Consider the following 95,146-nt stretch of genomic DNA (forward strand, 5'->3'; position numbering starts at 1 on the left):
CTGTTGACTTCAAACTGGGGTCGGCACTATAACCCGCTCACTGAACGAGGGCGGCGGCGCTGCTGGCGACGACGACTTTCGTTCTACAGAAATCACTGATTGATTGGCGCATGCTGGTTGGGACCGAGTTTCGGTTTGGTCTCTTGGGGTGTTGCTGTTTCGAGAAGTTTTGACGGTTTGGCCCTTGGGTTTGGAAGCGTCGGTTATTTGACAATTGAAGATGAGAAGAAAGAGAAACGTGGTCGGCGGTTTTCGCGGGTGAAGCTTTCGGGCTTTGCTCATTGGAAGACAAATGACGGTCACGTTTTGAACAAGAGAACACCTGGTTAGGTGCGCAGTGATGCGGACCTGATCATAGTGAGTTCTCGTCGATTCAGAACAAGAGTGATTAGTCGGATTGGATTCTCAACTTGAGAGTTTGATCCTGGCTCAGAACGAACGCTGGCGGCAGGCTTAACACATGCAAGTCGAGCGCTGTAGCAATACAGAGCGGCAGACGGGTGAGTAACGCGTGGGAATCTACCCATCCCTACGGAACAACTCCGGGAAACTGGAGCTAATACCGTATACGCCCTTTGGGGGAAAGATTTATCGGGGATGGATGAGCCCGCGTTGGATTAGCTAGTTGGTGGGGTAAAGGCCTACCAAGGCGACGATCCATAGCTGGTCTGAGAGGATGATCAGCCACATTGGGACTGAGACACGGCCCAAACTCCTACGGGAGGCAGCAGTGGGGAATATTGGACAATGGGCGCAAGCCTGATCCAGCCATGCCGCGTGAGTGATGAAGGTCTTAGGATTGTAAAGCTCTTTCACCGGAGAAGATAATGACGGTATCCGGAGAAGAAGCCCCGGCTAACTTCGTGCCAGCAGCCGCGGTAATACGAAGGGGGCTAGCGTTGTTCGGAATTACTGGGCGTAAAGCGCACGTAGGCGGATATTTAAGTCAGGGGTGAAATCCCAGAGCTCAACTCTGGAACTGCCTTTGATACTGGGTATCTTGAGTATGGAAGAGGTAAGTGGAATTGCGAGTGTAGAGGTGAAATTCGTAGATATTCGCAGGAACACCAGTGGCGAAGGCGGCTTACTGGTCCATTACTGACGCTGAGGTGCGAAAGCGTGGGGAGCAAACAGGATTAGATACCCTGGTAGTCCACGCCGTAAACGATGAATGTTAGCCGTCGGCAAGTTTACTTGTCGGTGGCGCAGCTAACGCATTAAACATTCCGCCTGGGGAGTACGGTCGCAAGATTAAAACTCAAAGGAATTGACGGGGGCCCGCACAAGCGGTGGAGCATGTGGTTTAATTCGAAGCAACGCGCAGAACCTTACCAGCCCTTGACATGCCCGGACAGCTACAGAGATGTAGTGTTCCCTTCGGGGACCGGGACACAGGTGCTGCATGGCTGTCGTCAGCTCGTGTCGTGAGATGTTGGGTTAAGTCCCGCAACGAGCGCAACCCTCGCCCTTAGTTGCCAGCATTCAGTTGGGCACTCTAAGGGGACTGCCGGTGATAAGCCGAGAGGAAGGTGGGGATGACGTCAAGTCCTCATGGCCCTTACGGGCTGGGCTACACACGTGCTACAATGGTGGTGACAGTGGGCAGCGAAGGAGCGATCCCGAGCTAATCTCCAAAAGCCATCTCAGTTCGGATTGCACTCTGCAACTCGAGTGCATGAAGTTGGAATCGCTAGTAATCGCGGATCAGCACGCCGCGGTGAATACGTTCCCGGGCCTTGTACACACCGCCCGTCACACCATGGGAGTTGGTTTTACCCGAAGGTAGTGCGCTAACCGCAAGGAGGCAGCTAACCACGGTAGGGTCAGCGACTGGGGTGAAGTCGTAACAAGGTAGCCGTAGGGGAACCTGCGGCTGGATCACCTCCTTTCTAAGGAAGCTGTGGAACGGTAAGACGACCGGCTCGTGTCTTCGGACATGCCCCGGTATGAACCTTCCCGTGCTTTTTAGAACAATAGATGGCACCAGTCAGGTGACCATCGAAACGCAATACGCCACGGAATGCTTTAAGCATCGGATGGTATGGCGAACCCGCCGACTACGTTTCTCTTTCTTCAAGAAGACAAAAAACCGCACGACCGGTTTGACTGAATGGGCCCGTAGCTCAGTTGGTTAGAGCACACGCTTGATAAGCGTGGGGTCGGTAGTTCGAGTCTACCCGGGCCCACCATTTGTTGAAAAGCAGATGGCTTGGCGCCGCACGGGTGGCGAACACAGTTGAATGGCGCGCGGATTATGGTGTTGATGAACGGGCTTTGTGCTGACGCTGTCGGCTGCAAGCTGTTCCCAAGTGATTGGGGCTGTAGCTCAGCTGGGAGAGCACCTGCTTTGCAAGCAGGGGGTCAGCGGTTCGATCCCGCTCAGCTCCACCATATTTTGTCCTGACGCTGTCGCGGCCTTTGGCCGCTGCGCTCCGGACGGGCCGCCGAACGATCGGCGACGGCCTTTGGCCTGTATGGGTGAACCGGTTGTTGGTTTGCCGCCTTTGTCTTCTGAAGAAAAACAAGTTTGCACGACGCGATCTGCGTCTGTGCCTGTTCTGCAAAAATCGTGAAGAGAAGATTGATCTGGAGGCTTCCAGGTATGGGTTTAGGCCCATGTCCGAAGCCGGTTCCAATGATGTCGTTGATGGCCTAGCCGGCCGGATACGAAAGAGGGGCCGGAATAGGTAGGAAGCTTGTCACTCTGGTCGGTCGTTGTTGTCGTTTTGAGGGACTTGTCCTGAAGAATGGCTCTGATGACTTACTGATGGCCGTTGCCTGACCGCGCGGTCCTGGATCACATCTCGAGAAGCTGGTCTTAAAGACAGACTGCAAGCGAACTGCTCGGCGTAGTTCCATACAAGCAGATCTGTCGAACACGTCGATGGCATCATGAGAAGGGCTGGTTGTAAAAGGTAACCGGTCCGCCACGCATTGGGGAAACCTGATGGGTGGCTATATTGATGAGCATTGGCAATGAGAACGATTAAGTGTCGTAAGGGCATTTGGTGGATGCCTTGGCATGCACAGGCGAAGAAGGACGTGATACGCTGCGATAAGCCGTGGGGAGCTGCGAATGAGCTTTGATCCATGGATCTCCGAATGGGGCAACCCACCTTAGATATCTAGAAAATCTTTCTGGTTGTCGGACCTTTGGTCCGACGTTGCGGCGAACGATCGCCGACGCGCTCTGCGCTGTATTGGGAATTCCCATGCAGGCCAGAGGCCGTCGCCGGTCGTCCGGCGCGTCCACGCAGCGCCGCACGCAAGTGCGGAACAAGCGTGAGTGAAACCTGAAAGGTTTCTAGATATCAATAATAAGGTATCTTACCTTCGAATAAAATAGGGGTAAGAAGCGAACGCAGGGAACTGAAACATCTAAGTACCTGCAGGAAAGGACATCAACCGAGACTCCGTAAGTAGTGGCGAGCGAACACGGACCAGGCCAGTGGCAATCAGGAATAAAGCCGAACGCTTTGGAAAAGGCGGCCGTAGCGGGTGATAGCCCCGTAGGCGTAGAACACTGATTGTCCTAGAGTAGGGCGGGACACGTGAAATCCTGTCTGAACATGGGGAGACCACTCTCCAAGCCTAAGTACTCGTGCATGACCGATAGCGAACAAGTACCGTGAGGGAAAGGTGAAAAGCACCCCGACAAGGGGAGTGAAATAGAACCTGAAACCGGATGCCTACAAACAGTCGGAGGGGGCAACCCTGACGGCGTACCTTTTGTATAATGGGTCAACGACTTAGTGTAACTAGCAAGCTTAAGCCGGTAGGTGTAGGCGCAGCGAAAGCGAGTCTGAACAGGGCGTTCAGTTAGTTGCATTAGACCCGAAACCGAGTGATCTAGCCATGAGCAGGTTGAAGGTTGGGTAACACCAACTGGAGGACCGAACCCGCATCTGTTGCAATAGATTGGGATGACTTGTGGCTAGGGGTGAAAGGCCAATCAAACTCGGAAATAGCTGGTTCTCCGCGAAAACTATTTAGGTAGTGCGTCGATCGAATACCCCGGGGGGTAGAGCACTGGATGGGCTATGGGGACTCACCGTCTTACTGATCCTAACCAAACTCCGAATACCCGGGAGTACTAATCGGCAGACACACGGCGGGTGCTAACGTCCGTCGTGAAAAGGGAAACAACCCTGACCTCCAGCTAAGGTCCCCAAGTCATGGCTAAGTGGGAAAGGATGTGAGGATCCCAAAACAACCAGGATGTTGGCTTAGAAGCAGCCATCATTTAAAGAAAGCGTAACAGCTCACTGGTCTAATTAAGGGTCTTTGCGCCGAAAATGTAACGGGGCTAAAGCCATGCACCGAAGCTGAGGATGTACACGCAAGTGTATGTGGTAGCGGAGCGTTCCGTAAGCCTGTGAAGGAGGACCCGTGAGGGCCTCTGGAGGTATCGGAAGTGCGAATGTTGACATGAGTAACGATAAAGAGGGTGAGAGACCCTCTCGCCGAAAGACCAAGGGTTCCTGCTTAAAGTTAATCTGAGCAGGGTTAGCCGGCCCCTAAGCCGAGGCAGAAATGCGTAGGTGATGGGAACCACGTTAATATTCGTGGGCCTGGTGGTAGTGACGGATCGCAAAAATTGTTCAACCTTATTGGATTGGTTGGGCAGTGGGGCGGTTCCAGGAAATAGCTCCACCGTATAGACCGTACCCGAAACCGACACAGGTGGTCAGGTAGAGTATACCAAGGCGCTTGAGAGAACTATGTTGAAGGAACTCGGCAAATTGCACGCGTAACTTCGGAAGAAGCGTGACCCCATTTTGGGCAACCATAATGGGGTGGCACAGACCAGGGGGTAGCGACTGTTTATCAAAAACACAGGGCTCTGCGAAGTCTAAAGACGACGTATAGGGTCTGACGCCTGCCCGGTGCTGGAAGGTTAAGAGGAGAGGTGCAAGCTTTGAATCGAAGCCCCAGTAAACGGCGGCCGTAACTATAACGGTCCTAAGGTAGCGAAATTCCTTGTCGGGTAAGTTCCGACCTGCACGAATGGCGTAACGACTTCCCCGCTGTCTCCAACATAGACTCAGTGAAATTGAATTCCCCGTGAAGATGCGGGGTTCCTGCGGTCAGACGGAAAGACCCCGTGCACCTTTACTATAGCTTTACACTGGCATTCGTGTCGGCATGTGTAGGATAGGTGGTAGGCTTTGAAGCGGGGACGCCAGTCTTCGTGGAGCCATCCTTGAAATACCACCCTTATCGTCATGGATGTCTAACCGCGGTCCGTCATCCGGATCCGGGACAGTGTATGGTGGGTAGTTTGACTGGGGCGGTCGCCTCCGAAAGAGTAACGGAGGCGCGCGATGGTGGGCTCAGACCGGTCGGAAATCGGTCGTCGAGTGCAATGGCATAAGCCCGCCTGACTGCGAGACTGACAAGTCGAGCAGAGACGAAAGTCGGTCATAGTGATCCGGTGGTCCCGCGTGGAAGGGCCATCGCTCAACGGATAAAAGGTACGCCGGGGATAACAGGCTGATGACCCCCAAGAGTCCATATCGACGGGGTTGTTTGGCACCTCGATGTCGGCTCATCGCATCCTGGGGCTGGAGCAGGTCCCAAGGGTTTGGCTGTTCGCCAATTAAAGCGGTACGTGAGCTGGGTTCAGAACGTCGTGAGACAGTTCGGTCCCTATCTGCCGTGGGTGTAGGAATATTGACAGGATCTGTCCCTAGTACGAGAGGACCGGGATGGACATATCTCTGGTGGACCTGTTGTCCTGCCAAGGGCATAGCAGGGTAGCTATATATGGAATGGATAACCGCTGAAGGCATCTAAGCGGGAAACCAACCTGAAAACGAGTATTCCCTATCAGGGCCGTGGAAGACGACCACGTTGATAGGCCGGGTGTGGACGTGCAGCAATGCATGAAGCTTACCGGTACTAATCGCCCGATTGGCTTGATCGTTCTTGTTGCCTGTGCTCATCAAGCTTTGCTTGATGACACGCAACTTCTCTTGTCCTGGCGCGCTAGTCGCGCTGCGGACGGCCCGCGCTAAGCGGTATTTTGCCTGAAGGCAAAAACCGGAGCGCGACGGCCTCTGGCCTGTATGGGTGCCCAAAGCACCGGTGCAGAACCGAAGGCTCCATCTGACGTGTTCATAAGACTAATCACTATCGACTAGTCACTAATCACTCTTCACGAGTGAACCAGCTTCTCACAATGTTGCGCTTCGCTGACCTGGTGGTCATTGCGGGGCGGCCGCACCCGTTCCCATTCCGAACACGGCCGTGAAACGCCCCTGCGCCAATGGTACTCCGTCTCAAGACGCGGGAGAGTAGGTCGCTGCCAGGTCTGCCAAACGCAACATATCTTCTCATTACGAAACCTAACGGCCCTTGAAGCCGACCTCAAGGGCCGCCCACAAGCGGCCTTTCGTCGTTCAAGGGAAACTTGCAGTGCGTCCCTTACAGGAGACAAATCGCCTTCGGCAATTTGCTCCGGCAGAAGCGTAAACTGCTTTGYAGTTTACGCACCGCGACAAAACCCAAAGGGTTTTGCGCTTAACGCGGGGTGGAGCAGCCCGGTAGCTCGTCAGGCTCATAACCTGAAGGCCGCAGGTTCAAATCCTGCCCCCGCAACCAAATTCCCCAAACTCCCGAAGCAATCGCTCCGGGAGTTTTTTTGTTGTCGAGGGATATTGTACCGTTCCCAACCAGCCCTCGTCCTCCACGAGAAAACCCAGGACTCTCCGAATTCCCGGAGGAAACTTGCGTCCCAGGTCACCTGCAATCGTAGCCTCCGTCGGAAGCTCTCAGCTCACGCTTGAGGCTTGCCACCGTCTTCCAAGGCGGCCATGGCAATGGCCTGCCTGCGGGCGTCGCGGTAGCGGGAAAACTGCGTGTCGGCGATCACGCCGGCAAGGATGACGCTGCCCATGACGGCGAAATTCAGTGAAGAGGGGATGCCCAACAGATTGACGAGATTTTGCAGGACCTGAAGCAGGATCACGCCCAGCACGACGCCGATGATCGACCCCTCGCCGCCCCGCAGGGAGAAGCCGCCCAGGACAGCGGCGGCTATGCCGTACAGTTCGTAAAAATTCCCATGGGATGAAGGCTGGACGGAGCGGGTATACATGGCGAAAAACACCGCCGAAATGCCCGTCAGGAAAGCGCAAAGCACATAGGCTTGGATGATGACCCTGGCGGTGTCGATACCTGAAAAACTTGCAGCCTCGGGATTTTTGCCGACGGCAAAAAGATGCCGGCCGAGCACGGTCCGGTGCAGGAGAAACCAGGCGGCAACAGCTACCAGCAGGAACGCGACGACGGAATGCGGCACGCCGGCTGTGCGGCCCGCGATCAGATATTCCAGCATCGGAAAGTCGGACCCGAAGGTAAAGCCGGCCGTGCCATCCCTGGTGTAGAAGCGCGCGATGCCGCGATAGATCAAAAGCCCGCAGAGCGTGACGACGAAAGGCTGAAGCTTGAGGCGGGTTATCAGCCAGCCGTGCAGAAGGCCGATGGTGGCTGACAGCACCAGCACGATTGCAAGTGCGACCGGCCAGGGAACGCCGAAGCTGGCGATAAGATCGACAAAAATGACGCCTATCAACGCGATCACCGAGCCGATGGACAGTTCGATGCCCGCCGTGACGATGACGAAGGCCTCGGCAATGGAGAACAGCCCGAAGAGGCCGATCAAGTTTGCCGTGTTGGCCAGGTTGATCGGCGACAGGAATCGTGGATTCATCACGGCGACGATTGCACCGACGGTCATCACAAGCGTGGCTAATCCGATATCTTTTTTCTGCATGTTGCAGAGTTCCTATTCCACGGCCAGTTGGAGAATGGTCTCCTCGGTCAGTTGATCGCGCGCGAGCGTACCGGCGATGCGACCGCGGCACATGACGGCGACCCGATCGGATATCCCGATCACCTCTTCCATGTCCGACGAGATCATCAGCAGCGCTACGCCATCGGCGGCGAGCGCCTGCATCAGGCGGTAGACTTCCGCTTTAGCGCCGACATCGATACCGCGTGTGGGCTCGTCCAGAATGATGATCCTGGGCTTCATTGCCAGCCATTTGGCCAAGACCACCTTCTGCTGGTTGCCACCGGACATTTCTGCCGCCGCGCGACCAAGGCCTGCCGTCTTGATGTTCAGTTTGCGTCGCGATGCTTCAGCCAGGGCGGTCTCGGCGCCTGTATCGACAAATCCTACTCGCGACAGCGCGGCATGGCTCGGCATGGCGATGTTCTCGGTGATCGAGAAATCGAGAAAAAGGCCTTCCGTCTTGCGATCCTCCGGCACCAGGCAGAGGCCGGCGGCGATGGCGGCTGGAACGGAATGGCCGACGAGCCGCTGGCCCTCGATCTCCAGCACGCCCCCTTCGATGCGGTCTATGCCAAAAAGCGCGCGGGCAAGCTCCGTACGCCCCGCGCCGACGAGGCCCGTCAGGCACAGGATCTCGCCCGCGCGCAGGCAAAGGTCGAGCGGATGCTGCGGATAGGCCTTTGTGCGCAGCCCCTTCAATTCCAGCACCGGCCTGCCGGGGTCATGCTCTGCCTTTTCGTAGAACTGGCCGACATCGCGGCCGATCATCAACCGGATCATGGCGTCCTTGGTGATTTCGCCGCAACCGAGGGTTCCGGCATTGCGGCCGTCACGCAGCACCACGACGCGGCTCGCCACCTCCTCGATTTCAGCCAGGCGGTGGGTGATGAACAGCACCGCCACGCCGTCGGCGCTCAACTGCCTGATTACGTCAAGAAGACGCTTGGTCTCGGACAGGGTCAGGCTGGACGTGGGTTCGTCGAGAATGAGCAGGCGCAGATCGATCGAAAGCGCACGGGCGATTTCAAGCAATTGCTGGTCGGCCAGGGACAGGCCGGAGACAGCGTCATTCGGACCGAAACGAGTATCCAGCCTGGCGAGGATCGGCGCGACCTTGCGCTCCATGGCGGCCTGGTCGAGAAAGCCGAACATCCCGCGCCTGATCTCGCGCCCCAGAAGCACGTTTGCCGTCACATCGAGATTGGAAAACGGATTGAGTTCCTGGTGGACAAGGGCGATGCCGCGCTCGTGCACGCGCGCCGATGTCAGCGATGTCACTTCCTCGCCATCGATGACGATGTGGCCCTCGTCCGGAGCGATTGCGCCGCTTAGCACTTTCATCAGCGTGGATTTTCCCGCACCGTTTTCTCCAACCAGGCCGACCACCTCGCCGCCGCGAATGCTCAGCGAGACATTGTTGAGGGCGATTGCTCCCGGATAGACCTTGGTAATCCCCAGAAGGTCGAGCGATATGTCCTTTTGCCGATAGGCCGTCATCGAAACTCCCGGATGGCAGAAACGGATAGGTGCTGCACGAACCACGGGAGTTCGTGCAGCAGGACCGTTTTAGAGACGACTTCTATTTCCCCACGCGCGCCTTCAATTCGGCGGCGAAGGCATCGACATTGCCTTTGTCGATCTTCTTGGTCGGCACGATGATCAGGCCGTTTGCCGGTACCTGCGACTTGTCGCCCTTCAGGTAGGCGGCCATCAGCTTCATGCCCTGGTATCCCCATTGGTAGGGATCCTGGACCACCGTTCCGGCGAATTTGCCTTCCCTCACCGCGCCGAGGGTGACGGGATCTTCGTCGAAGGCGATGACCTGGATTTTTCCCAGCTTGCCGGCCGCCTGCAGCGCTTCGTAGATCTTGGGCGGATTATAGGAATAGAAGCCGACCATGCAGGTGATGTCAGGGCTGGCGGCCAGCACATCATCGACATTCGACCGGGCGCGGGCGAAATCGACGTCGTCGCCACGCACATCGACCAGTTCTATGCCGGATCCTTTAACCGCCTTGCGGAAGCCTGCGATCCGTTCGACGGCATTGTCGGCTCCCAGGAAGCCGACGAAGCCCATGCATTTTCCGCCCTTGGGCATGGCCGCCCGCGCGATCTCGCCGGCCTGGACCCCGGCATCCGTATTGGACGAACCGAGATAGGCGATGCGCTTGCTGGCGGGCGCATCGCTATCGGTCGTGAACAGCGGCACCTGGGCCGCGATCCTGTTAAAGGCGCCGATCGAGTTTTTCGGATCGGCCGACGAGATCATGATCGCATCTGCCCCGGCGGCGACCAGGTCGTCCATCAGGGCATTCTGCAGGGCGGCGGTCCCCTGGGCCGGGTAACGGAACTGCAGGTCGTAACCGGGCAATTCGGCCTGGGCCGCCTTCACGCCAGCCTCTGCCAGTTTCCAGAAATCGGACGCGGCGTTGACGACAAAGGCGAGCGCCGGCTTGTCCTCGGCAAGTGACGGGCTGGCGGCAAGCACCAGGCCTGCGGCAAGCATCAGTGAATTGAGACGTTTCATGTTGTTCCTCCCCGCGACCCATTCCTCAAAGGTCGCGCTAAACACGGTTTCACATCTGGTGGCTTAGTAATATTATTACTAATAACTCGCATCCTGCCAAAGGGGCCGGGAGACGAACCGGCACCTCCCTGGCAGGGATCCGCACTAGTTCTTGGCGCAGAAACCCGGATCGTCGAGGTTGCAGACGTCAAGGCCGGTAAACAGCGGATCGGCCACTTTCTCGCCCTTGATCAGCTTGATCATGACGTCAGGCGCCTTGTAGCCCATCTCGAAGGGGCGCTGTCCGACCTGCGAATGGCTGCGACCTTCGCGGAAGGCCTTGGTCTGCGGCGGCAGCRTATCGCCGGCGATGATGATCAACTCCTTGCTCTTGAGCTTGGGCATCACCTGGTCCGTGACCTGCGCATAGGCCTGCGGGGCAAACTGCGCCCAGCCGCCGACAAGGATGAAGGCGTCCAGTGTGGGATTTGCAGTGAACACATCCGACATCTGCTGGTTAGCAAGGTCTGCCTGGTCATTGGTGTAAACCGGGCACCCTCCGATTTCCTTCCAACCGCCCTGTCCGGTCAGGCGATCGATGTTCTTGGCGCCGCCGATGGTGTCGCGGAAGCCCTGGGCGCGGGCATTGATATTGGCGGCGGCCACGTTGCCGAGTTGCAGGCAGACCGATCCGCCCTTCGGCTTCAGCTTCATGGCCTGCTCGGCCATCTTCACACCCATCAGGTAGTTGTCGGTGCCCAGATAGGTCTTGCGCAGAGCATGGTCCTTATCGAGAAAGTCCGCATCGACAGTCATGACCGGAATGGACGGGGCGATGGCCTTGATGCGGGTCGCCATGGCCGGCGCGTTCGAGGGCGAAATGGCGATGGCCGCAACGCCTTTCGTCAGCAGGTCGTCGACGATCTGGACCTCGCCGGCCTCGTCCGCCGATGAGGCCGGGCCGGTATAGAGGCATTCATATTCGCTACTCGCATTCTCCGACTTCCACTTCTTGCAGCCGAGATTGATCTGCTCGAAGAACGGATTGTCGAGACCCTTGACGACGATCGCCAAGGTCTTTTTGACTTGCGCTGCGGCCGGCGCCGCGGCAAGCGCCGCAACTGCCATGGCCGCCATTGCCAATATATTGATTTTCATTTTCTTTCCTCCTCCTCTTACACCGGTCGAGGCCTCATGCCTCAGCCGGGATACCAGACAATGCGCGGGTCGTTGTCCGCGCGCTCGTAGCGCCATGCGCGATCGATCATCTGCTCCAGATCGACCTGCGGTGCCCAGCCAAGCAGCATCCTTGCTTTGGAATTATCGAGCCAATTGCTGTGAAACGGGGTGTCGATCTCGATCGGCCGTAATCCATGCCGCGCCGCCAAACGGGCGCCGAGATCGCCGTAATCCACTGGCTGGTCCATTGAAATGTTGAAGAGTTGGCCGGTGGCGTGCGGGTTGTCGATAGCAGCCAGGATCGCGCCGACCAGATCGTCGACATGGACGAAATTGCGCCTGAGGTAGCCGCCCCCGGCGTCGCGCATGACGGGCGCATAGCCGCCCTTGCGGCACTGTTCGAGCGCATCTGCGTCGATCAGTTCCGACCAGCTTGGGCCACCGAACTGGTCGTCGCCCAGGGCAAGCGCGAAGCGGAAGTCATCCTTTTCCATGATCCAGGGCGCCCGCAGGGTCGTCCAATTCACCCCATACTGAATGCCGAACTGCTCCAGCATCACCTCCTCCAGAGTTTTGGTCAGGGCATAGCAGCCCTTGTAGGCGCGGCGCGCCGAGGTTTCCGTGATCGGCTCGTCGTAGCGCTGGAAGATATGGCCCACGGTGCAATCGCCACTGAGAAGGATGAACTGCCGGGCGGTATCGGATTTGCGGAACGCGTCGAGTAGCAGGAAAAGGCCCTTCAGCGCGACATCGAAGATCTGTTCCGGCGTCTCCTTGACGGCGGCCATGTGGATCACATGGCTTACCCCCTGCAGGGCTCCGGCGACCACGGCGGGATCCGACATGGAACCGGCGACGACGGACAGGCGGTCTGCAGGCATGACGGTCCTGTTGTTGCAAAGCGCCGCCACCTCCCAATCCGCGAAACGGAGATCAGACAGGAACGCCGGCAGGAAAGCCTGTCCTACCTTCCCTGTGGCGCCTGTAACCAGCAGTTTCATGTCGCACTCCCCTGCAACATTCCTGTGTGGCGGATTTTGTTTACTAATAATATTAAGTCAAGTAATTAGTTATTAAATGCGCAAAACGGGAACGCCGGCGGGGCAAAGAGCCGCCTGCGGGCGCGCCAGGAAACCATCGCGGGGGAGGAGAACCACGTGTCGCGACTTGTCTTTTCAGGAATTTCGAAAAACTTTGGGGCCATCCAGGCACTCAGCGACGTGTCGCTGTCCATCGAACCGGGAGAAGTGCTGGGACTGATGGGTGACAACGGCGCGGGCAAGTCCACGCTGGTCAAGATCATCGCCGGCAATTTCCGCCCGTCTACCGGCGAACTCAGCATCGATGGAAAATCTGTCGTCTTTCACAAGCCGATCGATGCGCAGCGCGAGGGGGTGGAGATGGTCTATCAGGACCTCGCGCTTGCCGACAATCTCTCGGCCGCCTCAAACGTCTTTTTGGGCAGGGAGCCGCTGCGCCGGTTCGGGCCGATCCGATACATCGATTTCAAGCGGATGAACACGGTCTCTGCCAACCTGTTCAAGCAGCTCAAGTCCGAAACCCGCCCGCGGCAGCTCGTGCGGCGCATGTCCGGGGGGCAGCGCCAGGCGGTCGCGATCGCCCGCACGCTGCTGTCGGAACCGAAGATCGTGATGATGGACGAACCGACGGCGGCCATCTCGGTACGCCAGGTGGCCGAAGTGCTCGACCTGATCCGCCGCCTGCGCGACCGCGGCATCAGCGTGATCCTGATCAGCCATCGGATGCCGGACATCTTCAGCGTGTCCGACAATATCGCCGTCCTGCGCCGCGGGCGCTTGGTCTGTCGAAAACCGGTGGGCGCCTCGTCGCCCGAGGAAGTGACCGGACTGATCACCGGCGCCATCGATGCCGCCTAGGAGAAAAATTGCCATGACGACACTCGACGACATCATCAACAATTCCCGGCACGACAGCTGGTTTGCCCGACTGAAGAACCTGCAGGTCTTCTGGGTCTTCATAGCGGCCGTGCTGGCATGCCTGGCCCTGTCGCTGATGACCGATGCGTTCACCAGCGACCGCAATCTCTTTAATGTCGCCCGAAATTTCGCCTTCGTGGCGGTCATTGCCATCGGCATGACGGCCGTGATCGCATCGGGCGGCATCGACCTGTCCGTCGGCTCGAGCGTGGTGCTGAGCGCCATGGTGATAAGTGTGGCCATGGCCAGCGGCATGGGCTTCTGGCTGTCTGCCGGTCTTGCGTTGGGTGCCGCCCTGCTGATCGGCCTGTTCAACGGCATCCTGATCGCCTATGCCGGTATGCCGGCCTTTGTCGTGACGCTCGGGAGCCTGTCGGCCGCCCGGTCCCTGGCGATGGTGCTTTCGGACAACAAGATGATCTGGGAGTTCGGTCCCGATCACGACCTGCTGCTGTGGATCGGCGGCGGCTCGACACTCGGGCTTCCCCATCCACTATATGTGCTGTGTGTGCTGGCCGTGGTCATGTCGCTGGTGTTTCGCTGGACGAGGTGGGGCCAGCATCTTTTCGCCATCGGCGGCAACGAGAACGCAGCTGTGCTGGCCGGCATTCCGGTGCGGCGTCTGAAAGTCAGCATCTACATGTTCTCGGCCATGACCGCCGGGCTGGCCGGCATCCTGATGGCCGGCTGGCTGGGAAGCGTCACGACCAATCTCGGACAGGGAATGGAACTGACCGTGATTGCCGCCGCCGTAATCGGCGGCGCCAACCTGGCGGGCGGGGAGGGCAATGCGCTTGGCGCGGTGGTCGGCGCATTGTTGATAGAGGTAATTCGCAACTCCCTGATCCTGTTGGGCATCTCGACTTTCTGGCAAGGAATGTTCATAGGTACGTTCATAATCGTTGCTGTGGCATTCGACCGATTCCGGAATATGCGGCGATAGGTGGAAAACCTTGCGGTGTTGTGGCAAGCGACATGGAGAACGCCTTGAAACCAACCATGATGGATGTCGCGGCGCGAGCAAGTGTGTCACAGGCAACCGTTTCCCTGATCCTCAACGGCAGTGCCGGCGCCCGCTTCAGCGAAGCCACGCGCAAGAAGGTGATGGATGCGGTTCAGGAGCTCGGCTACAGGCTCCCCAACAGGTCGCCGTCTGGCGACCTGTCCGACAGCAGGGTCATCTGCTTCATCACGGACGAGCTGACAACCGATCCCTGGATGGCGCTCGCTTTCGAGGGCGCGCGGGAAAAGGCGCTCGAATTCGGCATTATCGTCACGCTCGGAATTTTTCGCGCGGGCGAGGACCCCGACGAGGACGTGTTTTCGCTGTGTCGGCAGCAGCCCTTGCTGGGCTATATCTTCGGCACCATCCTGACCCGCAAGATCGACCCGCCGGCGGCCCTGTTCACTGTGCCCTCGGTGCTCGTCAATTGCTACGACCAGGACAGGCGACTGCCCTCCATCGTGCCGGGAGACGTCGCCGGTGGCCGCGCCGCCACGGAGCGGCTGATCCGCGCCGGCCGCAGCCGGGTCGCCTTGATCAACGGCCAGGAGGGTCTCGACAATCCGCGTGACCGGTTGCGCGGCTACAAGCAGGCGCTGGCCAGCAACGACTTCACCTTCGACCCGCAACTGGTGCGCTACGGAAATTGGGAGCCGTCATCAGGCTATAGCGAAACCCACCTGCTGATGGACCTGCCCAATCCTCCTGACGCCATCTTCTGTGCCAACGATCTGATGGCGCTGGGGTGCGTCGAGGCGCTCAAGGAGCGGGGGAAGTCCGTCCCGAAGGACGTCTCCGTGATCGGGTTCGACAATCGCGACATCGCCCAGTTCATCCGTCCGCCGCTGACGACCCTGCACCTGCCGCTGTTCGAGATGGGTGCCATGGCCGTGGAAATGATCCACGACATCGCCGGCGGCCTGAAAAGCAGTCATGACCAGCTGAAGGTCGAATGCGCCCTCGTCGAGCGTGAATCTGTCTAATCGACCGCGGGATACAGTCCTATTCGGCAGTGTCATGGTGTCGACCAGCGATACGGCTGTCCACTTACGGTCAGGCGAACTCAGGCGACTACTGCTGGACGTCGGCATTGACCGCGGAGAGCTTTATGCCGTTTACGCCAGCTACCGCCATGTGCCAGCTTCTCTACGGGCCTTCCTTGATTTTGTGGTGAAGAAGTCCAAGGTCAGGCAGGATTGAGACAGACAACGCGCTGCGCAGGCGACCGGTCACCGCACCCGCCGTCTGCCGCTATTCCCGCGGGGGACAATCTGACGCTCTATCAGCTGCCCGGCGTCGCTTCGGCAGCAACAACAGCCAACACCTTCCAGACCTTGTCGATGACGGCGCGGCGCGGCCGGCGCCGGGCGATCGCCGAGAGAGAGAAGGCCGGCAACCTGCCATCAGTTATCGACGCATAACGTACGCCTTCGAACGAAAGCACCTGTGTCGATCGCGGCAGAAGTGCGGCCCCGAGGCCAGCCGAGACCAGCGACAGCATGGTGAGGGCCCGCGTTGCCTCCTGGACGATCTGCGGCTCCTGGCCAGCCGCGGCAAAAGCATCCAGGATCCGCGCATGTGTCGCCGGCCCCTGTTCCTTTGGAAAAAGCACAAGCCCGCGCGCCGCGAGCTCACCAAGGGTCACCCTATCCGGGTCGCCGTCCTTCGGCAGCACGGCGATAAGCTCCTCATCCGGAAACGTCAGGATATCGAGACGTTCGCCTGTGCCGAACGGCGGATGGGTAAAGCCGATATCCAGATCGCCTTCCGAGATCGCCGCGAGCTGCTCATTGCTGCTGAGCTCGAACAGATGCGGCCGCACCCCCGGGAGTTCATCCCTCAACCGGCGCAGCAGCCGCGGCAGATGCCGGTAGAGCGCGGCCGAGACGAAACCGAGGCGGAGTTCACCCGCCTCGCCGTCCGCTGCCTCGCGCGCCAGCGCCATGGCGGCGTCCGCATGCCGCAGTGCCGCGCGCGCATCGTCGAGAAAAACCCGGCCGGYGTCGGAAAGAATTAGCCTTCGGTTGATGCGTAGGAAGAGCTTGACGGCGAGTTCCTTCTCCAGCCGGGCAATCGATTGGCTGAGCGGCGGTTGCGCCATGCCCAGCCGCCCGGCGGCGCGGCCCATATGCAGCTCTTCCGCGACGGCGAGGAAATGTCTAATGTGCCGGAGTTCCATATCGCGATAATATCAAAAAGCCTCATGCGCGTCATCGATTCCGGATCCGTCTCGTCCAAATATGGCCGTGAAATAAAACGGAAGGAATTCAGCCATGAACATCATGTTCTCATCTGACGTGATCGTCACCCTTGCCCTTGCCGGGATTATCGGCACTGCCGCTTCGGCGGACATAGAGCGCACCGATCGCTTCGTCGAGCTTGCCGGCGGCGAGCGGCTGCTCGTCCGGGAGGTCAAGCGCCGAGTGGAAGTTCCCGGGAGATCAGCGGTACTGCTTGTGCATGGCGCGCGCGTTCCCGGGCTCGCCTCCTTCGATCTGCCGGCCGAAGGCGGATCGCTCGCTGCCGATCTCGCAGCGGAAGGCCACAAGATCTACATTCTCGACCTCAGGGGGTATGGCGCATCGAGCCGGCCGCCGGGTATGGATGGGCCGCCGGAAGGCGGCGCACCGCTTGCCCGCACGGCCGATGCGGTTGCCGATATCGGTGCCGCGGTGGATGCCATATCCGGATGGAGTGGCGATGATCGGGTGTCGTTGGTCGGCTGGGCCACAGGCGGCCACTGGATCGGCGCCTATGCGAGCGAAAACCCGAAAAAGGTCAAGCGTGCCATTCTCTACAACACGCTCTACGGAGGGTCCGACGAGCATCCGACACTGGGACGCGGTTCGCCGCTTGACGACAAGGAAAGTCCTGGAACCTTCGATACGGCTGCTTTCGGTGCCTACCGTCTGAACACCCGGGAGAGCCTGTTTACCGCCTGGGACAAGAGCATTCCCGCCGCAGACAAGTCGCAGTGGCGGGACCCGTCGGTGGCAAAGGCCTATGGCGATGCCGCGCTCGCTTCGGACCCAACGACGTCGGCGCGCAATCCGCCGAGCTTTCGGGCTCCGAGCGGTGCAATGGCCGATAGTTTCGAACTCGCGCTCGATCGCCGGCAATGGGACGCGTCAGCGCTGTCGATGCCTGTGCTGGTGATCCGGTCCCAGTTGGATTTCTGGAGCAGATCAGCAGATGCCGAAACCATCGCCAGGGAAGCGCCCAATGCGCAACTTGTCACCATTCCGAATGCCACGCACTTCGTGCATCTCGACCGCGACAAAGCCGGACGGGCGGCCTTCATGTCGGCGCTCCTGCGCTTCCTGAGGACGTGATGCTGCTTTCGATCGCAGAACTGCGCCAGACCGTCTGAAACTCTCACAGTGAGATCACCAGGAAGTGTAATTGGAACCGATCTTGAGCAATAATTTTTTTTGGGCCTCGCAGGAGAGAGCGGGCGAACAACGTTCGCCCGTTCCGAGATCATTTCGTGATGGTCTTGCCGTTCGGCAATTCTACGCCAACGACGTCATCGACGCGGCCGGCACCGGTCTCGACACCCTCGGCCGAACCAACATTCATGTTGGAGGAGTTGGTATTCGAGGTGATGGCATTGGAAGTGATGGCGTTGGAGGTTATCGCATTGCTCACGGTTTCCGCGGATGCAGGAATTGCGGCGGCAGTGAAAAGCGCGATAAGCGCGAGTTGGCGGATTTTCATGATCATTTCCTTTTGTCTGAAGGGAACCGAGGACAATCCAGCGGTTTCAAAATTCCTGCGCTTCAAAATTTTCAAGGACAGGAAACGGTTTTCGGCTAGCGGGAGCGGTTGAAAAGCAACGCCTTACCGAACAGCCCGGCTCCGGCATTCTGTCGTGTGCAAGGCGTGCCGAGGCGGTCGGCGAGGCGAGGGCAGGAGCGGCTCAGGCCGTCGAGCGTCATCCTTTCGGGGACCCGGGTATGCGCTACGCAGACGGCCCCCGTGGAACTCCATGCCGCTTCAAAGCTCAACTCATCGCTGCCGGAACTCTCGGCTTCGCGCTGGATGCCGCGATCGTCGTAAATGTCGATCTTCATGCCGGTTCGGGTCGTCGCGTGGTCGCCGCAATAGTCGGCACGGACCATATTGACGCAGGCGCGGTGGTACTCCGCCAGATCCATACCGTCTGACAGGGTTTTCCAGGGCTTATAACCGAAGCGGACGCATTTCCCCTGGGCTCCGGCCGAACATGTAAGGGTGAAGCCGGATCGCGAAGTCATTTTTCCCTCTCCGTTCCACTGCCCCTTGAGCGGAAACATCCAGCGATTTCCATCGGGATCGGCATCGCAGAGCTCCGCCGGTATCGCGCCGTCAACAACGGTGACCTTGTGCAGCAACACCTCGCCCTCGGGATCGCGACTGTCGGTCACGATGTCATCGATGCGAACACGATGGGCAACAGGGTCGCCGGACAGGAGCAGCGACAGGGTAGCGCCGATCAATTCTTTGCCCTGAAGAACTCTGCCGCTCGAAAAGGTAAGCCGGAAGGCGGTTCCCACCACGTCGGTTTTCTCGATCCGCTCCGGCAGTGACACCGTTGCCGCAGCCGGCAACGAAGAGCTTGCAACGGCGGCGCAACAGATGAGGGCCAAGGCAACCAGTTTGGTAAATGCACATGGTCCGATCATCTCGACCACACGATCAGGAGGAATGCGGCAACGGCTTTCGCGCGTCGTCGCCATGGGTTTGCTCCGTCGTCAACGACGACAAGGCGCGGCTGCTGGTGGATTCGGGTATCCATGACGGGTCTCAAAATCGAAGCTGGAGAGCGCGCGTCGCGCCTTGACCAAGCCCTCTAAACTACGTTCCTGGCATCGTCGTCACCCGCAAGTATGATGTTGCTGTGTCTTCCGGCCAGTTAGCTGCGCTAAAGCTTCCGATTGCATATTTCCCGGTATTCCTGCCAATGTCCGGCCGGCAGAGGTGAACACGACGCGATTGTGCGCAGGGGGCGGCATGAGCAGACTGAGTGACGAAATATTGTCGTCGATCATCGGCGATATCTATGATTGCGCCTTGAGTCCGGAAGGCTGGACAGGCGTCATGACCCGCATCACGAGTACCATCGACGCTGCCTACACGACGATTGCCCTGACCAGCGTCAGGGACAGTCGAGGTCGATTTGCGGCGCAGTCTCCCTGGGATGCCGAGCAGTTGAGAGCGCTACAGGACTATGAGCTTGACGCGATACCTGGCCTAAGGGCCGCGGTCATCGGCGACATCGATCTGCCCCAGCGGACATTGTCTATCATCAGTGAAGGGGAACTGGAGCAATCCGCGTTCTTTCAGGAATGGGCAAAACCTCAAGGTTTGCGGGAGGCGTGCACGACGAAATTCGTCCATACGGCGGATCGGATCGGACTATTCAGTACCACGACCTGGGCGAATCGGCCGCCGATCAGTGATGAAGAACAGAGCTTTCTGGCTTTGCTTTCACCCCACCTGCGCCGCGCTTCGCTGATCGGCGATCTCCTGGACCACACGCGCGTCACCGCCGGCATATATCGCGGCGTGCTCGACAGCCTCGCTGTTCCCGTCATTCTCGCCGGAGCAGATGGTGCGATTCTTCATGCCAATGCCCATGCGGTAAAAATGCTCGACGAGAACAAACTTCTGCGCTCGCGAAGCGGCGTCCTTCAGGCTCACGCCCCTATGGTTTCACGCGCATTGCTGGACGCGATAGCGGCCGCGGCGCATGCGGACGCCTTTCTGGGTTCGCGCGGTATCGGTCTGCCAATTTCTGCCCCGGGACAGTCTCCGGCGGTCGCTTACGTCCTGCCGCTCAGCGAAGGCACTGCACGAGCGGCCTTCAGGCCTGCGTGCGCCGCCGTGTTCATATCGACCACCATCTCCGCTTCGCCGCCGCCTGAAGACGTGCTGATCGCCCTCTACGATCTGACGCCGGCGGAGGCGCGCGTCGTCCTGCAGATCGGCAGAGGATTGAGTTCAGCGCAATGTGCCGCCGCGCTTGCCATCAGCGGGAATACGCTAAAAACCCATCTCAGCCGGATCTATGCAAAGACCTCCACCTCACGTCAGGCCGATCTCGTCGCACTTGTGTCGACGATCTCGTCGCCAATCTTGCACGAGATGTCGTTGGCTGCGTCGGCCGGCACAACGTGATGGGATTGCGCCTGTGCGAGAGGCTGCTTCGTTGCTCGGTCGCCTCTAGGCTCGATCTCGCCGAATTGTCGTCGAGAAGGATCTGCTGTTGATTTCCGCTGAGAGCTGGCTCTGACGCACTTTTGCTGACGTACAGAACCCAGGACGCGCCAAATCAATCGTGCCTGTAGTAGATCGAGTTTTGCTCTCCCCATACATTTGATGGGATGGACGGCCCCTGCTTCCGCAACCGCAACCGCAACCGCAGTGCTAAATTCACCACCGTTGATTGTGCAACTACGGGAGCCATTCCCGATGCAAATTGTTACGATAGGCCTGGATATTGCGAAGAATGGCTTTCAATTCCATGGCGTTAACGCTGGGGTGAGGTGGTGCTGGATGATGTCCCAGGGAGTGGAGTAGCTCGTTCGATCGTCGCGCTTTCAGGTCAGGCCGGGAGCAGGTCAACTTGCGGCAGGCAAATTGATGGGCGGATCATCACTCATTGTGGCGATCGGACTGTTGTTCGGCGTCTCAAAGCACTCATCGGGCGCCAGGATTTCAAAATATGCTTACATCGTAGCCGAAACCTGCAGCAGATTCTAAAACCATATTTACACACCATAGCGAGCGTGTATTGTGGGGCATATACCACTATAAGTTTCCAGCGGCTGCGAGGCGCAGATTGACGACTTATGCCATTATTCAAGTATCTTCATGACGACGCATTTTTGATTTTTTCCCGTAAGCACCGTTATCTCTACGAAGAGTCGCTGCTTGAAGTATATGACCGTTGCTTCTCGACAGGCTCAACCTTCCCGACGCGCCAGGAACTGGTCCATGCGATCTATGATGTCGTTGGCCGACGGCCGGATTTGCTTCTGGATGCAGACGATCTCATCGAGGGCCTGCCGGAGGTCGTTTCGAAGGGGCGCCGCAGGCTGAAATTTGCCGGAACTGGCGGTGAGACCGGGGATCGAGTTCTGAAGGCCGCGCAACAGGTTTATCTGGGTCTCGTGCGCACCGGTTGGCTGGAAGAGGAAGAATACGGCCTGAAGATCACCGTCGATATGCCGATGGGAGCGCTCCTGGTCGTCCAGCGGCTTTCGAGCTTGAAGTCTGACGTCTCGCAGCGGTTCGGCGGTCTCGTGGTCCATATCAAGGCAAGCCTCGACCTGGTCGAAAATCTTTCGATCAAAAATCCCGATAAAGCGAGGTCGAGTGCGTTATATGCATTGCGCGAAGCGCGAGTTCAGGCGGATCAGTTCGTGAAGACGCTGCGGGCGATCTTGTCGGATCTCCGGCGTATTCGCAAAGCGCTGGTGGAGTCGGAAAACCTTCGCCAGAAGATGGACACCTATTTCGAGGAATTCATCGGCGAACTGATCCTGAAGGATTTTCAGGCGATCCTCACCTTTAATCACCCCTATCGTTTTCGCGACCAGATCGTGACGACAGCCCGCCGGATTTCCTATGCGCCGGACCTCCTTGCGATTGTCGCAGAGGGATATATCGAAATCGGGATCACGTCCGATATCCAGCAGGCCCGTGATGAGGCGGTCAGCGATCTCCTATCCATCGAAAGGACGTTCGATACCGTCGGAGAGATGTTCGACCGTATCGCACAATTTCGTCGGGCGCTGGAAATGCGGCTCAAGAACACGGTGAAATACGCTGAACAGGGAGAACGCGGACTTTCTTCACGGGCAAGGGCACTGGTGGCACGCATGGAAACGCTGCTGACAGCCGAGCCTGATCGTTATGTGGAGCCGACCGTTCCCTGCGAGGTTGCGCGAATCTTTGTGCCCTGGTCGCAAAAACAGCTTGCGCAGCAAAGGCAGGCGAGGTTGCCAATCGAAGCAAAGCCGCTCGCCAAGCGCCCTTATGATCCGGTCTATGAACTGCGAAAACGCATGCGAACAGACTATCTCGATCGAATTTCTCCATCGGCTGAACGCGTCAGCCAGTTTCTTGCGCGCATATCATCCCCCTATCACACCATCGAAGCGCGATTTGTCGAGCTTCGAAACATCGATGATTTCCTGGCCTTCGATGCGGCTCGGCGTTATGCGCTGACCCGCGATGTCCCCAGCCCCGTTTCCGACGAATTCGAGCTTGAGCATCTGCCCGAGAGCGAACCGCATGACTGCGAATGGCTTCGCTGCAGCAATTTCTCCATTCGCCGTCTGGGCGATCCTTCGCGTCGGGAGGCCTGATATGTTGAGCGAGTTCGAGCAGGTCGAGGCGACTTATGGTATCGACAAGGCGGCCGACCTGAGGAAGGCATGTCGCTATTTGTTGCGAAACCAGTTCGCCTATTCTGGAGATCGCGGTGCCGCGACCGTCTATAACACCCTGACCGACAATCGTTTCCGACGAATTATCGATGGGTTCTTCGATAGCATAGGTTATCGCGTCCATAAAAACGCGGAGGAGCAGTGGGTCGGTATCCTCTTCGATGATGACGATCCTTCCTCCGTTCCGAAAATGCGACTCGACGAAACGATCGTGGTGCTGGTGCTGGGCAGTCACTGGCAGGAGGAAGCGGATGTCGGCAACTTGCTCGATCGGGCAACTGCGGTCACCACCGTCAACGTGCTTCATGAACGCTACAGGGACATGCTGCAGAATACGGGCAAGCCCACGATCACGGCCAGCCGTTTCCTCGATTTGCTCAAGGAGGTCGCGGTTCGCAATCTCATCTCGATCGGAGACTTCGATTACGACGCTCAGGATCGGGAGGTTGTGATACGGCCGATGATCAAGTTCGTCAGCGGGGCCGATGTTCTCGCACGCCTTGAAAGCTATGTGACGGCGGAGGAACGGGGTATGCGCTCTCGTGCGATGCCGGCCGCCGGCGAGCTGCTCCGCGTCGATGTCTCTGCCGCAAAAGGTGATACTCCATGATGGAATTGCGGCGCATCACGTTGGTCAACTGGCATCTGTTCGATGTCGAGGATATCGAAGTTCAGGGCAATTTCGGCATTCTTGGCGAGAACCGGTCCGGGAAGTCGACGATCCTCGACATGATACAGGTCGTTCTGTCCGGGGCGAGCCGAAGTTATCTGAGACTGAACGCCGTCGCTGGGGAAGGGAGCAAGGCGCGCTCGGCATCGAAGCGCAGCGTGCTCAGCTACTGCCTGGGAACGCTGAATGACGGCGACGTCCGCCGCCCCGAGACGCTGACCTATATAGCGCTTGGTTTCGAGGATCGAGAAAAGCAGCATCCTCCGATCACAATTGGGCTTGCCATCGAAGCACGGCAAACCGACGCTGCGGAAACGATTCTCGGGCGCTTCGTGGTCATCGGCAAGCTGCTGACGACGGCGGACTTTACGGACAAGCGCGCTGACGGCATCTATGCCACGCAATGGGATGAGGTGAAGGCCCGGATCATTGCGTCCGTCGGCGACGCAAATTTTGTCAATCATCGCGACAAGGCAATCGACTTTGTCCGCGAGTATATGCGCCGGCTGGTGCCAAGCCTTCCCAATGCCGAGCAGAGCGCTTCCGCGCTGTTAAAAGCGGTCGTGAACGCGATGACGCTCAATCAGGGATATTCCGCGACCGAGTTCGTCCGACGGTTCATCCTTGAAGACAACCCCATCAACATCCGCGATTTGCGTAGTTCGATCGAAACCTATCGGAGCGTAAGCGCGACGATCGTGACCTTGCGCGAAAAGCTCGAGGCTCTCAAGGAGATGGGAGGGTTCATCGCTGCCTTCGAGGAGAGTTTGGGCCAGAAGGACCTGGAGAATTGGTTGGCGCGTCGGGCATGGTGGCTTGCTTCCCGTGCGGAAAATCGGGCTCTCAAAGAGCGGATTGCCGAAGCCAGGCGCTTTATCGACGCCGAGAAAGAGGACAGGGACCTCGCGATCGAGGGGATCAAGGATGCCGAACAAGAAATCGAGCGGCTAAGGAAAGCAATTGCCACGCACGAAGCGCAGTCCGGGCGCGATCAATGGCTGGAGGTCCTAAAGAGCCTCACGGCGGACAACGACCGCCTGAAGAAGGAGGTCGACAGGAGGCGCAAGTCGGCGATCGAGCTCGCCGACTTGACACAGGTGCTCGACGATACCGGTTTCATGAAAGCTTATTGCACCCGGGTCGCAGGGCCAGATGGCAAAGCTGACCGCGAAGCTATGCGAGATGCCGAGCAGAATTTCCGCACCCATGTCGTCGTCACCGTGGAGACGGTAGAGAGACGTCGTCGGGAGACGGCAGCGCAAATCGTGCTGCTGACAAAGGAAATTGCGGGTATTCGCCAGGTGCTGGACGAAGTGGATGAGCGGGGCTCTGCCGCATATCTCTCGCGTGAGACGAAACTCCTGCTGCGGCGGCTCGAAAGCAGGGGCATGGATGCCAGGCCATTTTGCGACTTGCTCGAAGTTGCCGATGCGAGTTGGACCGCTGCGGCAGAGGCGTTGCTGGGTCGCGACCGAGAAGCCGTGTTCGTTGAACGACACAATATTCGTGAAGCGACAGCGCTTTTCCGCGAAGGGCGCCGGGATTTTCAAGGCGCCTCCCTTGTTAGTCTGAACAAACTCGACGAATTCCGCGATGCGCCTCGACAGGGAACATTCCCAGCGCTCTTCCGGTCCGCCGATCCCGACGCTCGTGCCTTTCTTCAGCGCCGATATAGCAATGTGCGCCTCGCGTTGACGCTCGAGGAGTTCAATCAGCCGGGGCGCGCCATCATGCAGGATGGCCTTTATGACGATGGGCTTGTGCGTAGCCACAGAGCGGTCAATCCGCGCGATCACAAGATCGGCAGGGCAGCGCAGGCGGATCATCTCATCAACCTGAAGGAAGATTTTGCTCAAAAGGCAGACGTTTTGTCGGGCTTGCAGCGCGAAGAGAAACTTCTGACGCATGCCCTGGCAGCGCTTGATTTGCTGAAACGGCAGGATACGGACCGACTGGCGGACATGCTCGACAGCATCGACGATTGTGCGGAACGCATGCGGGATGCGCAAGAGCGGGTCGCGGCCATCGACGCGGCGGGCGACGATGGGCTCAAGGAACGGTTCCGCGCCCAGAAGGCGTTCCAGGATCGCAAGAAAGAGGAACTAAGGACGATCGACGAGCGCTCGCGCAAGTATCAGGTCGATGTAGAAGTCGGTGAGCGAGCTTTGAAGAGCGGCGAGGGAACGGAAGGTTCGGCCATGAATCTTTCTATTGCCAAAGCCCGCTATCGCACTCAGCGCAGATTGTACCAGTATCCGGAAGGCGGCGAGGCTTACCGTCAGAGGCTGGAGGCACTAAGGCGACGTTCTCACGATTCCGGGACAATGGGCCAATCCGCTCGCGACGAAGCAATGGCGCATCGCAAACTTGGTCAACAAGCGGCCGAGGCAACCGACCGCGCAGCCGACCGAAACCGCCGCGCGGAACTCGATGCGCGCCGTGCCCTCCATGACTATTTCAATAACCCCAAGTTCGGCGTGAGTTCACAGGTCGGGCCCGAGAGCGAATTGCTGGCCGACATAAAACCCTGGATGAACCTCTTGATCGAGGACATCGAGAGAAACGAATTAAGGCGCTACGAAGACAAGGCGAAGGAGGCATCGGAGCGGGCGGGAGTCCTATTCCGCGGTGAGTTCGTGAACGCACTTAATACGCGTGTTTCGAAGATGGAGAGGGACATAGAAGCGCTCAACCGCAGCCTCAGGGGGCACCCCTTCCACAATGAAATCTATTCGTTTCACAGGACTGCGGAGGCCCAGTTCCAGCCTATCCTGAAGATTATCGACATCAGTCGGATCTCGGACGAAGCGCTCGATACCCTTTTCAAGCCCAATGTTCCCGATGATTTTCAACACAAGGATACGATCAAGGCTGTCGAGCAATTGCTGGAAGATCCGGACAAGGATGTTTCGGCCTTTGAAGACTATCGGAACTTTTATGCCTTCGAAATCCACATGGAGGATGTTCACACCAAAGCTCGGACCCGGTGGGAGACGCGGCGGAATACCGGATCTGGTGCCGAGCAGCAGGTACCGCTCTATGTTGCCATCGGCGCTTCGCTCGCAGCCGTGTACGGCAGTGCCGTTTCGCATCGGGGCCAGAAGGGCATGTCGCCGGCACTGTTCGACGAAGCCTTTTCCAAGATGGATGGCAAAAATCAACGGGCGATGATGTCTTTTTATGCAGATCTCGGACTTCAGGTCGTTATCGCCGCCCCATTGGAAAAGAAGCCAGCCATTATCGGCTACATGCACAGCCTGGTCGAGATCGACCGCATCGACGAACAATCCTTCGCCAACGTCGTCTATATCGGCAAACGCGCCAGAGACGAAATTCTTGCGATGAATCCGGAAACGCTGAGTGATGCCGACATCGCCGCAAGGATGGCGGCGGAGTAAAGGTCGTGGCACGCGGTCGCAAATTTACCATCGCCGAAGATTTGCTGCAGGATTTGCTCGACCGTTTCGAGGACGGCACAGCCCAGCCCGTCGGTTATCCAGATCATGGCGGTTTTGCCGATATTACCGCCAGCGATGTTTTTATGAGGAAGATCGGCGAGGCAGAACGCCGAGGCGGTGTCGCACTTGTTTACGGTTCCGGTCGGAGGCGCGGAGAACTGAAACTGGTGAGGTTGACCGATGCGCGGCTGCTTTACGAATATCTCGACCGCACACCCAGCCACCAGACGGCATTGACCGTTGGAGAGGAAGTGCTCGGCGGATTGAACATCCACCCTGCCATTCGTGACGTTGCGTTATCGGCGGTCGAGGCATGGTCGCGAAACCGCAAATGGATCAATATTGGCGTCGAGAGTGCGGCCTCCATGCGAAATGCGGTCATCCTGGCTCAGGCGATTGTGGAGAAGCGCCACCTCGATCTGGATTATCGCACTTTCTCCAGAAGGATCGTCGCGGATAGCAAAGCGCTTGAAAAATTGGAGGGCGCTGTCCTGCGGTTGGTCGGGGCCGTCGTTGACGTCCCTCCTGCAAGCAGTGCGCGGGCGGCTTTCGCGACCCTTGGTCTAGAGCGCTTTAGCCCTCCGCTTTTGTTGTCCGGAAGGTTCCTGCTCGACGGCATCTCTGTCGGGGCATCGCTCTCCTATCTGGGCATCCCGCCGACCGAGATGATGCGGATAAACTTCAGCCGGCAGCCGGACTACGTTCTGACGGTCGAAAATTTTGCCAGCTTCAACCGGCATGTCTTAGAGGCGGACCCGAATGGATCGGGTCTCACGCTTTTCGTCGGTGGGTATCCTTCTCTGGCGGCTCAAAAAGCGATGGCGGTAGTTGCGTCAATGCTGCCTGATACCGTGCCATTCTTTCATTGGTCCGATATCGATGCGGACGGTACCTGGATCTTCAGGACAATCGAACGCGCGCTTGAGCGCAGATTGCGACCGCATCTTATGTCCCGTGAACTTGCGGAGGCGTTCGGTGTAGTTTCGATAGGGGCTTCGAAGCTGCGTCGTGGAGAGGCAGCGGGCTCGATGATTTCCGACCTTGTGGACTATCTTGCCCAGCCAGAGGCGAAGATCATGGAGCAAGAACAGATTGATCCCCAAATTCCAAACATTGTCGCGACATAGGCATGAATAGCCCACGTTCGTAGAGGGCATCCGCCGATCTCGCTGCGCGGGGTGAAAATCTCTCTTTCGAGGCGGCCGCAAGCCCCTATCTGGGCCGCCGTACGACGCGGACGTTGCCGCTGCTTCCGCCGCCGCAGAAAAATTGATCGGCGCCATCGGATTCGAGGCCCGACACACCGAGCCCGAGTGGCATTTCGAGCATTTCCAATGGCTCTCCCGTTTGGGGATCGATGCGTCTCACCTCGCCCTCGTCGCCTTCCCAGACGCCGTGCCAGAGTTCGCCGTCGACCCAGGTCACGCCGGTGACGACGCGGTTGGATTCGATGGTGCGGAGGATCCTGCCCGTATCGGGATCGACCTGATGGATTTTCCGGCCTCGATATTCGCCGACCCAGAGCGTTCCTTCGGCCCAGGCGAGACCGGAATCGCCACCATTTCCAGGTGCGGGAATCGTCGCGAGGATGGTGCCTGTTTTCGGATCGATCTTGTGGATACGGTCTTCGGCGATCTGAAACAGGTGTTCGCCGTCGAAAGCAGTCCCCGCATGCGCGGCGACATCGATCGAACGCACCGTCTCGCCGCTCGCCGGATCGAAGGCGTTCAGCTTGTCTCCCGAGGCAAACCAGACGTGCCGGCCATCGAAGGTGACGCCATGTACGTCATTTATCCCAGGGAAGGGGCCGTATTCTCGGATTATTTCGGCTTGAGATTTTTTCATGGGCCCATCCTAATCGTTCGGCAGCGGACTGGGGAGTAACAAGATTGTCGGGAAGCCCGGCACGGACGGAGCCATCCACCGACGCGCCCGCCCCTGGCCGAACCACTGCACCTTGCCGGCTGCCAAAAGCTGGTCCAGCGCCCGCTGCACGGTGCGGGAACTCGCGCCAAGTGCGATCGCCAGCGCCGAGCTCGACCACGCTTCGCCGTCGGCAAGCAAGGCGAGCACCGCCGCATGCTGCTCGTCCACGGGCGGCGCCAGTACGACGATGTCGGCATTTCCATGTGGTGACAGCGCAAAGCCCCTCTTGGTCGCGGTGACGTTCGCCAGCGTCTGGAGCTCGACACGCAGCCGGCCAATTTCGACCCGCAGGCGGGCGCGATGCGATTCGTCCGCGTGCCTGGCCCGGAAGGCGCGGTAGAGTAGCGTGCTTCTCGGCACATCGCCTGGCCAGGCCTCACCCAGAGCGCGGGCGAGCGCGAACAATATCGGCCGCGACGAGAGCGAGATAATCGTGTCTCCGGTCCGCACGACGTTGCGGCATGCGTCGACCACCAGCGCGCCGGAGGCGAGGAGGGTTTCGACCTCCTCCAGCAGCAGCGGACGTTCCTCGCCTCGTGCAATCAGGCGTACAGCAGGCGTCTTCAGGACGAGCGACGCGGTTTCGACCTCCGCCGTCATTGCCGGAATGTCGGCTTCCCGTGCGGCCTGCTCTGCGCGGCCCAGCGCGGCGCGTGCCGCTTTCGTCCGGAGGCGGCGGATCGCAACGCCGGCGACAACCAGCTCATAGGCAGCCCTCGACGCCGGCGGAAGCGGCGGCGGCGCGAAGCCCGCGAGCAGGTGCTCGGCCTCGTCGAGGCGACCGATCAGCAGCAGGCGCCGGACCTCCAGATTGAACGCATGTGCGGCATTCACCCGGTCACCATGCGCTTCAAGCACCGCCCGGGCTGCGTCGAGTGCTTTCACCGGCCAGGTCAGATCGCGGGAGACGAGCGCGATCTCCGCCTCGGCGACGACACATCTGGCGCGCGCCATCGTCTCTTTGGGGCCGAACGCGCGAGTGGCTCTTTTGAGGAGAGCCTTCGCTCGGACGAGCTCGCCGAGCTGCGCCATGGCGATGCCTCTAAGTGCGAGTGCCGGCGCATCCTCGCGCAGCGCCACCCGCTTCAAGGCACCAAGGGGATCGCCCGAGGCGAGCGCACGCGCCGCGGCGGTGATCAGCGAGTCCATCGGAATCCCGTCACACTTGTCACTCTCACCATTCGATATCCGGCCCTAGTCTATCCCACGACCACCAAGCTGCATTCCAACAAACAGGAGGTTGATATGCAAAATCAAGTCGTTTCGCCGGAAGAATGGTTGAAGGCTCGCCTTGATCTGCTCGCTGCGGAGAAGGAATTCACCCGCCAACGGGATGCGCTGACGCGCCGCCGGATGGCGATGCCCTGGGAACGGGTCGAAAAACCCTATCGGTTCGAGGGGCCGAATGGCGAGCTTTCCCTGGCGGATCTTTTCGACGGGCGGTCGCAATTGATCGTCTATCATTTCATGTTCGGTCCCGACTGGGAGGAGGCATGCAAGTCCTGTTCCTTCTGGGCCGACAATTTCAACGGCATCCCGATCCATCTCAACCATCGCGACGTGACCTTCGTCGCCATCTCGCGGGCTCCGCTTGCCAAGATCGACGCCTACAAGAAACGCATGGGCTGGAACTTCCCGTGGTTCTCCTCAAACGGCGGCGATTTCAATTTCGACTATCAGGCGTCGGTGAGGCCGGAAGATCTGCCCAAGGGCGTGGCCTATTACAATTACGAGGTCCAGCCGAGCAACGCATCCGAAGAAGTGGGTATCAGCGTCTTCTGCAGGAACGACAGCGGCGAGGTATTCCACACCTATTCCTGCTATTCGCGCGGCGTCGACATGCTCAACGGCGCCTACCATTTTCTGGATCTCGTGCCCAAGGGCCGCAACGAGGACGAATTCCGGTTCCCGATGGCGTGGCTGCGCCGGCACGACCAGTATTGAGGCAGCCTTTGGCCAGTCTTGACAGGAACCGGAGCCGACTCGGTCGATCCGGCTCAGGCAGTTAACGTTCTGACATGCCGGCATTTCACGGCTGCACGCAGGCAACTTCATCGCCGCGCGACCGGCTGCCGGACACTGCAAAATGGAGATAAAAATGACCAATATTCAATATCGGTGGATCATCGTGGCGGCTGGCGGCCTTCTCGGCTGCCTCGCCATCGGATCGATGTTTTCCCTGCCCGTTTTCCTCATGCCCATCTCGCGCGAGACCGGATGGTCGGTCACCGGCGTTTCGAGCGCCATGACCATCGGGTTTGTCGCGATGGCATTCGCCAGCATTGCCTGGGGCAGCCTTTTCGATCGCTGGGGACCTCGCCCCATCGTTCTCGCCGGCTCGATTCTGCTCAGCGTCAGTCTTGCATCGGCAAGCATGACGACATCGTTGGTGGCATTCCAGCTCATCTTCGGACTTGCCGTCGGCACGGCGATCGCGGCAATCTTCGCACCGATGATGGCCTGCGTCACAGGCTGGTTCGACACGCATCGAAGCCTCGCGGTCTCGCTGGTTTCGGCCGGCATGGGCATGGCGCCGATGACGATGTCGCCTTTCGCGGCTTGGCTGGTGTCGATCTACGACTGGAGAACATCCATGCAGATCATCGCGATACTCGTGGCAGTCGTGATGATCCCCGTCTCCCTGCTCGTCCGGCGCGCGCCGGCTTTGGAGAGCGGCAATACCGCCGCATCGCCGGGGGAAGATCCTCAGTCCTCCATGTCGACGCGGCAGGTCTTGAGATCGCCCCAGTTCATCATCCTGCTGCTCACCAATTTCTTCTGCTGTGCCACCCATTCGGGGCCGATCTTCCACACCGTGAGCTATGCGGTGACCTGCGGAATTCCGATGATAGCCGCCGTGTCGATCTACAGCGTCGAAGGCCTGGCAGGCATGGGTGGCCGCGTCGTGTTCGGCATTCTCGGAGACCGGTTCGGTGCCAAGCAGGTGCTCGTTCTCGGTCTGCTGGCCCAGGCGTTCGGCGCGCTGGCCTATGTTTTCGCACAAGGTCTCGGGTCATTCTATACAGTCGCCGCCCTGTTCGGCTTCATCTATGCCGGTGTCATGCCGCTCTATGCGGTGATCGCTCGCGAGAATTTCCCGATGCGGATGATGGGCACGGTGATCGGCGGGACAGCAATGGCCGGCGGCCTGGGCATGGCGACCGGCCCCCTGGCCGGAGGACTGATCTACGACACGCTCGCCAGCTACACATGGCTCTATGTCGGCTCCTGGGGTATCGGCATCGGCGCCTTCCTGATCGCCTTGACCTTCAAGCCTTTTCCGAAGGGTCGACAGGCGGTGCCGGCCCTCGACGCCGCCTGATGCCCCGGCGAGCAGCAGTGATCCCGACGAGGCGAAGCCAGGGCGGGATATCGGCTGCGAGGAGATGGAAGACCCTGCTGCGGGTTTTGCGACGAAGGCGCCTTGTTTTTTGAGATCTGCGTTCTCTATAGATGGGGACGGCGAGGTTTTTTCCGAATGCAAAGCAATGAGATCGCGGCTCTGATCAATCGCGTGGCGATGGGTGATCGCAAAGCGTTCGCCTCGTTGTATAATGCGACGAGTCCGAAACTATTTTCGATCTGCCTGCGTATCTTGAAAGACAGGTCCGACGCGGAAGAAGCGCTCCAGGAAATCTATGTCAGGGTCTGGCAGCGCTCCAGGACTTTTGCCGTGGATACCGGTTCGCCCCTCGCCTGGTTGGCGGCAATCGCGCGCAATCATGCGATCGACATCCTGCGGGCCAGGAAACCTGTCGCCGAAGACCTTGATGCCGCTTACGACCTTGCCGATGACGGCACGCTCGATCCCGAACAGCAGGTGGCCAATGCGGATGAAGGCCGTCGCATCGACAGGTGCATGCAGGAGCTGGATTCCGCGCATGCACGTGCAGTTCGACGTGCCTATGTGGAAGGTTTGAGTTATCTTGAACTGGCGGAAGAATTGAAGGTACCGTTGAATACGGTGCGCACGTGGCTGCGCCGGAGCCTTCTCAAGTTGAGAGAGTGCATGGAGCGATGACGTCGGGCGAACAAAGTCAGGGCAGGCGGCCGCAGGATGAGATCCTGGCCGGCGAATATGTGCTCGGCGTTCTCTCACTCGAGGCTCGCCGCGCCGTTGAACAGCGGATCGCCAATGATCGCGCGTTTGCTCGGATCGTCGAACGGTGGCAGGCGGATCTTGCCTCCTTCAACGACGACTACGAGGACGTGGCGCCGCGCCCGGTGGTTTTTGGCCGGATAGAAACCCGTCTCTTCGGTCCTGCCCGGGTTGCCGCCCCCTCGTGGGATCTGTGGAATTCCGCGCTGTTCTGGCGATGGTTCGCGCTCGGCACGTCGGCGGTTGCTGTCGCTGCGGTGTTTTATGCGTCGGGTGTGATTCCAAGGCCGCAGGGAGCCGCTCCGCTGGTGGCGGAATTGTCCTCGACCAATGAGCAGATCAACTTGCTCGCGTCCTATGATGCCGGAAACGGCCGATTGCGGATCGTGCCGGTCGCGGCCGGCGGACGCGAAGAAAAATCGCTGGAGCTCTGGCTCGTGCCCGGAAGCGGCGATCCGCGTTCCCTCGGCGTGTTCCAGCCGGATCGGGCCGGCGAGCTCGTCATTCCCACAGATCTGCGCGGCAACATGGCCGAAGGCGCGACGCTTGCCGTCAGCCTCGAACCGTTCGGCGGTTCACGGACCGGTCTGCCCACCGGCCCGGTCGTGGCAAGCGGTGCCGCCCACCGACCATGACGGCGAAAGCTGAAGGTCAGGCCGCAGTCTCGCCGATATCCCAATAGAGCCCGGCCATCATCGCGAGGCCCTCCCGGACGATCGAGATCGGCAGATGCTCGTTCGGCGCATGCTGCAGGCAGCCGGGATAGGAATGGGGAATCCAGATCGTCGGTAGGCCGAGCAGATCGGAAAAGATGTTATTCGGCAGCGAGCCGCCGAGATTGGGCAGGATTGCCGGCGGGGTGCCGAGCGTCTTCTCGATTGAGGCGACAACGCGGCTGACCCAGGGATGATCGGGATCAAGGCGGCTCGCGAGGAAGATCGCGTCGGTCGGGTCCTTGACCACCACCCGGTCATAACCCRCATCCATCAGCGCTTTGCGGACGGCGGGGACCACCGCATCCGGATCGACGCCGACCGGGAAGCGGAGCTGCATGCGGGCACGGGCTTTTGGCGGGATGGCGTAGAGCGGCTGGGCGAGGTTGCCGCATTCCATTTCCATCACCTCGAAGGAACTCCAGGCAAACACCTTCTCCTCTGGCGTCAGACCCGGCTCGCCCCACCACGGTTCGATCGGCGGATCGCCGGCGGCGGGCGTGATGTGGCAATCCTTGAGCGCGGTGCGGACGTTTTCCGGAATCGAGCCCGGTGTCATCTCGGGCACTTTGATCTGGCCGGTGCGGCCGACGAGCGCGGTGATCGCGTGGCAGAGTTCGATGCCGGGATTGGAGAGGATGCCGCCCCAGTTGCCAGAATGCTGGAAACTTTCGCGTGCATTGATTTCCAGGTGGAAGGACATGCCGCCGCGGGCGCCGAGAAAGATCGTTGGCCGTTCGAGGGCAAGGCGTGGGCCGTCCGAGGCGATGAAGACGTCCGCCTTCAGCTCGTCGCGATGCGCCGCGCACATTTCCTCCAGCCCCAGCGAGCCGGATTCCTCGCCCATCTCGATCAGGTATTTGAGGTTGAAGCCGAGCGAACCTTTTGTCGCGAGCAGTGCCTCGACGGCGGCGAGGTTCACCGCGTGCTGGCCCTTGTTGTCGGCCGTGCCGCGGCCATACCAGGCGCCGTTCCTTTCGGTCATCTCGAAGGGCGAGAGGCCGGCCTCCCACTGGCCGTCGAGACCGGCGACGACATCGCCATGGCCGTATTGCAGGACGGTCGTGAAGCGCGGGTCTTCGATGCGTTCGGCGATCAGGAACGGGCCGGGAGCTCTATCGTTTTCGTAGATCTTCGTCGTGAAGCCAAGCCGTTCGAAAAACGGCTGCATATCCTCGGTGACATAGCGCCAGAGGTCGGGCTTGTTGGCCGCGACGCGGCTGGCAGACGGGATCGCCACGCGTTTGCGCAGCGTGGCTTCAAATGAGCCGTCATCGAGATAACCGACGGCCTTGTCGATCGTTGCTTGGCGGGAGGCAGGGGTCATCGCGGCATCCTTGGAAACTCAGGCCGTCCTGGCCTTCACGGCGGGAAAGACCGTCGCGTTCGACAGGTCGAGATCGAAATGGCAGCGGAACATGCCGCCTGCCTCGGTCGCCTTCTGTGGCGGCACGGTATTGCGACAGATGTCCTGCGCGAAGGGACAGCGGGTATGGAAACGGCAGCCGGCGGGTGGGAAGGCCGGGTTCGGCAGTTCGCCGGCAATCGGGTGCAGCGAGCGGTCGCTGGTATCCATGTCGGGCGCGGCATCGATGAGTAGGCGGGTATAGGGATGGCGCGGCTTGCGGAACAGTTCTTCCGACGTCGCCTCCTCGACCAGCTCGCCGAGATACATGACGCCGATCCGGTCGGCCATGATGCGCACGACCGAGAGATTGTGGGTGATGAACAGGCTGGTGAGGTGCAGGTTCTTCTGCAGGTCGCGGAGCAGATTGAGGATCTGCGCCTGCACCGACACGTCGAGCGCGGACGTCGGCTCGTCGAGGATCAGGAATTCGGGCTCACCGGCAAGCGCCCGGGCGATGCAGATGCGCTGCCGCTGGCCTCCTGAAAACTCCTGCGGGTATTTTTCGGCGTCCGCTGCGGAAAGGCCGACCTGGACCAGCAATTCGTCGACGCGGGCGCGGATCGCGGCGCGGCCCTGGCGGAGCTTATGGACGCGGATCGGCTCGGCGATGATGTCCTCGATCGTCCAGCGGCCGTTGAGCGAGGAATAGGGATCCTGGAAGATCATCTGCAGCCGCGGCTTGTTGCCGGATGCATTGGGCGGAAAGCTGATCTCGCCGGATGTGGGCGCCATCAGGCCGGAGACGAGGCGCGCCAGCGTGGACTTGCCGCAGCCGCTTTCGCCAACCAGGCCCATGGTATCGCCATGGCGGACGGTGAGGCTGACGTCGCTGACGGCCTTGGTGCCGCCGGTCTCGTTCTTCTTCAGCCGCTCGAGGAGGCTCTGGTTGCGGCGATAGACCTTGCTGACGTGATTGAGGATGAGGAAATCGGAAGCGCTCATGCGGGCACCCTTTCCAGCGGGTGGAAGCAGGAAAAGGCAGAGCTTTCATCCTGATAAAGCGGCGGTATGGTCGCGCGACAATCGCCTTCCGCCTTGAAACAGCGCGGATTGAAGGCGCAGCCGGGTGGAACTGCCCCGAGCCCCGGCATGGCGCCGGGGATCTGGTCGAGCCGCATCTCGCCGGTGGCAGACGGCATCGGCGTCGCGCGGATCAGGCCGCGGGTATAGGGATGTTTTGGCGCATTGAACAACTCGCCGACCGGGCTGATCTCGGCGACGCGGCCGGCATAAAGCACCGCGACGCGATCGGCCATCTTGGCGATGACGCCAAGGTCGTGGGTAATCAGCATCATGCTGACATTGCTTTCACGGTGCAGGTCGCGCAGCAGTTCGAGGATATGCGCCTGGACGGAGACGTCGAGCGCCGTAGTCGGCTCGTCGGCGATGACCATTACCGGGTCGGCGCAAAGTGCAAGAGCGATCACCACGCGCTGCCGCATGCCGCCGGAAAGCTGGTGCGGGAAACGTTTGAACTGAACGTCCGGATTGGGCAGGCCGACACGATCGAGCCAGTCGAGCGCTCGTTTCCTCGTCTGGCTGCCGCTGAGTTTCAGGTGTGCCTGGATGGTGTCGCAGAGCTGCTGACCGATCGTGATGACTGGGTTGAGGCTGGTCATTGGGTCCTGGAAAACGAACCCGATCCGGCCACCACGCACGCCGCGCATCGCCTTTGGGGACAACTGGTCGAGCCGTTCCCCGGCAAGGGTGATGGTGCCGCCGGTGCGTTTCAGCGGCGGCACGAGAAGGTCGATGATCGCAGCGCCAGTGATCGACTTGCCAGCACCGGATTCTCCGACGATACCGAGCACTTCGCCGGGATTGACGAAAAAGGAGACCTTGTCGAGCGCGGTCACCAGCCCTCCGTCGCGGTTGATGGTGACGGTGAGGTCTCGGACGTCGAGGAGGGGAGCGGTAGCGTTGATCATGAGCGGCCCCGCAGGCGCGGATTGTAGACGTCGCGCAGGTGGTCGCCGAGGATGTTCACCGAGACGACGAAGAGGACGAGGATTAGGCAGGGCCAGACCGAAATCCACCATTCGCCGGACTGTAGGAAATTGTTGCCGTTGCGGATCAGCGTGCCGAGAGAGGGCGAGGTGACCGGAATGCCGATGCCGAGGAAACTCAAGGTCGCCTCGGTGATGATGGCGATGCCGAGATTGATGGTGGCGATGACCAGGACCGGGGCCATGACGTTCGGCAGGATATGCAGGACGATGATCGCGACATTGCTGCGGCCGGTGATGCGGGCGGCCGAGACATAGTCCTGGTCGCGCTCGATCATGACTGAAGAGCGGATGGTGCGGGCATACTGGACCCAGAATGCGATGCCGATGGACATCACGACGATGGTGATCGCGGTGCCGACGCTGCGCTCGGTGCCGAGCACCGCGCGGGCGGCGCCATCGATGATCATCGCCAGCAGCAGGGCGGGATAGGCGAGCTGCACGTCCGCGACGCGCATGATGAAGGCGTCGACCCTGCCGCCGACGAAACCGGCGATCAGGCCGAGGCTGCCACCGAGGACGAGGCCGATGGTGACCGACAGGAAGCCGACGATGATCGAGGTGCGCATGCCATAGGCCATGGCGGTGATCAGGTTGCGGCCCTGGTCGTCTGTGCCGAGCGGGAAATCAGCTGACCCGTCCGCCATCCATGCCGGCGGAATGAAACTGTCCAGCACCGACATGCCGGAGAATTCGAACGGGTTCAGCGAGAACAGCGGCACTACGAAGGCATAGACCAGCAGGGCCAAGATCGTGACGGCACAGAAAGTGGGGCCGGGTGCCCTGCGCATGGCGCGCAGAAGCTTGGCGCCCCTGCTGCGGCGAACGGGGCCGGCTACCGGGGTGTTGACGACAGGCGTCATGATTGCCTCCTCAACACACGGGCGTCGATCAGCGGATAAAGCAGCTCGACGACCAGATTGATGACCATGAAGACCAGGCCGACGAAAATCAGGTAGATGGCGATGACCGGAATGTCGGCGCCCTGGATCGATTGCAGGAAGAGCGAGCCGAGGCCCGGCCAGGCGAAGACGTTTTCGGTGACCACCGAAAAGGCGATGATGTTGCCGAGCTGCAGGCCGAGCATGGTGATGACCGGCAGCAGCGTGTTCTTGATCGCATAGACATACCAGATGCGCGCTTCCGACAGGCCGCGGGCGCGGGCAAAGCGGATGTGCTCGCTCTGGCCGACTTCCATCAGCTGGGTGCGCAGCATGCGGATGATGAAGGCGACCTGGAAGGTGGAAAGCGTCGCTGCCGGCAGGAGGATCGCCCGCCAGCCGGAGACGGTGAGGAGCCCGGTCTTCCAGAAGCCGAGATCGACCACCGTGCCGCGCCCGAACGACGGGAGCAGGCCGAGTTGGACGGAAAATACCGCGATCAGCAGGATGCCCACGACGAAGTTCGGAAGCGTGATGCMGGCCGTGGAGATCAGCATGATGAAGCGGCCGAACAGCGAATTCGGATTGACGCCGCAATAGATGCCGGCCGGCACTCCGACCACGATCGTGATCAGCAGGCTGACGAAGGCGAGCTCGACGGTCGCGGGAAGGCGTTCCGCGATCAGGTTGGCGACCGGCTCCTGTGTGCGATAGGAAAAGCCGAAATCGCCCCGCAGCATGTTGCCGATGAAATGCAGGAAGCGCGTCCAGAGGGGCTGGTCGAGGCCGAGCTTGGCGATCAGTTCCAGCCGCTCGTTGACGGTCGCGTCGGCGGAGAGGAGGGCCGCCAGCGGGTCGCCGATATTGGCGACCAGCAGGAAGGCGATGAAGCTGATCACCAGCAGGACGATGATCGTCTGCACGATCCGTGACGCGGCATAATTCAGCACAACAAATTCCTTAGCAGCAGCTATCCCCGAGCCGGTCGAGGAAGGTGGCGCATTTCTCGAGCTCGGAGATCGCGACCGATTCGTCCGGCTGATGGGCATCGGCGATATCCCCCGGACCGATGACGACCGAAGGGATGCCGGCGATCTGGAAAATGCCCGCTTCCGTGCCATAGGAAACATAGCGGGGTTCGGTGCGGCCGAGAAGCGCCAACAATTCCGCGTCGAGCGCCGGATCGTTGTTGGGTTTGAGGCCGGGGATGCTGGCCTGGACGTCGAAGACGATGCCGCAGGACGGATCGATCGCCTTCATGGCCGGTTCGAGCTTTTCGGCGGCAAAACGCTTCATGTGGTCCAGCACTTCATAAGTATTCTGACCCGGAATGAGGCGCATTTCCCAGAAGAATTCGCAGCTTTCGGAGACGATATTGCCGTGCAGGCCGCCCCTGATGACGGTGACCTGGGTCGTCGAATAGGGCGGATCCAATCCTTCGAACTGCGGGCCGTTGCGCATGTCCTCGCGGATGCGGTTGATTTCGGCGATCATGTCGCCGGCGACCATGACTGCGTTGACGTAGCGGTCAGGCTGGGAGGAATGGCCCGGTTTGCCCTTGATGCGGCACCAGCCGATCAGGCCGCCCTTGTGGGCCGCAATCATGTCCATGCTGGTCGCTTCGCCGATGACGGCAAGGCGCGGCTTCAGGTCGCTCTGGCCCACCCATTCGGCCATCGAGCCGACGCCGGTGCAGCCGACCTCCTCGTCATAAGAAAAGGCGAGGTGGACGGGCTTCTTGAGGTTCTTGGCGGCAATGCCGGGCACGGCTGCCAGGCAGCAGGCGAGAAAGCCCTTCATGTCGGTGGCGCCGCGACCAATCAGGCGGCCGTTCGCTTCCCTCAGTGTCCACGGATCGCCGGTCCAGGCCTGGCCTTCGGTCGGCACCACATCCGTATGGCCGCTGAAAATGATGCCGCCGGGCGCTTCCGGGCCGATCGTGATCAGCGTGTTTGCCTTGTCGCCCTCGGGGTTGGCAAAGCGCCGGACACGCCCGCCGAAGGGGGCGGTCTGGGCTTCGATATATTTGATCAGGTCGAGATTGGAGACGGCGCTGACCGTGGGATAAGAAACGAGGCTGGCAAGCTGCCTCGTTATATCGGATGCAATGGTCATTACTTCACCGTGAAATAACGCAGCGGATAGGCAAGGTCGGCCGGCTGGACGACGGTGACGTTGTCCTTGACGCCCCAGAGAATGTTCAACTGGTGGAGCGGAATGAAGGCGGCATCGGCCTTCATGAGCTTGAAGGCCTGGGTGATATAGCCGGTGCGCTTGGCCTGGTCGGTCTCCTTGCCGATCAGGTCAATCAGCTTGTCGACTTCCGGATTGGAATAGCCGCCGATGTTGAAGGCGCCGAGGCCGCTCTTGGGATCGCGGGTGGCGGCGATCGAGGTCAGGAAGATGTGCGCGTCATAGGTGGCCGGCGAATAACCGAGCATCGCCATGCTGGTGTTGTATTCCGGAGGGTTGACCTGGGTCGCCCACTTGGCGGTCGGCTGGGCGCGCGGATCGACCTTGATATTGATGCGGGCAAGCGAGGCGGCGACAGCAAGGCAGGTCGCTTCGTCGTTCATGAAACGGTCGCTGGTGCAATCGAGCGTGACGGAGAAGCCGTTTTCGTAGCCGGCTTCCTTCATCAGCGCCTTGGCCTTGTCGACGTCGGGCTTGACCGGCGCGCCGAGGGCTGCGTCGAAACCGTTGACCTCCTTGCCGATCGGCAGGCCGACCGGGACAGAGAAGTTGCGCATGATGCGCTTCTGGATCGCGCCGGTATCGATCGCCAGTTCCATGGCCTGGCGGACCTTCAGGTCCTTGAAGGGGTTCTTGGTCTTTTCGCTGCCGAAGATCAGGCTGTCGCGGGCGACATCGGGCTGGATGTAGATGGTGCGAAGGTCGGGACCCGCCTGCATGTGCAGTTTCGCATCGTTCTCGATGCGCTCGGCATCCTGCGGCGGCACGCCGTCGATCATGTCGACTTCGCCGGAGATGAGGGCGGATACGCGGGTCGACGGATTGGGGATCACGAAGAACGTCGCGTTGTCGACATTGCCGGTCTTCTTGTCCCACCAGCCAGGGTTCGGCGCAAAGACCGTCTTCACGCCCGGATCCCGTTCCTTGATGACGTAGGGGCCGGTGCCCATGGCATTGCGGTTGGCAAACGTCTCGGTGGCGTTGTTGGCGGCACCCGGCTGAACCGTGTTGTTCGCCTCGGCCCATTCCTTGTCCATGATGTACCAGTTGGTGATCTGGTTCGGCAGGATCGGGTTGATGGCGCGGGTCTTGATGCGGATCTTGTGGTCGTCGACCTTCTCGATCGAGGCAATCGAATTGAGGTTCGCCTTGATGCCGCCGGCCTGACCGCGGGTCAGCGAGAAGATGACGTCATCGGCGGTAAACGGGTTCCCGTTCGAAAATTTCACGTCCTTGCGGAGATTGAATTCCCAGGTCGTGCCGTCCGTCTGCTTCCATTCGGTTGCCAGTGCCGGTTCGATCTTCTGCTCGGCGTTACGGCGCACAAGCGGCTCGTAGACATTGGCAAGAACAGCGAAGATCAGCGTGTTCGAAACCGCATGGGGATCGAGCGTATAGGCATCGAGTGGACCGGCGAACTTGAAATCCGCCGCCTGGGCCATGCTTCCAAGCGGGCCGGCAATCGCGGCTGCAGCGATGGTGCCCAGCAGCATCTTACGTTTGAATGCAGAAAACGGGAAAGGCATCATGATCTCCTAAGCGCGCCACGAGACAGTCGGAATACGGGACAACGATGCGGAAGATATTTTATGGTTAAAATATCTCGACGGAATGGGCTCTGGAAGTGCGAGCATGCAGCGTTCCCTGTCATTGTTTGGAGATGCCTACTTGCGAGGCTTGGGCAAACAATAGGCGAATTAAGGAAACATGCAAGCATGTTTGATCAAATGAGCGTAACTCTTTTGGATGGGTAAATCGCGGGCATGCGGCAGCGCTTCCGCACCCCTTGGTGGATCAAGATACTACAGATATTTCAGCCCGTTAGATCATAACTCCGCTTGGCGGCGCTCAAGTCCTGGCAAACATTGGGCCGCCCTTGTGAGCCGGGAAGCCGTAGCCATTGATCATCACCAGGTCGATATCGCTGGCTCGCGCGGCGATCCCTTCCGTCAGCAATGCCTCGCCTTCCAGAGCCATCGCGGCAAGCATCCTTTCGACAATCGCTCTCTTTGAGAATGCGCGTGGGCTGATGCCCTTTTTGGCCCGAGCGGCTTCTATGATTGCGGTGACCTCCGGGTCGATGGTGCGCTTGCCCTCCGTATAAGCGTACCAGCCGCGACCGGTTTTCTGGCCCAGGCGACCCGCCTCGCACAGCGTATCGGCAATTTCGACGTAGCGTGCCGAGGGATCGCGGGTCGCCGCTTGCCGTTTGCGGCGGGCCCAGGCGATTTCGAGGCCGGCCATGTCGTAGACGGCGAACAGGCCCATGGGAAAACCGTAGTCTTCCAGCGCAGCATCGACCTCGTGCGGCAGGGCGCCGTCTTCCAGCAGGAACTCGGCTTCGCGGCGATAGGCGGAAAAGATGCGGTTGCCGATGAAGCCTTCGGTGACGCCGGTGACGACCGGCAGCTTGCGCAGTTTCTTGGCGACCGCCAGCCCTGTCGCCAGCACATCCGGTGCGGTCTTCGCACAGCGAACGACTTCCAGCAGGCGCATCACATGGGCGGGCGAAAAGAAATGCAGGCCGAGCATCCGTTCCGGATGGGTGGTTGCGGCGGCGATCTCGTCCGGGTTCAGGTAGCTGGTATTTGTCGCCAGCACGGCATCCGGGCGGATGACCTTGTCGAGACGCCGGAAGAGGTCGGTCTTGACCGCGAGATCGTCGAACACGGCTTCGACGACGAGATCGCAAGGGGCGAGATCGACATCTTCCACTGTCACGGAAAGGCGCGCCTTCTGAGCCTCCAACCCGGGCTGGTCGAGGCGGCCCGAGGCAACATTGCGTTCCAGCAGGCCGATGATGCGCTGGCGGCCCTTTTCAGCGGCTTCCGACGTTTGATCGAGGCCGATCACTGAATAACCGGCGCCAAGAGCGGCGACGGCAATGCCGCTGCCCATCAGGCCAAGGCCGCAGATGCCGATCGTCTCGACCGGGCGAGGTTTGACGCCTTGCAGGCCCTCGACCTTCGAGGATTCGCGTTCGGCGAAGAAGACATGGCGAAGGGCCGCCGACTCGCGGCTGTCGCGGAGTGTGAGGAAGGTGGCACGTTCGTCCGCCAGACCTTCGGCAAGCGGGCGATTGGACGTAGTGACAAGCCGGACAGCTTCCGCGGGTGCCTTCTGGCCGCGCGCCTTCGCGAGAATTTTGACCGAGGCTTTTTCGATTTCGGCCGGATCGGCGGCGGCGACATTCAGCTCACCGGTGCGGCGGAGAGGTTTGCCGGCCAGCGCCAATGCCACGGATATTGCGGCCTCGACGAGATCGCCCGCGGCTACCTCGTCGATGATCCCGAGCTTCAGGGCTTCCTCGGCCTTCACCGAACGTCCCGAGGTGATGAGGTCGAGTGCTGCCGGAATGCCGATCAGGCGCGGCAGGCGTTGCGTTCCACCGGCGCCAGGCACGATGCCGAGTTTGACTTCCGGCAGGCCGACCTGTGCGGCCGGCGAGGCAATGCGATAGTGGCAGGCAAGCGCCACTTCGAGACCGCCGCCGAGCGCTGCGCCATTGAGCGCCGCGACGACCGGCTTCGACAGGCCTTCGATCTTCTCGATGACATCAGGTAGGGTCGGTTCCATGGCGGGCTTGCCGAATTCCTTGATGTCGGCACCGCCGATGAACGTCTTTCCGGCGCCGGTGATAACGACACCGGTCACATCTGGGGCCGTTTCTGCGTGGGCGAGCGCTTTCTCAAGCCCGCTGCGGACATCGACGGAGGTGGCGTTGACCGGCGGATTGTCGATCGTGACGACCAGAACTCCGTTGCGGGTCATGGTTGATACCGTGGCGGAAAATTCGATCGTCTCGTTCATGATCTGCCTCAGGCCGGAATGACGGCGGTCGCCTGGATTTCGATCTTGGCGCGGTCTTCCACCAGCGCCACGACCTGCATGGCGGCCATGGCCGGAAAGTGCTTGCCGATGATTTCCCGGTAGACCTGGCCGATGCCCTTGAGGTTGCCGAGATACTCGGCCTTATCGGTGAAATACCAGGTCATGGTGGTGATATGCTCGGGCCCGGCGCCTGCCTCGGCCAGCACGGCGACGACGTTCTGCAGCGTCTGCTTGACTTGGCCGACGAAATCGTCGGTTTCGAACTGGCATTGGCCGTTCCAGCCGATCTGCCCGCCGACGAAGACCTGGCGGCCGGTGGCGGCGACGCCGTTGGCGTAACCGATCGGTTTTGCCCAGCCTTCAGGCTGCAGGATAGTGTGCATTATTCTTCTCCAAATGCTGTGTCAGCGCTGAGCGCATATCGTCGGGCCAGGGTAGGGCCTTGTGGGTTTCATTCGATGTGGCGACCAGCCGCTGCCTGGCGGTCCAGAGCAGCCGATCGCCGGCCCGCACCTCGTATTCGAGATCGGCGGAACTGTTGCCGATCCGCATAACCTTGATGGTGAAATCCATCATATCGCCGTGGTAGCCCGGGCTCTTGAATGCGACATCCAGCGTCACCGTCGGCACACCGATCTTGCGGTGGCTGATCATGTCCGGCCAGGGCGAGCCGATCGCGCCGAAAAACTCCTCGCAAACGCCGACCATGATGTTCAGATAGGAGGGGAAATAGGCGATGCCGGAAGGATCGCAATCTCCAAAGTTCAATCGGCGGGACGTCGTATAAGCCATGATCGTCTTCAGGTCTTCAACAGTTCGCGGGCGATGATGAGCTTCTGGACCTCGGTCGCGCCCTCATAGATGCGCAGCGCCCGGATTTCCCGGTAGAGGCTCTCGGTGATCTCGCCGCTCTTCACGCCGCGGCCACCAAACATCTGCACGGCGCGATCGATGACGCTTTGGGCGTTCTCCGTCGCGACCATCTTTGCCATCGCCGCCTCCTTGGTGGTCGGCAGGCCCTGCACGTCGCGGCGCCAGGCGGCCCGATAGGTGAGGAGCGCGCCGGCATCGATCTGGGCTGCCATGTCGCCGAAGGCTGCTTGCGTCAGTTGCAGATCGGACAGGTGATTGCCGAACATCGGCCGCGCCTTAGCATAGGCGAGCGCCTCGTCCAGCGCGCGCTTGGCAAAGCCGAGAGCGGCGGCGGCGACGGAGGCTCGGAAAATGTCTAATGTCCGCATGGCGATCTTGAAGCCTTCACCCGGTGCGCCCAACAGGCGCGAAGCCGGGATGCGGCAGTTCTCGAAGCGGATCGTCGCCAGCGGATGCGGGGCGATCACATCGATGCGCTCGGCGATCGAGAAGCCGGGATCGTCGGCGAAAACGACGAAAGCGGAGATGCCGCGCGTGCCGGGCGCCTCGCCGGTGCGGACGAAAACCGTGTAGACGTCGGCGATGCCGCCGTTGGAGATCCAGGTCTTTTCGCCGTCGAGGATATAGTGGTCGCCGTCCTTTCGGGCAGCGCAAGCCATGGCGGCGACATCCGAACCTGCTTCCTTTTCCGACAGCGCGAAGGCGGAGATCCATTCGCCCGATTGCGCTTTCGGCAGGACGGTCCGGCGAAGCTCTTCAGAGCCGGAAAGGCCGATCGCGCCGGTGCCGAGGCCCTGCATGGCGAAGGCGAAGTCGGCAAGGCCGTCATGCCAGGCGAGCGTTTCGCGGGTCAGGCCGGCGGCGCGGCTGTCGATCGGTTGGCTGCCGCCGGCGCCGGTCGCCGCGTCGAGAAGGCCGGCGTTTCCGAGCGCCTTGACGAGCGCGCGGCAGGCGCCGTCCGTGTCCGAATGGTCGATATGGCTCAGCGCACCGGAGGCGGCGAAGGCGTCCAGTTTTTCGGCGAGCGCCTTGTGGCTGTCGTCGAAGAAAGGCCAGTCGAGGAAATCGCGCGCCGGTCCTTTGAGTGTCGTGGGGTTGGCCATCAGTCGCCCTCGAAGACCGGCTTGCGCTTTTCGGCGAAAGCCTCGAAGGCGCGGCGGAAATCCTTGGTCGCCATGCAGATCGCCTGCGCCTGGGCTTCGGATTCGATCATCTCTTCGATGCCCATGGCCCATTCCTGGTTCAGCATGGTCTTGGTCATCGTGTGTGCGAACCACGGACCGTCCGCCAGCGAATGGGCGAGCTTCACGGCCTCGGCTTCGAGAACGTCACCAGGATGGATGGTATTGAAGAAGCCCCAGGCCTGGCCTTCGTCGGCGCTCATCGAACGGCCGGTGAAGAGCAGTTCGGCGGCGCGGCCCTGGCCGATGATGCGCGGCAGGATTCCGCAGGCGCCCATGTCGGCTCCAGCAAGGCCGACGCGGGTGAAGAGGAAGGCGGTCTTGGTTTCGGGGGTCGCCAGCCGCATGTCTGAGGCCATGGCGAGGATCGCGCCTGCCCCCATGCAGATGCCGTCGACCGCAGCCACGATCGGCTGCGGGCATTTCTTCATCGCCTTGACGAGATCGCCGGTCATGCGGGTGAAGGCGAGCAGGTCCGGCATCGCCATATGGGTCAGCGGCTCGATGATTTCGAAGACGTCGCCGCCGGAGGAGAAATTGCCGCCGGCGCCGGTCAGGACGATCGAGCGGATATCGGAGGCGTAGACGAGATCGCGAAAAAGGTCGCGCAATTCCGCATAACTTTCGAAGGTCAGCGGGTTCTTGCGCTCCGGACGATTGAGGCGAACCGTCCCGACGCGGCCGTTTTCGCTCACTTCCCAGAGGAAATGTTTCGGTTGGTAGTCGCGAAAACTGCGCTTCATGTCCTTCATCACGTCACTCATGTTCGTCTCCTCTCCTTTTCATCGACCGTCCCTTTCCGGGCGGCAGGACCTCTCCCGGGTCAGTCGTTGGCGGAGGGTGGCAGGAAATCCACCTCGTGCGCGGCGGAAACCTTCACGATCTCCTCCACGTCGGTCATTTCGTGCAGCTCTTCGAAAAGCTTCTGGAGCTTGCGGGCCGGGGAGACCCAGAAGAGCGCCCGGCACGGCTTGTCGGACTTGTTGAAGTAACCGTGAGGTATGCCGCGCGGCATGCGCACCAGGTCTCCGGCCTTCGCCTTGACCCATTGGCCGTCGAGCTTCAGATCGAGTTCTCCCTCCTGCACGAGGATGAATTCGTCCTGGGTCGGGTGGACGTGCACAGGCACGGACTGTCCCGGCAGACTGTTGGTTTCAAAGGCGAAGGTGTCGTCGCAGACCGCCTTCGGGAAATAGACCTGGCCGAGGATATTCCAGCTGGTGCCGTTATATCCGCTGCCGCTCTCGGTTATGCCCTTTTCCAGTTCCATCCTGATCTCCCGGTTTCGTTTCCTGGTTCATGCCGAGGCCGACTAGCCTGCCATGACTTCTCCCCCGGCAACCGCGATTGCCTGTCCGTTGATCGACGCTGCTCCGGGCGATGCCAGCCACAGAACCGTGTCTGCGACTTCCTCTGGCTTCACCAGCCGCGCCTGCGGGTTGCTCCTGGTAAATTCCTGTCGCGCCTGCTCTTCCGTCCGTCCGGTCTTGGCGACGATCGTCGCGATCGAACGGGCGATCAGCGGCGTGTCGGTAAAGCCGGGGCAGACGGCGTTGACGGTGATGCCGGTCCTCGCAAGCTCCAGCGCCAGCGAACGGGTGAGGCCGACGACGCCATGTTTGGCGGCCACATAGGCCGAGACGTAGGCATAACCGGTGAGCCCCGCGGTCGAGGCGATGTTGATGATGCGGGCGCCTGCGCCAAAAGCCTTGAGATCCGGCAGCACGGCCTGGGTCACCAGGAATACGCCGGTGAGATCGACCGACATGACCCGGTTCCACATCTCCAGCGAGGTCTTTTCGAATGGCGCGCTCGGGCCCTCGCCGGCATTGTTGACGAGGATATCGACAGGACCGAACGAGGCTCGCGCCGTCTTCAGGCCATTGTCGATAGCCACCTCGTCGGTGACGTCGAAACCGTCCGCGACGCAGACCTTGTCCCTGCCAAGCGTTGCGGCAAGCGCCTCCAGAGGCTCGGCACGCCGGCCGGCGAGGGTCACCCGCGCGCCGGCTTCCACCAGCGCCGTCGCGATCGCCGCGCCGATGCCCGAGCCCGCGCCGGTGACGAGGGCGTGACGGTTGGCAAGGCTGGCACTGGCAAGACTGGCAGAGGGCGCTTCGCTCATGATGCGATCCTTATTTCGCAGCCGCCGGGCCGACAGACGGTGGGGCAACGGCGGCCGCAGCACGCGCGAGGTTGGTTTCGTACTGCGCCTTGCCGGAATAATACTGTTTCGGCCAGGGAATATCCGTCAAGCCGATCTTGGCCGCCTCGTGAAGAACCCAGGCCGGATCGGCGAGATGCGGGCGGGCGACGGCGCAGAGATCGGCGCGGCCGGCGGCAATGATCGAGTTCGCATGATCGGCCTCCGAAATCGCGCCGACGGCGATGGTTGGGATACCGATCTCGTTGCGGATCTTGTCGGAGAAGGGCGTCTGGAAGAGGCGGCCATAGACCGGCTTTTCTTCCTTCCACACCTGGCCGGATGAGCAGTCGATCAGGTCGGCGCCGGCATCCTTGAACATCCGCGCGTAGATCGCCGCGTCTTCCGGCGTGTTTCCGCCTTCGAACCAGTCATGGCAGGAGAGACGCACGGAAATCGGCTTGTTTGCCGGCCAGACCGCGCGGATCGCCTTGAAGACTTCCAGCGGATAACGCGCGCGGTTTTCGTGGCTGCCGCCGTATTCGTCTGTGCGGATGTTGGTGAGCGGCGAAAGGAAGCTCGACAGAAGATAACCGTGGGCGCAGTGCAGCTCCAGCCAGTCGGCACCGGCTTCTGCAGCATATCGGGCCGCCCGGACGTGGTCTGCCGTCACCCGATCCATGTCGGCGCGGTCCATTTCCTTCGGAACATGGCTGGTCTTGAGGTAGGGGAGCGCCGAAGCCGAGATCAGCGGCCAGCCACCTTCTTCGACCGGCTGGTCGATGCCTTCCCAGGCGGTCTTGGTCGAGCCCTTGCGGCCGGCGTGTCCCAGCTGGATGCCGACCTTGGCGGCGGAATTGTCATGCACGAAGGTGACGAAGCGTTTCCAGGCGGCCGCCTGCTGCTCGTTCCAGAGGCCGAGGCAGCCGGGAGTGATGCGGGCGTCGGGCGAGACGCAGGTCATTTCTCCAAACACGAGGCCGGCGCCGCCGAGCGCACGGGAGCCGAGGTGGACCAGATGGAAATCGTCCAGCAGCCCGTCCTTGGCGGAGTACATGGCCATCGGCGACATGACGATGCGGTTCGGCAGATGAGTTTCGCGCAGCGAATAGGGCGTGAACATCGGCGGCAGGGTGCGGCCGTTGCCGGTCACCTCGATGCCGTTTTTCCTGGCGAACCAGCGCTCGTAACCTTCCAGCCATTTGGGATCGCGCAGGCGCAGGTTTTCGTGGCTGATGCGCTGCGATCGGGTCAGCATCGAATACATGAACTGTTCCGGCTCCAGCGTATCGGCGTAACGCTGGCCGACCACTTCGAACCATTCCATGGCGTTGCGGGCGGCATTCTGGATGCGGGCGACGTCGACGCGGCGGATTTCCTCGTAGGTTTCGAGGACTTCCGGGATCTTGTCCTTGGAATGGCCGAGCTTGTTGAACTGGTTGCTAAGCTCGATCGCATCGTCGATGGCAAGCTTGGTGCCGGAACCGATCGCAAAATGGGCGGTATGGGCGGCATCACCCATCAGCACGACATGCGATTTGCCGTTGAAATGGCTCCACTTGCCGCAGATCAGGCGGTTGAAGTTCAGCCAGGCGCTGCCGCGCAGATGCCGGGCATTGGTCATCAGTTCGGAGCCTTCGAGGACTTCCGAGAACAGGTCCTGGCAGAAATCGATCGAGCTCTGCTGGTCCATCTGGCCGAGGCCGTGCTTTTCGTAAGCCTCTTCCGTCGTTTCGACGATGAAGGTCGAGGTCTTGTCGTCGAACTTGTAGATATGCGCCTGAAACCAGCCGTGATCCGTCTTGCGGAAGTCGAAGGTAAAGGCGTCGAAGAGCTTGTTGGTGCCGAGCCAGATATAGCGGTTCGGACGCACGACGAGGTCCGGTTCGAAGACCTCCGGATAACGGTTGCGGATCTTCGAGTTGAAGCCGTCCGATGCAATGATCAGGTCCGCATCCGGATAATCGACATCGCCATTGGAGTCGGTTTCAAAAACAAGCTCGACGCCGAGCGCCTCGCAGCGGCGCTGCAGGATGTTCAAGAGCTTCTTGCGACCGATGCCGACAAAGCCGTGGCCGGAGGTGCGCTGGCGCGTGCCCTTGAACAGCAGCTCGATATCGTCCCAGTGGTTGAAGGCGTCCTCGATTTCGGCCGCGCTCTCCGGGTCCCACGCCTTCATCGACACCATGGTGGCGTCGGAGAAGACCACGCCCCAGCCGAACGTGTCGTAAGGCTTGTTGCGTTCGACGACGGAAATGGAATGCTCGGGGTGCAGCTTCTTCATCAGGAGCGCGAAATAGAGACCGGCCGGGCCGCCACCGATACAGACGATGCGCATATCCAAGTCCTCCTGACGTTAGTCGCTCATTATTTTAAGTTTAAACTATATGGCGTTTGATCGACCCGTCAAGCGGATTTGCGGCAGCTCCGGCAGTTTTCATGTGAGGTCGATCAAATAATATGCAATAGCATATATTGTGATGCCTGTTGCTCACTCCTCTGTCCTGCCCGATGTTCGACGCCAGCAGTACTTGCTGTTCCGTCGGCATTTGTGAATTGACAAGTGGCGGGTGCCGAAAATATGCTTTTGCAAATGATTGTGGATTGAAGCCGACAAGGCGAAGGGGAACTGCCATGGCCGAGCGATCTTTTGCGCGCGAAGTCGAGGATCTCAAGCTTGGGGAAGGCGAGATTTTTCGTGGGGAAGGCATTCTCGCCATCACCAAGGCGCTGCTGCAATCCGGCGTTTCCTATGTCGGCGGCTATCAGGGCTCCCCGATCTCGCATCTGATGGACGTATTGGCTGACGCCAAGGACATCATGGAGGATCTCGGGGTCCATTTCGAGACCTCGGCTTCTGAAGCCGCAGCGGCGGCGATGCTCTCGGCCTCGGTCATGTATCCGGTGCGCGGCGCTGTGACCTGGAAATCCACGGCTGGCACCAATGTCGCGTCGGACGCGCTCTCCAACCTTTCTTCCGGCGGCGTCAATGGTGGCGCGCTGATCATTCTCGGCGAAGACTTTGGCGAAGGTTCGTCGATCATGCAGGAGCGCAGCCATGCGTTCGCGATGAAATCGCAGATGTGGCTTCTCGACCCGCGGCCGAACCTGCCGTCGATGGTCCAGGCGGTCGAGGACGGTTTTCAGCTTTCCGAAGCGTCGAATACACCGGTCATGCTGGAAGTGCGCATCCGTGCCTGCCATGTGCATGGCCAGTTCGTTGCCAAGGATAACCAGCGGCCAAAATTCACGCTGCGCCAGGCGCTCGAAAACCCGGTCCGCGACGTTAACCGCATCGTCCTGCCGCCGGCGAATTTCGGGCAAGAGAAAGACAAGCTGGAGCGCCGCTGGCCGGCGGCCGTCAACTTCATCAAGGAGAAGAAGCTCAACGAGCATTTCGGCCCCGAAGAAGGCGAGATCGGCATCATTACGCTCGGCGGTCTCTATAATGGCGTCATGCGCGGCCTGCAGCAGCTTGGCCTTGCGGATGTCTACGGCAATTCGTCGGTGCCGATCTACGTGATGAACGTTGCCTATCCGACGATCGACGACGAAGTGGTCGATTTCTGTCTCGGCAAGAAGGCCGTGATCATGGTGGAAGAGGGCGCGCCGGAATATGTCGAGCAGACGCTCCATACGCTGATGCGCCGCCGCGATATCCAGACGCGCCTGCACGGCAAGGACATCCTGCCGCTTGGCGGTGAATATACCGCGCCAGTGATGATGAAGGGGCTGAAGACCTTCATCGAGATGTACGATCGCCTGCTGCTCGGCAACCAGCCGCCGGTGCCGGATCCGAGCGATGTCCTCAACGATCCGAAGGTGAAGGCTCTGGCCGAAGTCGTGCCACAGCGTCCCGCCGGTTTCTGCACCGGCTGCCCGGAGCGACCGATCTTTGCGGCCATGAAGCTGGTTGAAAAGGAACTCGGCGAACACCACGTCTCGGCGGATATCGGCTGTCACCTGTTCTCGATCCTGCCGCCCTTCAATATCGGCGGCACGACGATGGGCTACGGTCTTGGTCCTGCTTCCGCTTCCGCCTTCAATGTCGAGGCGGACAAGCGCTCGATCGCGGTCATGGGCGATGGCGGTTTCTGGCACAACGGCCTTGCGACCTCGGTCGGCAATGCGGTGTTCAACAAACAGGACGGCGTCATCCTCGTCGTCGATAATTTCTATTCTGCGGCGACCGGTGGGCAGGACATTCTCTCCTCCCGCGCCATCAACCCGAACCGCAAGACCAACAATTCGATCGTCAATGCGGTGAAGGGCATCGGGGCCACCTGGGTGCGCCAGATCGACCGCACCTATGACGTCGCCAAGATGCGCGACACGCTGAAGGAAGCGCTGACGAGCAAGGAAAAAGGCCCGAAGATCATCGTCGCCTCTTCCGAATGTATGCTGAACAAGCAGCGCCGCGTGAAGCCGCAGTTCAATCAGGCGGTCAAGGACGGCAAGCGCATGGTGAAGGAGCGCTTCGGGGTGGACGAGGACGTCTGCACCGGCGATCACGCCTGCATCCGGCTTTCCGGCTGCCCGTCGCTATCGGTGAAGCATACGGATGATCCGCTGAAGGACGATCCGGTCGCGGCGATCGACAATAGCTGCGTCGGCTGCGGCAATTGCGGTGAGGTTTCGGAAGCCGCCGTTCTCTGTCCGTCGTTCTATCGCGCCGATATCATCCACAATCCGACCGGCTGGGACAAGTTCCTCTCGAAATTCCGTAGCTCGGTGATCGGCTGGCTGCAGGCCCGCCGTGCCGCCGGCCGCGTCGTTTTCGCGGAGGCTTGATCGATGAACGAGACCGTGAACCTCAAGGCGCTCCATGCTTCCGACAAGCCGCTGACGCTGGCGATCATGGCCATGGGCGGCCAGGGCGGCGGCGTGCTGGCCGACTGGATCGTCGGCCTTGCCGAAGAGCAAGGCTGGATGGCGCAGTCGACATCGGTGCCGGGCGTTGCCCAGCGCACCGGCGCGACGATCTATTACATCGAGATGCTGCCCGCCTGCGACGGCGTGTCGCCGATCTTCTCGCTAATGCCGACGCCGGGCGACGTTGACATCGTGCTGGCCGCCGAACTGATGGAAGCCGGCCGTTCCGTGCTGCGCGGTCTGGTGACGCCGGACAAGACCACCCTGATCGCCTCGACGCACCGTTCGTTTGCGGTCGGCGAGAAGGAGAAGCCGGGCGACGGCATCGGCGATCCGACCGTGGTGGTCGGCGCGACCGATTTCGCCGCGAGGCGTACCATCGCCTTCGACATGGACACGCTGGCGACGAAAAACGGCAGCGTGATTTCCGCCTCGATGTTCGGCGCACTTGCGGCAGCCGACGTGCTGCCCTTCCCGAAGGAAGCCTTCGAGGCGGTAATTCGCGGCGGCGGCAAGGGCATCGAACCCAGCCTCAGGGCTTTCAATGCCGCCTACGAGCGGGCGAAAACCAAGCCGCGCGACGAAGTGGTCGCGATGGCGCCGAAGCGTTTCGATACGATGCCGGAAACCGCTGGCCATCCGGATCTCGACCGGCTGGTGCACCGCCTGCGCGCCGAATTCCCCGAGGTCGCCTGGCCGCTGCTGTTTGCGGGCGTCAAGAAGCTCACGGATTTCCAGGATCCGGCCTATGCCAGCGAATATCTCGATCGGGTTGGCAAACTTCATGCCCTCGATCGTGCCAATGGCGGCGGCGAGCACGATTATGCTTTCACCGTCCAGTCGGCGAAATACGTCGCCGTCGCCATGGCCTATGACGATGTCATCCGCGTCGCGGACCTCAAGACCCGTGGCACCCGCTTCAATCGGGTCGCCAGGGAGGTCGGCGTCAAGCAGGACCAAATCCTCTACATGACCGAATACATGCATCCGCGCATGGAAGAGGTCGTTGGGACCATGCCGAAGCGGCTCGGTCTCTGGGTCGAAAACCGCCCGAAGGTCTTTGCCTGGCTCGATCGCCGCATCAACAAGGGCCGTCGCGTGCAGACCGGCACGCTCTTCTGGTTCCTGACGCTTTATACGCTGGCAGCGTTGCGGCGCACCCGCCGTGGCACGCTCCGGCACTTGCGCGAGACCGAACACCGTGAGGCCTGGCTCAATACCGCGATGTCGCTTCTTCCGAGAAATTACGATCTCGCGGTCGAGGTGATCAACAACCGCCGCCTGGTGAAGGGTTATTCCGACACCCATGCGCGTGGGCTTTCGAAGTTCGACCGGGTGATGTCGGCGCTGACGACCTTGGCGGACCGCGAAGACGGTGCTGCCTGGATGAAGCGCCTGCGCCAGGCGGCTCTTCTGGACGAAAGCGGCATTGCTCTCGACGGCGCGTTGAAGACGGTCTCTACGCTTTAGGTTTTAAGGATAAAGACACATTATAGCCGCGATCCCGTTGCTTTTGCTGCGTATCTGACCGAAGTCTAGACACCCAGTTTTTGCAAGTACCGGCAGCCCACATGGAATCCACGGATCGTCAGCCAAGTCGCTTTCGAGACATTCTTGAGACGTACCGTCCTTACCTCATCGCCGTTGCGGCGCTGGCGGTTTTCGCGTTCACGACTTTTGCAATCTACAACCTCACGACCGAGGTCAGCTATGACGATGTTATCGAGGCGCTCGCCAACACGCGTTTATCCTCGATCGGCCTTGCGGTTTTCTTCACGGCCCTGAGCTTCGCGGCACTGGTCGGATACGACGTGAACGCGATTACCTATATCGGCCGTTCCTTGCCGTTCGTGCCTGTCGCGATAACGGCCTTCAGTGCTTACGCGGTCGGCAACACGGCTGGTTTTGGAGCGCTCAGCGGCGGGGCCATCCGGTTCCGCGCCTATTCGCGCCTGGGGCTTTCGCCGGACGATATCGGTCGCGTCATCGCATTCGTGACACTTGCCTTCGGCATCGGGCTTCTGGCGGTCACGGCGCTCGCATCGCTGGTCACCGCGCCGAGGATCGGCGCCCTCCTCGATATCGACGGTGATTGGGTGCGCGCCGGCGCAATCGTGATCATCATCGTACTCACTGCGGTTCTGATCCTCGGGCGGGACGGACGAACGGTCTCGGTCGGAAGCTTGAGCATCCGTCTGCCGGATAGCCGCACGTCCTCACAGCAGTTCCTGATCACCGCGCTCGACATCGCCGCCTCGGCCTCGGTTCTCTACGTGCTCCTGCCGCAGACGGAAATTGGCTGGCCATCCTTCCTTGCAATCTATGCGACCGCCGTGGGTCTGGGTGTCCTCAGCCATGTGCCAGCCGGTCTCGGCGTCTTCGAGACGGTGATCGTAGCGGCACTCGGCAATCGGGTCAGCCTTGACGAAGTGCTCGGCAGTCTCGTTCTCTACCGCGTTATCTATCACGTCCTGCCGCTGCTCATCGCCACGCTGATGGTGATTGGCATCGAAGTTCGCCAGCTAGCCCATCATCCCGTTGCCTCGACGCTTCGCAAGCTCGAATTCCGTCTCGCGCCGCCGCTTCTGGCGACGTTCTCGATGATCGCCGGCGCAATGCTGATCTTCTCGAGCGTGACGCCGACACCGGATTTCGATATCAATTTCCTCGGGAACTACCTGCCGCTGCCGGTGTTCGAAGGCGCGCATTTCCTTTCCAGCATTCTAGGCCTGCTGCTGTTCATCACGGCGCGCGGCATTGGCCAGCGGCTGGACGGTGCGTGGTGGGCCGCCATGGTCTGCACCGCCTTGGCACTGGTTTTGGCCTTCATGCGGGCGCTCGCACTTTTCGAGGCATCGTTCCTGGTTATCCTGCTGATCGGCCTGTTCCTCAGCGCCCGGCAGTTCAAGCGCCGGGCATCGCTGTTCGGGCAGGTGCTGTCGCCGAGCTGGATCGCCGCCATGCTCATCGTCGTCGCCGCAGCGATCACGGTACTGCTTTTCGTCTATCGCGAAGTGGACTACAGCCGCGAACTCTGGTGGCAGTTCGAATTTTCCGAGGAAGCGCCGCGCGGCTTGCGCGCAGTCCTTGGCCTTGCGATTTTCGCGGCCACAATCTCCCTGTTCAGTCTTTTGCGGCCGGCGGCCAGACGTTCGGCTCTGTCCACAGCGGACGATCTGGAGCGGGCAATCCGGCTCGTCATGGCTCACGACAATGCGGACGCCAACCTTGTGCGGATGGGCGACAAGCGGCTGATGTTCTCCGAGAGCGGCAATGCCTTCCTCATGTACGGCATCCAGGGGCGCTCCTGGATTGCGCTTTTCGATCCGGTCGGACCGCAGGAGGAGATGGCGGATCTCGTTTGGCGTTTCGTCGAGGAAGCTCGCGCCCAGGGTGGTCGCGCCGTGCTCTATCAGATTTCGCCCGGCCTTCTTTCTCATTGCGCCGATGCTGGGCTGAGGGCCTTCAAGCTCGGTGAATTGGCGATCGTCGACCTGTCCCGCTTCGACCTCAAGGGCAGTCGGCTGGCCGGGCTTCGCCAAGCCGTCAACAAGGGTGCACGCGAAGGGCTGGAGTTTTCCGTCATCGAGCAGCCGGACGTGATGGCGCATGTCGAAGAACTCCGGTGCGTGTCGGATGCTTGGCTGGAAGATCACAATACCCGTGAGAAGACTTTTTCGCTCGGCGCTTTCCGGGATGATTATGTAAGCGCCCAGCCGGTCGCGACCCTCAGGAAGGACAGCCGCATCGTCGCTTTCGCGACGCTGTCGCTCACCGATACGAAGCAAGAAGGTACCGTCGACTTGATGCGCTTTATGCCGGATGCGCCGAAAGGCTCGATGGATTTCCTGTTCGTGAAGATCATGGAATATCTTCGCGATGCCGGTTATAGACATTTCAATCTCGGCATGGCTCCGCTGTCAGGCATGTCCACACGCGAGGCTGCGCTCGCCTGGGACCGGATCGGCAGCGTTGTTTTCGAGCATGGCGAACGGTTCTACAATTTCAAAGGGTTGAAAGCCTTCAAGTCGAAGTTCCATCCCGCCTGGGAGCCGCGTTACCTCGCTGTGGCAGGGGGCGTAAGCCCCGCCATCGTGATGATGGACGCAACGCTCCTGATCGGCGGCGGCTTGAGAGGAGTGGTTGGTAAATGATGTTTCTGCGTTCTTTTTTTGTCGCGCTTGCCGCTCTGCTGTGTGGCGCCTTGCCGGTCGCCGCCCAGGATCAGCAGGACTATCATACAGGCCTGATCCCGCAGCCGCGTATCCTCGTGCCGAACAATGGCAGCGAGCTCGAAGGCATCGTTTTCCTGATTTCCGGCGGGCAGGGTTGGGGGGCTCGGGAGGATACCGAGGCGCAGAAGCTGCTTGCCGCCGGTGCGGCCGTGGTCGGCATCGATTTCCCCTCCTATATCAAGTCGCTCGGCGCCGACGACGGCGAATGCATCTACATGGTTTCCGATATTGAGGACGTCTCACAGCAGGTGCAGCGGCGGATCGGCAATCCGCAATATCGTCACCCGATCGTCGCCGGCATCGGCGAGGGCGGCGCCTTGGCGCTTGCGATGATTTCCCAGAGCCCGAATGCGACGATCGACGAGGCCATTGCGGTCGATCCGCTGGCAGGCATCCCGCTTGCGAAGGAACTCTGCACGCCGGCCTCCAAGCAGAAAATCGGCGATCGCATCGTTTATGGTTTTGACGACGGTGCTCTGCCGGCCGCGGTGACGATCATTTCCACCGCTACAGCCGATGCAGCCGGCAAGGCACATGGCCTTCGCCTGAAACAGGATCATCCCGAGGTCGAGCTCAGCAATTCGGGCGAGACCTCCGATGTGGCGCTCTCGCAGGCGCTTGCCGCACGCATCGCGGCTACCGGCCGTACAAGCCAGCCGCTCGACCTGCCGCTGAACGTGCTTCAAGCCAAGCCGGCGATGAACACGATGGCGGTGATCTTCTCCGGCGATGGCGGGTGGCGCGACCTCGACAGCGAAGTGGGAGGTTATCTGCAATCGCAGGGAATCCCGACGATAGGGCTGGATTCGCTGCGATATTTCTGGTCCGAACGCACGCCGCAGGCGACTGCGGACGATCTGGCGAAGATCATCGAATATTATCGCCGGCAATGGGACGTTCAGAACGTCTTGCTGGTCGGCTATTCGTTTGGCGCCGATGTGCTGCCAGCCGCCTACAACCTCCTGCCGGCGGCAGACCGGGTGCGAGTGAAGCAGATCACGCTGCTCGGCCTGTCGAACAAGGTGGATTACGAAATTTCCGTGACCGGGTGGCTCGGCGTCGCAAGCGACGGAAAGGGAGGCGATCCGATGACCGACATCGTCAGGATCGATCCGAAGCTCATCCAATGCGTCTACGGCACCGATGAGGACGACGATCCCTGCCCGACGTTGAAGACCAAAGGCGTCGAGGTGGTGCCGATCGAGGGCGGACATCATTTCGACGAGAACTACCAGGCGCTCGGCAAACGCATCCGCGACAGCCTGCAGACCCGGCTTTCGAAATAGACCGGTCAGATCTCGTGCTTGCGGATGTTGAGGAGGATCTTGTGCAGCGTGCCCGTGAAGGCGCGGTATTCTTCCTCGTCGATGCCGTCGAACATCCGCAGCAATGAATCATACATGGTCGGCCAGAAGCGCCCAAAGGCGGCACGGCCTTCCTCGGTGATCGTCACATCACGGATGCGCATGTCCTCGGCGCGCGGTGTGCGGCGAATGTAACCCTGGTCTTCGAGGGAATCGAGCGTGCGGCTCATGGTCGATTGCTCGATGACGGCGAAGACGGAAAGCTCGTTGATGGTGAGTGACGCGGAGACGCTGAGGACCGCGAGCGTGCGCATCTTGGCCGTCGACAGGTCGTATTCGCGCAACTCCTCCGCCATGTTGGAATTCCAGCGGGAGATGATGCGGTTCATCAGGTAGGGTGCGAAATGGTTGAGGCCGATCTCGCCCATGGTCGGCCGATTTTCCTGATCACCCTCCTGATGCCAGCGCAGCACCACACCTGAAAACCGTTCCGCCATGAAATCCATGTCTCCTAGACCACGTCGTTTCAACGCAACGACGATGCGAGCAGAAAGCCCGAGCCGCCAGCAAGCCCCGGCCCCGGATGGGTCGAGGCGCCGATATGATAAAGGCCCGGCACGTGGGTGCGGTGGTTAACAGACGACTTGAAGGGCCGCCAGAGGAAAAACTGGTCGAGCCCGCAGAAGCCGCCATAGGGATCGCCGCCGACGAGGTTCACGTTCATCGCCTCCAGATCGGTCGGAGAATAGGCCCGGCGGGCGAGTTTCATCTCGGCAAAATTCTCGATGTGGCGGGAAAGCAGAGCCTCGATGCGATCGGCATAAAGTTCGCGCAGCTCATCGGTCCAACGGCCGTCGGCAGGTGTGGCGATCTCACCGGCCGCATCGCCCTTGATGAAGCGCGGCGCTTCGGGAAGCTGCAGCCAGAGTATCGACTTGCCGTCCGGCGCGCGCGACGGATCGAAGCTGACGGGCTGGCCGACGCAGACAGTCGGCTCGGCCGGCAGCAGTCCGCGTTCGCATTCGTTGGTGGCACGCGAGACGCCGTCGAGACCGGATGTCAGGTGAAGCAGCGCCACTTTGGCGAGCTCCGGGTCGCCCTTCCAGCGCGGCGGCGCGGAGAGGGCGTAATGGATCTGCATGTTGCCCTTGCCATAACGGTAGCGTGCGACGCTTTCCTTTACGTCTGCGGGGGTGGGCTGCGGCCAGTCCTTCAGCAGCCGGTCATAGATCTGGTTCGGCGTCGTGGAGCAGACGACGCCGGATGCGGCGTGGATCGTCTCGTCGCCTGCAAGCCGCACGCCGGCAGCCTTGTTATCCGGACCGGGAAGGATACGTTCGACATCCGCGCCAGTGCGGATCGCGCCGCCCTGATCCGTGATCAGCCGTTCGAAGGCGGTGACGAGGTTAGCCGCGCCGCCCTTGACGATCGGGCAGCCGGCGAGTTCGATAGCAAAACCGATGACCTTGACCATTTCGGCCGAATAGGCGCTTTCCGGCGCCAGGCCGCAATGCAGGACCCAGGGCGCCCAGAGTGCGTGAGCGCCTTCCGACTTGTAGGTGGTTTCGAGATAACCGCGCGCCGGTGTCAGTGCATCGCCGAACCAGGCAGCGAGTTGGCGCAGGCCCTTGCCCCATCCCTGTCTGGCGACCGTTTTCAGCGTCGTTCCGGACCAGAGTGCGCCGCCGAGCAGGGAGAACAGGAAGGCCGCATCGGTGCCAAGCGCATTCATTTCCTTGTCGAACGTCTTGCCGTCGCCGGCTGCGAGGGCCTCGAAGGTTGCGATATTGCGTTGGCGATCTTTTGAGAAGATGACGGAGGAGCCGTCCGGGCACAGCACGCCGGTCGGCAGGTCGGCATGGGCGAATTCGAGGCCGCGGGCTTCAAGATCCTTGCCGAGCGCGCCGTAGGCGGGCGAGGTCAGGAACAGCACCATGGTGGTGGCCATCACGTCGTGGACAAAGCCGGGCTCGGTGATTTCATCGGTGTGCAGGCAGCCACCGATGCGGTCGCTGCGCTCCAGAACGAGGACCTTTTTGCCCTTCTTGCCGAGCATGGCGGCGGCGACGAGCGCGTTGATGCCGCTGCCGACGATGATGTAGTCGAAATCCGCCATGCCGCCCGTCTTCCTGCTGGATACGGAAAGGGCCGGAACCTTCCGGTCCGGCCCTTCGATCGGATCAGGAGATCAGCGCAAGGGCGCGGACCGGTGAACCTGTGCCCTTGACGAGCTTTAGCGGAGCGGCAATCAGCACGGCGCCCTTCGGTGGCAGCTGATCGAGGTTCGATAGCGATGCGAGGCCATATTTGCCGGCGCCATGCATGAGGTTATGGGCCGGGAAGGGCGGGTTCATGCCGCCGGCCGAACCGGCATCGGTGCCGATGGTTTCCTGGCCCCAGCCGATAATGTCCTTCGAAATCAGGTATTGGATCGCTTCGGCGGTCGGACCGGGAGAATGCGGGCCGTTCTCGTCTGCGTTCAGGAAGGTTTCGGTCGAGCCGTTGCGCTTGTACCAGTCGGAGCGCATCAGCACCCAGCTGCCGGCCTCGATCGCGCCATGCTCGGCTTCCCATTCCTTGATGCTGTCGACGGTCAGCAGATAATCCGGGTTTTCGGCGGATTCCCTGGAACGGTCGATGACATTGACCGGCGCCACGAAATTCTGCGGCGGGATGGTGTCGGTCGTGTTGTTCGGTTTGTCCTTGCCTGTAACCCAATGACAGGGCGCATCGAAATGGGTGCCGGTGTGCTCACCGAGTTCCAGCCAGTTCCAGGCCCAGAACGGACCGTCCTCGTTGTATTCGGAGATCGTGTGGACGGCGACTTTCGGCGTGTTCTTGCCGAACTGAGGCGGCAGGTAAAGAACGGGGGTATCCGGCCCGAGCGGCGCCGTCAGGTCGACGACCTTGACCGAGCCGGAGAGAAGAGCGGAAGCGAGATTGGTGAGCGTGCTGGAAGACATGGTGCCGGGTTCCCCTTGAATTGACCGGTTTCGTAAGCCGGGCAGCAGCCGGTTTTCCTCTCCGGATGCCGCTGAACGATGAGGGAGCCTATTGCAGAAAATATGAGGATGCAAGCAACTGGGAGAGGCTGCATCGCGCAAATTTATGTGGTCGATCCCTATCGAAGAACATCGATCACTTCCGTGAGAAATAGGCTGTTGCGGACTCAGTGAAGGGCAAGCATGAGTAGCTATCCGCTTATCGACAGATTGCCTGTTCTTGATGCTGTTTTCAGCAAATGTATGCATATGAATAAATAATGGACGCGGATGACGGCTAATGATGGGGTGATGATCGGGCCAGTCACGTGGGCTGGCGAGCGCCGTTCCCAATAATGGTCGCAGCACGAACCTTTGACATTTCAAATATCTGCTTCTAGACGGTGGATCGGTTACAGAGGCAACATTCGAAATGGTAGAAGCAGAAGCGGTCGGCGTCGATCTGGAGATCATCGTCCAGGGCGCCCATGGGTGGTCGAAGCCCGAGCTGCGCCTGTGGCTGCGGATGCTGTCGACGACCAAGCTGATCAGCCAGGAAATCCGCCGCCGCCTGCGCGCCGAGTTCGGCGCGACGCTGCCGCAGTTCGACCTGATGGCGCAGCTTTATCGGGAGAAGGACGGGCTTCGTCTCGGCGAACTTTCCAAGCGCACCATGGTCACCAACGGCAATGTCACCGGGCTCGTCGAGAGGCTCGAAGCCGATGGTTACGTTCAGCGGGTTACGCCGCAGGGCGACCGGCGCGTGACCGTGGCAAAACTGACCGAGGCGGGTGTGACACTGTTTGCGGCGATGGCCGCGGCGCACGAAGGCTGGCTGCAGGACATGATGGCGGATATCGACCCGGATGCGGTTGCGGCGCTCTGGTCGGAGATCGGCACGGTCAAGGCTTCCGCCAACAACCACCTCTCCGGCGCCGCCTTCGAATAGGCCTCGCCGTCTCCGGCGTCAGCGCTTCTTTTCCTTGTTGAACCTCTGTTCGAGCAGATTGACCAGCCGCACCATCGGCCAGAGGAAGGCGATGTAGATCAGCGCAGCCCCGATCAGCGGCGTCGGGTTGGCATAGAGCGCCTGAGCGTCCGTCGCCTCCTTGAGAAGCTCCGGCAGCGCGACGGTTGAGGCGAGCGACGTGTCCTTGAACATCGAGACGCAGTTATTGGTCATCGGCGGAATGACGATGCGGATCGCCTGCGGCAGCACGACCTTGCGCAGCGTGACGAAGAAAGGCAGGCCGAGAGCCGCCGCCGCCTCGAATTGGCCGCGCGGAATGCCCTCGATGCCGGAGCGGAAAATTTCAGCCGAATAGGCCGCCATGACGATCGAGAAGGCGAGGCCGGCGGACGTCCAGGAGGACAGGCGGATGCCGACGAACGGCAGCGCGTAGTAGATGAGGATCAGCACCACGAGCATCGGCGCCGCGCGAAAGATGTCGATATAAAACACCGTCAGATAACGCACCGGCTTTGGCCCGTAGAGGCGCAGAAGCGCGATCACCAACCCGATCGGAATGCCGATGCCAATGCCCGCGACGCCGAGCAGGAAGGTGTTGATCAATCCACGCAGCAGCGCTGGAAATGCGTCGCCGAGAACCCCGAGGTTGAAGAATGTATCGAGGAGGGTCATTTCCTGGTGCCTTTACGCTCACGAAAAAGCCGGCCGTCGCCGGCCGGCATGACTAGGGTGTATTATCGGTAGCCGGCTCAGGGCTTCGGCAGTGGCTGTTCGACGGCGGAAGCGGAACCGGCCGCCGGATCGGAGCCGAACCACTTCTTGTGGATCGCGGCCAGAGTGCCGTCCTTCTTCATGGCGGTGATCGCGTCGTTCGCCTTGGCCAGCAGCGGGTGATCCTTGGTCATCATCAGGCCGTACTGTTCGCCGGTCTTGATGCGCACCTTGACGGCGAGGTCCTTCATCTTGAGGAAGGCGTATTCCATGCCCGGGACGTCGCTAACGGCCACATCGGCACGACCGGCGGAGAGATCCATCAGCAGGTCCTGCTGGGCATTGTAGCTCTTGATGTCGGTGATGCCGTATTTTTCCTTGTTGTCCTTGGCCCACTTGTCGCCGGTCGAACCGGCAAGCACGCCGACGACCTTGCCCTTCAGGTCTTCGACCTTGGAAACGGTCGCTTCCTTGCGGGTGGCAATGCCCATGTCGGCGTCATAATAGGCCTGGGTGAAGGACTGGCTGCCGAGGCGTTCCTTGGTGATGGTGATCGAGGAGATCGCCACATCGATACGCTTCGAAGAGGTGGCCGCAAAGAGAGCCTGGAAGCCGAGGTCGGAAATTTCGACCGTCATGCCGAGACGCTTGGCGACTTCGTTGACGATATCGACTTCGAAACCCTCGAACGTACCCGCAGCCGTCTTGTATTCGAAGGGCGGATTGCTTGGATAGGAGCCGACGGCAAGCGATGCCGCGGAGGCAAAGCCGGCGCTCGCGACGGACAGCGCCGCGGCACCCGCAAGGCCAAAAAAGGCGCGGCGGAAAAGGGTCGTGGTCATGATTGCGTTCCCTCTGTTTTGGTGACCGGCGGCTGTTTTTCCCTGCCGGATCGGATGCGAATTCTTCTTGATCGTTGGTAGATGAAGTGACCTGAGCGAGCCCTTTCCCAAGAGCTATCCGGCGGCGTCTCATATCCTCTTTCAACGCGCCTGGAAGCGGATCGTGATGGAAAATCCGGCAAGTTTCAAGGGGAAAGATTGAAGCTTAAATCATGTCCAGACCGGTTGTCCGGGTGGCTGAATCATGGCTCAAAATAGTTTAGGTTTAAACTTGTTTTTTCTTTCCGACGGTTCGATAGTGAGCCACGACCGGGGAACAGAGGCCGCTGGCAATTGTTGCGGTCCCTTAAAGAGAAGCAGGAAGCCGAGCCATGCGTTTTGCCTATTTCGCCTTTTTCGAGAATGTCGACGGAAGCCAGCTCGCCGTGAGCAAGGCGGATGTCGAGACCGTCTCCGAGATCATCAAGCTGACACCCGGGCTGACCACGGCCAACCTCTACACGCCTGAGGTCACCAAGGACATGTACAACAAGGACGAGCAGTCTCCGATCTTCGGCATGCAGCTCTATTTCAACGAGTTGACCGACCTGGAAGACGCGATGGCGCCGACCGGCCACCTGCATCAGCTTGTGGCTTCGGGCGTGCTGTCGAGCATTCGCGGCGCCAAGGGCACTCAGCAGGCCATGTATGCGCGACACTTTCCGGTCGACGATGCCAGGCTTGATGTAGAAAAGAACGGCAATCCCTGTTCCTACGTGGTCCATTATACCGGCCCGGCCGAGGACCTGAACGTCTGGATGCACCACTATGTCAGCCATCACCCGCAGGTGATGCGCACCTTTCCGGGGATCCGCAAGATCGAGGTCCTTTCACGGGTCGACTGGTGCGGGTTTCTGCCCTGGGAGCGGGTCAACCACATGCAGCGCAACCGGGTGATGTTCGACAGCCCTGTCGCACTTCAGGCAGCGCTGCAGTCGCCGGCCCGTATTGCAATGCGCGAGGACTTCAAGACCTTCCCGCCCTTCGAAGGCGGCAATTCGCACTTCCCGATGGAGACGCAGATCATCGTCCCTGACGGACGGTGAGGCCGCTCAGAACTTTATATGGTCGCGGTCGAGATCCGCGACCGAACGACAGCCGAGAAGCGCCATGGTGCGGCGGATTTCCTCTTCGAGGATGGTGATGGCGCGGGCCGCGCCAGCCTCGCCGCCGGCTGCGAGACCATAAAGTGTTGCACGTCCTGTCATCACCGCATCGGCGCCGAGCGCCAAAGCCTTGACGATGTCCGTGCCGCGGCGGAAACCGCTGTCGGCGAGGATGGTGATCCTACCCTTCAGCTTGTTGGCGATCTTCGGCAGAATGGCGATCGGCGATGGCGCACCGTCAAGCTGGCGACCGCCGTGATTGCTGATGACGATGCCATCGGCTCCCGCGTCGGCGGCCAGTTCGGCATCGCGCAGCGTCATGACGCCTTTGACGATCAGCGGCTTTTTCCAGATTTTCCGCAGGCGGCGGATATGGGTCCAATGAAGGTCCGGCTCCACCTGCTCGCGCGACCAGATGGCCGTGCGAGCGAAGGTCTGCTGGTCGGCCGGCAGAAAATCGAGCAGATTGCCGAAGGGCGGAATGCCGCGTGCCATGACCGACAACGCCCAGCGCGGATGACAGAGGATATCCAGCTTGTGGCGGAAGGTCGGGTCCATGCCGGAGCGGTAGTTGCGGCGGTCCCATTCGCGGTTGCCGAAGGTCGCAGCATCGGTCGTCACCATCAGCGCCTGGCAGCCGGCTTTTTCGGCGCGCCCGACCAGTTCGTCCATGAAGGCCTGCGAGCGGAAGACATAGAGCTGCATCCAGTGGGAGAGATTGGGGATGCCGGAAAGCTCCTCGATCCGCATGTTGGAGACAGTGCTCTGGGTGAAGGTGACGCCAGCCTTGGCGGCGGCTTCGGCAAGCAGCCGATCTCCCTGATATTGGAACAGGCCATTGAAGCCGGTCGGTGCGATGATGAAGGGAAGCCGCATCTTGCGGCCGAAGATCGTCGTCGAAAGATCGGGTATACCGATGCCGGTCAGCGTCGAGGGCCGAAATTCGATTTCCGAGAAGACTTCGCGGTTGCGGCGAAGCGTCCATTCGTCTTCGGCGCCGCCCTCGAGATATTCCATAACGAAGGCCGGCAGGCGGCGTCGCGCCATGGCCTGCAGATCGGCGATGGTGACGGCGCGGTCGACATCCCGGCCGCTGTAATATCTGCGTCCTGCGATTGGCATCATTCGACCTGATAGCCGGCTTCCGCAAGCACCGGCGACCATTCCGCATTGACGTCGTCCGGCGGCACGGCGGCGAGCAGGCTGCGCGTATAGGCGTGCTGCGGATCGGCAAACACGGTTTCCGTTCGGCCGCTTTCCACCACCTCGCCGCGATACATGACCATCACCCGATCGCAGAGATATCGAACGACGGACAGGTCGTGGCTGATGAACAGCATCGAGAAGCCGTGTTCGTCACGCAGTTTCAGCAGGAGGTCGAGAAGCTGGGCCTGAACCGAGACGTCGAGGCCGGAAACGATCTCGTCGGCGACAAGGATGCGCGGCAGGGTGCAAAGCGCGCGGGCGATATTGACGCGCTGCTTCTGGCCGCCCGAAAGTTGCGAGGGAAAACGCATCGCCGCATCCGGCGGCAGGCCGATTTCCTTCAACAATTCGGCGGCACGGTCCATGCGCTCGCGGGTGCTGTTGTGCAATCCGCTCGCCTCGTTCGCCTGGGTGACGATGCTGCCGATCCGCCGGCGCGGGTTGAGTGCCGATTGCGGGTCCTGGAAGACCATCTGGATGTATTCGCGGCGATAGGCCCGGTCGGCATTGCCATTGGCGGTGATGTCGCGGCCGGCCAGCGTGATCTTGCCGCCGGTCGGCGTATCGAGGCCGACGACGAGGCGGGCGAGCGAGCTCTTGCCGCTGCCGCTTTCGCCGACGATGCCGACGAACTCACCCTCGCCGAGCGAAAAATCGACGCTGTTGACCGCCTTGAAGGCGCTTCGCTTGGCGAACGGGCTCCAGGCGGTCGTATAGGCCTTGGTGAGCTTCTCGCCGTTGAGATGAATCTTGGTTGAAGCGATCTCGCGGCCGGGCGCCAGCGGCGGCGGGACGATATCCGGTGTTTTTTCGGTGCGGATGCAGGCGGCGATATGATTCGGGCCGATATCGGCCAGCGGCGGTTCGGCCCGGGTGCAGGCCTCGATCGCGTTCGGACAGCGCGAGGCGAAACGGCAGCCCTTCAGCTCCTTCAGCACCCGCAGGCCCGGCATCCGCTCGGGCAGGATGAAGAGGCCGCGGCGCGGGCCGGTGATGGTCGGATTGGCGAGCTGCAGGCAACGGGTATAGGGGTGAGCCGGCGCCGAGAACAGCTGCTTGGCGGGACCGCGTTCGGCCGGGCGGCCGGCATAGAGCACCATGATCTCGTCGCTGATCTGCGAGGCGAGGCGCAGGTCGTGAGTGATGAAGATCACCGCCGTACCGTCGCGCTTCTGCATTTCGGCGATCAGCTTGACGATCCGGGCCTGGATGGTGACATCCAGCGCGGTGGTCGGTTCATCGGCGATCAGCAGCCGCGGGCGGCTGGCAAAGGCCATGGCGATCAGGATGCGCTGGCACATGCCTCCGGAAAGCTGATGCGGGTATTTTTCGAGCAGCGCCGCGCCATGCGGCAGATGTACGGACTCAAACTCCTTCAACGCCCGCTCGCGCCAGTTTTCACCGGGGGCAAGGCCGATCCGCAGAAGGTGTTCCTTGATCTGCTGGCCGACCGTCAGCACCGGGTTGAGGCCGGAGAGCGGCTCCTGCGGGATGAAGGCGATGTCGCGGCCGAGCAGGCTCCGGCGGCGTTCCGGCAGCATGCTCACCAGATCTTCGCCATCGAAGGCGAGCGTACCTTTGGTAACCGCAAAGCCGTTCGGCAGGTATTGCGAGATGGTGCGGCCGATCATTGACTTGCCGGCACCGGATTCGCCGACCAGGCCGAGGATCTTGCCGGGCTCTAGCGAGAAGTTGAGGTCGGTCAGGACCGGGAAACTTTCCTTGGCTCCGATGGATTCGACGCAGAGATTCTTGGCTGAGAGAATGGCCATGTCAGGTGCGCTCCGTCTGGGTCAGGCGCGTATCGAGGGTGCGGCGCAGGCCATCTCCGAGGATATTGAAACCGAAGACCGCGAAGAAGATCGCGAAGATCGGGGCGATCATGTTGAACGGCGCCTCGTAGATGTTCTGGCGCGCATCCGCGATCATCTGGCCCCAGGCTGCCGTTTCCGAGCCGACGCTCATGCCGACGAAGGAAAGGATCGCCTCGACGATGATGGCGACGCCCATTTCGAGGCTCATCAGGGTAATCAGCAGCGGCAGCGTGCCGGGCAGAATTTCGCGGGTGATGGTGCGCCAGTGCGAGAAACCGACGAGCTGGGCGGCCGAAACGTAGTCGCGCCGGCGAAGCACGATCACCTCGCTTCGAAGCACGCGACAGAAGCGCGTCCAGTCGACCAGGACGATGGCGAGCACGACGTTGCGCAGCCCTGTTCCGAGGCCAACCATAAGGATGAGCGACAGGATGACCGGCGGGAAGGAGAGCCAGATCTCGACGATGCGGCCGATCACCCAATCGACCCAGCCACCGAAATAACCGGCAACATGGGCGAAGAAGGCGCCGATGATCATCGCGCCGATCGAGGCTGTAAACGCCACGGTGAGCGCCACGCGGGCGCCAAAAATCAGGCGGGAGAGGACGCAGCGGCCGAGGCTGTCGGTGCCGAGCGGAAACATCGCATCACCGCCATCGACCCACACGGGTGGCGTGAGGATCGAGAGGAGGTTCTGCTCATTCGGATCGTTCGGCGCCAGATAAGGCGCAAAGATCGCGCAGACGGCCAGAATGAAAATGATGACGAGGCCTGTCTGGACGCGGCCGGATCTCAGCCAGAGCGGAAGCGGTCGCATATCAACGCACCCTCAGTTTCGGGTTGAGGATCAGATAGAGGCTGTCGACCACGATGCTGATCACCAGAACTGCGACGCAATAGGTGAGCCCCGCACCCTGGATGATCGGCAGGTCGGCGTTGCGGATTGCATCGACCATCAGGTTGCCCATGCCCGGATAGGAATAGATGATCTCGACCAGCAGCGTCCCGCCGAACAGGAAGCCGAACTGCACACCCATCAGGCTCAGCGTCGGGAGGATGGCGTTCTTCAGGCCGTGGCGGATCAGGATGCGCTTTTCGGAAAGCCCGCGAAGCCGGGCCTGCTGGATATAGTCGTCCTGATAGGCATCGAGCAGGCTGGAGCGCAGCACGCGCATCAGGGATGGCGACAGCGCGATGCCGAGCGCCAGGCAAGGCAGGATCATGTGTTCCAGCGCGTTGAAGAAGGTCGAGAGCTTTCCGGTGATCAGGCTATCGAGCAGCAGGAAGCCGGTGACGACCGGGCGCTCGAAGCCGGGGCTGAGGCGGCCGGTGAAGGGCAGGACCTCGAAAAAGACGCCGAATATGAGGAGCAGGAACAGGCTCCAGAGGAATTCCGGAAGCGAGAGCAACAGGATCGAAATGAAATCCATCACCGCTTCGGCGCGGGTGCCGCGCACGTAAAACAGAAAAAGGCCGCCCGCGAGGCCGAAGACGGTGGCGACCACCATGGCAATGAGAGCCAGTTCGACGGTGGCGGGCAGTGTCGAGCCGATCAGGCTTGTCACATTCTGGCGGAAATGGATGGAGCGGCCGATATCGCCGTGGAAGAGCTTGTTCAGCCAGATGCCATACTGCTGATAGAGCGGCAGATTGAGTCCCATTTCGGTGCGCATGGCCTCCACTTCCTGAACCGTCGCATTGGGTGGCAGGGACATGGCGGCGGGATCAACCGGCAGGATGCGCAGGATGCAGAAGAGAAGCGCAGAAACAAGCAGCAGGATCGGTATCGCGGTGAGGACACGCTTTACCAAGAGCTTGGCAATGGTCGCAAACATGCGCATGCCCCGTATGACGATGTGAAGGAATGGGTCCGGGCGTACCCGGACCCCAGGATGGCGAGGTCAGTCGGTATCAGGACCAGGACATGGTGCTGCCCAGAACCCAGGCATTGCCATATTTGACGTAGTTCAGGCTCTTCTTGCGCACCAGCGTCTGGACGCTCTGCAGGATCGGGATATTGGCCCCGGTCTCGACAGCTTCCTGCGCGACGGCCTTATAGCCGGCAATGCGCTTCTCGTAGACCGGCTCGACAAAGAGCTTGAGGATCTTGTCGCCGATCTCCGGACCCTTCCAGGCGCCGAACGGCATTTTCGGGTTCATCAGATAACCGGAGAAGATCTCCGGGTCGCCGGTGGCGTTGTCGAAGCTGTAGAGGGTCGCTTCCGGCAGCTGTCCGCCGCGGTTCAGTTCGAAATATTTGGAATATTCGATCTGCTGCAGTTCGACCTTCAGGCCGACCTTCTGCCACATCTGTACCAGCGCCCGGGCAATATCGAAATCGCTCGGGAACTGGCCGTTGGTGGCTGCAAGCGTAAAGGTTGCCGGCTTGTCCGCCGTGTAACCCGCATCGGCCAGAAGCTTTTTCGACAGTTCCGGATCGTAGGCGAACTTGTAGTCGGGCAGGTAGCCCGGCGTCCCGGGCGTGGCCGGGACGGAGAGCGGCACGGCCGCGCCGCCGTAAAAGGCCTTGGAGAGCGCTGCCTTGTCGATCGCGTGATGGGCTGCAAGGCGGACGGCCATGTCCGTAAACCCCTTGTCGTTGCGCATCTGGAGGAGGATCAGACGGGTGAAGGGGTTGATCTCGGCGGTCAGGCCCTCGGTCTTGCCGAGGCGCTCGGCTTCACGGACCGGAATGTTGACGGTGAGGTCCACCTGGCCGGACTGGATGGCTGCGGTACGGGCCGACGGATCCTTGATGATGTCAATCGTGACGCGCTTGATCTTCGGCTTGGTGCCGAAATAGTCGTCGTTGCGCTCCAGCACGATGCGCGAATTCATCTGGTAGTCGACCAGCTTGTAGGGGCCGGTGCCGACCGGCTTCTTTGCAAATTCTTCCGGGCCGACGGATTCGATATACTTCTTCGGTACGAGATAGCTGCCGAGAAAAGCCAGCCACTGCGGCGCGGTCGGGGTCGGGGCGGAGAACTTCATCACGCCCGATGTCGGCGACAGGATCTCGATGTCGGTGAGGGTGCGCCAGGAATTGGCGATATCGAGCTTGAGGCCGGATTTGATGCGATCGACGAAGGTGTATTTGAAGTCCTCCATCGTCATCGGATCGCCGTTGTGGAACTTCACGCCGCTGCGGATCTCGAAGGGCATCGAAAGACCGTCCGGCTTCAGTTCCCATTTGGTGATGAGATTGCCGATGAGCTTCAGGTCCGGTGACTGGTCGAGCGGCTGGTCGAAAACCATCTTGAAGAGCGGCTGTGCATCCGGGACGAAGCGAAGGTTCGGGTCCCAGGACGGCACGTCGGACGGCCAGCCGATGGTGACGTTATCGGTATCTGCAGCGAAGGCGATTGTGGCCTGCGAAAGCACGGAGCCGCTGACCGCGGCAAGGCCGAGCATCTGCAGGAGATTTCTGCGGTCGATTTCAAAAGTCATGACGATCCCTCTGGTTCTGCCCGTCGATCGCGACCGACGGACCTGCGGCGGTTAGTGAAACGCAAGCCTGCAATCCTGCCAGGGGCTTCTGTTGATTTTCGATGCCGCTTTTTGCGGTCGTCCCCTTAACAATTGAGGGGATCGTAGAACGAGGTATAAATTACTTCAAGCCTAAAATTTCTTATCGTCGGAAATTGAGAACTCCGTCGACTTCTGCGTGTGGAGGGCCGGAAATGCCGGGCTTTTGGCGGCCTTCAGGTTGAGACCCCAGCGAGGATGGTCACCAAGGGAGCAAACTCAAATCCGGCCTCGTAAAAAGTCGTTGACGTCCTTTCCAATTATTTTATGCTTAAAATGTCTTTTAGACGAATGACGCCTCAACGCGACTGAAAGAGGGACGCTCATGATCGATCCGCATTGTCATTCCAGCAGCATCATGGTGGAACGCCCCGCGGCGGTCGCCTTCGAACTGATGTCGGACGGGCTGAAACAGGGCCAGTGGGCATGGGGCAGCCTCAATCGCACGGAGGTGGAGCCAGGCCTCTTCTGCGGCACCTCGACCTTTTCTGGAAAACAGACGTTCGTGCGGCTCAATGTCGATCGCTCCCGCTTCCAGGTGGATTACGAGGTCGGTGCGGCCAAGGACGCCATGCAGTTCCGCAACATGTCTCGCGTCATCCCGGGCGAACTGCTGCGCATGGGGCCGGACAAGTGCGTGGTGACGTTGCTGACCTGGCGGCTGGAGACGCAGACGGATGCGGAATGGATCCAGTTCGGCACGATCCACGAGGCCGAGATGTTCCTGATCAAGGGCATCCTGGAACGGGCATAAGGACAGAGCCATGCATTCTCCCTACCTCCTATTCGAGAACCAGGCGCTGAAAAACCCGGATGCGCCGATGCTGATCGCGCCGGTCAGCGCCAAACTGCCTTATGCGCCCGAGGGCTTTCGCCATAGCTATGGCGAGGTTTTTACCCGCGCCGGTCTTCTGAAGCAGAAGTTCGCGGCGGCAGGATATGGGATCGGGGCTCGCGTCGCCCTCCTCCTCGAAAACCGTCCGGAATTCTTCGACTACTGGCTGGCGCTGAACGCGATCGGCGTCTCGATCGTGCCGATCAATCCCGACCTGCGCCGCGACGAGCTGCTCTTCCAGCTCGACATGGCCGAGGCTCCGTTGATGGTCGTCATCCGCGAGCGGCTGGATGATCTGCGGGATGTATCGCCCGGCAAAGTGACGGTGATCGCTGCTGGTGACGACATTCCGCCTTCGCCGGAAACACGCGAGGCACGGCCCGGCGGCGCGGATGCCGAATGCGCGCTGCTGTTCACCTCCGGCAGCACCGGCAAGCCCAAGGGCTGCATCCTTTCGAACATCTATTTCATCGGCATCGCCGAATGGTACACGACGCAGGGCGGCATCGCCGAAATGGTCGAGGGAGCCGAAGTGGCGCTGACGCCGCTGCCGATGTTCCACATGAACGCGCTGGGCTGCACGGCCGTCGGCATGATCATGAAGGGCGGTGCGATCGTGCCGCTCGACCGGTTCCATTCGAGCAGCTGGTGGGCGTCCATCGCCGATTCTGGCGCGACGATCATCCATTGCCTCGGCGTCATCCCGGCGATCCTGCTGCAACTTCCGGCCGTGGAAGCAGAGCGGGCGCACAAGGTGAAATTCGCGCTGGGACCGGGCGTCGATGCCCGTCACAAGATCGAGTTCGAGAAGCGCTACGGCATCCCGATCGTCGAAGCCTGGGCGATGACCGAAACCGGCGGCCGGGCGGTAACCACCACCGCGGCGGACGACTATACGCCGGGCCTGCGCTGCATCGGCCGGCCGCGTGCCGGCATGGATTTCCGCATCGTCGACGATGCGGGAAATGATGCGGAAATCGGCAAGCCCGGGGAACTGCTGGTGCGTGCCAAAGGCGCGAACCCGCGCGACGGCTTCTTCAGCGGCTATCTCAACGACGAAAAGGCGACCGAAGAGGCTTGGGAAGGCGGCTGGTTCCATACCGGCGACGTCGTTTATGCCGACGAAAAGGGACTTCTTTACTTCTTCGACCGCAAGAAGAGCATCGTGCGGCGCAGCGGCGAGAACATCGCGGTGCTGGAAGTGGAAGCGGCCCTTGCCAAGGATCCGGCGGTCAAGGCCTCGGCGGTGACGCCGGTGCCGGATGATCTGCGCGGCGAAGAGGTTTTTGCCTTCATCGTCGAAGGCGAGGCCACCGGCACGGGCGAGCCGGCCGAGAAGGCGAAGCGGATCATCGAGGCCGCCGGCGCCCATATCGCCTATCACAAACTTCCCGGCTACGTGGTCTTCGTCGAAAGGCTGCCGGTGAGCTCGACCCAGAAGCTGCAGCGTGGCGAGATCAAGACGATGGCGGCAAAGGCGGTCGAGGATGGTTCGGCGATCGACCTCAGGAAGCTGAAGGCGTCGATCCGCAAAGCCGGATGAACTCCCTTACGGTTCCTCGTCAGTTCCGATATAGCATAAATAACAGCTTAAATCACGATATGGAGGCACGCATGACCCCGGAAAAGATCCTCTATGAGACGTCCGTTACCGCGCATGGTGGCCGGGAAGGAAAAGCGCAGAGCGCTGATGGCAGTTTCGCGGTCAATCTTTCGGTACCGAAAGGGCTCGGTGGCCCTGGAGGCGAGGGAACCAATCCGGAGCAGCTTTTCGCCGCCGGTTATGCGGCCTGCTTCCTTGGTGCGGTGAAGCTCGTGGCGCGAACGAGCAAGATCGCGTTGCCGGATGACGTTTCAATCACCGCCAAGGTCGGTATCGGCCCGGTGCCGGTTGGTTACGCGCTGGCGGTGGAACTGGTGGCATCCTTGCCCGGCATAGAGCGCTCGGTCGCGGAAGAGATCGTCGCCGGTGCGCATCAACGCTGCCCCTATTCCAACGCGACGCGCGGCAATGTCGACGTCAAACTGACGGTGGCCTGATGGTCGTTTCCCGCGCGCGGCAATCTTATGACGGCGTGGTTCTGGCGGTGCCGGTGACGGTACCCTACCAGCGCTATTCCATCGAGACCGCGCATTGGTGGATGGGAAAGGCGCTCAGGGCGCTCGCGGAAGGTGCCGGCATCAGCCACCGGGATTTCGATGGCTTTTCGGTCGCAAGCTTCACCATGGGGCCGGATGCGGCGATCGCGCTCACCCAGCATTTCGGGCTGTCGCCACGCTGGCTCGATCATTTGCCGATGGGCGGCGCCGCAGGTATCGCCTCGATCCGCCGCGCGGCGCGGGCGGTGCAGGCGGGCGATGCGGATATCGTCGCCTGCGTCGCAGCCGACACCAATCAGGTCGATACGTTCCGCAAGACGCTCGCCAACTTCTCCCGCTTTGCGCAGGATGCTTCCTATCCCTATGGCGCCGGTGGTCCCAATGCGAGTTTCGCATTGATCGCACGCCACTACATAAATCGCTACGGCGCCACTCGGGAAGACTTCGGCAAGCTTTGCGTCGCCCAGCGCGACAATGCGCTCAAAAACCCCGATGCGCTGATGAAGAAGCGGCTGACGCTGGAACAATATATGTCGGCGCGACCGATCGCCGAGCCGTTCCACCTGTTCGATTGCGTGATGCCCTGCGCCGGTGCGGAAGCCTTTCTGGTGATGCGCGAGGAGACGGCGGTCTCGCTCGGGCTTCCCTTTGTCCGGCTGCTGTCGGCTATCGAGCGGCACAACGCGTTTGCCGAGGATCCGGTGCAGGTGCGCGGCGGCTGGGTGGTCGATTGCGACGAACTTTACGGCATGGCCGGTTCGAAGCCGGACGACATGGATTTTGTCCAGACCTATGATGACTACGCAGTGATCTCGATGATGCAATTCGAGGATCTGGGTTTCTGCGCAAAAGGCGAGGGGCCGGATTTCGTGCGCCAGCACACATTCACGATCGACGGGTCCTTTCCGCACAACACGTCTGGGGGCCAGCTTTCGGTCGGCCAGGCGGGGGCCGCGGGCGGGCATCTCGGGGTTACCGAAGCGATGCGCCAGCTTCTGGGGACAGCGGAAGGCAGGCAGGTCGAGGATGCTAAGCTCGGGCTGGTTTCAGGTTTCGGCATGATCAACTACGACCGCGGGCTCGCCTCTGCGGCCGCCATTCTGGCGAGGGCGTGATGACCGAACCCTTCCTCAAACCGAAGCGAAAGAACCCGCTCGCCCGCACCACGCAGCCGCTGCTGCCGCCTCAAGCACGCAGCCGCAAGGCGCACGGGCTGACGCTTGCTGCCGCGACCGGCCGTTTCATGCTGCAATGCTGCGGCGAATGCGGACGCTACACCTATCCGGCGCGCGAGGCCTGCCCGAACTGCCTTTCGTCCGACCTGACGTTCAATGACGCGCCTGCCGGCGGCTCGCTGCTGTCGGAAACCCGGATAGAGGTCACCAGCGATCCTTATTTTCGCGAGCACATGCCATGGCGCACTGGGCTGGTTCAGCTCGATTGCGGGCCGATTGTTATCGTGCATCTGCATGGTAGTTGCGGCGGACCTGGTAGCCGGCTCAAGCTGTCCTTGCAGCTGGACCGGGCAGGACAGGCCGTGTTCTTCGCCAAACCCGTTTCGGAGACGCCGCACATGGAAGACGATCCCCAATGGCGCGAGATGACCGCCGACCCAAAGCACCGCCGCGTTCTGATCACCGACGGGCGCAGCCCACTTGCGCTGCCGCTGGTGCAGGCTCTTGGGAAAGCGGGAGCAGCCAAGATCTTTGTCGGCGTGACAGATCGCTGGAAACCTTTTGACCAGCAGGCGTCGCTGGAGACGATCGAAGGTGTCGAAGTCCTCAATCTGGACCTGACCAGCGAACGTTCGGTGCAGGAGCTGGCGATGGATATCGGCGCCAAGGTGGAGATCCTGATCAACACCGCCGATCACGTCCGGCCGGCGCATCTCTTCGATGTGGGTGCGGCCAATATAGCGCGCGAGGCGATGGATCATACCGTGATGGGATTGATGCGTCTTGCCCAGGCTTTTGGGCCGGTGATGCGCTCGCGCGGCGCCGACGGTGCGGCTGGGGCCGTTGCCTGGGTCAATGTGCTCTCGGTTCATGGGCTCAGCAATGCGCCACAGTTCGGCGTCCATTCCGCCGCGCACGCGGCGTGCCTGTCGCTGTCGCAATGGCTGCGCACCGAACTCAGGCCGGGCGGTATCCGGGTCATCAATGCATTCGCCGGACCGCTCGATACCGAATGGTTCCAGACGGTGCCGCCGCCGAAGGTGGCGCCAAGGGCTCTGGCCGATGCGGTTCTCGACGGATTGAAACGCGGATTGGAAGACATTTACGTCGGTGACGTCGCCAAGGACATCGAGGCGCGGCTGTTCGACAATCCGAAAGCCATCGAGCGGGAGGCTGGTCAATGAGCGGCGATATTCTGAGCAAATTCGCCGGAGCATTGGCGAGCGGTGCGGTGCGCGTCGTTGATCTCACCCATACCTTGTCTCCGGATTTTCCGGTCATCGTCATGCCGCCGGAACTGGGGCAATCCGCGCCGTTCCGGATGGAGCGGATTTCGCGTTACGACGGTGGCGGGCCGGCGTGGTATTGGAACAACCTCTCCTTCGGCGAGCACACCGGCACGCATTTCGATGCACCGATCCATTGGTATACCGGCCGCGACCTGCCGCTGAATTCCGTCGATACGCTGCCGCCGGCCGATATGATCGCGCCGGCCTGCGTGATCGATTGCTCCCAACAGGCGGCCGAGGATGCGGATTTCCTGCTGACGGTTGCGGATGTCGTGAAGTGGGAAGAACAGCATGGTCGCATTCCGCCGCGATCCTGGGCCTTCTTGCGCACCGACTGGTCGAAAAAGTCAGGTGCCGCCTATGCCAATCTGCAGGCAGACGGCGCCCATACGCCCGGACCGGATGCGGAGGTGATGCGCTTTCTGGTGGCCGAGCGGGATATCATCGGCTTCGGCACCGAGACGATCGGCACGGACGCCGGCCAGGCCGGACATTTCTCGCCGCCCTATCCGGCGCACCATTACCTGCATGGCGCCGGCCGCTACGGGCTGCAGTGCCTCACCAATCTCGACCAGCTTCCGCCCATGGGTGCGATGATCGTTGCAGCACCGCTCAAAATCCAGAACGGTTCGGGCAGCCCGCTGCGCGTGCTGGCGCTGGTTCAGGAACGCTCGACGGGATGAGAGCCGCTCGCCACCCGCCGGGCGGCAGTGTCATAGAAGCTCGTGAGCAGTTCCAGCATTTCCGTCGCCTCGCCGAGCCCCTGTTCCGCACGTTCCATTTTCTGGATCAGCGACACGAGAAGCTGCCGCCGCAGAGCCCGGTAATCCTGGGTGAGCTTGGTGCCCTTGCGGGTCGGCGTGTAGAGCGTGTCCTTGCGGGAGCGGCCCTTGACGCGTTCGATGAGCTGCAGGGTCTGGAGCTTCTTGATCGCATACTGAATGTTGGCGGTGTCGTCGCGGCCGAGGAGGCGGGAAATCTCGCCGAGCCCTTTCGGCTTGTTACGGTAACGGATCGTGTGCAGGATAGCGGTATCGAGACCGCTCAGGCCGGCGCCGGCAAGTTCGCTCGAGCATTCCGACTGCCAGCGCAGGAAGGCGGCGGAAATCCGCCATAACGACCATTCGAATTCGGTGAGGGCGGCTTCCGACATTTCGAGGGCCGTATCGCTCAGCGGGTTTTCGGGCGTGGCAGGCGATATCATGTGGCTCTCCGGGTTGTAATCGCGTCGCGAGTAAAGCCTTAAATTCTAGTTTTGACGAGTGCGAAACCGCATACGAAAGCGGACCAAACGAGGGAAATATGCGCATCTTCTGGCAGAGCTTCATCGATGCCACTGCAAGCGCCGCTTATATGACGCGGCTCTCGGATTATCTGAACGGTATTGCCGAGCCGGGCACGACCGTGGATGTCTTCGGCATCAGTCCGCCGGACCGTCATTTCGGGCGGCTGGCGGAGTTCCGTTGCGCGGCGATCGCCATCGACAACGGGCTGGAGGCGGCGAGCCGTGGATATGACGCGGTCGTCATCGGCCATTTTCAGGATCCGGGCCTCTATGAGCTCAAGTCGGCACTGACCATTCCCGTGATTGGCGCCGGCGAGGTCTGCATGCACTACGCCGCGCGGCTCGGCCGACGCATGGCGCTGGTCACCCTCGATGACGTCTTTCAGGCCTGGCATTACGAGCAGGCCGATCTCTACGGCCTCGGCGGTCGGGTGAAGCACGTCGCCGGCATGAACTGCGAGCCTTCGGATTTCAGCGCTGCCTTTGCGGGCGATGACGATGCGCGGCGGCGGATGCTTGCCAATTTCACCGCCTGCGCCGAACCGCTGGTGCGTGATGGCGCCGATGTCGTGGTGCCGGCAGGCGTGCTGCCCGGCCTCCTGGTCGGTGGCGAATACGGGTTCAAGGTGCTGCATGCGCCGGTCGTCAACACGGCGGCGGTGGCGCTGAAGAGCGCCGAGATGGACGTGCGGCTGCAGAAGATCAGCGGCATCGAGGTGAGCCGCGGGCCGTTCTGTGCGCTCGCCAGCGCGCATGCGGTCGAGGATTTCCGGACTTTCGTCGCCAACGGCCGTCAGGCGCCGCTGTTTCCGAGCGGCGCTTGAATTTGTTCGTTCTGCATGTCGTTATCCCAAAACCGCGTCACACTTTTGGGCGACATGCACGTCACATGGTCAGCATCAGGCGCCCGCGCGAGATGGCGCCTTTTTCCATCAGGCGGTGGGCTTCGGCTGCCTCCGACAAGGGCATGGTGCGGGCGACCTGGGGCTTGAGCAAGCCCGCGCCGGCGAGATCCATCATCCCTTGAAGCGCTGAGTTGTCGTCGGTGATCATTGCGCGGGTGACTTTGACGCCGAATTCCTCACCGCGGTCCCGGATCGGATCGGCGACCAGCCAGACCATGTGGCCGCCCTTTTTCAGCACCTTATAGGACTTGTCGTGGACTTCGCCGCCCATCAGTTCGAAGACGATGTCCTGGCAGGTGAGGATCTCGGAAAAATCCTCCTCGTCATAGGCGACGACGCGGTCGGCGCCGAGTCCGAGGACATAATCGCGGTTGGTGGAGCGGCAGGTGGCGGTGACATGGGCGCCGAGATGGTGGCAGAGCTGGACCAGCAACCCGCCGACCGCACCGGAACCGGAATGTATGAGAACCTTGTCGCCGGATTTGACTTCCGCGGTGCGCACCGCAATCCAGGCGCTGAGGCCGGCATTAGTGAGTGCCACGGCGTCGATGGTCGAGAGGCTGTCCGGAATTTTGACAGCATGCTTTTCATCGACGGCGATCATTTCCGCATAACCGCCCTGGGCAAAGACGCCGGCCATGACTGCGACACGGTCTCCGATCTTGAATTCCACCACACCGTCGCTGACGGAAACCACCGTGCCGCCGCCGTCGCGGCCGGGCACGCTCGGCATCGGCAGTGTGAAATGGTTTTGCAGATGCCCAGCGCGGAGCTTCCAGTCGAAAGGCGTGACGCTGGCGGCCTCGAGCTTCACCAGGATCTGGCCCGGTCCGGCGACCGGATCGGGCAGGTCGACATAGTGCATCACATCGGCCGGGCCGTGTTCGCTGTACTGGATGGCTTTCACGTCGTCACTCCTGGAAAATCGATGCGGCTTATGCGGAGCGCGCGGCGGCGACGTCGGCAGCGATACCGGCGCCGAGAAATCTCGTATCGCTTGAGAGCAGATAGAAGCTGATGCCTGCCTCCGACCATTTGCCGATGTCATCGGCGGAGGGGCGGAAGATGCCGACGGCCTTACCTGCCTTGCGGGCGGCTTTGGTGATCTTGAGAATGGCCGCGTCCAGCTTCTCGGCTCCATCCGGCCCTATCGCGCCGATCGAAACGGAGAGGTCGCCAGGACCGATGAAGACCACGTCGACGCCCTCGACGGCGACGATTTCCTCGACATTGGCGAGCCCTTCGGCGGTCTCGATCTGGATTGCGAGGACGAGGCTTTCATTCGCCGACTTCAGATAGTCGGGAATGCGGTAGCCGTAGCCCGCGGCACGTCCCGGTCCAACACCGCGTTCGCCAATCGGCGGATAGCGGGTTGCCAGTACGGCGGCCTTGGCCTGGGCGGCGGTCGAGACGCGCGGCACCAACACGCCGGCAGCTCCGGCATCCAGCACGCCGGCTATCGATTCCGAGGCGTGGCCCGGAACGCGCACCATGGCGGGCACGCGATGGACATCCGAAGCACGAATGAGGTTTTCGATCAGCTCGCGGCCGATCTGAGCATGCTCGGCGTCGATGCAGATGAAGTCGAGGCCGGCCGCAGCGGTCACCTCGATTGCGACCGGATGCGGGATTGCCGCGAATGTGCCGATGACGCGCTCGTGACCGATACATTTTCTGCGGAAGTCGCTCATCGGGATACCTTCTGAAATCTGCTGAAACGGCTTTGAAACCTGCGCCAAATTAAAGTTTAAGCCTAAAATTCTGGACGCTGCAAGTGAATTAAACAGTATACTGCAATTAACGATATCGCGCAGAGAAAAGGCAATTATTGTGAAAATTGCTTGAAATCTGCCAAAATCGGTATACGGTTTTCGGAGGAGATTTCTATGTTGAAGCCGAGCGACAATCTGGTGGATGCGATCTATGCCGATCTGCGGCTGAAGCTGCAGCGGAGCGCCGTTTCGCCGACCGACCGCCTGGTGGATACCGAAATCGCCAATGCCCACGGTATTTCCCGCATGCCGGCGCGCGAGGCGCTGCTTCGGCTGGTTTCCGAAGGGTATCTGGTCGGCACGACGCGCGGCTTTGCGGTGCGGGAATTGTCGCTGGAGGACATTTCCGGGCTTTTCGAGGTGCGCCGCCAGCTCGAGCCGCGCGCCGCAGCCTGTGCCGCCCGCGACATGACGCCGGAGATCGAGGCGGAGATCACGGCGGCGATGAACCGGGTGGAGCTGGCGCTGGGTGCGAGCGATATTCCAGCCCTGCTGGCGGCCAATGTCGATTTCCGCAATGCGTGGCTCAAGGCGGTCAACAATCCGCATATGGCGGCGACGATTTCCCGCTTCATCGATTATTTCCAGTCGGTGCGGCTTGGCACGTTCGCCGACCCGGCTACGGCCTATCAGTATATCGACGGTCTTTCCCGTATTCATGCGGCCTTCCTCGCGCACGACCCGCTGATGGTTCAGGACCGCATGACGCTTTTCATGTTCGCGGCGGAGGAAGCCTACCTCTCCGTCCGGCGGCGCCAGTTGGAAGAGGCGGAGACCGCGCGTCCCGCTCGCAGAAGAATACAAAAGAGAGGAACAGCATGATCAAGCCGCATCCGCTGAAAGGCCCCAGCAGACTGAAACTCGGCGTCTTTTCGCCGAATGCGGACGGGGGGCTTGCGATTACCGACGTGCCGGAGCGCTGGCAGGCACGCTGGGAAGACAATCTCAACGCCGTGCAGATCGCCGATCGCGGTGGGCTCGACTTTTTCCTGCCGATCGCCCGCTGGAAAGGTTTCGGCGGCAAGAACCGGGTGCGTGAATGGTCCTTCGAGACCTTCACCTGGGCGGCCGGCCTTGCTTCCGTCACCGAGCGGATCGGGCTGTTCATGACCGTGCATGTGCCGCTCGTGCATCCCCTTTATGCGGCGAAGGCGCTGGCGACCGTCGATCATATCAGCGGTGGCCGGGCGGGTCTCAACATCGTCTGCGGCTGGAACCCGAAGGAATTCGGCATGTTCGGGGTGCCGCTGGTCGAGAAGGGTTATGACCAAGCCGACGAATGGCTGGAGATCATGGAGCGGGCCTATACGTCGGACGCGCCATTCGATTACGACGGAACCTATTACAAGCTGAAGGACGTCGTCAGCCGGCCAGCCAGCCTGCAGTCGCCGCGGCCGGTCACCATGAACGCCGCCTTCGGCGGGCCGGGCCGGGATTTCGCGGCCAAGAACTGCGAATACCTGTTCACCACCTTCACCGAGATCGCCGAGGCCGGCAAGCATGTGGAAGACATCAAAGCCCGCGCGGACAAGCTCGGCCGCGACGTCGGGGCCTATACGGTCTGCCACGTCGTTTGCCGTGAAACCCAGCAGGAGGCCGAGGATTATTACGAGCGTTATGCCGTGACGATGGCCGATCACGCAGCGGTCGACGCGCACATGGCCGGCAAGAAGGAATTCACCCAGTCGCACGACAAAAATGCTTACGATCTTTATCGAAAGCGGTTTGCAGGCGGTGCTGGCGGCTATCCGTTGATCGGTACGCCGGAAAAGATCGTCGAAGACATGATCGCGATCGCCGAACAGGGGTATTCCGGCATCGCCATGTCCTTCGTAAACTACACCTATGAGCTGCCTTTCTTCTGCGATCGCGTCGTGCCTTTGTTAAGAAAAGCGGGGCTGAGGGTCGAATGACGATAAATATTCAAAGCGACGAGGTGGATGCGACACGGCTCGCCTTTCGGGAAGGCATGGCGCAGCTGGCGGCGGCGGTGAACATCGTCACCACTGACGGACCAGGCGGGCTTGCGGGCTTTACGGCGTCAGCCGTCTGCAGCGTAACGGACCGGCCGCCAACGCTGCTGGTCTGCCTCAACCGGTCGAGTTCGGTCGCCGGCATGTTCGAAAGAAACCGGGTGCTCTGCGTCAATACGTTGGCCGCAGGTCACGAGCCGATGTCGAGGCTGTTCGGCGGTTCGACGCCGCAGGATGACCGGTTCGCGGTAGGCGATTGGGTGCTTGCCGCGACGGGATCGCCGCGGCTTACCGATGCGGTCGTGTCTTTCGATTGCGAAGTGGAAAATGCGGTCGAGAGCGGCACGCATCATGTTCTGTTCTGCCGGGTCGTCGGGATTCTCCACGGCCCGGAAGATGAAGAAGCACTCGTCTATTTCCGGCGCCGCTATCATCATCTCAAGTGAGATGGAGACCTCCGCGGGAGTTTGTCCCGCGGAGGTCTTTGCATCACCTGGTCTTGGCGATGATCTCGCCTAGCACCATGTCGAAACGGTCGATCTCTTCCGCCTTGTTGTAGTGGACCATCGACACGCGCATGCAGCCCGTTTCCATGGTCAGCCCGAGGCGCTTCATCAGGCGCGGCGCGAACATATGTCCGTCGCGGCTGCCGATATTGTTCTTGCCGAGTTCGGCCGACAGATATTGCGGCGTCAGGCCCGGGATGTTGAAGCAGATGGTCGGAACGCGCTTTTCCACCTGCGCTTCGTCGGATACGCCGTAGATCGTCGCCCCGTGCTTCTTCAAGACCGACAGCATCTTCTTCGACAGCGTCTGCTCGTAAGCGCGGATGGCGCCCATGGCGGCGGCAAGCGCCTCGCGGCGGGAATGTTCGCCTTCGGGCAGGAACCTGCGGCCGAGGTCTTCGAGATAGAGTACGGCAGCATTCATGCCGGCGACGTTCTCGTAGGTGAAGGTGCCGACCTCGATCTTGTAGGGCGGCACGTCCGGAATGAAGTCTTCCTTGAAGGTCGGCAGCTTGACCAGCGCATCATAACGGCCCCAGAGGAAGCCCATATGCGGCGAAAAATTCTTGTAGCCGGAGCAGACGAGATAGTCGCAACCCCAGGCCTGGACGTCGATCAGCGCGTGCGGACCGTAATGCACGCAGTCGAGGAAGACCTCGGCGCCGGCCGCATGCGCCAGCTTGCCGACGGTCGCGACGTCGACGATCGTGCCGATTGAATGGGCGGTCACCGTGCAGGCGACCAGGCGGGTCTTGTCGTTCAGGAGCGGCTTCAGGTCGTCGGTATGCAGCATTCCATCTTCGCGCATCTTCCACCAGACGATCCTGGCACCGTCGGCCTCCAGCGCCATCCAGGTGGCGATGTCGGCATCATGGTCCATGTCGGTGACGATGATCTCGTTGCGCTCCTGGAGCATTTTTGCGATGCCGAGGCTGACGAGGCGGATGAATGACGTGGCGTTGAGGCCGAAGGAGATTTCCTCCGGGCGGTAGGCATTGACCAGCAGACCGACGGAGACGCGGGCTTCGGCAATGGTGCGGTCGACGCCCTGGCTGTGGAGATAGGGCGCCATGCGCTGCACGTTGCAGTCTACGAGATGGGCGGCGACCGCATCGACGACGGCCTGGGGCACCTGGGCACCGCCGGCATTTTCGAAGAAGATGAAGTCCTTGTATTTCTGGAGAGCCGGAAATTTCAGTCTGAGCTCATCGACCGGAAAAGCCTTGGCGAGGTTATCGCCTGCCGTGACATGCGTGTTCATGGATTTCTCCCAGGGTGTCGTATTATCGATGAAGAGGGATACAGGTGATAATAAGCCTCCCCCTATTTATGTTTGCTCGCAGCCTAATGAGCATTTGATCAAACTTTCAAATGTTCTATTGTGCCATTGGCATTTGATCAAGGGGAAACGCGTCGCGAACGGGAGATGGCCGGACGCCGCGAGACTTGAAGAACGCGGCCTGTTATGCGAGGCCTGGTTGTGATTTGAATGGGATCAGAGGGCAAGGATGGCGGATAGCGGGCTTTTGAAGGTCACGTCGCGCGTGACCGTTCAGGATACGGTTTACGAACAGCTGCGCCGGGCGCTGATGTGGGGTTCCTTCGCGCCGTCGCAGGCGATCACCATTTCGTCGCTGGCAACCGAGTTCGGGACCAGCCACATGCCGGTGCGCGAGGCGCTGCGGAGGCTTGCGGCGGAAAACGGGCTGGAAATCGGCCATAACGGCTCGGCCCGGGTGCCGGCGGTTTCGCGCGAGCGGCTCGATGATCTCTGCCAGGCGCGCATCGCGCTCGAGGGGCTGGCGACGGAACTCGCCGCCAAACATATGACCGACGAGGATATCGACCGTTCGGAAGTGCTTGCGCGCGAGCATGAGGAAACCGGCAAGGCCGGCGACGTCTACGGCATGCTGCGCAAGAACCAGGAGTTCCACTTCGGCATCTACGAGGCTTCGCGTTCCGAGGTGCTTCCCCAGCATATCGAAATGCTCTGGCTGCGGTTCGGCCCCTATATGCGGATGCTGACCAATTACGTGGAAAAGGAATTCGACAAGGGCGTCGTACACCCATTCTCGTCCTATCACTTCCGGATCGTCGCGGCGCTTCGCGAGCGCAACGGCGCGCTGGCGCGGGAGATGATGGTGGGGGACATTCTCGCCACTCAGTCGCATTTGAGGGATATGTCTCCGGAACTGCGCTAACCTCGGCGCGGCCGCCGGGGTTAGCTTTTAAACTCAAGGTTACTGGCCGAGGCCGAGCGAGGCGAGATACTCGACCGAAGCCGGGATCTTCGACTTATCCTTGATCTCGACGATCAGGCGCGGATTGCTGGTGAGATCGGCAAGTGCCTGGAAGACCGACGGCCAGAGGATATCGCCTTCACCAAGCGCCCAGTGGCGGTCTGCGTATCCGTCGGCGTCCTGCAGGTGGACGTGCTGCAGGCGGTTGCCGGCGGCCTTCACATAATAATCGACCGGCGGCGCGCCGGTGGAACCATGCGCGTAATGGGCATGGCCGGTATCGATCGAGACCGCGACGGCCGGCGAATTGAAGCTATCGGCGAGTGCCACGCGGACGTGCTGGTCGATGTCCTCGATGTTTTCCAGAACGATCACAGCGCCGATATCTTCGGCCTGCTTGACGGCGTCCCTCATCGTCAGATGCACGTGCTCGACGACGCGCTCGGACTCGCCCCTGTTGTTGTCGAGGTTGTTGTAGGACCAGGTCGTATAGGGGCTGTGGGCGACCATCTGCGTCGCGCCGATCGAAGCGCAGACGTCGAGGCCCTGCTTCAGGCGCTTGGCGACGACGGCGCGGATATCCGGGTCATTCGAGGCGATGGTGAAGCCCCAGAACGGGCCGTGGATGCCGAGGCGGCCTTCAAAACCGTCCAGCAGCTTCCTGGCGCGGGCGGCGAGCGGCGTCCAGTCGCCGTTCAGGACGTCGGCGGTGGTGAAATCCTGAAGTTCGAGATCGCGCTGTTTTTCGAAAAGCCAGTTGCGGTGAACTTCGAGCTCGCCAAGCGTCATGGCGGCGCCGATCACGGGGAGGGAAGACATGGAAAACTCCGTCAAAAATAAAGGAAATATCGGGGGAGGGACGCGCAGGAAGAAATCCGCGCAGGCTCCCCATCTCAGAATTCTGTGTCGACAGTATTACATTTGTAACACGAGATGATGAAATTTGCATGCGTGTTCAATTTCATCGAATCGCCAAGTTAGCGTCACGGAACTGATACACAGGCTGGCCAAATAGCCCCTGCAAATCAGGGGGTAGTCGTGAGCTGCAGCAAGACGCTTCTCATCGTTGTTCATCGGGGCGGGCGGCTTTCGCATTCGCAGCCCGAACGGATGGCGTGCCGTTGGCGGCCTAGGCTCTGCGAACCCCTTAGCCGTCACCGCTCAAGCTCGCAGGGGCTGATCGAGCTCGTCCATTAACCGAAGCCAAAGGACAATTTCCATGGTCAACTTCACCCGCCGCAGCACGCTCGGGCTTGCCGGCGTCGCTGCCGGTTCGCTGATCCTGCCGCGCTTCTCGTTCGCCCAGGGTGCCAAGCGCCCGTCGATCACGATCGCCGTTCAGAAGATCACCAACAACAACACGCTCGACATCTGGAACGAACAGTCGAACGTCGGCGAGCGCGTTTTCTTCCCGAACCTCTGGGAAGGCCTCATCCTGCGTGACTGGATGGGCAATCAGGGGCCGCTTCCGGGTCTTGCAACCGAATGGAAGCGCATCGACGACAAGACGCTCGAACTGAAGCTCCGCAAGGGCGTCAAGTTCCACAACGGCGACGAGTTGACAGCAGAAGACGTCGTCTTCAGCTTCTCCGCCCAGCGCCTGTTCGGCACCACCCAGCCTGCCGGCGGCAAGACCATCTTTGCCGACGACAACAAGCCGGTCACCGCCAAGGAATTGCCGGCCGCCATCCCGGGCATCGGCCGCCGCCTGTGGCCGGCACTTGCCGGCGTCGAAGCCGTCGACAAATACACCGTCCGTTTCCACAACGCGACGCCGGACGTCACGCTCGAAGGCCGCCTCTACGCCTTCGGCAGCCAGATCGCCAACCGCCGCGCCTGGGACGAAGCCAAGACCTACGTCGATTGGGCCCGCAAGCCGGTTACGACCGGTGCCTACATGGTGGGCGAATACAAGCCGGACGTCTCGCTGACGCTCGTTGCCTTCGACGAATACTGGGGTGGCCGTCCGCCGCTCGCTCAGATCCGCTTCGTCGAAGTTCCGGAAGTCGCTTCCCGCGTCAACGGCCTGCTCTCCGGCGAATACGACTTCGCCTGCGATCTGCCCCCGGACCAGATCGCCACCGTCAAGGCTGTCAAGGGCTTTGAAGTTCAGGGATCGACGATCAACAACCACCGCATCTCGGTCTTCAACACTCAGAACCCGATCCTCGCCAACCCGCTGATGCGCCGCGCCATGACGCATTCGATCGACCGCCAGGCGATCGTCGAAGCGCTGTGGGCCGGCCAGACAAAGATCCCGGCCGGTCTGCAATTCCCGTTCTACGGCCCGATGTTCGTCGAGGGCTGGAAGGTTCCGGAATTCAACGCCAAGCTCGCCCAGGACCTGATCAAGCAGGCCGGTTACAAGGGCGACGTAATCCCGTTCCGCCTTCTCAACAACTACTACACCAACCAGACCTCGAACGGTCAGATCATGGTTGAGATGTGGAAGCAGGTCGGCCTCAACGTTCAGATCGAAATGAAGGAAAACTGGGGTCAGATCCACGATCCGGCTGGCGTCAAGGGTGTTCGCGACTGGTCGGCCTCGGCCGCCTTCAGCGATCCGGTCTCCTCGATCGTCGCTCAGTTCGGTCCGAACGGCGAGGTGCAGCAGAAGAAGGACTGGACCAATACTGAGGCAAACCAGATGGCGTCGATCCTGGAAACCAGCACCGATGCAGCTGCCCGCAAGAAGGCTTTCGCCCGCATGCTGGAAATCTGCGAGCGCGAAGACCCCGTCTACCAGGTCCTGCACCAGAACGCCGTGTTCACGGGCATGAAGTCATCGCTCAAGTGGAAGGCTGCTCCGGCCTTCGCGATGGACTTCCGCTCCTCCAACTGGGCGATCTGATCGGATTGTTCTCCTCTGCTCCGGCGACCATGCGGCCGCCGGAGCGTCTGTTTTCAAAAACGGCAATGTCTTCGGTCCGGAACCGGCGGGAGGCAGGAGTATGGCGGGATATGGATAGAGCATCGTCCAATCTGGTGGAACTGCGTGACCTCAAGGTCGCCTTTGACGGCGTCCAGGTTCTGCACGGTATCGATCTCAACGTGGGCCGGGGCGAAGCGGTCGGTCTCGTCGGAGAATCGGGATGCGGAAAATCGGTGACGTGGCTTGCTGCTCTGGGACTGCTTCCCGGCAAGGCGAGTGTCAGCGGCTCCGTTCAGCTTGATGGGCAGGAACTCGCGGGCGGTCCCCGCGAGGCTTTCGAGCGGGTGCGCGGCGGCCGGATCGCGATGATCTTTCAGGACCCGTCGAGCTCGCTCAACCCGGTGCTGAGGATCGGCCGCCAGATCGTCGAGACTCTGTCGTTGCATCGCGGCCTCCGGGGCGATGCAGCCAAAAGAGAGGCGCTGCGGCTGCTGGACATGGTCGGCATTCCCGATGCCCGCCGCCGTTTCGATCTCTATCCCCACGAATTCTCGGGCGGCCAGTGTCAGCGGCTGATGATTGCCATGGCGCTTGCCGGTGAGCCGGACCTCCTGATCGCCGATGAGCCGACCACCGCGCTCGACGCGACGATCCAGGCGCAGATCCTCGACCTGCTGATCCAGCTCCGGGCTGAGACCGGCATGGCGACCGTGTTCATCAGCCACGATCTCGGCGCCGTTTCCCAGGTTTGCGAGCGCGTCTGCGTCATGTATGCCGGCCGGATCGTCGAGGAAGGCACTGTCGCCCAGCTTTTCTCCGAGCCGCGCCATCCTTATACGCGCGGTCTTTTCGACGCGATCCCGCGGATCGACGGTCCCCGCCACCGGCTCATCCCCATCCCCGGCACGGTTCCGAACCCGAAACATCTGCCCGAAGGCTGTTCCTTCCAGCCGCGCTGTTTTCGGGCGGTCGAGGCTTGTCGCAGCGAGCGCCCTGCGCTCGAAACGTCGGCCGATGGTCGGCAGCTCGCCTGCTTCCGGCCGGTTCCGGCCAATGAGCCTGTCGAGACAAGAACCAGAATGACCGAGGACATGCTGCAATGACCGCCCTTATCGAAGCGGACAATCTCGTCCGCGTCTATCAGATCCGTCGCGGCCTGTTTGCACAGCCGCACCCGGTGCGCGCTGTGGACGGCATTTCGCTGGCACTGAAGCCCGGCGAAACGCTGGGCGTTGTCGGCGAGTCCGGCTCGGGCAAGTCGACTCTCGGCCGGATGCTGCTCGGCATCGATGCCGCCCAGGGTGGCGAGGTCCGGTTCGAAGGCAAGCCGATGCCGGACCTGAAGACGCCCGAATGGCGCGCGCTGCGGGCCAAGATGCAGTTCGTCTACCAGGATCCGCTGGCAGCGCTCGACCGGCGCGTGACGATCGCAAAACAGATAGGCGAGCCGCTGGACATTCACAGGCTCATTCCGAAGCAACACCAGGAGGCCCGCGTCGCCGAGCTGATGACGGCCGTTGGCCTGCGTCCGGATCAGGCCGGGCGCTACCCTCACGAACTGTCGGGCGGCCAGCGGCAGCGCGCGGTGATCGCCCGCGCGCTTGCCGCACGTCCCAAGCTTCTGGTTTGCGACGAACCGGTTTCCGCGCTCGACGTCTCCATCCAGGCACAGGTCGTCAACATGCTGCGCGATCTGCAGGAGCAGAACGGCATCGCCATGGTGTTCATCAGCCACGACCTCAAGGTGGTGCGCAACATCGCCGACCGGGTAGCGGTGATGTATCTCGGCCGGATCGTCGAGGAAGGCTCTTCCGACGTGATTTTCCATTCGCCGCAGCATCCCTATACCAAGGCGCTGGTTTCAAGCGTGCCGGTGCCCGGCAAGATCCTCCAGGGACGCGTCATCCTCCAGGGCGAGCCGCCGAATCCGGCCAATCGCCCACTTGGCTGTGCCTTCCACCCTCGTTGCGCGCTGGCGCAGGACGTCTGTCGTTCCGTCGTGCCGCAGCTCCGCCCGATCGGCAACGGTCGCACGGCCGCCTGCCATGTCGTGGCCGGCGAAGCCGCCTCGATTGCGGCCTGAGAGGAGTTCCTGATGATCCGCTTCATAGCCGTCCGACTCCTTCGGGCAATGATCACCATCTTTGCCGTCGTCACCTTCGCCTTCGTCGTGCTGCGCATGTCGGGCGACCCGGCGCAGGTCATGCTCGGCCCGGACGTGCCGCAGGAAGCCGTCGATGCGTTCCGCCGTTCCTGGGGGCTCGACCAGCCGCTCTGGATCCAATACGTCGCCTATATCAAATCGATCTTCACCGGCGATTTCGGCGTGTCGATGCGTGACAAGGCGTCGGCACTGGATCTGGTGCTGCAGCGCCTGCCTGCGACGCTGCAGCTCACGCTGCCGGCGCTGCTTCTCAAGCTTGTCTTCGGCATTCCGGCGGGCGTCTATGCGGCGCTGCATCGCCAGAGCTTTGCCGATCGTGGCGTGATCCTGCTTGCGGTACTCGGCTTCACGATCCCGTCCTTCGTGATGGGCCTCCTCCTGGTGCTGATCTTCGCGGTCATCCTCGGCGTGCTGCCGTCCGGCGGCCAGGATACCTGGATGCACGGCATCCTGCCGACGGTGACCATGAGCATCGGCGGTATCGGCATCCTCGCCCGTTTCTCGCGCAGCGCCATGATCGAGGTGATGGGCCAGCCCTATATCCGCACCGCCTCCGCCAAAGGCCTGAAATGGGGCGACGTGGTCTGGAACCATGCGCTGCCGAATGCGGCGGTGCCGATCGTGACGATCGTCGGCTTCATGGTCGGTTCGCTGATCGCTGGCGCCGTGGTGGTCGAATCGATCTTCTCATGGCCGGGCATCGGCCGCCTGCTGATCGTCTCGGTCAGTAACCGAGACCTTGCCGTCGTCCAATGCATCCTGCTGATCATCGCCGCCGCGATGGTGGTTTCGAACCTGGTCGTCGACCTGCTCTACGGCTGGCTCGACCCCCGCCTTCGCTCCAACGCGGCGCATTGAGGATAAAGAGATATGGCTACGATCAATCTGTCGGAAACCGCGCGGACGCCGGGCTGGTATGCGACTTTCGTCACCCGCCTTCGCCGCAACGTGCCGTTCACCGTCGGTCTCGGCATTCTCTGGCTGGCGGCCATGGTGGTGGTTGCGATCTTCGCCGACCAGATCCGCCCCTACAACATCACCGCGATGGACCTGTCGAGCCGCCTTTCCCATCCGGGCGCCCTGAAACATCTGCTAGGTACCGACGAGCTCGGCCGCGACGTGCTTTCGCGCCTCCTCCAGTCGGTCCGGGTGTCGCTGATCATCGCCTTCGGTGCGACGATCCTGTCGGCGGTGTTCGGTACGGCGCTCGGCTTCGCGGCCGCGCAATTCCGGGGTGCGGTCGAGCATCTCGTGCTGGTGCTTGCCGATTTCCAGGCGGCATTGCCATTCCTGATCATGTCGCTCGCCGTGCTTGCCTTCTTCGGCTCGTCCATGGTGCTGCTCGTCTGCCTCATGGGTTTCTACGGCTGGGAACGCTACGCTCGCATCGCCCGCGGCCTGGCGATCTCGGCAAGCTCTCAAGGATACGCTGCCTCCGTCGTCCAGCTCGGTGCGACGCCGGCACGCGTCTATTTCCATCATATCCTGCCGAACGTCGCCTCGACCCTGATCGTCTCGATGACGCTGACTTTCCCGGAAATCATCCTGATGGAAAGCGGTCTTTCCTTCCTCGGCCTCGGCGTGCAGCCACCGGAAACGAGCCTTGGCAACATGGTGGGCTTCGGTCGCGAATACCTGACCCGCGCGCCGTGGATCATGCTTGCCCCTTCGGTGGTGATCATGCTGACCACGCTGTCGATCAGCATCGTCGGCGACTGGCTGCGCGACAAGCTCGATCCGACCCTTTCGTAGTCCCAAACGTGGCGTAATCTCAGGTGGCGGCCGCAAGACCGGCCGCCACCTGCATCTGTATTGCGGGGTGGAATTGCAACGGATCGTCAACGATCCGGCCGGAAACAGCGCTATTGCGGGCTGTTTCATAAACTCGCCACTTGAGTTTCTGCAATCATGCCGCTAAATCTCATGCCACCAGGACCGGGCCCCTCTGACAGTTCATCTCTGAGCTGTGATGTCGGACTGGATTAGTCCAACTTGGGTGCCTGGTGTTTGTGGAAATCATGTGACGACAACGGCGGTGACCTACACGGCAGGCGGAATGCAGGTCGTGAGCGTCTTAGGTTCGTCTCGGTCCACACGCGGGCACTCCCGCCTTTTTAAGAGATTGGGTGCCAAATGATGGAATTCTTTACGCCGGAGGCGTTGTCCGCGCTCCTGCAGGTTATCATGATCGACCTCGTGCTGGCCGGCGACAACGCGATCGTCATCGGTCTCGCGGCTGCCGGCCTGCCGAAGGAACAGCGATCCAAAGCCATTCTGGTCGGTATCATCGCGGCGACCGTGCTGCGTATCGGTTTCGCGCTTGCCACGACCCAGCTGCTGCAGATCGTCGGCTTGCTGCTGGCCGGGGGCGTCCTGCTTCTCTGGGTCTGCTGGAAGATGTGGCGGGAGCTGCGTACGCCGCATCATCATGAGGATACAGCCAGCGAAGCGCTGCTGGAGGCCGACCTCAACGCCGATGGCACGGTTGCCGGCGGGGCTCCGCGCAAGACTTTCGCCCAGGCCGCCTGGCAGATCGTCATTGCCGACGTCTCCATGTCGCTCGACAACGTGCTCGCTGTTGCCGGTGCTGCCCACGAACATCCGGGCGTGCTGATTTTTGGTCTGGTCCTGTCGATCGCGCTGATGGGTATTGCGGCGAGCTTCATCGCCCGCCTGCTCAACAAGCATCGCTGGATTGCCTATGTCGGTCTCGCCGTCATCCTTTACGTGGCGCTCGAAATGATCTGGCGCGGCTTTCACGAAGTTGCGCCCTATATCGGTGGGTAATGTCTTCCGGCGCGGCGGTCCTGCCGTCGCGCCGTTTCCTTCGGGACTTTAAAGCCCCGTCTTCGCTCGCCATTTGCCAAGCCGCTTTTCCCTGATCTCAACCAAAACTTATGCCGCGTCAGCAGAACCTATTCGTCAGGCTGCCGATCTGCTTTTATGTCTTCATGCCAAGCTGCGGTGCCCCATGCGCCGGCCGTGTTGGAGTGGAGGACGCGGGCTCGATTTTTGGAGGAGATGCGCCTATCCGCCGGGCGCGATAGATCGATCATCTAGGAAAAGCCATGACCGAACCCTGTTATGATGTCGCCCATCTCGGCCACGTCGAGCTTTATTCAGACCGTTTCGACGAGTCGCTCGACTTTTTCACCCGTGTCTACGGGTTGACCGAAAGCGGCCGCGAGGGCGACAGCGTCTATCTGCGCGCCTATGACGACTACGAATTCCACACGCTGAAGCTCACCAGGCATCACACCACCGGCGTCGGCCACATCGCTTATCGCACCTCGTCCGCCGAAGCTCTGGAGCGCCGCGTCAAGGTGATCGAAGAAAAGGGCTGGGGCGTCGGCTGGAGCGAAGGCGACCTCGGTCATGGCCGCGCCTACCAGTTCAAGAGTCCCGACGGTCACCTGTTCGAACTCTATTGGGACACCAGGGAATATGTGGCGCCACCGGAAGAGAAGCCGGCGTTGAAGAACATCGCCCAGCGTTATCATGGCCGCGGCGCGAGCCCGCGCCGCCTCGATCACGTCAATCTGCTTGCTGCCGATGTCAGCCTGATCCGCGAATTCATGACCACGGCTCTGGGCAGCCGGGTTACCGAGATGATCCAGCTCGACAACGGCCGGGTAGGCGGCTGCTGGTTCACTATCAACAACAAGACCTATGACCTCGCCTGCTCCGAGGACCATACCGGTTCGCACGGCCGTTTCCACCATGTCACCTATGCCTGCGACCAGCGCGAGGACATCCTGCGCGCCGCGGACATCTTCCTGGAAAACGGCGTTCATATCGAGTCCGGCCCGCACAAACATGCGATCCAGGGCACGTTCTTCCTCTATGTCTGGGAGCCCGCCGGCAACCGTGTCGAGCTCGCCAATGCAGGCGCGCGACTGATCCTTCGCCCCGACTGGAAGCCGGTCGTCTGGACCGAAGCCGACCGCAAGAAGGGCCAGGCCTGGGGGATGAAGACGATCGAAACCTTCCACACACACGGCACGCCGCCGGTGGCACACAAGTAAGTCAAGAGGCATCCCATGGCAAAGACAGCATTGGTCATCAGCGCCCATTCGGCGGATTTCGTCTGGCGTTGCGGCGGCGCGATCGCGCTTCATGAGGAAAAGGGCTACGACGTCACAGTCATCTGCCTGTCCTATGGCG

At 61.1% G+C, this 95,146-nt stretch carries 78 protein-coding genes, 3 tRNA genes and 3 rRNA genes; 44 read left to right on the forward strand and 40 right to left on the reverse strand.

Going from position 1 to position 95,146, the window contains the following annotated elements:
- The first annotated feature begins 406 nt into the window (after positions 1-406).
- From AC1D3C_RS25260 to AC1D3C_RS25285, 6 genes are all read left to right on the forward strand, one after another.
- Positions 407-1,889: ribosomal RNA gene (locus AC1D3C_RS25260) — 16S ribosomal RNA — on the forward strand.
- A gap of 223 nt (positions 1,890-2,112) precedes the next feature.
- A tRNA-Ile gene (locus tag AC1D3C_RS25265) sits at positions 2,113-2,189 on the forward strand.
- 126 nt (positions 2,190-2,315) lie between these two features.
- Positions 2,316-2,391, forward strand: a tRNA-Ala gene (locus AC1D3C_RS25270).
- A 593-nt stretch (positions 2,392-2,984) separates the two neighbouring features.
- Positions 2,985-5,926: ribosomal RNA gene (locus AC1D3C_RS25275) — 23S ribosomal RNA — on the forward strand.
- A gap of 272 nt (positions 5,927-6,198) precedes the next feature.
- A 5S ribosomal RNA gene (gene rrf, locus AC1D3C_RS25280) occupies positions 6,199-6,313 on the forward strand.
- Together the 16S, 23S and 5S rRNA genes with 3 tRNA genes alongside form the textbook arrangement of a ribosomal RNA operon.
- A gap of 213 nt (positions 6,314-6,526) precedes the next feature.
- Positions 6,527-6,603 (forward strand) — tRNA-Met (locus AC1D3C_RS25285).
- 175 nt (positions 6,604-6,778) lie between these two features.
- Here AC1D3C_RS25285 and AC1D3C_RS25290 read toward each other — a convergent pair.
- From AC1D3C_RS25290 to AC1D3C_RS25310, 5 genes are all read right to left on the reverse strand, one after another.
- Entirely contained in the window at positions 6,779-7,777 is a 999-nt protein-coding gene (locus AC1D3C_RS25290) for an ABC transporter permease (RefSeq protein WP_477484809.1), read from the reverse strand.
- A gap of 12 nt (positions 7,778-7,789) precedes the next feature.
- Complete coding sequence (locus AC1D3C_RS25295; protein WP_477484810.1) at positions 7,790-9,295, reverse strand: sugar ABC transporter ATP-binding protein; 1,506 nt, start codon at positions 9,293-9,295, stop codon at positions 7,790-7,792.
- An 82-nt stretch (positions 9,296-9,377) separates the two neighbouring features.
- Positions 9,378-10,325: a sugar-binding protein gene (locus tag AC1D3C_RS25300; protein ID WP_038547047.1), complete on the reverse strand. Its 948-nt coding sequence runs from the start codon at positions 10,323-10,325 to the stop codon at positions 9,378-9,380.
- Between the two features lie 144 nt (positions 10,326-10,469).
- Positions 10,470-11,462 (reverse strand): substrate-binding domain-containing protein, encoded by a 993-nt coding sequence (locus AC1D3C_RS25305; RefSeq protein WP_477484811.1) that lies wholly within the window; start codon positions 11,460-11,462, stop codon positions 10,470-10,472.
- 41 nt (positions 11,463-11,503) lie between these two features.
- Positions 11,504-12,484, reverse strand: a complete 981-nt coding sequence (locus AC1D3C_RS25310) for an NAD-dependent epimerase/dehydratase family protein (RefSeq protein ID WP_477484812.1) — start codon at positions 12,482-12,484, stop codon at positions 11,504-11,506.
- A 156-nt stretch (positions 12,485-12,640) separates the two neighbouring features.
- On the opposite strand from AC1D3C_RS25310, the gene AC1D3C_RS25315 reads away from it, so the two are divergent.
- Genes AC1D3C_RS25315 through AC1D3C_RS25325 form a run of 3 tightly spaced genes read left to right on the forward strand, consistent with a single transcriptional unit; the run spans position 12,641 to position 15,427 of the window.
- Positions 12,641-13,381: an ATP-binding cassette domain-containing protein gene (locus tag AC1D3C_RS25315; protein WP_038547041.1), complete on the forward strand. Its 741-nt coding sequence runs from the start codon at positions 12,641-12,643 to the stop codon at positions 13,379-13,381.
- A 13-nt stretch (positions 13,382-13,394) separates the two neighbouring features.
- Positions 13,395-14,384: an ABC transporter permease gene (locus AC1D3C_RS25320; protein WP_038547039.1), complete on the forward strand. Its 990-nt coding sequence runs from the start codon at positions 13,395-13,397 to the stop codon at positions 14,382-14,384.
- A gap of 44 nt (positions 14,385-14,428) precedes the next feature.
- Positions 14,429-15,427 carry a LacI family DNA-binding transcriptional regulator gene (locus AC1D3C_RS25325; protein WP_244447450.1) on the forward strand — a complete coding sequence of 333 codons (999 nt, stop codon included), beginning with the start codon at positions 14,429-14,431 and terminating at the stop codon, positions 15,425-15,427.
- Positions 15,428-15,726: 299 nt separating this feature from the next.
- Here the strand turns inward: AC1D3C_RS25325 and AC1D3C_RS25330 are convergent, their stop codons facing one another.
- Positions 15,727-16,623, reverse strand: a complete 897-nt coding sequence (locus AC1D3C_RS25330) for a LysR substrate-binding domain-containing protein (protein WP_477484813.1) — start codon at positions 16,621-16,623, stop codon at positions 15,727-15,729.
- 103 nt (positions 16,624-16,726) lie between these two features.
- Here AC1D3C_RS25330 and AC1D3C_RS25335 point away from each other — a divergent pair, with 103 nt between their 5' ends.
- On the forward strand, positions 16,727-17,776 hold the full coding sequence (locus AC1D3C_RS25335; RefSeq protein ID WP_477484864.1) for an alpha/beta fold hydrolase: 1,050 nt from the start codon (positions 16,727-16,729) through the stop codon (positions 17,774-17,776).
- 148 nt (positions 17,777-17,924) lie between these two features.
- On the opposite strand, the gene AC1D3C_RS25340 is transcribed toward AC1D3C_RS25335, so the two are convergent.
- Positions 17,925-18,161 carry a hypothetical protein gene (locus AC1D3C_RS25340; protein ID WP_477484814.1) on the reverse strand — a complete coding sequence of 79 codons (237 nt, stop codon included), beginning with the start codon at positions 18,159-18,161 and terminating at the stop codon, positions 17,925-17,927.
- A gap of 95 nt (positions 18,162-18,256) precedes the next feature.
- On the reverse strand, positions 18,257-19,162 hold the full coding sequence (locus AC1D3C_RS25345) for an ADYC domain-containing protein (protein WP_477484815.1): 906 nt from the start codon (positions 19,160-19,162) through the stop codon (positions 18,257-18,259).
- A gap of 274 nt (positions 19,163-19,436) precedes the next feature.
- Here AC1D3C_RS25345 and AC1D3C_RS25350 point away from each other — a divergent pair, with 274 nt between their 5' ends.
- The 5 genes from AC1D3C_RS25350 (at position 19,437) to AC1D3C_RS25370 (ending at position 28,134) form a co-directional block, all read left to right on the forward strand.
- Positions 19,437-20,603 carry a helix-turn-helix transcriptional regulator gene (locus tag AC1D3C_RS25350; protein ID WP_477484816.1) on the forward strand — a complete coding sequence of 389 codons (1,167 nt, stop codon included), beginning with the start codon at positions 19,437-19,439 and terminating at the stop codon, positions 20,601-20,603.
- A 710-nt stretch (positions 20,604-21,313) separates the two neighbouring features.
- Positions 21,314-22,798, forward strand: coding sequence for a Wadjet anti-phage system protein JetA family protein (locus AC1D3C_RS25355; protein WP_477484817.1), 1,485 nt, complete (start codon positions 21,314-21,316; stop codon positions 22,796-22,798).
- A 1-nt stretch (position 22,799) separates the two neighbouring features.
- Positions 22,800-23,489: a DUF4194 domain-containing protein gene (locus AC1D3C_RS25360; RefSeq protein ID WP_477484818.1), complete on the forward strand. Its 690-nt coding sequence runs from the start codon at positions 22,800-22,802 to the stop codon at positions 23,487-23,489.
- A complete protein-coding gene (locus AC1D3C_RS25365) occupies positions 23,486-26,947 on the forward strand; it encodes an SbcC/MukB-like Walker B domain-containing protein (RefSeq protein ID WP_477484819.1) in 3,462 nt (1,153 codons plus the stop codon). The genes AC1D3C_RS25360 and AC1D3C_RS25365 overlap by 4 nt, the downstream gene beginning before the upstream one ends.
- 5 nt (positions 26,948-26,952) lie before the next feature.
- Complete coding sequence (locus AC1D3C_RS25370) at positions 26,953-28,134, forward strand: Wadjet anti-phage system protein JetD domain-containing protein (RefSeq protein ID WP_477484820.1); 1,182 nt, start codon at positions 26,953-26,955, stop codon at positions 28,132-28,134.
- 85 nt (positions 28,135-28,219) lie between these two features.
- On the opposite strand, the gene AC1D3C_RS25375 is transcribed toward AC1D3C_RS25370, so the two are convergent.
- Both AC1D3C_RS25375 and AC1D3C_RS25380 read right to left on the reverse strand, forming a co-directional pair.
- Entirely contained in the window at positions 28,220-28,852 is a 633-nt protein-coding gene (locus AC1D3C_RS25375; protein WP_477484821.1) for a Vgb family protein, read from the reverse strand.
- Between the two features lie 9 nt (positions 28,853-28,861).
- Entirely contained in the window at positions 28,862-30,082 is a 1,221-nt protein-coding gene (locus AC1D3C_RS25380) for a helix-turn-helix domain-containing protein (protein ID WP_477484822.1), read from the reverse strand.
- A 96-nt stretch (positions 30,083-30,178) separates the two neighbouring features.
- Between AC1D3C_RS25380 and AC1D3C_RS25385 the strand changes: the two genes are divergently transcribed.
- The 4 genes from AC1D3C_RS25385 to AC1D3C_RS25400 all read left to right on the forward strand — a co-directional run bounded on the left by AC1D3C_RS25385 (position 30,179) and on the right by AC1D3C_RS25400 (position 33,667).
- Positions 30,179-30,877, forward strand: a complete 699-nt coding sequence (locus AC1D3C_RS25385) for a DUF899 domain-containing protein (RefSeq protein WP_477484823.1) — start codon at positions 30,179-30,181, stop codon at positions 30,875-30,877.
- 154 nt (positions 30,878-31,031) lie between these two features.
- Positions 31,032-32,255 carry an MFS transporter gene (locus AC1D3C_RS25390; RefSeq protein WP_477484824.1) on the forward strand — a complete coding sequence of 408 codons (1,224 nt, stop codon included), beginning with the start codon at positions 31,032-31,034 and terminating at the stop codon, positions 32,253-32,255.
- A 156-nt stretch (positions 32,256-32,411) separates the two neighbouring features.
- Complete coding sequence (locus AC1D3C_RS25395; RefSeq protein ID WP_038547017.1) at positions 32,412-32,954, forward strand: sigma-70 family RNA polymerase sigma factor; 543 nt, start codon at positions 32,412-32,414, stop codon at positions 32,952-32,954.
- A complete protein-coding gene (locus AC1D3C_RS25400) occupies positions 32,951-33,667 on the forward strand; it encodes an anti-sigma factor (RefSeq protein WP_477484825.1) in 717 nt (238 codons plus the stop codon). Before AC1D3C_RS25395 ends, AC1D3C_RS25400 begins: the two co-directional genes overlap by 4 nt.
- A gap of 16 nt (positions 33,668-33,683) precedes the next feature.
- Here the strand turns inward: AC1D3C_RS25400 and AC1D3C_RS25405 are convergent, their stop codons facing one another.
- The 15 genes from AC1D3C_RS25405 to AC1D3C_RS25475 all read right to left on the reverse strand — a co-directional run bounded on the left by AC1D3C_RS25405 (position 33,684) and on the right by AC1D3C_RS25475 (position 50,599).
- Positions 33,684-35,072: a M20 family metallopeptidase gene (locus tag AC1D3C_RS25405; RefSeq protein WP_477484826.1), complete on the reverse strand. Its 1,389-nt coding sequence runs from the start codon at positions 35,070-35,072 to the stop codon at positions 33,684-33,686.
- 18 nt (positions 35,073-35,090) lie between these two features.
- Positions 35,091-36,095 (reverse strand): ABC transporter ATP-binding protein, encoded by a 1,005-nt coding sequence (locus AC1D3C_RS25410; protein WP_477484827.1) that lies wholly within the window; start codon positions 36,093-36,095, stop codon positions 35,091-35,093.
- The gene (locus tag AC1D3C_RS25415; RefSeq protein ID WP_477484828.1) at positions 36,092-37,081 is read right to left on the reverse strand and encodes an ABC transporter ATP-binding protein; all 990 of its coding nucleotides are present in this window, start codon (positions 37,079-37,081) and stop codon (positions 36,092-36,094) included. The genes AC1D3C_RS25410 and AC1D3C_RS25415 overlap by 4 nt, the downstream gene beginning before the upstream one ends.
- On the reverse strand, positions 37,078-38,022 hold the full coding sequence (locus AC1D3C_RS25420) for an ABC transporter permease (protein ID WP_477484829.1): 945 nt from the start codon (positions 38,020-38,022) through the stop codon (positions 37,078-37,080). Before AC1D3C_RS25420 ends, AC1D3C_RS25415 begins: the two co-directional genes overlap by 4 nt.
- On the reverse strand, positions 38,019-38,990 hold the full coding sequence (locus AC1D3C_RS25425; RefSeq protein WP_477484830.1) for an ABC transporter permease: 972 nt from the start codon (positions 38,988-38,990) through the stop codon (positions 38,019-38,021). Before AC1D3C_RS25425 ends, AC1D3C_RS25420 begins: the two co-directional genes overlap by 4 nt.
- Before the next feature lie 10 nt (positions 38,991-39,000).
- A complete protein-coding gene (argE, locus tag AC1D3C_RS25430; RefSeq protein ID WP_477484831.1) occupies positions 39,001-40,155 on the reverse strand; it encodes an acetylornithine deacetylase in 1,155 nt (384 codons plus the stop codon).
- Positions 40,155-41,762, reverse strand: coding sequence for an ABC transporter substrate-binding protein (locus AC1D3C_RS25435; protein ID WP_477484832.1), 1,608 nt, complete (start codon positions 41,760-41,762; stop codon positions 40,155-40,157). The genes argE and AC1D3C_RS25435 overlap by 1 nt, the downstream gene beginning before the upstream one ends.
- A gap of 319 nt (positions 41,763-42,081) precedes the next feature.
- Complete coding sequence (locus AC1D3C_RS25440; RefSeq protein ID WP_477484833.1) at positions 42,082-44,043, reverse strand: 3-hydroxyacyl-CoA dehydrogenase NAD-binding domain-containing protein; 1,962 nt, start codon at positions 44,041-44,043, stop codon at positions 42,082-42,084.
- Between the two features lie 8 nt (positions 44,044-44,051).
- On the reverse strand, positions 44,052-44,447 hold the full coding sequence (locus tag AC1D3C_RS25445; RefSeq protein ID WP_046637978.1) for a RidA family protein: 396 nt from the start codon (positions 44,445-44,447) through the stop codon (positions 44,052-44,054).
- Positions 44,425-44,856 (reverse strand): acyl-CoA thioesterase, encoded by a 432-nt coding sequence (locus AC1D3C_RS25450; RefSeq protein WP_477484834.1) that lies wholly within the window; start codon positions 44,854-44,856, stop codon positions 44,425-44,427. Before AC1D3C_RS25450 ends, AC1D3C_RS25445 begins: the two co-directional genes overlap by 23 nt.
- An 8-nt stretch (positions 44,857-44,864) precedes the next feature.
- A complete protein-coding gene (locus AC1D3C_RS25455) occupies positions 44,865-46,040 on the reverse strand; it encodes an acyl-CoA dehydrogenase family protein (protein ID WP_477484835.1) in 1,176 nt (391 codons plus the stop codon).
- Positions 46,040-46,882: an enoyl-CoA hydratase family protein gene (locus tag AC1D3C_RS25460; protein ID WP_477484836.1), complete on the reverse strand. Its 843-nt coding sequence runs from the start codon at positions 46,880-46,882 to the stop codon at positions 46,040-46,042. Before AC1D3C_RS25460 ends, AC1D3C_RS25455 begins: the two co-directional genes overlap by 1 nt.
- A 59-nt stretch (positions 46,883-46,941) precedes the next feature.
- Positions 46,942-47,388 carry a cupin domain-containing protein gene (locus AC1D3C_RS25465; RefSeq protein WP_477484837.1) on the reverse strand — a complete coding sequence of 149 codons (447 nt, stop codon included), beginning with the start codon at positions 47,386-47,388 and terminating at the stop codon, positions 46,942-46,944.
- Between the two features lie 42 nt (positions 47,389-47,430).
- Positions 47,431-48,243, reverse strand: coding sequence for an SDR family NAD(P)-dependent oxidoreductase (locus AC1D3C_RS25470; protein ID WP_477484838.1), 813 nt, complete (start codon positions 48,241-48,243; stop codon positions 47,431-47,433).
- Between the two features lie 10 nt (positions 48,244-48,253).
- On the reverse strand, positions 48,254-50,599 hold the full coding sequence (locus tag AC1D3C_RS25475) for a bifunctional salicylyl-CoA 5-hydroxylase/oxidoreductase (protein WP_477484839.1): 2,346 nt from the start codon (positions 50,597-50,599) through the stop codon (positions 48,254-48,256).
- Positions 50,600-50,895: 296 nt separating this feature from the next.
- On the opposite strand from AC1D3C_RS25475, the gene AC1D3C_RS25480 reads away from it, so the two are divergent.
- From AC1D3C_RS25480 to AC1D3C_RS25495, 4 genes are all read left to right on the forward strand, one after another.
- Positions 50,896-53,052, forward strand: a complete 2,157-nt coding sequence (locus AC1D3C_RS25480; protein WP_477484840.1) for a thiamine pyrophosphate-dependent enzyme — start codon at positions 50,896-50,898, stop codon at positions 53,050-53,052.
- 3 nt (positions 53,053-53,055) lie between these two features.
- The gene (locus AC1D3C_RS25485) at positions 53,056-54,603 is read left to right on the forward strand and encodes an indolepyruvate oxidoreductase subunit beta family protein (protein ID WP_477484841.1); all 1,548 of its coding nucleotides are present in this window, start codon (positions 53,056-53,058) and stop codon (positions 54,601-54,603) included.
- Positions 54,604-54,704: 101 nt separating this feature from the next.
- Positions 54,705-57,287 (forward strand): bifunctional lysylphosphatidylglycerol flippase/synthetase MprF, encoded by a 2,583-nt coding sequence (mprF, locus tag AC1D3C_RS25490; protein WP_477484842.1) that lies wholly within the window; start codon positions 54,705-54,707, stop codon positions 57,285-57,287.
- Positions 57,284-58,654 carry an AcvB/VirJ family lysyl-phosphatidylglycerol hydrolase gene (locus tag AC1D3C_RS25495; RefSeq protein ID WP_247136799.1) on the forward strand — a complete coding sequence of 457 codons (1,371 nt, stop codon included), beginning with the start codon at positions 57,284-57,286 and terminating at the stop codon, positions 58,652-58,654. The genes mprF and AC1D3C_RS25495 overlap by 4 nt, the downstream gene beginning before the upstream one ends.
- Before the next feature lie 5 nt (positions 58,655-58,659).
- On the opposite strand, the gene AC1D3C_RS25500 is transcribed toward AC1D3C_RS25495, so the two are convergent.
- The 3 genes from AC1D3C_RS25500 to AC1D3C_RS25510 form a co-directional block, all read right to left on the reverse strand.
- Entirely contained in the window at positions 58,660-59,169 is a 510-nt protein-coding gene (locus AC1D3C_RS25500) for a MarR family winged helix-turn-helix transcriptional regulator (protein ID WP_038549831.1), read from the reverse strand.
- A 29-nt stretch (positions 59,170-59,198) separates the two neighbouring features.
- Positions 59,199-60,788, reverse strand: a complete 1,590-nt coding sequence (locus AC1D3C_RS25505; protein WP_477484843.1) for a phytoene desaturase family protein — start codon at positions 60,786-60,788, stop codon at positions 59,199-59,201.
- Positions 60,789-60,852: 64 nt separating this feature from the next.
- Positions 60,853-61,635 carry a cyclase family protein gene (locus AC1D3C_RS25510; protein WP_477484844.1) on the reverse strand — a complete coding sequence of 261 codons (783 nt, stop codon included), beginning with the start codon at positions 61,633-61,635 and terminating at the stop codon, positions 60,853-60,855.
- Positions 61,636-62,086: 451 nt separating this feature from the next.
- On the opposite strand from AC1D3C_RS25510, the gene AC1D3C_RS25515 reads away from it, so the two are divergent.
- Complete coding sequence (locus AC1D3C_RS25515) at positions 62,087-62,602, forward strand: MarR family winged helix-turn-helix transcriptional regulator (RefSeq protein ID WP_477484845.1); 516 nt, start codon at positions 62,087-62,089, stop codon at positions 62,600-62,602.
- 18 nt (positions 62,603-62,620) lie between these two features.
- Here the strand turns inward: AC1D3C_RS25515 and AC1D3C_RS25520 are convergent, their stop codons facing one another.
- The gene (locus tag AC1D3C_RS25520) at positions 62,621-63,295 is read right to left on the reverse strand and encodes an amino acid ABC transporter permease (protein ID WP_046665284.1); all 675 of its coding nucleotides are present in this window, start codon (positions 63,293-63,295) and stop codon (positions 62,621-62,623) included.
- 77 nt (positions 63,296-63,372) lie between these two features.
- Positions 63,373-64,176: an ABC transporter substrate-binding protein gene (locus AC1D3C_RS25525; protein ID WP_038546958.1), complete on the reverse strand. Its 804-nt coding sequence runs from the start codon at positions 64,174-64,176 to the stop codon at positions 63,373-63,375.
- Between the two features lie 371 nt (positions 64,177-64,547).
- Between AC1D3C_RS25525 and AC1D3C_RS25530 the strand changes: the two genes are divergently transcribed.
- Positions 64,548-65,261 carry a hypothetical protein gene (locus tag AC1D3C_RS25530; RefSeq protein WP_477484846.1) on the forward strand — a complete coding sequence of 238 codons (714 nt, stop codon included), beginning with the start codon at positions 64,548-64,550 and terminating at the stop codon, positions 65,259-65,261.
- A gap of 6 nt (positions 65,262-65,267) precedes the next feature.
- Here AC1D3C_RS25530 and AC1D3C_RS25535 read toward each other — a convergent pair whose 3' ends face one another.
- The 5 genes from AC1D3C_RS25535 to AC1D3C_RS25555 all read right to left on the reverse strand — a co-directional run bounded on the left by AC1D3C_RS25535 (position 65,268) and on the right by AC1D3C_RS25555 (position 71,788).
- Positions 65,268-66,446: an alpha-hydroxy acid oxidase gene (locus AC1D3C_RS25535; RefSeq protein ID WP_477484847.1), complete on the reverse strand. Its 1,179-nt coding sequence runs from the start codon at positions 66,444-66,446 to the stop codon at positions 65,268-65,270.
- Positions 66,443-68,299 carry a dipeptide ABC transporter ATP-binding protein gene (locus AC1D3C_RS25540; protein WP_477484848.1) on the reverse strand — a complete coding sequence of 619 codons (1,857 nt, stop codon included), beginning with the start codon at positions 68,297-68,299 and terminating at the stop codon, positions 66,443-66,445. Before AC1D3C_RS25540 ends, AC1D3C_RS25535 begins: the two co-directional genes overlap by 4 nt.
- Position 68,300: 1 nt before the next feature.
- Positions 68,301-69,158: an ABC transporter permease gene (locus tag AC1D3C_RS25545; RefSeq protein WP_477484849.1), complete on the reverse strand. Its 858-nt coding sequence runs from the start codon at positions 69,156-69,158 to the stop codon at positions 68,301-68,303.
- Between the two features lies 1 nt (position 69,159).
- Positions 69,160-70,176 carry an ABC transporter permease gene (locus tag AC1D3C_RS25550; protein WP_477484850.1) on the reverse strand — a complete coding sequence of 339 codons (1,017 nt, stop codon included), beginning with the start codon at positions 70,174-70,176 and terminating at the stop codon, positions 69,160-69,162.
- A 76-nt stretch (positions 70,177-70,252) separates the two neighbouring features.
- The gene (locus AC1D3C_RS25555; RefSeq protein WP_038546946.1) at positions 70,253-71,788 is read right to left on the reverse strand and encodes an ABC transporter substrate-binding protein; all 1,536 of its coding nucleotides are present in this window, start codon (positions 71,786-71,788) and stop codon (positions 70,253-70,255) included.
- A gap of 403 nt (positions 71,789-72,191) precedes the next feature.
- Between AC1D3C_RS25555 and AC1D3C_RS25560 the strand changes: the two genes are divergently transcribed.
- The 6 genes from AC1D3C_RS25560 (at position 72,192) to AC1D3C_RS25585 (ending at position 77,948) form a co-directional block, all read left to right on the forward strand.
- The gene (locus AC1D3C_RS25560) at positions 72,192-72,620 is read left to right on the forward strand and encodes a hypothetical protein (protein ID WP_038546944.1); all 429 of its coding nucleotides are present in this window, start codon (positions 72,192-72,194) and stop codon (positions 72,618-72,620) included.
- A 10-nt stretch (positions 72,621-72,630) separates the two neighbouring features.
- Positions 72,631-74,244: an AMP-binding protein gene (locus AC1D3C_RS25565; protein WP_477484851.1), complete on the forward strand. Its 1,614-nt coding sequence runs from the start codon at positions 72,631-72,633 to the stop codon at positions 74,242-74,244.
- Between the two features lie 71 nt (positions 74,245-74,315).
- The gene (locus AC1D3C_RS25570) at positions 74,316-74,741 is read left to right on the forward strand and encodes an organic hydroperoxide resistance protein (protein WP_038546940.1); all 426 of its coding nucleotides are present in this window, start codon (positions 74,316-74,318) and stop codon (positions 74,739-74,741) included.
- Positions 74,741-75,916, forward strand: a complete 1,176-nt coding sequence (locus AC1D3C_RS25575) for a thiolase family protein (protein ID WP_477484852.1) — start codon at positions 74,741-74,743, stop codon at positions 75,914-75,916. The genes AC1D3C_RS25570 and AC1D3C_RS25575 overlap by 1 nt, the downstream gene beginning before the upstream one ends.
- Positions 75,916-77,160, forward strand: coding sequence for an SDR family NAD(P)-dependent oxidoreductase (locus tag AC1D3C_RS25580; RefSeq protein ID WP_477484853.1), 1,245 nt, complete (start codon positions 75,916-75,918; stop codon positions 77,158-77,160). The genes AC1D3C_RS25575 and AC1D3C_RS25580 overlap by 1 nt, the downstream gene beginning before the upstream one ends.
- Entirely contained in the window at positions 77,157-77,948 is a 792-nt protein-coding gene (locus AC1D3C_RS25585) for a cyclase family protein (protein WP_477484854.1), read from the forward strand. The genes AC1D3C_RS25580 and AC1D3C_RS25585 overlap by 4 nt, the downstream gene beginning before the upstream one ends.
- Here AC1D3C_RS25585 and AC1D3C_RS25590 read toward each other — a convergent pair.
- Positions 77,927-78,469, reverse strand: coding sequence for a winged helix DNA-binding protein (locus tag AC1D3C_RS25590; RefSeq protein WP_247136785.1), 543 nt, complete (start codon positions 78,467-78,469; stop codon positions 77,927-77,929). The genes AC1D3C_RS25585 and AC1D3C_RS25590 overlap by 22 nt on opposite strands.
- Before the next feature lie 98 nt (positions 78,470-78,567).
- Here AC1D3C_RS25590 and AC1D3C_RS25595 point away from each other — a divergent pair, with 98 nt between their 5' ends.
- On the forward strand, positions 78,568-79,374 hold the full coding sequence (locus AC1D3C_RS25595) for an aspartate/glutamate racemase family protein (RefSeq protein ID WP_477484855.1): 807 nt from the start codon (positions 78,568-78,570) through the stop codon (positions 79,372-79,374).
- A 61-nt stretch (positions 79,375-79,435) separates the two neighbouring features.
- Here AC1D3C_RS25595 and AC1D3C_RS25600 read toward each other — a convergent pair whose 3' ends face one another.
- On the reverse strand, positions 79,436-80,362 hold the full coding sequence (locus tag AC1D3C_RS25600) for an NADP-dependent oxidoreductase (RefSeq protein ID WP_477484856.1): 927 nt from the start codon (positions 80,360-80,362) through the stop codon (positions 79,436-79,438).
- A 28-nt stretch (positions 80,363-80,390) separates the two neighbouring features.
- Positions 80,391-81,146: an HpcH/HpaI aldolase family protein gene (locus AC1D3C_RS25605; RefSeq protein WP_477484857.1), complete on the reverse strand. Its 756-nt coding sequence runs from the start codon at positions 81,144-81,146 to the stop codon at positions 80,391-80,393.
- Between the two features lie 195 nt (positions 81,147-81,341).
- On the opposite strand from AC1D3C_RS25605, the gene AC1D3C_RS25610 reads away from it, so the two are divergent.
- The 3 genes from AC1D3C_RS25610 to AC1D3C_RS25620 are packed head-to-tail and all read left to right on the forward strand — an operon-like array spanning position 81,342 to position 83,646.
- A complete protein-coding gene (locus AC1D3C_RS25610; protein WP_051899878.1) occupies positions 81,342-82,049 on the forward strand; it encodes a GntR family transcriptional regulator in 708 nt (235 codons plus the stop codon).
- The gene (locus tag AC1D3C_RS25615; RefSeq protein ID WP_477484858.1) at positions 82,046-83,140 is read left to right on the forward strand and encodes an LLM class flavin-dependent oxidoreductase; all 1,095 of its coding nucleotides are present in this window, start codon (positions 82,046-82,048) and stop codon (positions 83,138-83,140) included. The genes AC1D3C_RS25610 and AC1D3C_RS25615 overlap by 4 nt, the downstream gene beginning before the upstream one ends.
- Positions 83,137-83,646, forward strand: a complete 510-nt coding sequence (locus AC1D3C_RS25620) for a flavin reductase (protein WP_477484859.1) — start codon at positions 83,137-83,139, stop codon at positions 83,644-83,646. Before AC1D3C_RS25615 ends, AC1D3C_RS25620 begins: the two co-directional genes overlap by 4 nt.
- Before the next feature lie 43 nt (positions 83,647-83,689).
- Here the strand turns inward: AC1D3C_RS25620 and AC1D3C_RS25625 are convergent, their stop codons facing one another.
- Positions 83,690-84,967, reverse strand: a complete 1,278-nt coding sequence (locus tag AC1D3C_RS25625; protein WP_247137650.1) for a cysteine desulfurase-like protein — start codon at positions 84,965-84,967, stop codon at positions 83,690-83,692.
- Positions 84,968-85,214: 247 nt separating this feature from the next.
- Between AC1D3C_RS25625 and AC1D3C_RS25630 the strand changes: the two genes are divergently transcribed.
- On the forward strand, positions 85,215-85,907 hold the full coding sequence (locus AC1D3C_RS25630) for a GntR family transcriptional regulator (protein WP_038546917.1): 693 nt from the start codon (positions 85,215-85,217) through the stop codon (positions 85,905-85,907).
- Positions 85,908-85,946: 39 nt separating this feature from the next.
- On the opposite strand, the gene AC1D3C_RS25635 is transcribed toward AC1D3C_RS25630, so the two are convergent.
- Entirely contained in the window at positions 85,947-86,765 is an 819-nt protein-coding gene (locus AC1D3C_RS25635) for a sugar phosphate isomerase/epimerase family protein (protein ID WP_477484860.1), read from the reverse strand.
- Between the two features lie 400 nt (positions 86,766-87,165).
- On the opposite strand from AC1D3C_RS25635, the gene AC1D3C_RS25640 reads away from it, so the two are divergent.
- The 8 genes from AC1D3C_RS25640 to AC1D3C_RS25675 all read left to right on the forward strand — a co-directional run.
- Positions 87,166-88,797 (forward strand): ABC transporter substrate-binding protein, encoded by a 1,632-nt coding sequence (locus tag AC1D3C_RS25640; protein ID WP_477484861.1) that lies wholly within the window; start codon positions 87,166-87,168, stop codon positions 88,795-88,797.
- Positions 88,798-88,907: 110 nt separating this feature from the next.
- Positions 88,908-89,921 (forward strand): ABC transporter ATP-binding protein, encoded by a 1,014-nt coding sequence (locus tag AC1D3C_RS25645; RefSeq protein WP_477484862.1) that lies wholly within the window; start codon positions 88,908-88,910, stop codon positions 89,919-89,921.
- Positions 89,918-90,901: an ABC transporter ATP-binding protein gene (locus AC1D3C_RS25650; protein WP_038546905.1), complete on the forward strand. Its 984-nt coding sequence runs from the start codon at positions 89,918-89,920 to the stop codon at positions 90,899-90,901. Before AC1D3C_RS25645 ends, AC1D3C_RS25650 begins: the two co-directional genes overlap by 4 nt.
- A gap of 12 nt (positions 90,902-90,913) precedes the next feature.
- Complete coding sequence (locus AC1D3C_RS25655; RefSeq protein ID WP_038546902.1) at positions 90,914-91,840, forward strand: ABC transporter permease; 927 nt, start codon at positions 90,914-90,916, stop codon at positions 91,838-91,840.
- A 12-nt stretch (positions 91,841-91,852) separates the two neighbouring features.
- Positions 91,853-92,734, forward strand: coding sequence for an ABC transporter permease (locus AC1D3C_RS25660; RefSeq protein WP_038546900.1), 882 nt, complete (start codon positions 91,853-91,855; stop codon positions 92,732-92,734).
- 381 nt (positions 92,735-93,115) lie between these two features.
- A complete protein-coding gene (locus AC1D3C_RS25665) occupies positions 93,116-93,769 on the forward strand; it encodes a TerC family protein (RefSeq protein ID WP_038546898.1) in 654 nt (217 codons plus the stop codon).
- A gap of 281 nt (positions 93,770-94,050) precedes the next feature.
- On the forward strand, positions 94,051-95,007 hold the full coding sequence (locus tag AC1D3C_RS25670) for a VOC family protein (protein WP_477484863.1): 957 nt from the start codon (positions 94,051-94,053) through the stop codon (positions 95,005-95,007).
- Between the two features lie 15 nt (positions 95,008-95,022).
- A partial coding sequence (locus AC1D3C_RS25675; protein WP_477484865.1) for a PIG-L deacetylase family protein occupies positions 95,023-95,146 on the forward strand: 124 nt, incomplete at its 3' end.

The sequence above is a fragment of the Neorhizobium sp. P1_A6 genome, assembly GCF_056406795.1.

Bases quoted from the DNA above. Each gene is read 5' to 3' on its own strand.
- AC1D3C_RS25290 (WP_477484809.1), bottom strand. From the start codon at position 7,777: ATGCAGAAAAAAGATATCGGATTAGCCACGCTTGTGATGACCGTCGGT.
- AC1D3C_RS25295 (WP_477484810.1), bottom strand. From the start codon at position 9,295: ATGACGGCCTATCGGCAAAAGGACATATCGCTCGACCTTCTGGGGATT.
- AC1D3C_RS25300 (WP_038547047.1), bottom strand. From the start codon at position 10,325: ATGAAACGTCTCAATTCACTGATGCTTGCCGCAGGCCTGGTGCTTGCC.
- AC1D3C_RS25310 (WP_477484812.1), bottom strand. From the start codon at position 12,484: ATGAAACTGCTGGTTACAGGCGCCACAGGGAAGGTAGGACAGGCTTTC.
- AC1D3C_RS25320 (WP_038547039.1), top strand. From the start codon at position 13,395: ATGACGACACTCGACGACATCATCAACAATTCCCGGCACGACAGCTGG.
- AC1D3C_RS25335 (WP_477484864.1), top strand. From the start codon at position 16,727: ATGTTCTCATCTGACGTGATCGTCACCCTTGCCCTTGCCGGGATTATC.
- AC1D3C_RS25340 (WP_477484814.1), bottom strand. From the start codon at position 18,161: ATGAAAATCCGCCAACTCGCGCTTATCGCGCTTTTCACTGCCGCCGCA.
- AC1D3C_RS25345 (WP_477484815.1), bottom strand. From the start codon at position 19,162: ATGGCGACGACGCGCGAAAGCCGTTGCCGCATTCCTCCTGATCGTGTG.
- AC1D3C_RS25350 (WP_477484816.1), top strand. From the start codon at position 19,437: ATGAGCAGACTGAGTGACGAAATATTGTCGTCGATCATCGGCGATATC.
- AC1D3C_RS25360 (WP_477484818.1), top strand. From the start codon at position 22,800: ATGTTGAGCGAGTTCGAGCAGGTCGAGGCGACTTATGGTATCGACAAG.
- AC1D3C_RS25365 (WP_477484819.1), top strand. From the start codon at position 23,486: ATGATGGAATTGCGGCGCATCACGTTGGTCAACTGGCATCTGTTCGAT.
- AC1D3C_RS25375 (WP_477484821.1), bottom strand. From the start codon at position 28,852: ATGAAAAAATCTCAAGCCGAAATAATCCGAGAATACGGCCCCTTCCCT.
- AC1D3C_RS25380 (WP_477484822.1), bottom strand. From the start codon at position 30,082: ATGGACTCGCTGATCACCGCCGCGGCGCGTGCGCTCGCCTCGGGCGAT.
- AC1D3C_RS25385 (WP_477484823.1), top strand. From the start codon at position 30,179: ATGCAAAATCAAGTCGTTTCGCCGGAAGAATGGTTGAAGGCTCGCCTT.
- AC1D3C_RS25390 (WP_477484824.1), top strand. From the start codon at position 31,032: ATGACCAATATTCAATATCGGTGGATCATCGTGGCGGCTGGCGGCCTT.
- AC1D3C_RS25395 (WP_038547017.1), top strand. From the start codon at position 32,412: ATGCAAAGCAATGAGATCGCGGCTCTGATCAATCGCGTGGCGATGGGT.
- AC1D3C_RS25400 (WP_477484825.1), top strand. From the start codon at position 32,951: ATGACGTCGGGCGAACAAAGTCAGGGCAGGCGGCCGCAGGATGAGATC.
- AC1D3C_RS25410 (WP_477484827.1), bottom strand. From the start codon at position 36,095: ATGAGCGCTTCCGATTTCCTCATCCTCAATCACGTCAGCAAGGTCTAT.
- AC1D3C_RS25415 (WP_477484828.1), bottom strand. From the start codon at position 37,081: ATGATCAACGCTACCGCTCCCCTCCTCGACGTCCGAGACCTCACCGTC.
- AC1D3C_RS25420 (WP_477484829.1), bottom strand. From the start codon at position 38,022: ATGACGCCTGTCGTCAACACCCCGGTAGCCGGCCCCGTTCGCCGCAGC.
- argE (WP_477484831.1), bottom strand. From the start codon at position 40,155: ATGACCATTGCATCCGATATAACGAGGCAGCTTGCCAGCCTCGTTTCT.
- AC1D3C_RS25435 (WP_477484832.1), bottom strand. From the start codon at position 41,762: ATGATGCCTTTCCCGTTTTCTGCATTCAAACGTAAGATGCTGCTGGGC.
- AC1D3C_RS25440 (WP_477484833.1), bottom strand. From the start codon at position 44,043: ATGAACGAGACGATCGAATTTTCCGCCACGGTATCAACCATGACCCGC.
- AC1D3C_RS25445 (WP_046637978.1), bottom strand. From the start codon at position 44,447: ATGCACACTATCCTGCAGCCTGAAGGCTGGGCAAAACCGATCGGTTAC.
- AC1D3C_RS25450 (WP_477484834.1), bottom strand. From the start codon at position 44,856: ATGGCTTATACGACGTCCCGCCGATTGAACTTTGGAGATTGCGATCCT.
- AC1D3C_RS25455 (WP_477484835.1), bottom strand. From the start codon at position 46,040: ATGGCCAACCCCACGACACTCAAAGGACCGGCGCGCGATTTCCTCGAC.
- AC1D3C_RS25460 (WP_477484836.1), bottom strand. From the start codon at position 46,882: ATGAGTGACGTGATGAAGGACATGAAGCGCAGTTTTCGCGACTACCAA.
- AC1D3C_RS25465 (WP_477484837.1), bottom strand. From the start codon at position 47,388: ATGGAACTGGAAAAGGGCATAACCGAGAGCGGCAGCGGATATAACGGC.
- AC1D3C_RS25470 (WP_477484838.1), bottom strand. From the start codon at position 48,243: ATGAGCGAAGCGCCCTCTGCCAGTCTTGCCAGTGCCAGCCTTGCCAAC.
- AC1D3C_RS25475 (WP_477484839.1), bottom strand. From the start codon at position 50,599: ATGCGCATCGTCTGTATCGGTGGCGGCCCGGCCGGTCTCTATTTCGCG.
- AC1D3C_RS25480 (WP_477484840.1), top strand. From the start codon at position 50,896: ATGGCCGAGCGATCTTTTGCGCGCGAAGTCGAGGATCTCAAGCTTGGG.
- AC1D3C_RS25485 (WP_477484841.1), top strand. From the start codon at position 53,056: ATGAACGAGACCGTGAACCTCAAGGCGCTCCATGCTTCCGACAAGCCG.
- mprF (WP_477484842.1), top strand. From the start codon at position 54,705: ATGGAATCCACGGATCGTCAGCCAAGTCGCTTTCGAGACATTCTTGAG.
- AC1D3C_RS25495 (WP_247136799.1), top strand. From the start codon at position 57,284: ATGATGTTTCTGCGTTCTTTTTTTGTCGCGCTTGCCGCTCTGCTGTGT.
- AC1D3C_RS25500 (WP_038549831.1), bottom strand. From the start codon at position 59,169: ATGGCGGAACGGTTTTCAGGTGTGGTGCTGCGCTGGCATCAGGAGGGT.
- AC1D3C_RS25505 (WP_477484843.1), bottom strand. From the start codon at position 60,788: ATGGCGGATTTCGACTACATCATCGTCGGCAGCGGCATCAACGCGCTC.
- AC1D3C_RS25510 (WP_477484844.1), bottom strand. From the start codon at position 61,635: ATGTCTTCCAGCACGCTCACCAATCTCGCTTCCGCTCTTCTCTCCGGC.
- AC1D3C_RS25515 (WP_477484845.1), top strand. From the start codon at position 62,087: ATGGTAGAAGCAGAAGCGGTCGGCGTCGATCTGGAGATCATCGTCCAG.
- AC1D3C_RS25520 (WP_046665284.1), bottom strand. From the start codon at position 63,295: ATGACCCTCCTCGATACATTCTTCAACCTCGGGGTTCTCGGCGACGCA.
- AC1D3C_RS25525 (WP_038546958.1), bottom strand. From the start codon at position 64,176: ATGACCACGACCCTTTTCCGCCGCGCCTTTTTTGGCCTTGCGGGTGCC.
- AC1D3C_RS25530 (WP_477484846.1), top strand. From the start codon at position 64,548: ATGCGTTTTGCCTATTTCGCCTTTTTCGAGAATGTCGACGGAAGCCAG.
- AC1D3C_RS25535 (WP_477484847.1), bottom strand. From the start codon at position 66,446: ATGATGCCAATCGCAGGACGCAGATATTACAGCGGCCGGGATGTCGAC.
- AC1D3C_RS25540 (WP_477484848.1), bottom strand. From the start codon at position 68,299: ATGGCCATTCTCTCAGCCAAGAATCTCTGCGTCGAATCCATCGGAGCC.
- AC1D3C_RS25545 (WP_477484849.1), bottom strand. From the start codon at position 69,158: ATGCGACCGCTTCCGCTCTGGCTGAGATCCGGCCGCGTCCAGACAGGC.
- AC1D3C_RS25550 (WP_477484850.1), bottom strand. From the start codon at position 70,176: ATGTTTGCGACCATTGCCAAGCTCTTGGTAAAGCGTGTCCTCACCGCG.
- AC1D3C_RS25555 (WP_038546946.1), bottom strand. From the start codon at position 71,788: ATGACTTTTGAAATCGACCGCAGAAATCTCCTGCAGATGCTCGGCCTT.
- AC1D3C_RS25560 (WP_038546944.1), top strand. From the start codon at position 72,192: ATGATCGATCCGCATTGTCATTCCAGCAGCATCATGGTGGAACGCCCC.
- AC1D3C_RS25565 (WP_477484851.1), top strand. From the start codon at position 72,631: ATGCATTCTCCCTACCTCCTATTCGAGAACCAGGCGCTGAAAAACCCG.
- AC1D3C_RS25570 (WP_038546940.1), top strand. From the start codon at position 74,316: ATGACCCCGGAAAAGATCCTCTATGAGACGTCCGTTACCGCGCATGGT.
- AC1D3C_RS25575 (WP_477484852.1), top strand. From the start codon at position 74,741: ATGGTCGTTTCCCGCGCGCGGCAATCTTATGACGGCGTGGTTCTGGCG.
- AC1D3C_RS25580 (WP_477484853.1), top strand. From the start codon at position 75,916: ATGACCGAACCCTTCCTCAAACCGAAGCGAAAGAACCCGCTCGCCCGC.
- AC1D3C_RS25585 (WP_477484854.1), top strand. From the start codon at position 77,157: ATGAGCGGCGATATTCTGAGCAAATTCGCCGGAGCATTGGCGAGCGGT.
- AC1D3C_RS25590 (WP_247136785.1), bottom strand. From the start codon at position 78,469: ATGATATCGCCTGCCACGCCCGAAAACCCGCTGAGCGATACGGCCCTC.
- AC1D3C_RS25595 (WP_477484855.1), top strand. From the start codon at position 78,568: ATGCGCATCTTCTGGCAGAGCTTCATCGATGCCACTGCAAGCGCCGCT.
- AC1D3C_RS25605 (WP_477484857.1), bottom strand. From the start codon at position 81,146: ATGAGCGACTTCCGCAGAAAATGTATCGGTCACGAGCGCGTCATCGGC.
- AC1D3C_RS25610 (WP_051899878.1), top strand. From the start codon at position 81,342: ATGTTGAAGCCGAGCGACAATCTGGTGGATGCGATCTATGCCGATCTG.
- AC1D3C_RS25615 (WP_477484858.1), top strand. From the start codon at position 82,046: ATGATCAAGCCGCATCCGCTGAAAGGCCCCAGCAGACTGAAACTCGGC.
- AC1D3C_RS25620 (WP_477484859.1), top strand. From the start codon at position 83,137: ATGACGATAAATATTCAAAGCGACGAGGTGGATGCGACACGGCTCGCC.
- AC1D3C_RS25625 (WP_247137650.1), bottom strand. From the start codon at position 84,967: ATGAACACGCATGTCACGGCAGGCGATAACCTCGCCAAGGCTTTTCCG.
- AC1D3C_RS25630 (WP_038546917.1), top strand. From the start codon at position 85,215: ATGGCGGATAGCGGGCTTTTGAAGGTCACGTCGCGCGTGACCGTTCAG.
- AC1D3C_RS25635 (WP_477484860.1), bottom strand. From the start codon at position 86,765: ATGTCTTCCCTCCCCGTGATCGGCGCCGCCATGACGCTTGGCGAGCTC.
- AC1D3C_RS25640 (WP_477484861.1), top strand. From the start codon at position 87,166: ATGGTCAACTTCACCCGCCGCAGCACGCTCGGGCTTGCCGGCGTCGCT.
- AC1D3C_RS25645 (WP_477484862.1), top strand. From the start codon at position 88,908: ATGGATAGAGCATCGTCCAATCTGGTGGAACTGCGTGACCTCAAGGTC.
- AC1D3C_RS25650 (WP_038546905.1), top strand. From the start codon at position 89,918: ATGACCGCCCTTATCGAAGCGGACAATCTCGTCCGCGTCTATCAGATC.
- AC1D3C_RS25655 (WP_038546902.1), top strand. From the start codon at position 90,914: ATGATCCGCTTCATAGCCGTCCGACTCCTTCGGGCAATGATCACCATC.
- AC1D3C_RS25660 (WP_038546900.1), top strand. From the start codon at position 91,853: ATGGCTACGATCAATCTGTCGGAAACCGCGCGGACGCCGGGCTGGTAT.
- AC1D3C_RS25665 (WP_038546898.1), top strand. From the start codon at position 93,116: ATGATGGAATTCTTTACGCCGGAGGCGTTGTCCGCGCTCCTGCAGGTT.
- AC1D3C_RS25670 (WP_477484863.1), top strand. From the start codon at position 94,051: ATGACCGAACCCTGTTATGATGTCGCCCATCTCGGCCACGTCGAGCTT.